Raw genomic sequence first — 114317 nt, forward strand, 5'->3', positions numbered from 1 at the left:
ATCAGCCCGCCGGGGCTGCTCTTGCCATACAGCACTGAGGCAGGCCCGTGCAGGACTTCAACGCGCTCCAGCATGTAGGGGTCAATGGCGGCCAGTGAATAACTGTCGCCCTGCAATTTGATGCCGTCCAGATACTCGTTAATATTTTGCTGCCCACCAAAGCCGCGGATCGCGACATTATCAAACAGATTGGCACTGCCGCTGGCGTTCACCGTCACACCTGGGGTGTAGCTGAGGGCTTCTTTGACCGACTGTGGCTGCATGCGCTGCAACTCTGCAGCGGTCACCACCGAAACCGACTGCGGGATTTTCTCCAGCGCCGTATCGGTTTTACTGCCGCTGGCACTGCGTTTTGCGGCCAGGGTTGCGGCAGGGCCCCAGGCATCTTCCTGGGGCGGCGCATCATCGGCATTGACGGTCAGTGTCGGGGTGGTGGCAAAGCAGTTTGCGGCCAGCAACAGAGGAAAGTAACGGCCGACGGTTCTGGAAACCGCATAAACATTCATTGTCGTTTCGCTCCTCCTTTATCCATTGGACGACCCATATCGGGCAGATAATGCAGGATGAAGCGAAAGAAAGGTTGATCAAAAAAGCGGCTACCCTGAGCCGCTTTGCTGACTTTACTGCACGCAGATTACTGGCCGGAGCCAGTATTCAGCTCAGCTTTGACCTGTTTTTCCTGCTCGAGAAAGGCGGGAACAGTTTGCAGACGAGCATACTCGACCGCCCCCACGTAACGCCCGGCATTGACATCACTTTGCCAGTGCGCGCCACAAATCACCCGGCTCTGCCCAAATTCCCACGCGCGTTCCGCCAGCTCCTTCGCCCGCTCGGGTTTGGCCTGCGACAGCACCAGCGCCAGCAGCGTGCCGTAGGTGGTGTGGCCGGAGGGGTAAGAGCCATTTTTACGCAGCGCCGGTTCATCGGCGGGCTGGCAGGTGTGATGGTTGAACACCACAAAAGGACGGGTGCGCATATAGTAATTTTTCGCCCCGTCCGGCGCGTAAGCACCGCCGAGGATCAGCAGATTTTGCAGCATGTTCCAGGTCGCAGGGGTTTCACTGGCACTGATGGTGACCCCCAGCACGGGAGAGAAGATTTTGGCGATATTCTCGACGTGCAGGTTGGCATCCTGAGTGGCTTGCTGCCAGCGCGGCGAGCCTTTCAGCGCGTAGCCTTTTTCATAAGCCGCCTTGTCATAGGAGTAAGCGGAGCTGCCCTCTTTTGGCGGTGGTGGCAGGTAGTACTGGCTGTCGACGGCCTGAGCTGCGGTGTGGAAAGGGATAACGCTGGTGTTGTCAGCCTGTGCGCAGAGTGCGGTGAGTAAAGCACCGCCTAACATCAGGCTGGAATATAACGCATTAAGTTTCATTGAAATTCCTTTTTATGAGTAAAAGCAGGCTTATCCTCACTGAAAGGCAATGCAAAAAAAGATATGCAGATCTCATTTTATTTTTTATTAGATCTATTTGGATGTTTTTGGCACTCAAAATCAAAAACAGTAACTTAATCAATTAACTAAAACAGTCCCTGTTCGACACAAACTCTGAATAACAGACATAAAAAAAGCCGGTTCCCCGGCTTTTTTTACAATCAACAATCGCTGTTACTTGCCGAACATATCTTTAATCCAGCCCGCTACGCCATCGCTGTCCTTCTGCTCATTTTGCTGCTGCGGCTGACCCTGCTGCGGTTGCTGCTGGCTGTTCTGCTGCTGCAACATCTGCTGCTGTTGCTGAATTTGCTGCTGCTGTTGCTGACACAGCGCCTCAGCATCGGTGGTCCAGACCGGCAGGGTGCGCCAGCTGCTGCTGGCACTGCCGCAGACAAAGTTGCCGGCAGAATCAACGCTCATCGGCGCGATATCTTCCGGCGGCGTCAGCTGCAGCGGCATCGGCGCCTGGTTAGCCAGATAGCGCAGGTAGAGCTGCATGGCACCGCTTGAGCCATAGACCTTGGTCGGCTGGTTGTTATCACGGCCAATCCAGGTGATCGCCACCTCTTTGCCATCAATACCGGCAAACCAGCTGTCCACCAGGTTGTTGGTGGTACCGGTTTTACCCGCCAGGCTGGCGCGAGGATATTTGGCACCCAGCGCGCGCGCCGTACCGTGATCGACCACCTGCTGCATGGTGTAAAGCGTCAGGTAGGCGGCCTGAGCAGGTACCGCACGTTCTGCCTGTGGGAAACTCTGATACAGCACGCTACCATCTTCGGCAATCACCGAGCGCACCGCAGAGAGCGGTGCACGGCTGCCGCCGCTGGCAATAGTCTGGAACGCCTGCGCCACTTCAACCGGGGTCAGGTTAAGCGCCCCCAGCAGCATCGCAGGTACCGGGTTCAGCTGGTCTTTCGGCACGCCCAGTTTGGTCCAGGTATCCACCACCTGCGGCAGCCCCAGCGTCATGCCAAGGTTAACCGTTGGCACGTTCATTGAGCGGGTTAGCGCATCCACCAGCATCACCTGGCCGCTGAATCGACGATCGTCGTTCTGCGGTTTCCATACCTGGCCATTCGGCTGCTTCAGCGCAATCGGGTTATCGGCAATCCAGGTATTCAGGCGATAGGTATCCGGCTGGCTGAGGGCGGTCAGATAAGTCGCTGGTTTTGCCAGGGAACCAATCGAACGGCGCGCCTGCAGGGCACGGTTGTAACCGGCAAACTGCGGATCGGCACCGCCAACCATGGCACGCACTTCACCGCTGAAGCGGTCAACAATCACCATGGCAGTTTCCAGATCGTTCAGGCCACGCTGTTTACGCAGCGCCGGCATCCCCTCTTCCACCGACTTCTCGGCCGCATCCTGTGACACCGGGTCAAGGGTGGTGAAGATTTTCACCCCGGAGAGATCTTTAATTTTATCCCCGAGCTTCGCCTGCAGCTCATTACGCACCATCTGCATAAAGGCCGGCTGCGGCGTTATCACCCCCCCTTTCGGCTGCACACCCAGCGGGCGGGCGCTCAGCATGTCGTACAGCTCCTGGTCGATCACCTTCTGCTGCTGCAGCAGGCGCAGCACCAGGTTGCGGCGCTCCAGCGCCAGCTTCGGATTACGCCATGGGTTATAGAGCGAAGCGCCTTTTACCATCCCCACCAAAAGCGCCTGCTGGTCGAGGCTCAGCTCGTCCACCGGGCGGCCAAAGTAGTAGAGGCTGGCCAGCGGGAAGCCGCGGATCTGATCGTTACCGGCCTGTCCGAGGTACACCTCATTCAGATACAGCTCCAGGATGCGGTCCTTGCTATAGCGCGCATCCATGATCAGCGCCATATAGGCTTCGTTGGCTTTACGCCACAGCGAGCGCTCGTTGGTCAGGAACAGGTTCTTCACCAGCTGCTGGGTCAGCGTACTGCCGCCCTGCACCGCACGCCCGGCGGTGATGTTGGCGAGGAAAGCACGGCCAATCGAGTAGAAGCTGATGCCGTCATGCTGATAGAAGTGGCGGTCTTCCGTTGCCACCAGCGTGTCCACCAGCAGGTCAGGGAAGCCGGCACGCGGCACAAACAGGCGCTGTTCGCCGTTCGGCGACTGCAGCATAGTGATCAGCCGCGGATCGAGGCGGAAGAAGCCAAAGCTGCGGCCGCTGTCGAGATTTTTGATGTCGCTCAGCTGGTCGCCGCTAAAGCTCAGGCGCGCGCGGATCTGCCCCTCTTTGCTGTCGGGGAAATCAAACGGGCGGCGGATCATCTCAATGCTATTACCCTGCACGGTAAATTCACCGGGCCGCGTCATACGCGTCACTTCGCGATACTGCGTGCCTTCCAGCAGGGCGATCATCTCTTTCTTGTTGTACGACATACCCGGCTCGAGGCTGACCATGCGGCCATAAACCGTCGCCGGCAGCTGCCAGACTTTGCCGTCAATGCGGCTGCGGATCTGGGAGTCAAGATAGACACCATAGATTGCCATCACCACGGCAAACAGCAGGAACAGCTTAATCAGTAAGCCAATCCAGCCTCTTTTCTTACGCGGTGAGCGTCCTTTTCCTTTACGTGGCACCGGGGTTACCTCCTCGTCATCCAGGTCATCATCCTGATCGTCATACTCATCATATTCTTCCTCTTCCCTGCGGCGACCTCGCCCCGCTTTGTTACGCGGCGGCTTGGGCTGCTTTCCTTTACGCCCGATAGGTTCGCGATCGTCAGACATGTGTTTCATTTCTCCAGGGGCACGCGTCGGCCAGGCCGACTACTCTCGTCGCACAGGGGCCGTTACGGAAGTGGAACCTTCCGAATATTCGGGCCACGATTCAGTACAGAAAAATCACGTCGCGGAAAACTTTTTCACGCGCCGCGTCGGTAATGTATTTGCCGGGTCATCCGGCCACAGATGTTTGGGGTAGCGCCCTTTCATCTCTTTTTGCACTTCCCGGTAAGCCCCGTTCCAGAACGCCGCCAGATCGCGGGTGATCTGCAGCGGGCGCTGCGCCGGGGATAGCAGCTCCAGAACCAGCGGAATGCGCCCTGCGGCAACGCTGGGATTGTGCGCTTCGCCGTACATCTCCTGCAGACGCACCGCCAGGGCGGGCGGTTTATCAGCAGAGTACTGGATCGGCAGGCGGCTTCCGGTCGGCACAGTGTAATGAGTTGGCAATGCAGTATCCAGTTGCTGTCGCTGTGACCATGTGAGCAATTGTAATAACGCAGCGGCACAGTCGAGCTGGCGCAGGCCACGCGCATCGCGCACGCCATTCATCGCGGGCAGCAGCCAGCGCTCCAGGCGCTCCAGCAGCGCGGGCTCATCGGCGGCGGGCCACTCCTCTTCCGGCAGCCACTGCGCGGCACAGACCAGCCGCAATCTTAGCTGCTCTGCCTGTGGCGTCCAGTTCAGCACCGATAAACCTTTGCTGCGCACCCAGCGCAGCATCGCCGCGTGCAGCTCCTGCTCGTCCGGTTTCGCCAGCGGCTGCGACTTCAGCACCAGCTGGCCGACCTGCTCACGGCGCCAGGCGCGCAGCGTGCCTTTCTCTTCATCCCACTCCACTTCAGTTTGCTGCGTCAGCAGAACAGGAAGCTGGCGCACCAGCTGGTCGATATCCAGCGGCAGCGCCTGCAAAATACGCGCGTCGGGTTGGCTATGGCTCTGCAGCAGCTGTGGCGCAATCAGCCACTCGTAGCGGGTTAAGGCCTCTTCACGATCGAGCGCGGCCCCGCTGCCGTTCGCCAGCTGATAGCGCCCCTCGGCACCGCGCCGCCGCGCGATGCGGTCCGGGAAGGCTACCGCCAGCAGCGCCGGGAGGCGATCTTCATCCAGCGTTCCACCACTGACCTTCAGCCGCTGCTGCAGCTGACGGGCGCGGCGCTGCCACTGCGGCAGGCGGCGCTGGAAGCTGTCGCGCAGGTCGGGGCTGCCGCGCTGTGGATCCTCCAGCATCGCCACCAGCTGGGCGGCGGTGGCGACCGCATCGGCATCGCTGCCGGCGGCAATCAGCATCGCGGCAAAGCGCGGTTCGCTGCCGAGCGCGGCCATTTTGCGCCCCTGCGCATTCAGACGCCCGTCACCGTCGGTCGCCCCCAGCTTTTGCAGCAGCTGACGCGCCGCCTCGATACCCGCGGCGGGCGGCACGTCCAGCCAGTTAAGCTGGTTGATATCGTGGCAGCCCCACTGCAGCAGATCGAGCCACAGCGCCGCGAGATCGCTGGTGAGTATTTCCGGGTCGCTGTGGGCGGCAGCGCGCTCCGCCTGCTCCTTGGCTATCAGATGCAGGCAGATGCCGGGTTCGAGGCGCCCGGCGCGCCCGGCACGCTGGGTCATCGAGGCCTGGCTGACGCGCCGGGTTTGCAGGCTGGTCAGCCCGCTGCGCAGGTCGAAAAACGCGCTGCGCTCCAGCGCGCAGTCCACCACCAGACGAATGCCCTCGATGGTTAAGCTGGTTTCGGCGATATTGGTAGCCAGCACCACTTTGCGCCGCCCGGCCGCGGCAGGCAGGATAGCCCGGCGCTGATCCGCCAGCGATAGCGCACCGTATAACGGGCAGAGGTCAACATCGCTGGCGACAAGGTCGCTAAGCGCACTCTGCACACGCTGGATCTCCGCCACGCCGGGCAGAAACAGCAGCAGCGAGCCGCTCTCCTCGCGTAATAGCTGGCTCACCTGGCGTGCCACCGCATCGTCAAAGCGCAGCGTGGGGGAGAGCGGCTGGTAGCGGCGATCTACCGGGAAGGATCGCCCCTCGGAGGCGATCAGCGGCGCATCCGGCAGCCACTCGCGCAGCCGCGAGTTGTCCAGCGTTGCCGACATGATCAGCACTTTCAGATCGTCACGCAGCCCGCCCTGCACGTCCAGCAGCAGCGCCAGCGCCAGATCGCCCTGCAAACTGCGCTCGTGAAACTCATCAAGGATCACCAGCGACACGCCCTCCAGCATCGGATCCTGCTGCAGCATGCGCGTCAGGATCCCTTCCGTCACCACCTCTAAGCGTGTGTCAGGCCCGCAGCGCGACTCGCCACGCATGCGGTAGCCAACGATCTCGCCCGGCTGCTGGCCCAGCAGCTCGGCCAGCCGCTGTGCAACGTTGCGCGCCGCCAGCCTGCGCGGTTCCAGCAGCAGGATGCGCCCGCTGAATCCCGCCTGTTGCAGGATCTGGAGCGGCAGCCAGGTGGATTTTCCGGCGCCGGTCGGGGCAGCCAGCAGCACCTGCGGGGCGGATTGCAGTGCCGCCAGCAGTTCGGGTAGGACGGCACTGACCGGTAATGAACTCACGTATTTACTCCAGAACGCCATGGTCATAATCTGCGGCGCATTGTAGCATTCCCGGGTTTGATTTACCGGAGGACGCGATGAGCGCACAAAAACGGCTGTTTTTCGGCCTCGAACTGCCGGATGAGTGTAAGCAGAGCCTGATCCAGTGGCGCGCCGCGACCTTCCCGGCGGAAGCGGGCCGCCCGGTAGCCGCCGACAGCCTGCACCTGACGCTGGCGTTCCTCGGCGAAATCAGTGCGCAGAAGCAGCGGGCGCTGATGCAGCTCGCCGGCCGCATTACGCAGCCCGCTTTTACGCTGACGCTGGATGATGCCGGGCACTGGCCGCGCTCCGGCGTGGTGTGGCTGGGGCCGCGCCAGGCGCCGCGCGGGCTGCTGCAGCTGGCAGAGCTGCTGCGATCGCAGGCGGCACGCAGCGGCTGTATGCAACCTGCTCTGCCTTTTCATCCGCATGTCACATTACTGCGCCACGCTCTGCACCCGGTGTCGTTGCCGCCGCGCAATTTTCACTGGTCAGTGCCGGTCGAGCGCTTTGTCCTGTTTCAGTCACATTTTACGCGCGGTCGCACCCGCTATGAAGAAGTGGCGGAATGGAAATTACGATAAGGAATTCCTATGGAATTTAGCCCGGACCTGCAACCCGCGCGGCTGGTTAAACGCTATAAACGCTTTCTGGCTGATGTGGTCACCCCGCAGGGTGAAGAGCTGACAATCCACTGTGCTAATACCGGGGCAATGACGGGCTGCGCCACGCCGGGCGACATGGTGTGGTATTCGACATCGGCCAGCCTGACGCGAAAATATCCGCACAGCTGGGAGCTAACCGAAACGCAGCAGGGCGACTGGATTTGCGTCAATACCTTACGCGCCAATGGGTTAGTGCGTGAGGCACTTAATGCAGGCCAGATTGCGGAATTATCCGGTTACGATACGCTGCTGCCTGAAGTTAAATATGGCGCAGAAAACAGCCGGATAGACTTCCTGTTACAGGCAAGCGATCGCCGTAACTGCTATATTGAAGTCAAATCCGTGACGCTATTACAGCAGGGTAAAGGGTATTTTCCGGATGCGGTGACCGTGCGTGGCCAGAAACACCTGCGCGAGCTTAGTCAGATTGCGCAATCGGGCCAGCGGGCGGTACTGTTCTTCGCCGTTCTGCACTCGGGGATTGAGGACGTTGCCCCGGCGCGACACATTGATGCTCGCTACGCAGAACTCCTGTCGCAGGCCCGGCAGAATGGTGTAGAGGTGCTATGTTATAAGGCGCAGTTATCACCGGAGGGGATGGTTCTCAGAAAAGCCCTGAAAGTGGAGTTGTAAAATTTAGCGCAATTTGCTTTTATACTGCCGATCGCGCAAATACGCTTTTCCTCACATGCTTGTCAAGGCGTGATCAGGAATAATTGCTTACCTTAACCGCTTCTGGTATTTATAGCGGCCTGTTTTTTTCCCCATGTGGGATCGATACCCGAAGATTTCGGGTTGCGGGATAGCGACCAACGCCCCTGCAGCTTAAAGATGAAGGGTGTAGTGCGTGTTATCCAGGAGAAGCAACATGCAAGAAGGGCAAAACCGTAAAACATCGTCCCTGAGTATTCTCGCCATCGCTGGGGTGGAGCCATACCAAGAGAAGCCGGGCGAAGAGTATATGAATGAAGCCCAGCTGGAGCACTTCAAGAAAATTCTTGGGGCGTGGCGTAATCAACTCCGGGATGAAGTCGATCGTACGGTCACACACATGCAGGACGAAGCCGCTAACTTCCCGGACCCGGTCGATCGTGCCGCTCAGGAAGAAGAGTTCAGTCTTGAATTGCGTAACCGCGATCGCGAGCGCAAGCTGATTAAAAAGATCGAAAAGACGCTGAAGAAAGTTGAAGACGATGATTTCGGCTACTGTGACTCCTGTGGCGTTGAAATCGGTATCCGTCGTCTGGAAGCGCGTCCTACCGCCGATCTTTGCATCGACTGTAAAACGCTGGCAGAAATCCGCGAAAAACAAATGGCCGGTTAACGGCATATGATTGTGCAGTGAAGCGGGGAATCTCTCCCGCAGTCGCTTCACTGCCCATCTTCAAGATGATGACCTCAGACTATATCGGGCGCTTCGCCCCCTCCCCCTCCGGTGAACTTCACTTTGGCTCTCTGATTGCTGCTTTAGGCAGTTATCTCCAGGCTCGCGCGCAGCATGGCGCGTGGTACGTACGCATTGAAGATATTGACCCGCCGCGTGAAGTCCCCGGTGCGGCAACGCGTATCCTGCAGCAGCTGGAGCAGTACGGACTGGAGTGGGATGGAGAAGTCCTGTGGCAGTCGCAGCGCCATGAAGCCTACCGCGCCGCGCTCGATCGACTGCAGCGTGACGGGCACAGCTACTACTGCACCTGCACGCGCAGCCGTATTCAGCAGGTTGGCGGGCTGTACGACGGCCACTGCCGGGCGCTGGGGCTCGGGCCGGAAAACGCCGCGCTGCGCCTTAAGGTTGATCGTCCGCTGAGCGAATTTCACGACCAGCTGCGTGGCAGCGTCAAGGCCGATGCCAGGCTGGCGCAGGAAGACTTTATTATTCATCGCCGCGATGGGCTGTTTGCCTATAACCTTGCGGTGGTGGTGGATGACCATTTCCAGGGCGTGACGGAAGTGGTGCGCGGCGCGGATCTGATTGAGCCGACCGTGCGTCAAATCACGCTCTACGATCAGTTTGGCTGGCCTGCGCCGCGCTATCTGCACCTGCCGCTGGTGTTAAACCACGACGGCAACAAGCTCTCCAAGCAGAATCATGCGCCGCCGCTGCCGGAAGGCGATCCGCGCCCGGCGCTGGCAGCAGCGCTGCGTTTTCTCGGTCAGCCGGTGGCAGAAAGCTGGCGCGATCTGAGCGTTGCCGCGCTGTTACAGCACGCAATCGGTGACTGGAAGTGCAAAAAAATCCCAATAAACGACGCGCAGCAGTAGCATACACCGACTTCGGCATTCTCAAACGCTTCACTCTGAGCTATGATTAGCCGCTGTTTTTACCGACCAAATTTCATTGTCACTATCGAGGTGTCCCATTTTTACCCGAGTTGCTAATTTTTGCCGGAAAGTCCTCAGTCGCGATGACGTGGCGCCAGCCGAGGTCGAGGAAGTGCGTCAGATGACCGTCATTCCGCGCGATAGTCATAACATCTCGCGCAAGGACATCAGTGAAAATGCCCTCAAGGTACTGTATCGCCTGAACAAAGCCGGATTCGAAGCCTACCTGGTAGGCGGCGGCGTGCGCGATTTGCTGCTGGGTAAAAAACCGAAAGACTTCGATGTGACCACCAACGCCACGCCGGATCAGATGCGTAAACTGTTCCGCAACTGCCGTCTGGTCGGTCGTCGCTTCCGCCTCGCGCACGTGATGTTTGGCCCGGAAATTATCGAGGTCGCCACCTTCCGTGGTCACCATGAAGCGGAGCAGCCGGTTGCTGATGACCGCAACAGCTCGCAGCGCGGCCAGAATGGTATGCTGCTGCGCGATAATATTTTCGGTTCGATTGAAGATGACGCCCAGCGCCGCGATCTGACGATTAACAGCCTCTATTACAGCGTGGCCGACTTCACCGTGCGTGATTACGTGGGTGGCCTGAGCGACCTGCAGCAGGGCATCATCCGGATGATCGGTGACCCGGAAACCCGCTACCGTGAAGACCCGGTGCGTATGCTGCGCGTGGTGCGCTTCGCCGCCAAGCTGGACATGAGCATCGCGCCCGAAACCGGTGAGCCCATCCCGCGTCTCGCTACGCTACTGAACGATATCCCACCGGCACGCCTGTTCGAAGAGACGCTGAAGCTGCTGCAGGCGGGTTACGGTCATCAAACTTATCTGAAACTGCGTGAATATCAGCTGTTCCAGCCGCTGTTCCCGATCATCACCCGCTACTTCACCGAACAGGGTGACAGTAATATGGAGAAGATGATCCTGCAGGTGCTGAAAAATACCGATAACCGCATCCACAACCAGATGCGTGTTAACCCGGCGTTCCTGTTTGCGGCGATGTTCTGGTATCCACAGCTGGAAGCCGCGCAGAAAATCGCCCAGGAGAGCGGGCTGGTCTATTACGATGCCTTCGCGCTGTCGATGAATGACGTGCTGGATGAGGCGTGCCGCTCGCTGGCTATTCCAAAACGCATTACCACGCTGGTGCGGGATATCTGGCAGCTGCAGCTGCGCCTGTCGCGCCGCCACGGTAAGCGTGCGTGGAAGCTGATGGAGCATCCGAAATTCCGCGCCGCTTACGACCTGCTGGCACTGCGTGCCGAAGTGGAAAACAACCACGAACTGCAGCGTCTGACCACCTGGTGGGGCGAGTTCCAGGTTTCTGCGCCACCGCAGCAGAAAACCATGCTCAACACCCTGGGCGATGATCCGGTGCCACGCCGCCGCACCCGCCGCCCGCGCAAGCGCGTTCCCGGCGGCCAGCGCCGCGACCATAACAACGACGCATGATCCGCGTTTATCTGGCGCTGGGCAGTAATCTGGCCGACCCGCTGCATCAGGTGCAATCTGCCCTGAATGCGCTGGCGGCCCTGCCTGATACCACGCTGGTAGCCACCTCTTCTCTTTACCGCACCCCCCCTTACGGCCCGCCGGACCAGCCTGATTTTCTCAATGCTGCCGTGGCGCTGGATACGGCACTTGCGGCCGAAACCCTGCTCGACCATACCCAGCGCATTGAGCTGGAGCAGGGGCGCGTGCGCAAAGCGCATCGCTGGGGGCCGCGCACGCTTGACCTCGACATCATGCTGTTTGGTGAGCAGACGCTGAGCACGCTACGCCTGACGGTCCCCCACTACGATATGCACAATCGCGCCTTTATGCTGCTGCCGCTGCTGGAGATCGCCCCCGATCTGACCTTGCCCAACGGCACCCGCATCGCGGATTTGCTGGCGACGCTCGACAGCAGCAGCATCCGGCACTGGTAATCGGCAAACCGCGGGCCGGGCATGCCCGCGACCTCACCCGCGACAATGCTGACATCCCTCTCCCCTTCCATTAAGATACGCCCAACAGAAAATGCCTAACGGGGATCTGATGAAACCGACTACCGTCTCGACCTTACGCCAGTGGAAGCAGCAGGGGCACAAATTCGCCACCATCACCGCCTATGATTACAGCTTTGCCCGCCTGTTTGCCGATGAGGGTATTCAGGTCATGCTGGTGGGTGACTCTCTTGGCATGGTGGTTCAGGGCCACGACTCCACGCTGCCGGTCACGGTTGCCGATATCGCTTACCACACGCAAACCGTGCGCCGTGGCGCCCCCGCTGCGCTGCTGCTCGCTGACCTACCGTTTATGAGCTACGCCACGCCACAGCAGACCTTTGACAGCGCCGCGACGCTGATGCGCGCCGGGGCCAACATGGTGAAGCTGGAGGGCGGCAAGTGGCTGGCGGAAACGGTGCAACAGTTAACCGAACGCGCGGTGCCGGTGTGTGGCCACCTCGGGCTGACGCCGCAGTCGGTGAATGTTTTTGGCGGGTACAAAGTGCAGGGTCGTGAAAGCGCCGATGCCGAGCGCCTGCTGGAAGATGCACTGGCGCTGGAAGCAGCAGGCATACAGCTGCTGGTGCTGGAGTGCGTGCCGGTTTCGCTGGCAAAACGCGTGACCGAGGCGCTGGCCATCCCGGTGATTGGCATTGGCGCGGGCAGCGTCACCGACGGTCAGATACTGGTGATGCACGACGCCTTTGGCATTACCGGCGGTCACATTCCTAAATTTGCCAAAAACTTCCTCGCTGAGGCCGGAGAGATCCGCGCCGCAGTGCGTCAGTATGTAGCAGAAGTTGAAGCCGGAAGTTATCCGGCCGCTGAACACAGTTTCCAGTAAACCAGGAGAAACACCGTGCTGATTATTGAAACCCTGCCGATGCTGCGCCGCGAAATTCGCCGCTGGCGCCAGGACGGCAAGCGCATTGCGCTGGTGCCAACCATGGGCAACCTGCATGACGGGCATATGACCCTGGTGGATGAAGCGCGCGCGCGTGCCGATATCGTGGTGGTGTCGATCTTCGTTAACCCGATGCAGTTTGAGCGCGCAGACGATCTGGCGCGCTATCCGCGCACGCTGCAGCAGGATTGTGAAAAGCTGAACCGCCGCGGCGTTGATCTGGTGTTCTCCCCGGCACCGGGCGATGTCTATCCCAAAGGGCTGAGCGAGCAGACGTTTGTCGACGTTCCCGGCCTTTCCACCCTGCTGGAAGGCGCCAGCCGCCCGGGGCACTTCCGCGGCGTTTCCACCATCGTCAGCAAGCTGTTTAACCTGGTGCAGCCCGACCTCGCCTGCTTTGGCGAAAAGGATTACCAGCAGCTGGCGCTGATCCGCAAAATGGTGGCGGATATGGGCTACGATATTGATATCGTCGGCGTGCCCACCGTGCGTGCCAAAGATGGCCTGGCGCTCAGCTCGCGTAACGGCTATCTGAGCAGCGATGAGCGTAAAATCGCCCCGGTGCTGAGCCAGGTGATGCACAGCATCGCTGCAAAACTGGAAAGCGGCGAGCGCCATGTGGAAGAGATGATTGCGGCGGCGGAAAGTGAGCTGGCAGCGCAGGGCTTACAGGCCGATGGGCTGGCGATTGTGGATGCCGATACGCTGCTGCCGCTCAATGTCGACAGTCAGCGTGCGGTGATCCTGATGGCGGCCTGGCTCGGCAAGGCTCGCCTGATTGATAACCAACAGGTTGATCTGACCCAGTAGACAGACGTGCGGCGCCGGGTAATACTGGCGTCCGTTTTTTGCATTGACTGTAGAGTGATGAGTTATGAATCGTACTATGTTGCAGGGCAAACTCCACCGGGTCACCGTGACCCAGGCTGACCTGAATTACGAAGGTTCCTGCGCCATCGATCAGGATTTCCTCGATGCTTCCGGCATTCTGCAATACGAAGCGATCGATATCTATAACATCAACAACGGCCAGCGTTTCTCAACCTACGCTATCGCCGCCGAACGCGGTTCGAAAATCATCTCGGTCAACGGTGCGGCAGCGCGCTGTGCCTGCGAAGGGGACCTGCTGATTATCTGTTCGTACGTGCAGATGTCGGACGCAGAGGCCCGCGAGTGGCAGCCGAAGGTGGCCTATTTCGAAGGTAAAAACCAGATGAAGCGCGTGGCGAAAGCCGTGCCGGTTCAGGTGGCGTAAAAAGCCAAACATGTAGGGGCCGATCGGAAAAATGATCGGCCCCTATCCATCAGGTACGTAATCCGCGACCGCGCTGGATCAGCACCCACACCAGAATATAAAACACCGCAATAAACGCCACCAGCACGCCCAGCGTAAACGCCAGCGGCACATCGTTAATCCCGAGGAAACCGTAGCGGAATCCGCTGATCATATAGACGATCGGGTTCAGCTTCGACACCATCTGCCATACCGGCGGCAGCAGCGTCAGTGAATAGAACACCCCGCCAAGGTAGGTCAGCGGCGTCAGCACGAAGGTCGGGATCAGGCTGATATCATCGAAAGTCCGGGCAAATACCGCATTCAACAGGCCCGCCAGCGAGAACAGCACCGCCGTCAGCAGCAGCGTCACCGCCACCATCAGCCACGAATGCACCTGGAACGGCACGAAGAACAGCGAAATCGCCGTCACCAGCACGCCCACGCAGATCCCGCGCGCCACGCCGCCGCCGACATAACCGGCGATAATCACGTGCGTCGGTACCGGTGCCACCAGCAGCTCTTCGATATTGCGCTGGAACTTGGCGCTGAAGAACGACGAGGCCACGTTGGCATAGGCATTGGTGATCACCGCCATCATAATCAGGCCCGGCACAATAAACTGCATATAGCTGAAGCCGTGCATCTCACCGATGCGCGAGCCGATCAGGTTGCCGAAAATAATAAAGTAGAGCGTCATGGTGATCACCGGCGGCACCAGCGTCTGGATCCAGATGCGGGCGAAACGGTTAATCTCTTTACCCCAGATGCTCTTCAGGGCGACCCAGTATAAATGTGTCATGCTTTTTCTCCTGTGCGCCCGTTAACCAGGTCGACAAACAGCTCCTCAAGACGGTTGGCCTTGTTGCGCATACTCAATACCTGCACGCCCTGATGGCTGAGCTGGCTAAACACGCTGTTCAGCCCCTGCTCACGCAGCACTTCCACTTCCAGCGTCGAGGTATCAATCAGCCGATACTGGAAACCTTCCAGCTTCGGCAGCGGGCTTTTAGCCGCGAGGTCGAGAATAAAGGTTTCCGATTTCAGCTTAGAAAGCAGGCCCTTCATTGAGGTGTTTTCCACCAGCTCACCGCGCTGGATAATGCCGATATTGCGGCACAGCATTTCGGCTTCTTCCAGATAGTGGGTGGTCAGGATAATGGTGGTGCCCTGCGCATTCAGCTCCTGCAGGAAGGTCCACATTGAGCGGCGCAGTTCGATATCCACCCCGGCGGTTGGCTCATCGAGGATCAGCAGCTTTGGCTCGTGCATCAGCGCGCGGGCGATCATCAGGCGGCGCTTCATCCCGCCGGAAAGCATGCGCGCACGTTCGTTGCGTTTATCCCATAAATCCAGCTGCTTCAGGTATTTTTCCGCACGCTTTAACGCGTCCGGTTTCTCCACGCCGTACAGTCCGGCCTGGCTGACCACAATCTGCATCACGGTTTCAAACTGGTTAAAGTTGAACTCCTGCGGCACCAGCCCGAGCTGACGCTTGGCGTTGACCACGTCCTGCTGCAGGTCATAGCCAAACACCCGGACTTTGCCGCCGGTTTTGTTAACCAGCGAGCTGATAATGCCGATGGTGGTAGATTTACCGGCGCCGTTAGGGCCGAGCAGCGCATAGAAATCACCGGCCTCGACAGCGAGATCGATGCCCTTGAGCGCCTGAACCCCGCCTGTGTAGGTTTTGGTCAGCTTTTCAAGTTCCAGTGCATATGTCATAGGTAAGCGAGAGCCTTATTCATTTATACCCTTCAGACTTCAAGCTGCAGGTGCGTTGGCTACATTCGTTCACCCGAATCACTGACTTCAGTAAGCTCATCGGGATTCACTCATTTGCCGCCTTCCCGCAACTCGAATTATTTTGGGTATGGGTTTCTTGTTTGTCATTTCCAATCACGGTGCGTTGCCCTATATTACGGTACGCATTTCGAGGTAGTGGCAGACATCATTATGAAAGACATTAACACCCTTATCAGCAACAATCGCCAGTGGTCCAAATTACTGAAAGAGGAAGATCCCGGTTTCTTTGAACGCCTGTCTCTGGCGCAGAAGCCGCGCTTCCTGTGGATTGGCTGTTCTGACAGCCGGGTACCTGCCGAGCGCCTGACCGGGCTGGAGCCGGGTGAACTGTTTGTTCACCGCAACGTCGCCAACCTGGTGGTGCACACCGATCTCAACTGCCTGTCGGTGGTGCAGTACGCGGTTGAAGTGCTGGAAGTGGAACACATTATTATCTGTGGTCACTACGGCTGCGGCGGCGTTCAGGCGGCGGTGGATAACCCGGAACTCGGCCTGATTGACAACTGGCTGCTGCATATCCGTGATTTGTGGTACAAGCATAGCGCGTTACTCGGTGAACTGCCGCCGGAAAAGCGCTTTGATAAACTGTGTGAAATCAACGTGATTGAGCAAGTTTACAACCTCGGCCACTCCACCATCATGCAGTCAGCGTGGAAACGCGGGCAGAAGGTCAACATTCACGGTTGGGTTTACGGTATTCAGGACGGTTACCTGCGCGATCTGGAAGTCTCCGCAACCAGTCGTGAAATCCTCGAACAGCGCTATCGCCACGGTATCGCCAACCTGCTGAACGACCCGGATCTCAATCCGTAATCCCCATTTATATCCTTGCTCTAAATTATTCACGCTGGATGAAGGCGGCAAGCCTGCGAATCCCCGGGAGCATAGGTCACTATGTGACTGGGGTGAACAGGAGAAGCCAACGCACAGGCAGCTTGAAGAATGACGAGCAAGCGGCGTATGTTATTACAGGCCGGAAAATCCGGCCTTAGTCGATTGTGCTGTGGATAAACCTGCGATTACTCGTCCAGCATCACCACTTTGCCCACGTACGGCAGGTGGCGATAGCGCTGGGCATAGTCAATGCCGTAGCCCACCACAAACTCGTCAGGAATGGCGAAACCGACATACTCTACCGGCACGTCCACTTCGCGGCGGGAAGGCTTATCCAGCAGGGTGCAGATCGCCACGGATTTCGGGCCGCGCAGGTTGAAAAGCTCACGCACTTTGCTCAGCGTATTACCTGAATCGATAATATCTTCGACGATCAGCACGTCTTTACCGCGAATATCCTCATCCAGGTCTTTAAGGATTTTCACATCACGGGTGCTCGAGGTGCCATTTCCGTAGCTCGACGCCGTCATAAAGTCGACTTCGTGGGGGACATCAATGGCGCGACACAGATCGGCCATAAACATAAATGAACCGCGCAGCAGGCCCACCAGCACCATTTCACTACCGCTGTCGCGGTAATGTTCAGTGATTTGCTGGCCGAGTGCGGCAACGCGGGATTTGATCTCCGCTTCGGAGATCATAACTTCAACGGTGTGTTTCATAGCTCTTCGTCGATTGCTCAGGGAAAGCGCCGCAGTTTATCACACTTCTCACGCCCGGCGCTCGCTGTTGCGCAACGTGGCTTTCATTCGCGCGCGACAGACATATAGACTGCTGTACGTTCAGATAGCCACATTTCATATCGCATAATGATTTAACCATAGAGCGTTTATTCATTTATCAGCACAACCTGCCACATGCTAGCTTAGCGTCCAGAATAAGTAATCATCATGCCAGCAGGCAGGAGAACACATGGCTTCATCACATTCCAAAAAGACCCACATTGGCACGCGCGAGCTGCAGCCCGAAACGCAGATGCTGAACTACGGTTATGACCCGGCGCTCTCTGAAGGCGCGGTTAAACCCCCGGTGTTTCTCACCTCGACCTTTGTGTTTAACAGCGCGGAGGAGGGGCGGGATTTCTTTGATTACGTTTCGGGCCGGCGTGAACCCCCTGCGGGCGAAGGCAACGGGCTGGTCTACTCGCGCTTCAACCACCCCAACAGTGAAATTGTCGAGGATCGGCTGGCGATCTACGAGCGTACCGACAGCGCGGCGCTGTTCTCGTCGGGGATGTCGGCGATCTCCACCACCCTACTGACCTTTGTGAAACCGGGTGATGTTATCCTGCACTCACAGCCGCTGTATGGCGGCACCGAAACGCTGCTAAGCAAAACCTTCCACAATCTTAGCGTGACCTCGGTGGGCTTTAGCGATGGCGTTAATGAAGCATCGGTACAGGCGGCGGCGGATGCCGCGATGGCGCAGGGGCGGGTGTCGGTGATCCTGATTGAATCCCCGGCGAACCCGACTAACAGCCTGGTGGATATCGCGCTGATTAAGCGCGTGGCCGACAAAATTGAACACCAGCAACAGCACCGCCCGGTGATTGCCTGCGATAACACCCTGCTCGGCCCGGTGTTTTCCCGCCCGACGGAGCACGGGGCGGATATTTCGCTCTATTCCCTGACCAAATATGTCGGCGGCCACTCGGATCTGATCGCCGGGGCAGCGATGGGCAATAAGGCCCTCATCCGCCAGGTGAAGGCGCTGCGCAGCGCAATCGGCACGCAGCTCGATCCGCACTCCAGCTGGATGATTGGCCGCTCGCTTGAGACGCTGGCACTGCGCATGGAGCGGGCGAACGATAATGCCGCCGCCGTGGCGGAGTTTCTGCGTAGTCATCCGGCGGTCGAGCAGATTCACTATCTGCCATTCCTGGCGGCGGACTCTGCGGCCGGAAAAACCTGGCGCGCCCAGTGCAGCGGTGCCGGTTCGACCTTCTCGTTCGATATTCGGGGCGGTCAGGAGGCGGCATTTAAGTTCCTCAATGCGGTGCAGCTGTTCAAGCTGGCGGTCAGCCTCGGCGGCACCGAATCTCTCGCCAGCCATCCGGCCAGCACCACCCACTCCGGCGTGCCGCTGGAGGTGCGCGACCGCATTGGCATAAAATCCTCTACCATCCGTTTATCGATCGGTATTGAGAACAAAGATGATTTGATCGAGGATTTGCGCCTGGCGCTGGGATAGAGGCGGGCGAGGCATGCCTCGCCCCTACAAAGGCAAGGAGATGTTTTCGTAGGGGACGACCTTTTTTCCGGTCGTCCCGTTTAGCTGGCACCCTCGGGCTTAAGCCACGGTAAACCCGAGCATCATCCCGGTATCTTCGTGCTCCAGCAGATGGCAGTGCGCCATATAGGCCTGGTCTGGCGTGGCCTGATGGTTAAACCGGACCAGCACTTCGCTGCGCCAGCCCTCAACGCGCACCGTGTCCTTCCAGCCGCTGCGGTGCGGCGCGGGCGGTTTACCGTTTTCTGACAAAATGCGGAACTGGGTACCGTGAATGTGGAACGGATGCAGCATCTGATCGCCTTCGCCCGAGAGGGTCCACTTCTCATACGCGCCCTGCTTCACTTCGAACGAGGGTTTATCCATGTTGAACGCCACGCCGTTAATCTGATTTCCCTGGTGGAAGTCATAAGCTTTCGGCGTTTTGGCATGGTCCATTCCCGCCATCTCGCCGTGATCCATCCCCGACATCGCCATCTGCGGCTTAGCGTCCGCTTTGTCGCTGTCGTGCGCATCCATACTCATGCCCGCCATCGACGCATGGCCGTATTTCTCCATCAGCGCCAGCATGCCGCGACGGTCCAGCTCAGGGTCCATCATCAGCTGTAGCCAGCGCGTATTGGCGCCCTGCGCAGCAGGCACGGCAGGCATCTCAACCAGCCTATCCGGCAGCGTGCCGCTGGCCTGCACCTGCAGCGGCGCAATCGACAGTACCGGCAGCGGCTGGTTAAACGGCGGTAGCGTCATCCCCATCTGGCGCACCGGCAGCGTTTGCAGGTCGAACGGCTTGCCATCGGTGGTATCGACCAGCACTTCGAAGCGCTCGCCCGGCATCATCGGCAGCTCGCTAACCTGCACGGGTTCACCCAGCAGCCCGCCATCGCTGGCAATCACATACATCGGGCGCTTATCGCTGGTGGTGATATTCAGCGAGCGGGCGTTACAGCCGTTGAGCAGGCGCAGGCGCAACCAGCCGCGCGGCACGCCCGCCTGCGGGTAAATCGCCCCGTTAGTCAGCATGGTGTCGCCAAACCAGCCGACGGCGGCACTCATGATATCCAGCTGATAGTCGATCTGGCTGCCGTCAGCGGTTAGCCGTTTGTCCTGCAGGATCACCGGAATATCATCAATGCCCCACTGCTTTGGCAGCAGCAGCTCGCCGCTCTCCGGGTCGTTAATCAGCACCAGCCCGGCCAGCCCTTGCGCCACCTGATAACCGGTACGGCCATGCTGGTGCGGGTGGAACCAGCAGGTCGCAGCAGGTTGGTCCGGGGTAAAGGTCACGCGGCGGCTCTGGTTAGGCGCAATGCGCGCCTGGGGTCCGCCATCGACCTGGCCGGGCAGCTCCAGACCGTGCCAGTGCACCGTCGTCGCTTCCGGCAGGCGGTTATACACGGTGATGTTGACCTCTTTGCCACGCTCCAGCTGGATTGCCGGGCCAAGCAGAGCGCCATTATAGCCCCAGGTAGGGACATTTTTTCCGCGCCAGCTGCTGCTGCCCGCCTGCGCGATCAGGCTAATTTCACTGCGAGCATCGGCAGTGAGTAATGAGGGGATCGGCAACAGCGGCCGCTGTTCCGCCGCCATCAGCGAGCGGCTCCACAGTGGCAGTGCGCTGGCAGCGCCCAGCGCGGCGCTTAATTTGAGAAAATCACGGCGTTGCATCGTCCATTCCTTGCGTCAAACGTGAATAATGCGGGCAGCATAAACCCTGCCCCAGCGGTAAGGTCAAGCCCGTTTACTTTGTGCGGATTGGGCGCTTCAGGAATTTTCTACGCTAATTTTGGCTGGCACCTGGCCTGAACTGTGCTAACGTCAGGTTATTGCACACGTATGAGAATAACTATGAAGAAAAGCATCAAGGCTCTGTTGCTGTTAGGGCTGTTTGGCTTCTCCTCCACCAGTTTCGCCCTGAGCGAATCGGAAGCAGAAGATTTGGCAGATTTAACCGCCGTATTTGTTTATTTGAAAAACGACTGTGGCTATCAGGATTTACCGGACGGGCAAATTCGCCGGGCACTGGTCTTTTTTGCACAGCAAAACCGTTGGGATTTAACCAATTACAACAGTTTCAACATGAAAGCGCTGGGTGAAGACAGCTATCGCGATCTGAGCGGTATTGCCGTTCCTAATGATACCAAGTGCAAATCTCTCGCACGGGACTCGCTGAGCCTGCTCGCCTACGTGAAATAAACCTCTGATATCCTTCCTGCTGCCGATCATTTGACCGTGCAACCACGGTCATAAATGGCTATGATATTGGCCCATTTTTCGTCAGGAGGAGTCCCCACCATGACCGATAAAGAAATGTGGTATGAAACGCTTCATGCCGGATTCGGACAGTATTTTTCTGTCGATAAAGTACTGTATCGCGAACAAACCGGGCATCAGGATCTGGTCATTTTTGAAAACTCCGCGTTAGGTCGCGTCATGGCGCTGGACGGTGTGGTACAAACCACCGAGCGCGATGAGTTTATCTATCATGAGATGATGACCCACGTTCCGCTGCTGGCTCACGGCGCGGCAAAACACGTGCTGATTATCGGCGGTGGCGATGGTGCCATGCTGCGTGAAGTCAGCCGTCATCAGAACATCGAAAAAATCACCATGGTCGAAATTGATGCGGGCGTGGTGACGTTCTGCAAACAGTACCTGCCGAACCACAGCCAGGGCGCTTATGACGATCCGCGCTTTACGCTGGTGATCGACGATGGCGTGAACTTCGTGAGCCAGACCGGTGAAAAGTTTGATGTCATTATCTCTGACTGTACCGATCCGATTGGACCGGGGGAAAGCCTGTTTACCTCAGACTTCTATCAGGGATGCCACCGCTGCCTTAATCCTGGCGGCATCTTCGTGGCGCAGAATGGCGTCTGTTTCCTGCAGCAGGACGAAGCCGTCAACAGCCACCGCAAGCTCGGCCACTACTTTGCGGATGTCAGCTTCTATCAGGCGGCGGTGCCGACCTATTACGGCGGCATCATGACCTTTGCCTGGGCCAGCGACAACCCGGCGCTACGCCAGCTGGATGCGGCCACTATCGCATCGCGCTTTGACGCAGCAGGACTGACCTGCCGTTACTATAATCCGGCAATCCATACGGGCAGTTTTGCCCTGCCGCAATATCTGTTGAATGCGCTGGCTGACTAGCCGGGCATTCTTAGGGGGTGAGTGAAATTGCAAAAGCTGAAACTACATGGCTTCAACAACCTGACGAAAAGCCTGAGTTTTTGTATCTACGATATCTGTTACGCGAACACTGAGGCTGAACGCGACGGATACATTGCGTACATTGATGAGCAGTATAATGCTAACCGCCTGACCGAAATTCTGAGCGAAACCTGCTCGATTATCGGGGCGAACGTGCTGAATATCGCACGCCAGGACTATGAACCACAGGGTGCCAGCGTGACGATTCTGGTGAGCGAAGAGCCTGTCGATCCGCGCGATATTGATACCTCTGAGCACCCCGGCCCGCTGCCAAACTCCGTGGTTGCGCACCTTGATAAGAGCCATATCTGCGTGCATACCTACCCGGAAAGCCATCCCGAAGGCGGGCTCTGTACTTTCCGTGCCGATATTGAAGTATCAACCTGCGGCGTGATTTCGCCCCTGAAAGCGCTGAACTACTTAATTCACCAGCTGGAGTCCGATATTGTCACCATCGACTATCGCGTGCGCGGCTTTACGCGCGACGTCAACGGGGTGAAACACTTTATCGACCACGAGATCAATTCGATCCAGAACTTTATGTCGGACGATATGAAGTCGATGTATGACATGATGGATGTGAATGTCTATCAGGAAAATATGTTCCATAGCAAAATGCTGCTGAAGGAGTTCGATCTTAAACATTATCTGTTTAATACCGACCCTGCCGACCTCAGCCCGCAGGAACATAAGCGTATCACCGATCTGCTGTGGAAAGAGATGCGTGAAATTTACTATGGCCGCAACATTCCAGCCATTGGATTAAAAGCGCCTTAACCGCTTAACTTATCGCTTTAAGTTATTCGTATAAATAAACGGCCTGCGGGCCGTTTTTTATTTCTGCCATTTTCATTTAATCACATTGTAATTTGCGTAACGCTACGCAATAAATCCGCTGCCAGCCTGTTGCTCTCCCCTTGCTGCATGAGGCACGATAGCTGCACTGGCATAAGGATAATCGAAAACCAGATCAATAATACCCATTTCGCCAGACAAAATATCGGAAGTAGAGCAGTTATTGTATTTAGAAGGGGTATTGAAACCATCTTATCCCACTATTAGGAACATCATCCTGAGATATACTGTTTTATCGCCAGTGATGAAAAACTGAATCAAGTTTATCACTCAATTTCGAGTAAACTGCTCAGGCAACATAAGGGATTTTCTTTGCAACGAGCTACAGGAGATAAGGAATATGTCATCAGAACACCAAACAGCTTCCCTGAAGAATTCTGACCGAGCGCGTGCAACTCAGGTTAAATTAATTGAACGGGCCCAGGCCGCTCTGGCAGAGGCACGTAAAAATGGCACCGTAGAAGTGATTACCACTAAAGACGGCACGCAGTTTCTCAGCGTGAAAATGAAGCCCGAGTCTTAACAGCGCAGGGCCATGACCAGCCCCTACGGGATGAGGTTGCCCCCATCCCAGGGGCCGATCTTTTGTTTTGATCGGCCCGCATTCGCTGCTCATCGCCCCTGCAAAAACGCGCGATAGGCGGCGATCACCGCGAGAAAATCCTCCACGCCGCAGAACGCCAGGCTCTCTTCGTCGTAATAGCTCATGCCGTCTTCCATCTCGTCGCCGTCAAAACCGAGCTGATTGGCGCGGATCATCACCTCTTCTTCATCCAGCAGCAGCGTGTACTCTTTCCCCACCCGCTGCCACTGGCGCACGCTGCCTTTCACTTCAGCCACTGCCGCTTCCACTTCATCCAGCAGCGCGAGGTTTTCATTCACCTCATCATTAAACCAGTGGCCGACGGCCTCGTGGCCCATCGTCATGCGGACTTTCACCACGCCGGTGATGTCCCTTAAAAATTCGTATTCCATGATACTTTCCTCCAGCACAGACGGCTTACTGTTGCGCGTCTGCCCCGACAAATCTGAGCTTGAGCGCGCATTATCGCAGCCCGCCTGCACAAAAGCAGCGCTTTTACGTCAGGCATAAAAAAACCGGGCACGAGGCCCGGTTTGTCAGCGCTAACTGGGGGTTAAACCGCAGTCTGGAAAATCACGCCGTCAGCTTTGTCGGTGTACTGGCTCAACTGGTCAAAGTTCAGGTAACGGTAGGTATCCACCGCAGTTTTGTCCACCTGGTCCATGAACTTCAGGTACTCTTCCGGCGTTGGCAGTTTGCCCAGCAGAGACGCTACCGCAGACAGCTCGGCAGACGCCAGGAAGACGTTGGCACCGGTACCCAGACGGTTCGGGAAGTTACGCGTGGAGGTCGACACCACCGTTGCGCCATCTGCCACACGCGCCTGGTTACCCATGCACAGGGAACAGCCGGGGATCTCGATGCGCGCGCCGCTCTTACCGAACACGCTGTAGTAGCCCTCTTCAGTCAGCTGCGCCGCGTCCATCTTGGTTGGCGGAGCCACCCACAGACGGGTTGGCAGCTGGCCTTTGTGCGCATCCAGCAGCTTACCAGCCGCACGGAAGTGACCGATGTTGGTCATGCAGGAGCCAATAAACACTTCGTCAATCTTGGTGCCCTGCACGTCGGACAGCAGGCGGGCATCGTCCGGGTCGTTTGGCGCACAGAGAATTGGCTCTTTGATGTCGGCCAGATCGATTTCGATGACTGCCGCGTATTCCGCGTCAGCATCGCCTTCCATCAGCTGTGGATCCGCCAGCCATTTCTCCATGCCCTGGATACGGCGCTCGATGGTACGACGGTCGCCGTAGCCTTCAGAGATCATCCACTTCAGCAGCACGATGTTCGAGTTGAGATACTCGATGATCGGGTCTTTGCCCAGCTTGATGCTACAGCCCGCTGCAGAGCGCTCTGCCGAAGCATCGGACAGTTCGAATGCCTGCTCAACTTTCAGGTCAGGCAGACCTTCAATTTCGAGGATGCGGCCAGAGAAGATGTTTTTCTTACCTTTCTTCTCAACGGTCAGCAGGCCAGCTTTGATCGCATACAGCGGGATCGCGTGTACCAGATCGCGCAGGGTGATGCCAGGCTGCATTTTGCCTTTGAAGCGCACCAGCACCGACTCTGGCATATCCAGCGGCATAACGCCGGTTGCCGCAGCAAACGCCACCAGGCCAGAACCCGCCGGGAAGGAGATGCCAATAGGGAAACGGGTGTGCGAGTCACCGCCCGTACCGACGGTATCCGGCAGCAGCATACGGTTCAGCCAGCTGTGGATAATGCCGTCGCCAGGGCGCAGCGATACACCACCACGGTTCATAATGAAGTCAGGCAGAGTGTGGTGCGTGGTCACGTCCACCGGCTTCGGATAGGCCGCGGTGTGGCAGAAGGACTGCATCACCAGGTCCGCAGAGAAGCCCAGGCAGGCAAGATCTTTCAGCTCATCACGGGTCATTGGACCGGTGGTATCCTGCGAGCCAACCGAGGTCATTTTCGGTTCGCAGTAGGCACCAGGGCGCACGCCGTCAACGCCACAGGCGCGGCCAACCATTTTCTGCGCCAGGGAGAAGCCACGGGTGCTGGCCGCCACGTCTTTCGCCTGCTCAAACACGTCGCTGTGCGGCAGACCGAGAGATTCACGCGCTTTGGTGGTCAGGCCACGGCCGATAATCAGTGGAATACGGCCACCCGCACGCACTTCATCCAGCAGCACGTTGGTTTTCAGTTCGAAATTAGCCAGCACTTCACCGGTTTCGTGATTGCGCACTTCGCCTTTGTAGGGATAGATGTCGATCACATCGCCCATATTCAGACGGTCAACGTCCACTTCGATCGGCAGTGCGCCGGCATCTTCCATGGTGTTGAAGAAGATCGGCGCGATTTTACCGCCGAGGCAGACGCCGCCGCCCTTCTTGTTTGGCACGTAAGGGATATCGTCACCCATAAACCACAGCACCGAGTTGGTGGCGGATTTACGTGAAGAACCGGTACCGACCACGTCACCTACGTAAGTCAGCGGGAAGCCTTTTTGCTGCAGGGCTTCAATCTGTTTGATCGGGCCAACGTTACCGGCATCATCGGGTTCGATGCCTTCACGGGCGTTTTTCAACATCGCTAACGCGTGCAGTGGAATATCCGGGCGCGACCAGGCATCCGGCGCCGGAGAGAGGTCGTCGGTATTGGTTTCGCCGGTCACTTTGAACACGGTTACGGTGATTTTTTCTGCCAGTTTCGGACGCTTCAGGAACCATTCGGCGTCAGCCCAGGACTGAATAATTTTCTTCGCGTGAGGGTTGCCCGCTTTGGATTTTTCTTCAACGTCATAGAAGTTGTCGAACATCAGCAGCGTGTGGGACAGGGCTTCAGCGGCAATTGGCGCCAGCTTTTCATCGTCAAGCGCTTCGATCAGCGCATGGATGTTATAACCGCCCTGCATGGTGCCCAGCAGCTCAACGGCTTTTTCAGGAGTAACCAGAGGAGAAGTCGCTTCGCCTTTCGCGACAGCAGCCAGGAAACCGGCTTTAACATACGCCGCTTCATCTACGCCCGGCGGCACTCGGTTAATTAACAGGTCTAACAGAAACTCTTCTTCACCCGCTGGAGGGGCTTTTAGCAGTTCAACCAGCGCGGCCATTTGGGAAGCATCTAACGGTTTAGGAACAATCCCCTGGGCAGCACGCTCGGCAACGTGCTTACGGTATTCTTCTAGCACGACGTTCTCCTCACTCTCATTGTATTTGGCATCCCGGGCTACCTAAGTCACCGCGAAGTGAAAACAATCCGTGTGTAGGGTAAGGTGCCCGGTTTCGCGAGTGGCAGCATAGCAGGATTCGGCCTGCATGTTAATCTGTTTACAAAAAAGCAACATCAGCTTGCTGCTGCTTCACGCGGCCATAAACAGCCCTTTGCAGCGCTTTTCACTACCTTTTCAGGCTAGTTTTGGCAATCTCACTGCGACAGCGATTAAAAAACCGCATATCTCCCGCACAGTCATCTCCCATCAGAGCCTGTGGAAATAATTTCAGCTTATTTATCAGATGATTTTGATAACTTATGGGGTGGGATTGGCGCGTTGGTCACTGGCGGGTTGCTTCGGATGTAATGTTGATGACTTGCGTCACTCACCAGCAGAGCAACAATCGTTAAAATCCGCAGACTCTAAGACAGAATTTTCTAAGCTGCCTGTACGGCAGTGAATTGTTTAGTCATGGCAGCATTGCGTCAAAGCCACTATCACTGAGCTAAGGAGTCGTGAATTGGCATGAACTCAAAGCAGCCTACGTGATAGTGGGTAAATTTTTTTATGCAGAATATGCTACACACGAGCCTTTGCTTGCGCGACAAACTGATCCAACGCTGCACGTGAGAGAAAACAAGTAGAGCTATTTTTCTCTGGCAGGGAAGCAGGCTGGCGCGTCATACGATGCTTGGCAAAGCGCTGTGGATTTCTTTGATTAAAGTGGCGTTGTGCATGGTGGTGGGCAGCAGATCGCCGCCCCGCCGTTTACTCAACTGGCTATATCGTCAAAAAAGGTTCTGTCGGTCGTAATATGCGTAGGCGGACATAAAAAGATAAATTCCATGTCGGTGAGCGCTATCAGCTGATGCGCAGTACCTGGATAGATGCAAAATACCGAACCTGAATTTATCGGGTCCGAACGGGTATTTTTCACCGTATGATTGTCACTATCTCCAGTCCATATCTTCCCCTGGCCCGACATAATAATATACCACTCTTCTCCCTCGCTGTGACTGTGGCACGTCACTCGCTTTCCTTTTGCTAATGAGGTGCCGTAGGCACACAGCCCATTCTTGATGACCATCTCCGTAATTGAAATCCCTGCCAGCTGATCCTTTTCCGCACGATCAATATTAAAATTTGATATTAAAATCACGTTTAGCTCCTTTTTTTTACAATTCAGAGTAACTTTTACCCTATAAAAACTGCACTATAAACAATCTAATTACCTACACTCATAACATGGACATGTAAAAGATAATGTGCAAAAAATATTAAAATGGATAAATTACTACAAGGGAAACAGAATGAAAGATATTTATAAACTGAGAGCCAGCGTCAATAATATGATTAGATTCTGGGAGATAAGTCAGGAACCATGGGGAGCGAAAGACGCCACATCAACGTTTATCTATGCAAACAGTGCTTATTGTAGATTACTTGGATTACCTGAAGGTTACGACGTAGCCGGCAGAAAGGATGGCGAGTTGCCGGCATCAACAGCGTGCTTCCAGGAACAATTTCAGGCACATGACCGTAAAGTTGAAGCAATGCAGGATCGCGTCACGTCAATAGAAATTCATCCATTTGAAAAACATGACTGGCTACAACCCTGGTATTTTGACAAATATCCCTTGTTTGATGATGTGGGATTATGCTGTGGAACTATTTTTCATGGCCGCCCCGTAGATGCACTGGTGTTAACCAGCCTTGAAAGCATTCAAATCCCAACATCACTCGTATTTACTCCCCCATCAGAGCTGTTTACAACCAGTGAATGGGATTTGATTTTTTATGTCATCCATGGTTTTACAGGTAAAGAGATATCAAACAAACTATGCCTGTCCAAAAGAACCATAGAAAACAGAATGCGGGTCATCCATAGCAAAGCCAATGTAAATAATAAGCGCGCATTCCTGGACTACTGCTTCCAGCATAATTTCAATAGTTACATCCCACAGAATTTCTTTCAAAAGCCTGAATCAAAAGTGGGAAAATGAACCAAAAAAACCTTCTAACACATGATTACAAGAAAAACATAAAATCTAATAAACCCGAATAAAAAGGTTGAGATCATGAATCGAAATAAAACCAAAACTAGCATTAACACTCCAGACTGGCACAGGGCGCAAATCCAGTGCGCACTCAGAATGAAAGGCTATTCTTTAGCACAGTTATCTCGCGAGTACGGTTTATCATCCGGTACGCTGGCAAATGCTTTATCAAAACCATGGCTGAAGGGTGAGTTAATTATTGCTATGAAAATCGGGATTCCGCCAGAAAAAATCTGGCCATCGCGGTATTATGATGACGAAAAACCAGTCAAAAGAATATTAAGAAAAGTATATTAGCAGTGTTTTCAGCATACGTTTTTTTATCAATGCACAAAGCTCATTATTGCTAAAATTATTCTGATCAGTCCTCCAGCATAATGCCTGGCAATCGCTTAAACTCCCGCGTGTTATTAGTCACCAGAATAGCACCGACGGCAATGGCCGTATCGTTAGGATCAATCGGCGTACCGGCGGTACTCAATGGCATCTTAATGTCTGTGGTGACATCAACCGCCCTTCGATCCCAGGGCAGTATGCATCCAGGCGGGAGCAACTCTGTTTTCTAAGCTGCCTGTACGGCAGTGAACTGCAGACTTTACGACAGAATTTTCTAAGCTGCCTGCTCGGCAGTGAACGGTTGGCAAACCACTCTAACTCGTTATAAACATTATTCAATTGCTGCACTCCTGGTAAAAAACCCTTTTTTAAAGCTGTTCGATTAGATCGTTTAAAATCAAAAAGTTATCGAGGTGACAAAAAAGAGGGTCGTGCGGTTTTCAATAACGTACAGATCATTAAGAGTGACAGTGGATGAGATAAGCCTCTAAACACCAGGTCGAGGCATGCCTCGACCCTACCCTCGACTTTAAATACTTAGTTTTTTTCAGCAGAAGGATCTTTTTGCTTTAAAACTTCAACCTCGCGAACTCGCGCGTCGTAAGCTTGCTAAAAAAATGGATAGGCATAAAGCTACACTCTTCGCCCTCAGACAGTCACGGTAAGCCATGATGAATAGCCAACAACCGAACACGCAGCTGGTGCGCTGCGACCGCCCGATTGCCCACGTGGCGCGCCTGACGCTTAACCGCCCCGCCGCCAGCAATGCCTACAACGCGGTGATGGTAGCCGAGCTGGAAGCGTGCCTGAGCTGGTGCGAGCAGCAGCCGGATATCCGCACGGTGATCCTCACCGGCAGCGGTACGGTATTCTGCGGCGGTGCCGATTTGCAGGAAGCATTCACCGATGGCGGCAAAGGGCTGATGAACTCTCACGGTGGCTATAACCCGTTGCAGCACCTGCCCCGGCGCAAAATCTGGATTGCCGCGCTTAACGGTCATGCCTTCGGCGGCGGGCTGGAGCTGGCGCTGGAGTGCGATTTTATTATCGCGGCGCAGCAGGTGAAAATCGCACTGCCGGAAGTGAAGCACGGGCTGCTGCCGCTCGGTGGCGCGATCGGCCAGCTGGCCACGCGGCTGCCTGCCAGCGTGGCGCGTGAGATGCTGCTGATCGGCGAACCGATGGACGCACAGCGGGCACTGGCGCTGGGGCTGTTTTATCAGCTGGCGGAGGCGGAAGAGCTGATGGAGAGCGCGCTGGCGCTGGCGGCCCGCCTAAACCGCAACGCGCCGCTGGCGGTTCAGGCCTGCAACGCGCTGTTGAGAGAGACTCTCGCTGAGGATCTGCGCCAGCGCAGCGCTGAAGAGTTACAGCAGCTGCAAAGCAGCCTCGACTATCAGGAAGGCCTGCACGCCTTTGCTGAGCGGCGCGCCCCGCAGTGGCGCGGAAAGTAGGATTACAGCTGCACCGCCTGAAACAGCGCGCTTAGCCCTAATCCACCGGCGATGCCGAGCATCGCCAGCCCGTAGCCACTCCCCTGCTGTTTGCCGACCAGCTGGTTGAACAGGCGCGTCACCATAATGGCACCGGAAGCGCCGTAAGGGTGGCCGAGGGCGATCGCCCCGCCCTGCAAATTAATGCGCTGCTCATCAATGCCCAGCGCGTCCACCGAACCCAGTACCTGCGCGGCGAAGGCCTCGTTAAACTCAATCACGGGTATAGCATCCAGCGTCAGCTGCGGCTGGCGCGCCAGTAGCTTTTGCGTGGCGGGCACCGGGCCGAGGCCCAGCAGGTTCGGGTCAACGCCCGCACTACAGGCATCGGCAAACAGCAGCCCCTCGCTAAAACCGCACTCGCGCGCTTTGCGGCGGCTCATCACCAGCAGCAGCGAAGCGCCGTCATTTAGCGGGCAGCAGTTGCCTGCGGTCACCGTGCCGTTGGCGGCGAAAACCGGGGAAAGTGCCGCCAGCCGCTCAAGGGAGGTGCCGGGGCGCGGGCACTCATCGCTGGCTATCTGCTGGCCGTTCACGCTGAGCGCCACGATTTCGGCGGCAAATGCGCCCTGCTGCTGTGCGGCGACGGCGCGCTGATGGCTGCGCAGGGCAAACTGGTCCTGACGCTGGCGGCCGATGCCGCAGTGCTGCGCGACATTTTCGGCGGCGATGCCCATCTCCGGGTCTCCCACCTCCTCCGGCGAGAAGCGCGCACGGCCATAAAAGCGCGGCATCTGCTTCAGAGAGCCGGGTTTCTCCACCCGCCACGGCGCGGTGCTGACGCTCTCAACGCCACCGGCCAGGTAGCATTCGCCGGCCTGCGCCTGCACCAGACGGCAGGCGTTGATCACCGCCTCCAGCCCCGAGCCGCACTGGCGGTCAACCGTTACCGCCGGAACCGCCAGCGGAAGCCCTGCCGCCAGCGCCGCCAGGCGGGCAATGTTGCCACCGCCGCCGGTAGCATTGCCGATAATCACCTCGTCGATGGCGCTGAAATTTTCCGGCAGCGTCGCCAGAAGATGGGTAAACAGCGGTGCCAGCAGCGCTTCCATTGGCAGGCTGGCCAGTGCGCCATAAGCTCTGCCTATCGGCGTGCGGCACGCGGCGACAATCACCGGTTGGCTGTCACTCTGCGGCTGATAGTTCAGTAAGCTCTGCGGCATGGCCTGCAATCCTCTTTTCCAGCTCGTTACGTTTTATCTTGCCGCTTGGCGTCAGCGGCCAGCGGGTAATGCGGTAATAGTGGCGCGGGCGCTTATATTTTGCCAGAAGCTCCCGGCACTTGCCTGCCAGCTGGCGGCAGGCGTCGTCATCGGCTTCAACAACCGCTACCAGCTTTTTGCCGAGGTAGTCATCATCAACGGCGATCACCACCGCCTCAATCATTCCCGGCAGCGATTTAATCACCGACTCGATTTCGGAGAGGTAGATATTATTACCGCCGCTGAGGATCATATTTCCCCGGCGGCCAATCACCGTTAAGCGCTGACGCGGGTCGAGATAACCAATATCGGCCACCGTCGCCATATGACCCTGCTTTACAAAGGCAGTGCCGTCATCGCCCCATAAATACCCTTCGATCAGCTGCTCGCTGCTGAGCCAGATGGTGCCGGGCTGGCCGGCGGGCAGTAATTTACCGTCGTCATCACGGATGGTGATTTCGGTGCCGGGAAAAGCAGACCCGACGTTGGCCAGCGAGTCGCAGATGTTGTCGTCATCCAGCGTCGAGACCGCAATAAATCCCAGCTCGGAAGCGCCGTAATACTCCTGCATGCGCGCCGCCGGAAACAGCGCGCGCGCCTGGCGATAGTGGTTCAGCTCCAGCTTGGCCCCGGCGCTCAGCAGGCTGCGCAGGTCGGGGAATTCTGCCCCGGCGCTGACGCGGGCGAACCCGGCGATCATCGTCGGCACCAGCACGATGCGCGCAATTTTTTCCGCAGCGATCAGGGCCAGCGCCGCCGCAGGCTGCCACTGTCCAAGGCTATAAAAGGTGCCCCCGGCATACAGCGTCTCATTCAGGCAGTAGAGGCCAATGCCGTGCGACAGCGGGCCGGGAAAAAGGGTTGACGGCGCTGCGGCCAGCTGGAAAATCGCCTCGCCGTTTTCAAAGCTGCAGCGCCACGAGCGGCGCGAGCGGATAAAGGCTTTTGGCAGGCTGGTGGTGCCGGAGGTGAAGTTGATCAGAAACGGCGTTGGCGCCTGCATCTGGGCACAAAACTCCCCCTCCTCCAGCGCTTGGTCGGCGGGCTGCCAGCTGTCCACCGCCAGCCAGCGGATCGCAAGCTGCTCCGCCACGGCGATCAGCTGATGGTCCTGCTGTTTCAGCAGCAGCAGGCCGGGCGCCAGGCGGCTCAGCATATCGCGCAGCTGCTCAAGCGGGGCCTGCGGGTCGATAATCGCGGCGGTGTAGGGATGCGCGGTGGCGGCAAGCCAGGCGACGGGAAAAGCAAGGTGGTTACCGGTGGCAATCGCCACAGTGCCGGATGCATTCGGCTGCTGGCGCAGATGCTGATACAGTGCGAGGCCGCGCTGCCACAGCTGCTGCCAGCTCAGCGTCTGGCCATCGATGCTGACGGCGGTTTTATTCGGGGTGTTGTTCGCGTGCCGCTTAACCCTGTCGTGGACCGGCATCTGCCTCAGGCCTCGCTGACGGGGAAATAGCGGGTTAACGCCTGGCGCGTTTCATCGGGAATGCGGCAGGGTTTATGGTCGGTGAGGTCGACACAGACCCAGACTAATTTGCCGAGCGCGGCGGGAATGTTTTTTCCCTGTAGCATCAGCTGGATGCTAAACGTCAGGCTGCTGTTGCCGAGCTTCTCAATCGTCACCTGCGGGGCCACCACATCATCCACCGACAGCGGATGCAGAAAAGTGGCTTCGCATTTTTTAACGTGATACACCACGCCCGCACTGTCGGGGCGAAACAGCGGCAGAATATCCGCACGGCGAAAAGCATTCACTACCGCGTCTTCGCAGTAGTCCAGATAGACGGAATTATGCACGTGGCCGTTGAAATCAATGTCGCGCATTGATACGCGAAATGTTTCGCTATTATACTGATCCTGCATAAAAATCATTAACCTGTAAACCGGACAACACTGAAGAAAATATACCATGAAAGAGACTTTATTCACCAGAGCGGTGGTCCGGGAGTTCGGCAACATCAGCGACGTTGTGCAGCTGGAGCAGTGCGCATTAGCTCCGTTAGCGGCGGGTCACGTGCGGGTCAGAATGCGCTACGCCACGATTAATCCCTCCGATATTATTACCATTTCCGGCGCATACCGTTCACGCATCGCCCTGCCGTTCGTGCCGGGTTTTGAAGGCACCGGCACAGTCAGTGAGAGCCATGACGACACGCTGGCCGTCGGTCAGCGCGTGCTGCCGGTCGGCAGTATGGGCGCGTGGCAGACCTGGAAAGAGAGCGAGCCGCAGTGGTGCTTCACCCTGCCCGACTACGTCACTGACCAGCAGGCGGCGACCAGCTACGTCAACCCGATGACCGCGCTGCTGATGCTGACAGAGGAGCTGCAGTTTACCCCGGGGATGCGCATCATCATTAACGCCGCCAACTCCGCGATTGGCAAAATGCTGATCCGCATCGCCAACCATATGGGGCTGGAGCCGATTGTTATCGTGCGGCGGGCGCAGAACCTCGGCCTGTTCGCGGGTTATGCTACCGGGCAGGTGATTAACAGCAGCGCGGCGGATTATGCGCAGAAGCTGGCGGCGATTGCGCGCAGCGGCGGCGCGGCGGCGATCCTCGACTGCATTGGCGGTGACGAATCGCTGACGCTGGCGCAGGCGCTGGCACCCGGCGGGCAGTTTATCCATTACGGCCTGCTCTCCGGCCAGCCCATTCCGCCTGCGTTCTGGCGCAGTCGCCCGGACATTCGCTTTTCCAATTTCCATCTGCGCCTGTGGGTGCATAACCATGAGAAAGCGCTGGTGCAGCGCCGGATCAACGAGGTGATGGCGCTTATCCGCGACGGGGTGATCGCCACCGAAATTGTGGCGGAGTTCGCGCTGGAAGAGATTGATCAAGCGGTAAAAGCGGTGCAGTCGGGGGAGTTGCAGGGCAAGATTTTATTGCGCATGTAGCGTCAGAAACGGGCCGACCGAACAAGAGGGTCGGCCCCTATGCAGGTGTCGGGCTTATTCCAGGGTCGGATAGGCCCGGCGCACGGCGCGCACAATCAGCACCGCCAGCACCACTTTAACGATATCCCCCGGCAGGAAGCCGAGAGAACCCAGCGCCGCCTGCTTAAGCGGCAGCCCCGCCACCAGCGCAATCCACGGAATACCCGCCGAGTAGATCAGCACCACGCCGCCCAGCGTCAGGAACAGCAGCTCTTTCACCAGCGTTAGCGATCGCAGATTACGCTGATACAGCCAGCCTGTCAGCAGTGCCGCCAGCGGCCACGAGAGGATAAATCCGCCGCTGGTGCCGAGGAAAACGCCAAGGCCACCGCGCCCACCGGCCAGCAGCGGCAGGCCAATTGCCACCAGCAGTACAAACAGCGCCAGCGCCAGCGCGCCGCGTTTGGCTCCGGCAATCGCTCCGGCCAGCATCGGGCCTAGCGTCTGGGCGGTGATCGGTACCGCAATCACCGGCAGGCTGAAGGCCGGGAACAGGCCCAGCGCGGCGGTGATCGCAGCAAACAGCGCGATATACACAATATCTCGGGTCGACATTACTCTCTCACTTTTTCAGCATCGCTGCGCTCACGGCGCAGCTGGGGGTCCCAGGCGCGGGCTTCCAGCGCGGCGGCAATATCATCGGCCATCTTCAGGGTACGCACAATCACCGGGATCGCCACCGCCAGCACGCTGCGATCCAGCCCGCGCGCCTTTTGCGCTTCGCGCACTTCGGCGGTGATCCCCGCCAGCACCGGAATAAAACGCAGCGCCAGCGACAGCGCCAGGCTGACTTTGGCCGGGTTGATGCGCAGGAAGCGCAGCCAGGACAGGCCTTTCTCCAGCGCGTCGATCATCTCTGAAGTGCGGGTGGTGAGCGTCACCAGCGCCGCCATCAGCATCAGCGCCGCCAGGCGGGCAATCACCAGCACCCCGGACTGCCAGCTGACCATCCACCACTGCACGGCAAACAGCAGCACCAGCACCCACAGCAGCGGCTTCAGCTGCAGCAGCATAATACGCAGGCTGATGCGTGCCAGCGGATAGAGCAGCATCACCACCAGCAGCGCGCCAAGCGTCGCATCCAGGCGCGGGAAGACAAACAGCAGCGTGCCGAGGATCGCCAGCGTGAGGATCTTGATGCCCGGCGGCAAACGGTGCAGCGGGGAATGACCCGGAATATAGTCGCTCAGCGTCATGACATCAACCTGACGTACTCTTTCAGCGCCACGGCGGGCACATCGTCAATCACCACTTTGCCGTGGTCGAACACCAGCACGCGCTCGAAATCCTGCAAAAACTCCAGATCGTGCGAGACCACAATAGCGGTCTGCTCGAGGTCGGCAATCGCCTGGGCAATCCGGCGCTTGTTGCGCAGATCCAGCAGCGTCGTCGGCTCATCAAACACGATGTACTCCGGCGCCATCACCAGCACGCCGGAGATCGCCAGCAGCTGTTTCTGACCGCCGCTCAGCAGGTGCGCCGGATGCTGGCGAAACGCCTGCATATCGTAGCGCGCCAGTGCGGCATCGCTGCGCTCGCGGATCACGGCTTTCGACAGGCCAAGATTTTTCATCCCGAAGGCGAGATCTTCCTCCACCACCGGAAAAACAATCTGATTATCCGGGTTCTGGAAAACAAAGCCGACTTTGCGCCGCACCGCTTTACCGTGCTGACGGGTGTTGAGGCCGTCGACCAGCACCTCGCCCTGCTTCGGCAGCAGCAGGCCATTCAGCAGGCGGACAAAGGTGCTTTTACCGCAGCCGTTGCTGCCGACGATGCCGATGCGTTTTTCCGTCAGCTGCAGATTGATATTGTCGAGTACCGTGCGCTCACCGTAAGCGTGCGATACCCCTTTCAGTTCCAGCATGAAGTCTCCTGGCTCAGGCGGGTTTGCGCGGGCGATACTGGCGGCCAATGGTCAGCTGCTCGACCACGGCGGCAGGCGACAGCGACATAACGAAATCGACGGCGCGGCAGATATCTTCGCTGCTCAGCATCTCGTCCGGCGTCAGTCCTGAACCCTGCGCCATATCGGTATCCACCACGTCCGGGCACAGAGTAGTGACTTTAATCCCCTGTGCGCCCAGCTCGCGGGCAATCGAGCGGCTGTAGCCGACCAGTGCATGTTTGCTGGCGGCATAGCTGGCGACGCTGCCGTAAGGCTGCACGCCGCTGACCGAAGCCAGATTAAAGATGCGCGCGTCCGGCGCACGCAGCAGCCACGGCGTACAGAGCTGGCACAGGTGATGAATGGCGGTGACATTGGTGGCCAGCATCGCGCTGAAGTCATCGACCGGGGTGCAGGTCGACCCGGCGCGGAAGATCCCGGCGGCGTTGATCAGGACATCAAGCTGCTGATGCTGGCTGAGTGCCTGCTGCACCTGCTGTGCAACGGCAGGATAGTCACAGACGTCGAGCGCCAGCGTCTGTAAGCGTGCGGGATCGCGCGTGGCGGCAAAGCTTGCCAGCGCCTGCGCATCACGCGCCAGTAGAATCAGATGATAGCCCTGCTCATAGAAATGGCGGGCAAGATGGTGACCGATACCGCGGGAGGCACCGGTAATCAGTGCGACTTTGTTTAACACAACACGCCTTTTAGCTGGGCAGAAATTGCCTGCAAAGATACGCGAATTTTCGTCGCCCTGCGCGGATTTTTAGCGGGGTACAGTAAGCAAAACGGCTCCCGCAGGAGCCGTTTCTAACGCGTCAGCGAATTATTTCTTTTTCGCTTTCGGGTTTGGCAGGTCGGTGATGCTGCCTTCGAAGATTTCCGCCGCCAGACCAACCGATTCGTGCAGGGTTGGGTGAGCGTGGATGGTCAGCGCCAGATCTTCAGCGTCACAACCCATCTCGATAGCCAGACCGATTTCACCCAGCAGCTCGCCGCCGTTGGTGCCGACAATCGCACCACCGATCACGCGGTGAGTCTCTTTGTCGAAGATCAGTTTGGTCATGCCGTCTGCACAGTCGGAAGCGATAGCGCGGCCTGAAGCTGCCCACGGGAAGGTGGCGGTTTCATAGCTGATGCCTTTCTCTTTCGCTTCTTTCTCGGTCAGACCGACCCAGGCAACTTCTGGCTCAGTGTAAGCAATCGATGGGATCACTTTCGGGTCGAAGTAGTGTTTCTTACCAGAAATCACTTCTGCCGCCACGTGGCCTTCATGCACGCCTTTGTGTGCCAGCATTGGCTGACCGACGATGTCGCCGATAGCAAAGATGTGCGGCACGTTGGTACGCATCTGCTTGTCGACGCGGATGAAACCACGGTCGTCCACTTCCACGCCCGCTTTGCCAGCATCCAGACCTTTACCGTTCGGTACGCGGCCAATCGCCACCAGCACCGCGTCGTAACGCTGTGGTTCTGCAGGGGCTTTTTTGCCTTCCATGGTCACGTAGATGCCGTCTTCTTTCGCTTCTACCGCGGTGACTTTGGTTTCCAGCATCAGGTTGAACTGCTTACCGATACGCTTAGTGAAGACTTTTACCACGTCTTTGTCGGCAGCCGGGATCACCTGATCAAACATTTCTACCACGTCAATCTGTGAGCCGAGCGCGTGATACACGGTGCCCATCTCCAGACCGATGATACCGCCGCCCATGACCAGCAAACGCTCTGGCACTTCTTTCAGCTCCAGCGCATCGGTAGAGTCCCAAACGCGTGGGTCTTCGTGCGGAATGAATGGCAGCTGAATGGGACGGGAACCCGCCGCGATAATTGCGTTGTCGAAAGTGATCGTGGTGGTTTCACCCTTCTCATTTTCTACAACCAGAGTATTTGCACCGGTAAATTTACCCAGGCCGTTGACCACGTTCACTTTACGGCCTTTTGCCATGCCGGCCAGGCCACCGGTCAGCTGACCGATCACTTTCTCTTTCCAGCTGCGGATTTTATCAACATCGGTCTGCGGCTTGCCGAAGACGATACCGTGAGCTTCCAGCGCTTTGGCTTCTTCAATCACCTTCGCCACGTGCAGCAGGGCTTTAGAAGGGATACAGCCGACATTCAGACAGACACCACCCAGGGTGCTGTAACGCTCAACGATCACGGTCTCCAGACCTAAATCCGCTGCACGGAAGGCTGCAGAGTAGCCTGCAGGACCTGCCCCAAGTACCACGACCTGAGTTTTAATTTCTGTACTCATCATGACCTCTTAATTGATTGTCCGGCGGGTCAGGGCTTTGAATTTGAACGTCCTTCTTCCACCGGGACGCGTTCACCGCAAGAGTTTACAGAATTGTTAATAAACTGCAAACCGCGGTGCCACGAATCACTACAACATCTTACGACAAGGCCGGCTTTCGCCGGCCTTGTTAAGGGTTACATCACCAGACGGCGAATGTCGGCCAGTGCATTGTTGATGATGGTGATGAAACGCGCACCGTCAGCACCGTCGATGACGCGGTGGTCGAAGGAGAGCGACATCGGCATCATCAGACGCGGCGTGAACTCTTTACCGTTCCAGACCGGCTCCATCGCCGACTTGGAAACGCCCAGGATAGCCACTTCCGGCGCGTTAACGATTGGCGCGAAGTGAGTTGTCCCGATACCGCCCAGGCTCGAGATGGTGAAGCAACCGCCCTGCATTTCGCCCGCGGTCAGCTTGCCATCACGCGCTTTTTTGGAGATAGCCATCAGTTCACGCGAAAGCTCGGTAATGCCTTTCTTGTTCACGTCTTTGAACACCGGAACCACCAGACCGTTTGGCGTATCAACCGCCACACCGATGTTGATGTATTTTTTCAGCGTCAGTTTCTGACCATCTTCAGACAGCGAGCTGTTGAAGCGAGGCATCTGCTCAAGCGCAGCCGCGACTGCTTTCATGATGAACACCACCGGGGTGAACTTCACGTCCAGCTTACGCTTCTCGGCTTCGGCGTTCTGCTGCTTGCGGAACGCTTCCAGTTCGGTGATGTCGGTTTTATCGAAGTGAGTCACGTGTGGGATCATCACCCAGTTGCGGCTCAGGTTAGCACCAGAAATTTTCTGGATGCGGCCCAGCTCGACTTCTTCGATTTCGCCGAACTTGCTGAAGTCCACTTTCGGCCATGGCAGCATGCCAGGCAGACCGCCGCCAGCGGCAGCAGGAGCTTCTGCGCGTTTCACCGCGTCTTTCACGTAGCTCTGCACGTCTTCTTTCAGAATACGGCCTTTACGTCCGGTGCCTTTGACTTTCGCCAGGTTTACACCGAATTCGCGTGCCAGACGGCGGATCACCGGGGTGGCATGCACGTAGGCATCGTTTTCTGCGAAATCAGACTTCGCTTCCGCTTTAGCAGGAGCCGCAGCCGGGGCCGCTTTCTCTTCCTGCTTAGGCGCAGCTGGGGCATCTTCTGTTTTGGCAGCCGGCGCGGCGGCGGCTGGAGCAGCGCCTTCCACTTCGAACACCATCACCAGAGAGCCGGTGCTGACTTTGTCGCCGGTGGCAATTTTGATCTCTTTCACGGTACCCGCGAACGGCGCCGGAACTTCCATTGAGGCTTTGTCGCCTTCAACGGTGAGGATCGACTGCTCAGCTTCAACCTTGTCGCCAACTTTAACCATGATCTCGGTGACTTCAACTTCGTCGCCGCCGATGTCCGGTACGTTAACGTCTTTTGCACCGCTGGCCGCAGCAGGAGCCGCAGCAGGCGCAGCCGCCGGGGCCGCTTCTTCTTTCTTCTCTTCGGCCGGAGCCGGTGCCGCAGCACCGCCTTCCGCTTCGAAGATCATGATCAGTTTGCCAGTCTCAACTTTGTCGCCGGTAGAGATCTTGATCTCTTTTACCACGCCAGCCTGCGGAGACGGGACTTCCATAGAGGCTTTATCGCCTTCTACGACAATCAGCGACTGCTCAACTTCAACCTTGTCGCCAACCTTGACCAGGATCTCAGTGACTTCAACTTCGTCCGCGCCGATATCCGGTACATTAATTTCGATAGCCATTACTCTCTTACCTCTTATGCCAGACGCGGGTTAACTTTATCTGCATCGATCTCGAACTTGGCGATGGCATCTGCAACCACTTTCTTGTCGATTTCGCCACGTTTAGCCAGTTCACCCAGGGCCGCTACGACCACGTAAGACGCGTCCACTTCGAAGTGGTGACGCAGGTTCTCACGGCTGTCTGAACGACCAAAGCCGTCCGTACCCAGCACGCGGTAATCGCTGGCAGGCACATAGCTGCGCACCTGCTCGGCGAACAGTTTCATGTAGTCAGTTGAAGCCACGGCGGGTGCATCGTTCATCACCTGAGCGATGTACGGTACGCGTGCTTCTTCTGTTGGGTGCAGCATGTTCCAGCGCTCACAGTCCTGACCGTCACGGGCCAGTTCGGTGAAGGAGGTCACGCTGTAGACGTCAGAACCCACACCGTAGTCTTTCGCCAGGATCTCTGCCGCTTCACGCACGTGACGCAGGATAGAGCCTGAACCCAGCAGCTGAACTTTACCTTTGCTACCCGCGATGGTGTCGAGTTTGTAGATACCTTTACGGATACCCTCTTCGGCACCGGCCGGCATGGCTGGCATATGGTAGTTTTCGTTCAGCGTGGTGATGTAGTAGTAAACGTTTTCCTGCGCGTCACCGTACATGCGTACCAGACCGTCATGCATGATGACCGCAACTTCATAGGCGTACGCTGGATCGTAAGAGATACAGTTCGGGATAGTCAGCGACTGAATGTGGCTGTGACCATCTTCGTGCTGCAGACCTTCGCCGTTCAGCGTGGTGCGACCGGAAGTGCCGCCCACCAGGAAGCCACGCGCCTGCTGGTCACCTGCTGCCCAGCACAGGTCGCCGATACGCTGGAAACCGAACATCGAGTAGTAGATGTAGAACGGGATCATTGGCAGGTTGTTGGTGCTGTAAGACGTTGCCGCCGCCAGCCACGATGCGCCTGCACCCAGTTCGTTAATGCCTTCCTGCAGGATCTGACCTTTCTCGTCTTCTTTATAGTAAGCAACCTGCTCACGGTCCTGCGGGGTGTACTGCTGGCCGTTCGGGCTGTAGATACCGATCTGACGGAACAGACCTTCCATACCGAAGGTACGCGCTTCATCGGCGATGATTGGCACCAGGCGATCTTTGATCGACGGGTTCTTCAGCATCACGTTCAGGGCACGCACGAAGGCGATAGTGGTGGAGATCTCTTTGTTCTGCTCATCCAGCAGCTGACGGAAATCTTCCAGCGCAGGCATTTCCAGCTTCTCGCTGAATTTTGCTTCGCGGGTTGGCAGGTAGCCACCCAGCTTCTGACGCTGGCCGTGCAGGTAAGTGTGCTCTTCCGAGCCTTCAGCGAAGGTCACGTAAGGCAGGTTTTCGATCTCTTCATCGCTGACTGGCACGTTGAAGCGGTCGCGGATGTAACGCACGCCTTCGTGGTTCATCTTCTTAACCTGGTGCGCGATGTTTTTGCCTTCCGCAGTCTCACCCATACCGTAACCTTTAACGGTATGAGCCAGGATCACCACAGGTTTGCCTTTGGTATCCTGCGCTTTTTTCAGCGCGGCATAGACTTTCTTCGGATCGTGGCCGCCACGGTTCAGTGACCAGATCTCGTCGTCGGTCATATCTTTCACCAGCTCTGCGGTTTCCGGATATTTACCGAAGAAGTGCTCACGCACGTAAGCGCCGTTTTTCGATTTGAAGGTCTGGTAGTCACCGTCAACGGTTTCGTTCATCAGCTGGACCAGCTTACCGCTGGTATCTTTACGCAGCAGCGCATCCCAACGATCGCCCCAGATCACTTTGATCACTTCCCAGCCGGCGCCACCGAAGATGCCGTCCAGTTCGTTAATGATCTTGCCGTTACCGGTGACCGGGCCATCCAGGCGCTGCAGGTTACAGTTGATGATGAAGACCAGGTTATCCAGTTTTTCACGGGTGGCGATGGTGATCGCACCTTTGGATTCCGGCTCATCCATCTCACCGTCACCGAGGAAGGCGTAAACGGTCTGCTGAGAGGTATCTTTCAGGCCGCGGTGCTCCAGATATTTCAGGAACTTCGCCTGGTAGATCGCACCCAGTGGACCCAGGCCCATGGAAACGGTCGGGAACTGCCAGAAGTCAGGCATCAGTTTCGGGTGCGGGTAAGAGGAGAGGCCTTTACCGTGCACTTCCTGACGGAAGTTGTTCATCTGCTCTTCGGTCAGGCGACCTTCAAGGAACGCACGTGCGTACACGCCTGGAGAGATGTGGCCCTGGAAGTAAACCAGATCGCCGCCGTCTTTTTCGGTACGCGCGCGGAAGAAGTGGTTAAAGCACACTTCATACACGGTTGCGGAAGACTGGAAGGAGGACATATGGCCACCCAGTTCCAGATCTTTCTTGGAAGCACGCAGCACGGTCATGATAGCGTTCCAGCGAATCGCGGAACGGATACGGCGCTCTAAAGAGGTGTTGCCCGGGTATTCCGGCTCATCTTCAACAGCAATAGAGTTGACGTAGTTATTGGCTCCAGCACCGGCTGCCACTTTAACGCCGCCTTTACGTGCTTCGCTCAGGACCTGGTCGATAAGGTACTGTGCGCGCTCAACACCTTCTTCACGGATGACCGATTCGATCGCTTCTAGCCAGTCGCGAGTTTCGATCGGATCCACGTCATTGTTTAAACGTTCTGACATGGGGGGTATTCCTTATCTGTGTCTAATTACGTTGAATTGTCTGGAGCCTGTCTCTCTGTCCTCTGATTCATTGCAAAACACAGAGAGACAGGCCCGTCGTTTATACCTTTATCGGTATCTGCCGCGTTATTTTTACGCGTTAGTCCTTACGTTGCTGTAAACGTCGCAAGGAGCGCTCTCTACGACTTTGCTCCCGACTCCTGTCCAGCAATATTTCCTCGATAAACGCCAGATGGCGGTGTGAAGCTTCGCGCGCCTGTTCCGGCTCGCGTGCCACAATCGCCTCAAAAATACTGGCGCGGTGTTCACTCACCTGCGCCAGTATTTCACGGCGCAAGTAAAGCATTTCGAAGTTCTGTCTGACGTTCTGTTGCAGCATCGGCCCCATGCTGCGCAATAGATGTAAAAGCACGACATTATGGGCGGCTTCTGTGACAGCAATCTGATATTGCATCACCGCATTGGCTTCAGCGTCCAGGTCGCCGCTCTGCTGGGCGGTCTGGATCTGCACGTGGCAGTCGCGGATGCGCACCAGGTCTTCGTCAGTGCCGCGCAGTGCGGCGTAATAGGCGGCAATCCCTTCCAGCGCGTGACGCGTTTCCAGCAGGTCGAACTGGGATTCAGGATGGCCGGCAAGTAATTCAACGAGCGGGTCGCTCAGGCTTTTCCACAGGCTGTTCTGGACGAAGGTGCCCCCGCCCTGACGGCGCAGCAGCAACCCTTTGGCTTCCAGACGCTGGATAGCTTCACGCAGGGAGGGACGGGAGACATCAAACTGCACGGCCAGCTCACGCTCGGGCAGCAGTTTCTCTCCGGGACGCAGTGTCCCTTCCATAATCAGGGACTCGAGCTGTTGCTCGATGGCATCAGAGAGCTTTGGTTGGCGGATCTTACTGTATGCCATTATCCCTTCTTCTACGATTTGCCAAAGTAAATTGGTAATACCAATTTCCAAAAGGAGCCCGTAAAGTAACAAAGTATTCACCTGATGTCCATATGGCAACCGACTGAAAGCAGACCGTCGTCTCGTTCCTCATCAGGCAACAGGCCCCCGTATTCCCCACCTGAAGCAGCGCGGCAAATGTTAAATTTGGTCACTTTTTCGAAAGGCGGCAGCGGCTTAGTGGATAAGATCTGAAGGCACTATAAGAGAATGTTATTCGTCATTCGCTCCGGTTTATGCCAAATAATGGAATGTGAAAAGTGAGAGCGAACGTTGATTTTTTGGGCATTCTTTCGCACGGAAAGCAAAAGCGAGTGCAATAGGGGGCACTTAACACTATTCTCTTCGCCAGGATAGGTTTTGCCCTATTTTCGCTTACACCACAGCGTAAAGATTTTAATACATTACAAATATTCTACCCCAAATAATTCGGGCTTTAGCGTGAAGTACGCAGGGTAAATAAGAACGAGGTTTCTATGGAACAACAGCAGGGCGAAACGCTGAAGCGCGGGTTAAAAAACCGTCACATTCAGCTGATTGCATTAGGCGGCGCCGTCGGCACCGGCCTGTTTCTGGGTAGTGCATCGGTTATTCAATCTGCGGGTCCGGGGGTTATTCTCGGCTACGCTATCGCGGGTTTTATCGCCTTCCTGATTATGCGCCAGTTAGGCGAAATGGTAGTGGAAGAACCTGTTGCAGGTAGCTTCAGCCACTTCGCTTATAAATACTGGGGTAATTTCGCCGGTTTCGCCTCTGGCTGGAACTACTGGGTGCTGTATGTGCTGGTGGCGATGGCGGAACTGACCGCCGTCGGCAAATACATCCAGTTCTGGTATCCGGATATCCCGACGTGGATGTCGGCTGCAGTGTTCTTTATCCTTATCAACGCCATCAACCTGACGAACGTCAAAGTGTTCGGTGAGATGGAGTTCTGGTTCGCGATTGTCAAAGTGGTGGCCGTTGTCGCCATGATCCTGTTCGGCGCATGGCTGCTGTTCAGCGACACCGCCGGTCCGCAGGCCACGGTACGCAACCTGTGGCAACAGGGTGGCTTCCTGCCGCACGGTTTCACCGGGCTGATTATGATGATGGCGATTATCATGTTCTCCTTCGGCGGTCTGGAACTGGTTGGCATTACGGCAGCAGAAGCTGATAACCCGGAAACCAGCATTCCAAAAGCCACCAATCAGGTGATCTACCGCATTTTGATCTTCTATATCGGCTCGCTGGCGGTGCTGCTTTCTCTGCTGCCCTGGACCCGCGTCACCGCTGACACCAGCCCGTTTGTACTGATCTTCCACGAGCTGGGCGATGCGCTGGTAGCCAATGCGCTCAATGTGGTGATCCTCACCGCTGCCCTGTCGGTGTACAACAGCTGCGTTTACTGTAACAGCCGCATGCTGTTCGGCCTGGCGCAGCAGGGCAATGCCCCGAAAGCGCTGCTGAAAGTCGACAGCCGTGGCGTGCCGGTGATCTCAATCCTGTTCTCTGCGCTAGCCACCGGCCTGTGCGTGCTGCTCAACTATCTGATGCCGGGCGAGGCCTTTGGCCTGCTGATGGCGCTGGTGGTTTCTGCACTGGTGATTAACTGGGCGATGATCAGCCTGGCGCACATGAAGTTTCGCCGTAAGAAAGACCAGCAGGGGGTGAAAACCCGCTTCCCGGCGCTGCTTTACCCGCTGGGCAACTGGATCTGCCTGCTGTTCCTTGCCGGTATTCTGGTGCTGATGGCCATGACTCCGGGTATGGCGATCTCGGTGTGGCTGATCCCGGTCTGGGTGGCTATCCTCGGCGTCGGCTACTGGGTGAAGAACCGCGCACAGCGCGCGTAAACATTACCCGCGCTTTTGATTCGGCCAGCACCCGCTGGCCGAATTGTTATCTGCCTCACACTTTCCCCCTCCCAGGCGTTTTGTCCATCTCTGCGACGTTTTACGCCTGCGCACGCCGTGCGTTAAGCGTGAATACTCTCGAGCACTAACGACAAGCGGGAGAATTATCCATGAAGGGCACAGCACTCTCTGTCAGAGAGAAGATTGGCTACGGAATGGGCGATGCCGGGTGCAATATGATCGGCGGCGCCATTATGCTTTTTCTTAACTATTTCTACACCGATGTCTTTGGCCTGGCTCCGGCGCTGGTGGGCATTTTACTGCTGTCGGTCAGGGTGCTGGATGCGGTTACCGACCCGATTATGGGCGCGATTGCCGACCGTACTCAGAGCCGCTGGGGGCGCTTTCGCCCGTGGCTGCTGTGGATCTCCCTGCCCTATGTCCTGTTTAGCGTGCTGATGTTCACCACCCCGGACTGGAGCTACCAGAGCAAAGTCATCTGGGCGTTTGTCACCTATTTCCTGATGTCGCTCACCTATACCGCCATCAATATTCCCTACTGCTCGCTCGGTGGGGTGATCACCAATGACCCGGGGGAACGCGTCTCCTGCCAGTCTTACCGCTTTGTCATGGTGGGGATTGCCACCCTGATCCTGTCACTGACGCTGCTGCCGCTGGCGGAGTGGTTCGGCGGCGCAGATAAAGCGCGCGGCTACCAGATGGCGATGGGCGTGATGGCCCTGGTGGCGCTGCTGATGTTCCTGTTCTGCTTCGCCACGGTGCGCGAACGTATCCGACCGGCGGTGCCGAGCAATGACGATCTGAAAGCCGACCTGCGCGACGTGTGGAAAAACGATCAGTGGGTGCGCATCCTGCTGCTGACGCTGTGCAACGTCTGCCCTGGCTTTATCCGCATGGCGGCCACCATGTATTACGTCACCTGGGTGATGCAGCAGTCGACCCACTTCGCCACGCTGTTTATCAGCCTTGGCGTAGTGGGCATGATGCTCGGCAGTACGCTGGCGAAAGTGCTGACCGACCGCTGGTGCAAACTGAAGGTGTTTTTCTGGACCAACATCGCGCTGGCGATCTTCTCCAGCGGCTTTTACTTCCTTAACCCGCAGGCCACCGTACTGGTGCTGGTGATGTACTTCCTGCTGAATATTCTGCATCAGATCCCATCACCGCTGCACTGGTCGCTGATGGCAGACGTGGATGACTACGGCGAGTGGAAAACCGGCAAGCGCATTACCGGGATTAGCTTCTCCGGCAACCTGTTCTTCCTCAAAGTCGGGCTGGCGGTTGCCGGAGCGATGGTCGGTTTCCTGCTGTCATGGTACGGCTACGACGCGGGTGCTAAGCAGCAAAGCCCGGCGGCGCTGAACGGTATTGTGCTGCTGTTCACCGTGATCCCCGGCGTGGGCTATCTGATCACTGCGGGCGTAGTGCGCCTGCTGAAGGTAGACCGCACGCTGATGCAGCAGATCCAGCGGGAGCTGGAACAGCGCCGGGTCAATTACCAGGAACTCAATGACTATCACCACAGCAAACCGCTGAAAACCAAACTTAAAGGAGCCGCCGATGAGCCACTGGCCTAATCCATTAATTGAACAACGCGCCGACCCGTTCATCCTGCGCCATCAGGACAGCTACTGGTTTATTGCCTCCGTACCCGAGTATGATCGGCTGGAGATCCGCCGTGCTGAGACGCTGGCCCAACTGGCAGATGCCCCGGCGACCGTCGTGTGGCGTAAACCCGATCGCGGCCCGCTGAGCGCACTGATCTGGGCGCCGGAGCTGCACCATATTGACGGGCAGTGGGTGATCTATTTTGCCGCCGCGCCGTCAAAGGTGATTAAAAACGGCCTGTTCCAGCACCGCATGTTTGCCCTTACCTGCGATGATGCCGATCCCCAGCGTGGAAGCTGGCAGGAGCGCGGCCAGGTCGTTACTCCCATCGACAGCTTCGCGCTGGATGCCACCCACTTCATACACCAGGGCAAACACTGGTATTTGTGGGCGCAGAAAGATCCGGCGATCCCCGGCAACTCCAACCTCTATCTCAGTGAGCTGGCGACCCCGTGGCAGCTCAGCGGCCCGACGGTGATGATCAGCCGCCCGCAGTATGAGTGGGAGTGCGCGGGGTTCAGCGTCAATGAGGGGCCCGCGGCTATTCGCCATGGCCAGCGGCTGTTTGTCAGCTACTCTGCCAGCGCTACCGATGAGAACTACTGCATGGGGCTGCTGTGGATTGACGCGGATGCCGATCCGCTGGAAGCGGCTAACTGGCAAAAATCCGCCGCACCGGTGTTCACCACCAGCTGGGAGAACCGTCAGTATGGCCCGGGGCATAACAGCTTTACGCAGGGGGAAAATGGCGAGGATGTGCTGGTTTATCACGCGCGCAATTACACGGAAATTGAGGGGGACCCGCTGTATGACCCCAACCGCCATACGCGCATCAAGACCTTCAGCTGGGGCGCCGATGGCATGCCGCAGTTTGGCACACCACCGGCCGACACGATGTTACACCAGCGTGCCGTAAATAGTCAGTAACGCAACCACTACCACCAGCACCAGCGACACCTTTTTCGCCAGTGCCACCGCCACGCGCGGGGTCTCTACCTTATCAAGGTGCGGATCGCGCGCCAGCGAATACTGCGCCAGGCGGGTCAGCACCTGATACTGCGGCGTATGACGGTCGCCCAGGGAGGCGAACCACGCGGGCAGCGCGCGCTCACCGTGACCCAGCAGCGCATAGGCCACGCCCACCAGCCGAACCGGGATCCAGTCAACCCAGTGCAGAATGGCATCCACGCCCGACTGCGCACGCGCCAGCGCATCCTGCCTGCGCGCCAGCCAACTCTGCCAGGCGCGCAGGAAAGCGTAACCCACCAGCAGCACCGGCCCCCACGGGCCACCCACCACAAACCAGAACAGCGGCGCAAGATAGAAGCGGTAGTTGATCCACAGCAGCGCATTTTGCAGCTCGCAGAGGAATTCGCGTTCGTTACATTCGACCGGCACGCCGTGGATCAGCGTCAGCTCCTCCACCATCGCATTATGCGCGTCGGCATCGTTATGGCTGGCCGCCTGCAAATAGGCGTGATAGTGCAGGCGCACCGACCCCGCCCCGATGCACAGCAGCCCGACTAAAATCCAGAACAGCAGCTTCGGTACGCCAAAAAATAGCCCGTTCAGCGCCAGCAGGCACAGGGCAACCACCGCCATTGCCAGCAGCATCATCAGCAGCGTGCGCATTAGCGAAAAACGCTGACGACCGCGGAACAGCGGCATCAGGTGGTGGTCAAGCTGCCAGTGCTCCCCCATTTTAAACAAGCGTTCCCATCCGAGAACCAGCAACAGGCTAAATAACGTCATGCCTTACTCCCATTAACAGTAGTCTGGGTGAGGTGCGCCAGCCCGGCGCGAAAACGTGGCCAGTCGAAGGACGGGCCAGGGTCGGTCTTACGCTGCGGGGCAATATCACTGTGCCCGGTAATATTTTGCGCAATCAGGGGATAGTGCTGCACCAGCAGTTCGGTAATGGCCTGCAGCGCAGCGTACTGGGCATCGGTGTAGGGCAGCGTATCGGTCCCCTCCAGCTCAATGCCGATAGAGAAATCGTTGCAGGCTTCCCGCCCCTGATAAAGAGAGATGCCCGCGTGCCAGGCGCGCAGATGAAACGGAACATACTGCACAATTTCTCCGTCACGACGGATCAGGCAGTGGGCTGACACCCGCAGATGGTGGATATCAGCAAAATAGGGATGGGCTTCAGGATCGAGCTGGCCGGTAAACAGCGCGTCAATCCACGGGCCACCAAACTCGCCCGGGGGCAGACTGATATTGTGGACCACCAGCAGCGAAGGCGTTTCATCATCCGGCCGCGGGTTAAAATGGGGGGACGGCACGCGCCGGACGCCAGCTATCCAACCCTCTTGCAACTGCATACCCTGCTCTCCTGTGTTCAATTCACCTCAGATTAACATGATTTTTTTTCGCTTTTTCAAACTTCTCTGCCCGCTGTTTAGCGCCGAAGAAAAATATTTTTCTGATTCTGCATCCAATTTATCGCCTCAACCGTAGATAGCAGTGTGAGGCAAAAACGCCTTCTCTTACCCTGAGGAATTCATCATGAAAACATTCATCCGCTCTGCTCTGTGTGCATCACTGCTGTTTAGCGCCGCGTCAATGGCTGAGATGGCGCAGAATACCGTGATGGTAGGCGGGGCCGCTATGTACCCTTCCCATAATATCGTTGAGAATGCCCTTAATTCTAAAGATCACACCACGCTGGTGGCTGCGGTTAAAGCGGCTGGACTGGCAGACACGCTACAGGGCCCGGGCCCGTTCACCGTCTTTGCCCCGACCAATGCGGCCTTTGCCAAACTGCCTGCCGGCACCGTTGATAATCTGCTAAAACCGGAAAATAAAGCCATGCTCACCAGCGTGCTGACCTACCATGTGGTTGCCGGGAAATATGATATGCAGGCGCTGATGAAAAAAATCAAACAGGGCCACGGCAGCACAGAGCTGAAGACCGTAAACGGCGCACCGCTGTGGCTGATGATGAACGGCCCGCACAATATTCAGCTGAAAGATGATAAAGGCAATGTCGCCAATATCAGTACCTATGATGTGCAGCAGAAAAATGGCGTGATTGACGTGATTGATACCGTCCTGATGCCATAAAGATTTACCCGGTAACACCAGGGAAAATATTAAAAATACCCGCAGAGGTTAAAAATAAGGGTATACACTTGGTGCAGCAGGATTTTTAACCCCTCTGCACCTTTTTCAGGATGGTTCATGACGGACGACGTGATTGATAGCCAGGTTGTGCTGATGCAGGCAATAGCCGCAGGGGACAAGCGCGCTTTCGAAGCGCTGTACCGCCATTATTCCCCTTACCTTTTCGCCATTGCACTGCGCATGCTGCACCGGCGTGGCTGGGCTGAAGAGGTGTTGCACGACAGCTTTCTCACCGTCTGGCAGCGTGCCGCCAGCTTCGATCCGGCGTTCAGCGCCCCCAAAACCTGGTTAACGAACATCGTGCGCAACCGCGCAATCGATTATTTACGCCTGCAGGATAACCGCGTTATCGAACTGGAAGAGGAAGCGTTGTCAGACGCTGACGACCCCACTCAGGATTCGCCGTTCCGCTCGGAATCGCGCAGGCTGGCTGACTGTATGGACCAGCTGCAGCCGGAACAGCGGCAAAGCATCCGTCTGGCTTATTATCAGGGGCTGTCGCACCGTGAAATAGCGCAGCACCTACAGCAACCGGACGGCACGGTAAAAAGCTGGATCCGCCGGGCATTAGCGCAATTGAAAGAGTGTGTGGGCCTATGAACAGCAGACGCGATTACGACTCAGCCCTGGCCGCAGAATATGCCCTTGGCACGCTGCGCGGCGCGGCGCGCCAGCGTTTCGCCCGCCGCCTGCTGCAGGAGCCTGAACTGGCGGCCGAAGTCGGCCGCTGGCAGCACGCACTGGCGGAGCTGGACCACAACGTTAAGCCGGTTACGCCTCCGCAAGCGGTTTGGCAACGGCTGGCACACAGCCTGCCAGCGGACAAAACGCCAGCCCGCAGCGTGCGCTGGCCGTGGCTGGGCTGGGCGCTGGCGGCCTCTTTTGCCGGTGCGCTAATCTACACGCAGCTTACGCCCCCGCCTGCTCCACAGGCCGTGGCTGTTCTCAACGGCAGCGCACAGCAGGGGTCGTGGGTGGTCAGCCTTAATGCGGCCAAAGACCGGCTGACGGTGCAGGCTATCAACGCTGCAGCCATTCAGCCAGACCGCAGCCTGCAACTCTGGCTGATCCCGCCGGGTGAAAAACCGCAGTCGCTGGGGCTGATTGCCTCCTCCGCCAGCCAGCAGGTGAGCATCAGGCCCGTTCAGCTTGCCAGCCTGCCAACGCTGGCGATCAGCCTGGAGCCTCGCGGTGGCTCCCCCACCGGGCAACCCACCGGACCAGTCCTGTTTAGCGGCAAGGTCATTCGGCTTTAACCACCCGTTCAGGGTAGGCGCAGTGTAAGGTGCTGACAGCTTCATCGTTCAACGCCAGCAGCCGTCGGCCATAGGCAATCATCACCTCCCCGCCTGCGGTTAATGTCAGCTGTTCGCCGGACGCCTGTAACAGCGGCAGCCCGCACTGCCGCTCCAGCCTCTTTAGCTGAGCATTGACCGCAGAGGCCGATTGCTGCAGCTGGCCTGCTGTTTGCACAAAACTGCCCAACTCCACTGCCCGCACGAAGGTTCGCACGGCTTCCAGGTCGAAGGTGATCGGTTTCAACGGCGCCATCATGACACGCCTTTCGTGCGCTGAGGTGGCTGGCAAGGCCGGATTAAACACGCTAGCATGTCAGCCTCTGTTACCCGACCTTTCGGAGTTTGATCATGACATCTCGCCGTTACGATCCCGACAGCCGCCGTGCTGAACTGATGGACCGTATTGAGGACGATATTCCCCCTGCCGTCGCGCAGGCGCTGCGTGAAGATCTGGGTGGCGAAGTGGACCCCTGCCGGGACATCACCGCCAGCCTGCTCTCTGACGATACGGCCTCGCACGCTGTTGTCATTACCCGTGAACCCGGTATTTTTTGCGGTAAACGTTGGGTGGAGGAAGTGTTTATCCAGCTGGGTGACAAAGTACAGCTTACCTGGCATGTGGATGACGGCGATAAGATCGCTGCCGACCAGACGCTGTTCGAAGCTATCGGTCCGGCGAAGCTTATTCTTACCGCAGAGCGCACCGCGCTGAATTTTGTGCAGACGTTGTCCGGCGTAGCGACTGAAGTCAGCCGCTATGTGGCTATTCTGGAAGGTACCCGCACCCAGCTGCTGGATACGCGTAAAACCCTGCCCGGGTTGCGTACCGCGCTGAAGTACGCCGTGCTGTGCGGCGGTGGCGCCAACCATCGTCTCGGCCTGTCGGATGCCTTTTTGATCAAAGAGAACCACATTATTGCCTGCGGTTCGATCACCAAAGCGGTGGAGAAAGCCTTCTGGATGCACCCTGATGTGCCGGTAGAGGTCGAAGTCGAAACCATGGAAGAGCTTGAGCAAGCGCTGCAGGCTGGCGCAGATATCGTGATGCTCGATAACTTTACCGTCGAGCAGATGCGCGATGCCGTCAAGCTGAGTGACAACCGCGCCCTGCTGGAAGTCTCCGGGAATGTCACCGACGAGACCCTGCGAACCTTTGCCGAAACCGGCGTGGACTATATCTCCGTTGGTGCATTGACCAAACATGTGCGTGCCCTCGATTTGTCGATGCGCTTTCGCTAAGCGCTAGTCATCCCTGCTCTTCACCTGTTTGTACCTCAGGCCAGCTACATGTGCTGGCCTTTTTTCTGCCCAGGTTTTGTTTTTGCGAGCCGCCTTCCGCCACATTAATCCGCTGATGTAACAGACAAAAATTGTTTACGGCCCCGCTCTGAAAAATCATGGCTACCGCTGGCAACAGAGGGAGGGTTAATGAGATTAACAGCGGAATGTGTTACACAGCACCAGCCCATACAGGGATTAGATAATTAGTAAAGTCATTGTATAAGCCAAATTTTAGACCTATTATCTAATCAACCTCGTGTGGCTATGCCAGGGAAATGGGGGAGCAATGGTTGAAGTTATGTGGACAAGGCGGGCGTTAAAGCAGCTCAGCAAAATTGACAGCCGCTATCGCAGAGCCATCGCAGAAAAGAGTCGACAGCTGGTCGCTTTTCCGGTGGTGCCGCTGGACGTGAAAAAAATAGAGGGAAATGACACTCTTTTCCGGCTGCGAGTAGGGAACTACAGAGTCATTTTTCAACTGATTAACGGCGAGCCTGTGGTTGTGGTTATTCAGGAAGTAAAGCGTCGGGCAACCCACACTTACTAACGCAACCAGATACGGAACATGGCTCTCAGACTGGAGGATACCCAGTGCCAAAACAGGTTATTTATGATGAAAACGGCACGGCGCAGTTTGTAGTACTGCCTGTGGCCGAGTATGAAAAGCTGCTGTCCAATGCCAGCAGTGAATGGGCCAGCCTGCCCTATGAGGCTGACGAACATGATAATGAAACCGTTCCGCAGGAAATTGTCGGGATCATGGTCGGGCAGGAGGTCAGCCTGCAGGCAGCCTGGCGCATTCATCGCGGCCTGTCGCAATATGACGTGGCGGAAAAGCTGGGTACCACCCAGTCCGCCGTTTCGCAGTGGGAGCGCGTTGACAGTAAACCGCATAAGAAAACCCGTGAGAAACTTGCCAGACTTTACCAATGCCGCCCCGAACAACTTATCCTCTGACGATTCAGGCCACTTCATACAGTGGCCTTTTTTCTGCCCAGGTTTTGTTTTTGCGAGCCGCCTTCCGCCACATTAATCCGCTGATGTAACAGACAAAAATTGTTTACGGCCCCGCTCTGAAAACTCGGGATCGCTGCTGGCGCCAGCCTGCGGTGGCGAATTATGTTGCTCACCTCTTAACCACAAGGAGGTTTGCCATGAACCAGCAGGGATTCACCCTGATCGAACTGATGATCGTTATCGCCATTATTGCCATTCTCAGCGCTATCGGGCTGCCCGCTTACCAGGGCTATCTGCAAAAAGCCGCGCTGACCGATATGCTGCAAACGGCGATGCCGTTCAAAACCGCCGTTGAGCTCTGCGCTATTGAGCACGGCGGTAGCGGCAACTGCAGCGCAGGCAGCAACGGTGTGCCGATGGAGCGCACTTCTCGCTATGTGTCGGCACTCAGCGTTAAAGCCGGCGAGATTGCCCTAAGCGGCAAGGAGAGCCTTAAAGGGCTGGACGTCAAACTGACACCGCAATGGAACAGCGATAACGGACAGATGGACTGGCAGCGCAGCTGTAAAAGCGAGTCTTCCGGATTGCAAGAGGCTTGCCAGGATGTGTTCCGCTTTGATGAGGAGCAGGCGCCATGAACCCAGAGACGCAGCGCGCGGTTGAGGCTATCTGCCAGCGCTATCAGGCGGTGATTGTCGGGTTCAATGCCCAGCGGCTGCACATTGCACTGGCCGCTACTCCGGGTCACGAAATGATGACAGAACTGCGCTTTGCCACACAAAGTGCCATCGAAGTGGAGTGCTGGCCTCAGGCCAGGCTTGAACAATTTATTCAGCGCGAGGGAAGTAGCGCCACCGCATCAGCACAGGAGAGCGCCGAAGAGTACAGCGGTGCGGCCGTTGTGAAGATTAACGAACTGCTGACCCAGGCTTTGCAGAAGCGCGCGTCGGATATTCACCTTGAACCACAGGAAAAGGGGCTGCGCGTCCGCTTACGCGTCGATGGCGTACTGCAGCAATTGCCGGGCAGCTGGGCGGAGAACAGCGCCCCGCTGATTGCACGCCTGAAAATCCTCGCCAGCCTCGATATCGCTGAGCGCCGGGTGCCGCAGGATGGGCAGTTTTCCCTGCAGCTTGGCCAGCAAACCCACTCATTCCGCCTGTCGACGCTGCCGGTGCGCGGCGGTGAGAAAGCCGTGGTGCGCCTGCTGCAGAGTGATTCCCAGTCGGTGGCACTGGAGAATCTCAAGATGCCAGCCCCCCAACTTAAGCGTTACCGCGAAGCCCTCTCACGCCCGCAGGGCATGATCCTGGTGACAGGCCCGACCGGCAGTGGCAAAACGTTCACGCTTTACAGCGGGCTGAGCTGGCTGAATATCGCCACGCGTAATCTGTGCAGCGTGGAGGACCCGGTGGAGATCCCGCTGGCGGGGATCAACCAAACCCAGATCCACCCCCGCTCGGGGCTCGATTTCCATCGGGTGCTGCGCGCGCTGCTACGCCAGGATCCCGACGTGATTATGATCGGCGAGATCCGCGATGGTGAAACGGCTGAAATTGCGGTGAAAGCGGCGCAGACTGGTCACCTGGTGCTGTCGACGCTGCACACTAACTCAACGACCGAAACGCTGGTCAGGCTGGGACAGATGGGCGTACCCGGTTATCTGCTGGCTTCAGCATTGAAACTGGTGATTGCCCAGCGTCTGGTGCGAAGGCTGTGCCCGCACTGCCGTCAGCCCGCCGAGGCTACAGCTCACCTGCCATCACATATCTGGCCGGGAACCATTCAGAACTGGCACGCCGTAGGGTGCGATCGCTGCTTTTCCGGTTTTTACGGCCGCCTGGCGCTGTTCGAAATGCTGCCGATATCTGCACGGCTGCAAAATGCGCTGGCCAGCTCGGCCATGCCTGAAGAGCTGGAGAAAATCGCGCGTCAGCAGGGGCTGAATTCACTGTTTGTCGAGGGACTTCACTGCGTGAATCGGGGCGATACCACCCTCGAGGAGCTGACACGCGTTGCCGGAGGCTGTGATGAGTGAGCGCTACCTGTTTCGCTGGCAGGCCATGGACGATAGCGGCAACCTGCATCACGGCTGCAGTTTTGCCCCCAGCGCCGGGCAGATTGCGGCCGACCTTGCCGCGCATCATCAGCTGCCCCTGAAGATATCCCCGCGCCAGCGCTGTGGGCAACGTCAGTGGAAAGGGGCGCAAAAAACCGCGCTGGTGCGCCAGCTGGCAACCTTACTCAAGGCGGGAATGCCGCTGGCATCCAGCCTGCAGCTGCTGGGTGAGGGGCATCCTGAACCCTGCTGGCAGGCCCTGCTGCTGGAACTCCAGCAGCGGATTACATCAGGTATCCCTTTTTCAGACGCGCTGGCGGCCTGGCCTGATGTATTTCCGCCGCTGTACGCCGCACTGATCCACATCGGTGAACTGACCGGAGAGCTGGATGAGTGCTGCCTGCAGCTGGCGTTGCAACAGGAACAGCAGCAGCTGCTGCAGCAGAAGGTGAAAAAGGCGCTGCGCTATCCGCTGTTTATCCTCGCGGTGGCGCTACTGGTTAGCATCGGTATGCTGGTCTTTGTTCTGCCGGAGTTTGTCGCGATTTATCAGACATTCAATGCCCCCCTGCCGGCGTTTACCGCCGCGGTGATCGCCTTTTCGCAGCTCATCCAGCAGCAGGCCTTGCCGGGCATTACGCTGGTTATCGCGGTTGTTCTGCTCTGGCGCAGGCTGCATAAAAAGTCCCCTGGCTGGCAGCGCCGCGAGCAGCGGCTGCTGATGCGGCTGCCGCTGATCGCCGCCCTGTATCGTGGCAGCCTGCTGAGCCAGATCTTTACCACCCTGGCGCTCACCCAGCGCGCCGGGCTGACGCTGCTGCAAAGTTTGCAGGCGGTAGAGAAGACGCTGTCGCCGCTGCTGTGGCGCGAAGCTATTGCTGCGCTGCAGCGGCATATCGAAAACGGCAATCCGCTGCACCAGGCATTAAAGACGCATCAGCTGTTTACGCCGCTGTGCTATCAGCTGGTGAAAGTGGGGGAAGAGTCAGGTTCACTGGATGCGCTGCTGGCAAGGCTGGCGGGCTGGCATGAACAGCGAACTCATCAGCTGGCGGATGCGCTGGCAGCCGCGCTGGAGCCGCTAATGATGGTGGTGATTGGCGCGATTGTCGGCACGCTGGTGGTTGCCATGTATCTGCCGGTTTTCCGCCTCGGTGATGCGCTGGGTTAGGCCGTCGCGCTGGATGCACGACGGCCCCAGGTCAACAGCAATCTTTAACGATTAAAGACGCGGTTTTCCTGCTCGTTAACGCGGATAAACGTGGTGCGCTTGGTCAGCTCTTTTAAACGCTCTGCGCCTACATAGGTACAGGCTGAGCGCAGCCCGCCAAGGATGTCACGCGCGGTCTGATCAACCGGCCCACGCAGCGGCAGCTTAACGGTTTTGCCCTCGGCAGCACGGTACTGCGCCACTCCGCCGACGTGGCGTTTCATGGCGGATTCGGAGCTCATGCCGTAGAACAGCATAAACTGTTCGCCGTTCTCCTCAACCAGCGTGCCTTCGCATTCGTCGTGGGCGGCGAGCATGCCGCCCAGCATGACGAAATCAGCGCCGCCGCCAAAGGCCTTCGCCACATCACCCGGCACGGAACAACCGCCATCGCTGACGATCTGCCCACCCAGGCCGTGTGCCGCATCGGCGCACTCAATCACGGCGGAAAGCTGCGGATAGCCGACGCCGGTTTTCACCCGCGTGGTGCAGACGGAACCCGGACCGATGCCCACCTTGACAATATCCGCCCCGGAGAGGATCAGCTCCTCCACCATCTCACCCGTCACCACATTCCCGGCGCAGATCGTTTTACCCGGGCAGGCCTCACGCGCACGCTGCAGGAACTGCACGAAGTGCTCGGAATAGCCGTTTGCCACGTCGATACAGATAAAATTTAGCGCCGGAGATAAGGCCAGGATCTGCTGCAGCTTGGTAAAGTCAGCATCTGAAGTCCCGGTTGAGACCATTACATGGCGCAATACCTCGGGGGTGCTACGGATGACAAACTCACGCCACTGCTCAACGCTGTAATGCTTGTGGACGGCAGTAAGAATATTGAAGGAAGCCAGCGCAGTCGCCATGCTGAACGTGCCTACCGTATCCATATTGGCGGCAATAACAGGAACGCCGGACCAGCTGATAGCGGAGTGTTTGAAGGTGAACTGACGTTCCAGCTCAACCTGAGAACGGCTTTGCAGGGTGGAACGCTTTGGACGGATTAAAACATCCTTAAAGCCTAACTTAATATCTTCTTCGATACGCATAACGATTATCCTGGTTGATGGCGGTGATCCGGGAGCGCTCCCTTCGGGGTTACGCGGCGCGGATAAAGCTGAATGCCTGTTCCAGTGACGCTATCATACGCGCTAAAAACGCGCCGACAAGACTGCGAAATTTGCTTTATTTACGCTACAATCCGTTAAATTTACCTGTAAAACTGCTTTGTGATCTGCGCCTCAAAATTGAGCTGGGCGGTGTAAAATCAGGTCAACAAAGCAGCGAGAACTTGAAAGCATGCCTTATATCGTTGCGCTAACCGGCGGCATCGGCAGTGGAAAAAGTACCATTGCTAACGCTTTTGCCGCACTGGACATTGATATTGTTGATGCCGACGTGATTGCGCGCCAGGTGGTAGCGCCTGGGCAGCCGGCACTGGCGGCCATTTCTCAACGCTTTGGTGATGAGATTCTGCACCCGGACGGTTCGCTGAACCGGGGCGTGCTGCGGCAGAAAATCTTTAGTTCGCCGCAGGATAAAAGCTGGATTAACAAACTGTTACATCCTCTTATCCATGCAGAGACGCGTAAGCAGTTAGCATTGACCCGCTCGGCCTGGTGCCTGTGGGTGGTTCCGCTGCTGGTAGAGAACCATTTGCAACACCTCGCTGACCGGGTGCTGGTGGTCGATGTAGACCGTGAAACCCAGCTGGCGCGCACCCTACGCCGCGACGGTATCAGCCGTGAACAGGCGGAAAATATTCTTGCTGCTCAGGCCTCGCGTGAAGCGCGTCTGGCAGTGGCGGATGACATTATTGATAACAGCGGATCGCCCGAAACGGCGATCGCGCGCGTTGCTGATCTCCATCAGCGCTATCTGGCGCTGGCAGCAGCAACCGATCGGGATTAACAGCATGAGCACAACGGTTCTTTTTGAACATCCACTGAACGAAAAAATGCGTACCTGGCTGCGTATCGAATTTTTACTCAAGCAACTTAGCGCCAGCCAGAACATTGTTGATCACCTGGGCGCGCTGACTTTTTTCCGCAATGCCGCCGAGCTGCTGGACGTGTTTGAGCGTGGTGAACTGCGCACCGAAATCCTTAAAGAGCTGGAGCGTCAGCAGCAAAAACTGCAGTCATGGTCTGAAGTTCCCGGCGTCGATACCGCCACGATTGATGCCCTGCGTGCCGACCTGAAAACCCGCGGTGCGGCGCTGATGGCCGCCCCGCGCATGGGCCAGCAGCTGCGCGAAGACCGTTTAATTGCTCTGGTGCGTCAGCGTTTAAGCATTCCGGGAGGCTGCTGTAGCTTTGATCTGCCGACGCTGCATATCTGGCTTCATATTGAACAACCGCTACGTGACCAGCAGGTGGCCATCTGGCTGAACTCCCTGGCGCCAATGCGCGATGCACTGACGATGATCCTCGACCTGATCCGTCAGTCCGGGATTTTTCGCAACCACACCAGCCTGAACGGTTTCTTCCAGGATAACGCCGAGGGTGCTGACCTGCTGCGCCTGCAGTTAAAGCTGGACGACTCTCTTTATCCGCAGGTTTCCGGTCATAAAAGCCGTTATGCCATCCGTTTTCTGCCGCTGGATAGCGAACGGGGTGAAGTTCCCGCCCGTCTCGATTTTGAGCTGGCCTGTTGTTGAGGTAATTGTATGAGTGATGTAACCATGGTGAACTGCCCGACCTGCGGCAAGCAGGTCATTTGGGATGAACTTAGCAGCTGGCGTCCGTTTTGCAGCAAGCGCTGCCAGCTGATCGATCTTGGCGAATGGGCCGCTGAAGAGAAGCGTATTCCCAGCAGCGACGGTCTGAATGACAACGAAAGCTGGAGTGAGCAACTGCTCGATCGCGACTAGCAGTTAAGGTTACGGCGTGGCCTGATGCGCTTCAGCTTTCAGGCGCACCACCAGCTCCGCGTTGGCCGGTGGAAACTCATCGGCCTGCAACTCAGCCTGATCCACCCAGCGTGACGGCTGCCCTTCCCGCCCATACGGCTCGCCATTCCACTGTTCAACCAGAAAGAAGTGCAGCGTCACGCGCAGGTCGGCGTAAGTATGGTCGGCAATCCCGTATGCGCTGGCGCTCAGCACCTCAATGCCGGTCTCTTCCTGCAGCTCACGTTTCAACGCCAGCTCTGGCGTTTCGCCACTCTCGATTTTACCGCCTGGAAATTCCCACATGTTTGCCATATGCGAACTGGCGGCGCGCTGAGCCAAAAAAATCTGCCGAGCGCCGTTACGGATAATGCCTACTGCTACCTGTAAATGTTTCATGCTTATTCACTCTGCCAGGGTTTAATTTGAACCGCGCCACTCTATCATCGATTGACAGTACTGTCCTGCTGCCGCACATACGCATCTTTACAGGATGCAGGTGTTAACAGCCCGGACAATAAGTAAAATAAGAGAGTTTAATTTTACCCCGCAGCGAGTATTTGCTTAGTGTATTCCACTATGAATCATCCTGGCATCAGTAAAATGAATGATGCTGAACATCATAGCAGAAGGAAAAACAATGACTAAGTACTCACCGGTGCAAGTGTTATTACACTGGATTTCCGCCATCGTTATTATATGGGCGATGACAAGTGGCTTTTATATTTTCTTAGGAAATACTTCAGAGCATGTAAAAGAGTTCGTAGGGTTTATCAATGTATCCGTGACAACACTGTTTGTTCCTTTCTTTGCTCTTCGTATATATTACGCGATCAAATCGGGAAAACCAGCCAATATTAAAAGAAAACCCGACAACCATGCTTTAGCCAATGCGGTGCATATCATTATCTATATCAATACTGCTTTGGTGCTTTTTACCGGCGTGATGATGATGGAAAGGGATATTAATATATTTAATTTGGTCCAACTTCCCCATCCGCTTCAGGGCGGAGCTCTGACCAGTGCATTCCATCAGCTGCATATTATCTCCTGCGTGACGCTGTCTATACTGATTGTCATGCATGTACTGGCTGTTTTTTTTCACCACCTTGCAGGCAATCCTATCCTGAAGAAAATGAGTTGGTAGCGTACTCTCTGGCACCCTCATAAATTTCACAGAAAAACATAATGAAAAAAAAGCCCTTTGCGCAAGGTGATAATGGGTTTTAAAATTTAATTAATCCATTAATAAAACACACAAAAACCATATAAAACATATACATAGATAACTTTACAAATTAACCCCTACAGCTTGTATTGCAGGCTGATGAGAGTTATCTATATCCTTCAAATCAGATGGCGATTCAGGTCAATTGCATTTCAACATCAAAGTGTCCGTTAATCAGAACATTTTGCATGAACATTTGCCCTGGTCAGATCTGCTAAAAAATCAGGTGACGTGGAAATTACCAAGGAATATCTACAATGCTAAGTGTTCAGCAATGCGAAAAGATTCTCGATATTGATCACATTCATTTCGATAACATTTTAACGGTGGATTGCCAGCTCAATACGCTTAATATTCCCAGCAGAAAGCTCAGCATCCCGTTAAGTGAAACGCAAAAGCGGTTGTTAATCTGCCTGTTAACCAATATTAATAACAAAAGAGAAATTATCAATATCGTCTGGTACGAGAATCATCAATACATTCGGGATAATAACTATCACCAGTTAGTTTTTCAACTACGGGCACTACTGCAACGCCATCAGCTGCCGGGAGATATTTTGATCACCGTCCCTTACTATGGATTAAAGCTTAACAAACCTTTATTGATGAAGATCGAAGCAGAATCCAGGCACAATGACTTTTGCGAAAGCAGTGCTGTAAAAGCCGTAGAAAAGAAAGATAAGCTTAATCGACCTTCCCTAAGGCAGTGGTTTTTAAATGCTATCCGCTAATTTAATCTTTAAGGTTTCACACTATTAATCATGATATTACCGGTTGGTCAGGATCTTCTTTTTTGGGGTCGTCGGGTGTTAACACCAGGCAGGATCATTATTTTCAGTCTGCTATTACCGCTAACCTCTTTCACCGCTGCGTTTCACTACGAAGGCAAGCCTTCACCCGTGGCGCAGCGTAATGAGCCGGCCCCACTGCCGCCGCCAGCAAAACCTTATGCGTCGCTGCAGGCACTTGAGTGGTTCGCCACCCAGGCCAGCTCGGCTGCCACGCTGGCGGGGGATGAAGACCAGCAAATCGTGCACGCCGTGCAAAGTTCACTGCCGTTCCGGTTAAGCGGGTTGCTTAGCAACAGCGATGCCCGGCTCTCGATGGCCGTCTTCCAGCACGGCAATCAGCAGCGGGTGGTAAGCATCGCAGAGCAGTTACCGGGCACCCAAGCCTCTGTGGTTCGCATTTTCCCCGACCGCGTGGTTATTCGCCATAACGGTCGCTATGAAGCCTTTTATATCAAATGAGTCGCTTTACTCTGGAACATTTATGCAGATGATTTTCTCCCAATGTCGTCCGGCGGGCCGTGGCATGCTGCTGTTACTGGCTGGCTTTCTGTTTTCCCTTAGCGCCCATGCGCAGGGCTACCAGGCTAATTTCAAAAATACCGATATTGACGAGTTTATTACCACGGTCAGTAAGGCGTTGAACAAGACCATCATCATTGAGCCGACGGTAAAAGGGAAAATCAGCGTACGCAGTTACGAAACGCTGAATGACCAGCAGTATTACCAGTTTTTCCTTAGCGTGCTCGACGTGCATGGCTTTGCCGCCATCAGCATGGACAATGGCGTGGTAAAGGTTATCCCGGCTAAAAATGCCAAAGGTGCTGCAGTCCCGCTGGTTTCCGCTGACGGTCAGGCCAGCGGGGATGAAATGATCAGCCGCGTGGTTCCGCTGCATTATATTACCGCCAAAGAGCTGGCCCCGCTGCTGCGCCAGCTCAACGACGCGGCAGCTGGCAGCGTCGTGCATTACGACCCTTCAAACGTGCTGCTGATGACCGGCAGAGCCGCCGTCATCCAGCAGCTGGCAGCCATAGTCGAGAGTATTGACCAGCCGGAAGACAACAGTGTTGATAGTGTCAAACTGCGCTGGGCTTCTGCCGCGCAGGTTGCCGAAATCCTTAATCAATTGAATAACAGCACTCAGCCCGGTAGCAGCAGCAAACTGCGCGCCAAAGCAGTGGCAGATACCCGGACCAACGCCGTGTTAATTACCGGCGAGGAGCAGGCGCGTCAGCAGATGATTGACGCGGCGCACGATCTGGATACGAAGAATGACAGCCACAGCAACTCGCGCGTGTTTTACCTGCAGCATGCCAAGGCTGACAATCTGCTGGACGTTTTGACCGGCGTCAGCGGTTCGCTGCAGGACAAAGCCGAAGGTAAGGCCGCCAGCGGCGTCACCATGATGAAAGATATTGTGGTGAAAGCCGATGCGCACACGAACTCCCTGATTATCAACGCACCACCTGACGTGATGGATGACCTTGAAGAGATTATCAAACGGCTGGACATCAGTCGCCCGCAGGTTCAGGTGGAAGCGATTATTGTAGAGGTGCAGGACGCTGATGGCCTGGCGCTGGGCGTACAGTGGTTTAACCGTCACGCTGGCGGCACGCAGTTCCCGGGTACTGATGCCCCTATTACCACGCTGCCGGATAAAGGGTTCGCCAGTGCGCTGAGCAAGACCAGCGGGCTGGCCGCCGGGTTTTATCGTGGTAACTGGGCCGGGCTGTTCAGCGCCCTGCAAACCAATGGACAGAATAATATTCTCGCCACCCCCAGCATCGTGACGCTGGATAATATGGAAGCCGAATTCACCGTCGGTCAGGATGTCCCCATTCTCACCGGTTCACAAACCACCAGCGGCGACGGGGTATTCAACTCGGTGGCGCGCAAAAGTGTCGGCATCAAGCTGAAGGTGAAGCCGCAGATTAACAAAGGCGATTCGGTGCTGATGGAGATCGAGCAGGAGGTTTCCAGCGTTGCCGATCAAAGCAGCGGTGACCCGCTTGGCATGACGTTTAATACGCGCATGGTCAAAAACGCGGTGCTGGTGGACAGCGGTAATACCGTCGTGGTCGGCGGCCTGCTCGATACTGCGCACAACCGTAGCGAAAGTCGCGTACCGTTACTGGGTGATATCCCACTGATTGGTCATCTGTTTCGCTACAGCTCCGACAAGCAGAGCAAGCGTAATCTCATGCTGTTTATTCGCCCCACCATCATTCGTCAGCAGCACGCCTTTGACCGCACCAGCTCAGATAAGCTGAACACCTTTCGTCAGCAGCTTGATGAGGGTAATGAAGACCTGCCGCTCAAGAAAGCGCTGAAGCAGCAGCTTAACGTGCGCCAGAGTAACCACGCGCTCCAGCAGCTGCAGCAGGATGTCGCGACCTTCTGGCGGGCGGATGCATCATGACTCAGCCGCTGTTGCCGTTTAACTGGGTACAGCAGTACCAGGTGCTGCTGCTGCCTGACGCGACCCTGTGCTTTCATCCCAAAAGCAGCATATCCGCGCTGTTCGAAGCACGGCGCTATCTGCCGCAAAGCTCGCTGATGCCGCTTGATGAGGCCGCCTTCAGTGAGAAAGTGGCGGAGGTTTACCAGCAGAACAGCCGCTCTGCCGAGCTGTTTGAATCACTGGGCAGTGAGTTTGACCTCGATCAGGCGGTCCAGCACCTGCCGGAGGATAACGATCTGCTGGACAGCGATGACGGCGCGCCGGTGATCCGCCTGATCAATGCCATTCTCACCGAGGCGATCAAGCAGGGGGCTTCCGATATTCATATTGAGCCGTTTGAAAAAGTATTGTCGGTACGCTTCCGCATTGATGGCATGCTGCGCCCGGTTTTATCGCCACCGGTGCAGCTCAGCCGCTATCTGCTGTCGCGCATCAAAGTGATGGCCCGGCTGGATATTGCCGAAAAGCGGGTGCCGCAGGATGGCCGTATTTCGCTGCGCCTCGGTGGGCGAAATATCGATGTCCGCGTCTCAACCCTGCCCGCCCAGCATGGCGAACGTATTGTACTGCGCGTGCTGGATAAAAATGGGCTGACGCTGAGTCTGGCGGCGATTGGCATGACGGCTGCAGCGCAGCGGGATATGGCCCGTCTGCTGCACAGCCCGCACGGTATTTTACTGGTTACCGGACCTACGGGTTCAGGTAAAAGCACCACGCTGTACGCCGGACTGAAGCTGATCCACGGCGATGATAAAAATATTATGACCATTGAGGATCCGGTCGAGTACGAACTGGAAGGGATCGGGCAGACTCAGGTTAATAGCAAAATCGATATGACCTTTGCGCGCGGGCTGCGGGCGATCCTGCGCCAGGACCCCGACGTGGTGATGATCGGTGAGATCCGCGATAGCGAAACCGCGCAGATTGCCGTGCAGGCCTCGCTGACCGGCCATCTGGTGCTGTCAACGCTACACACCAACAGCGCGCTTGGCGCCATTGAACGCCTGCGAGATATGGGCGTTGAACCCTTTCTCCTGGCCAGCTCGCTGCTGGGTGTGCTTTCTCAGCGCCTGGTACGCCGGCTCTGCCAGGCCTGTCGCCAGCCGGTGGCGGCGACGGCGGCCCAGCTCAGCTACTTCCCCTCCGCCTCCAGCGGGCTGACGCTCTGGCAGGCAGTGGGCTGCGAACGCTGCCATCACAGCGGCTATCGCGGCCGTATCGGCATTCACGAACTGTTAATCATTGATGACAGCCTGCGTCGGGCGATAAGCCACCCGCATAGCGAGCAGCCGCTGCATCAACTGGTCAGCGCTGACTATCAGAGCCTGCAGCAGGATGGACTGCAAAAAGCGCAGGAGGGGATCACCACGCTGGAAGAGATCCTGCGCGTGACAAGGAATGAAAGCTAAGATGCGTTTTCGTTATCAGGCCGTTAACCGCCAGGGACAGCGCGTGCGCGGGGTGCTTGAAGCCGACACTGCGCAGCTGGCACGCCAGCGGCTGCGCGAACAGCAGCTGCAGCCGTTGCAGTTGCGTGTACAGCGGGCAGGCCTGAGCCTCCAACGCAGCGCGCTCTCCGCCGGGGAACGCGTGCTGCTGATACGCCAGCTGGCCACGCTGGTCGCTGCCGCACTGCCGCTGGAACAGGCGCTGCTGGCCCTGGAAAATCAGACCACCCGCCCTGCGGGCCGCGCCATGCTGCATACCCTGCGCCAGAAGGTGCTGGAGGGGGCGACGCTGGCGTACGCGGTCGCGCTCTACCCCGCCATCTTTCCCCCACTCTATCAGGCGATGATCGCTGCCGGCGAAGCCTCGGGCAAGCTCGATAGCGTGCTGGAGCAGCTGGCAGACTACAGCGAAAAGAGTGCGCAGCTCAAAAGTAAGCTGACTCAGGCACTGATCTATCCCCTACTGCTGACGCTGGTGGCTATTGGCGTGATCTCTGTGCTGCTGGCCGCCGTGGTTCCTACCGTGGTGGAACAGTTTGTGCACATGAAGCAGGCGCTCCCGCTGTCGACCCGCCTGCTGATGGCGCTCAGCGATCTGGTGCGTCGCACTGGATTTCCACTGCTGGTGCTGCTTCTGCTGGCGGCTGGCGCTGCCCATCTGCTGCTGCGCCAGCCACGACACCGCCTGCGCTGGCATCAGGCGACACTGCGGCTGCCGATAGTGGGACGTATTGTTCTCAATCTCAACCTCGCCCGCTATGCGCGCACCCTCAGCATTCTCAGCAACAGCGCCGTGCCACTGCTGGAGGGGATGAGCATCGGTGCCACGGTGCTGACCAATCAGTTTATTCGCCAGCAGCTTGAACAGGCCGCCACGCAGGTACGCGAAGGCAGCAGCCTGACGCTGGCGCTTGAACAGACGCAGCTACTGTCACCAATGATGCGTCATATGGTCGCCAGTGGAGAGAGCAGCGGCGAGCTGGACAGCATGCTGGCGCGCTGCGCAGATATGCAGGATAGCGCGTTTCTCAGCCAGATGACGCTGGCGGTCAGCCTGTTCGAACCGCTGCTGGTGGTGGTGATGGCCGCCGTGGTGCTGTTTATCGTGCTGGCGATCCTGCAACCCATTTTACAACTCAACAACCTGGTAGGATAAATCATTATGGAACAAGGCGTTAATCAACAGAGGCAGCGGGGCTTCACCCTGCTCGAAATGATGGTGGTGATCGTGATACTCGGCATTCTTGCCAGCCTGGTGATCCCCAGTCTGATGGGCAATAAAGATCGTGCCGATCGTCAGAAAGCCATCAGCGATATCGTGACGCTGGAAAATGCGCTGGATATGTACCGGCTGGACAACAGCCGCTACCCCAGCAGCGAGCAGGGGCTGAAAGCGCTTGTGAGTAAACCAGCCCTGCCGCCCGTTCCGCAGAATTACCGCAGCGATGGCTATATTCGCCGCCTGCCGCAGGACCCGTGGGGCAATGATTACCAGCTGGTAAGCCCTGGGAAACAGAGCAGCGTGGATATTTTCTCTGCGGGGGCGGATGGGGTCGCCGGCACTGAGGACGATATTACCAACTGGCAGACCGCAAGCGACTGATGCCGCGCCAGAACGGATTTACGCTGCTGGAAATGATGATGGTGCTGCTGCTATTAAGCATTATTGCCCTGGGAACCATCGCCACCCTGCCTGCGGCCAGCACCAGACCACAGGCGGAGAAACTGCTGGTGATGATTCGCCAGGCGATCGGCCAGCCGCAGCTCGATGGTGGAGTGATACGGCTTCAGGTGAGCCAGCAGCAGGCCACGCTTTTCCGCCTGGCGGCTGGCCACTCTGAGGGCGAAACGCCGTTTCCGGGACACCACTGGCAGCCACTTGGCACGCGCCTGGTGCAGCTCGACCTGCCTGAGCCCGGGCAGCTGAGTTTAATCGTGGAGTGCAGAACGGTGCCGCTGCCAGCATCGCTGCTGTTTCTGGCGGATGGCAGCCAACCCGCTTTTACTTTGCGGATTAGCAGCCCTGGGCTGCGCGCCACCCGCATCACCGCGCGCAGCGGTGAGGCTGTGTTATCGGAGTCACCATGAAGCAACGGGGGATGACGCTGCTGGAGGTGATGGTCGCGCTGGCGCTGCTGGCGATTGCCGGTCTGGCACTGATGAAAACCAGCGGTGAGCAGGTACGTAATCTGTCGCGGCTGGAGGAGAAACAGTTCGCTTATCTGGTGGCGGATAATCAACTCGCACAGCTACAGCTGCAGCAGGTCTGGCCGCCGCAAAGCTGGCAGTATGGCAACACGTCGATGGCGCAGCGGCGCTGGTACTGGCGCTGGCGCGGCGTCAGCACCCGTCATGCGCAAATCAGGGCGCTGGAAATTGAGGTGCGTCTCGACCCTTCTCAGCAGGCCGCACTGGCTACGCTGCACGGCTGGCAGGGCAAATCATGATGCGCAGTCAGCAGGGGTTTACCCTGATTGAAATGATGCTGGCGCTGGCAATTTTTGCCGTTCTCAGCCTGACGGGCTATCAGATCCTGCAGGCGGTTATGCGCAGCGACGAACAGATCCGCCAGAACGTCACCAGGCGGGAAGAGATTGGCCGCCTGTTTGCACTGCTCGATCGCGATCTCTCACAGGCAATGATCCCGTCACAGGATGAAAAGCGCTCTCACGCGCACCCGGCATTTATCAGTAATACGCCGGCGGCGCTGCTGCAGTTTACCCGGCGTAACAGCACCCTTCCCGCCAGCATCGCACCACGATCCTCATTACAGAGGGTGCGCTGGCGGCTGGCTGATAGCGGCCTGCTGCGTGAAAATCTTGAGTCGAATGAGATCACAGCCCGCTTTCAGCGGATCGATCGGGTGCAGCTACGCTTCTGGTCGGCGGGGAGCTGGCAGGCTGTCTGGCCCGCAGCGTTTAGCCTGCCCGAGGCGATAGAGGTCACGCTGCACACCCCGGATTACGGCCAGCTTTCCACCATCATTCTGCTAAGCGGCGGGCAATAATGCAGCGGCAACAGCGCGGAATGGCGCTGCTGGTGGTTCTGCTAATGATCGCCATGATGGCGCTGCTGGCAACCACCAGCAATCAGTATGGCAACCTGGCTGTGGCCCAGGCGGGCAACCGGCAGGCTATGCTGCAGGCGAAATGGGACCTGCTGGGTGCAGAGCAGTGGTTTCTCACCACTCAGCCGCTGCAGCAGCCGTTTAATGCGGCGCGCCAGCAGCAGTTTGGTGAACAGCTGCTGCACTTCAGGCTGCGCGATCGTCAGGCCTGTTTCAATTTGAATGCGCTGCTGATGCAGAGGGTGGCGGAAGACCAGCAGCCTGCTTTACCCTCCCTCGCGCGCCAGCTTTTTCTGCGCATGCTGGGCCAGCTTGGCCTGAAGAAAGAGGAAGCCGACCGCCTGATGCAGCAGCTTATTGCCTCGGTTAAACCCGACCCGCAGGTCAACAAATGGCGGCTGTTTGATGAAGTCAGCCAGCTGAGAACGCTGCCTGCGGTCACCCCCTCCCTGTGGCAAAAACTGCAGCCGCTGCTGTGCGTGACGCCGGAAACCCGACTCAACATCAACGTGAATGGCCTGACTGCACGCCAGATGCCGTTATTCAGCGCGCTGTTTGCCGGGCAGCTCTCCTCCACGCAGCTGCAATCGCTGCTTGATGCCCGTCCCCCTGAGGGGTGGAAAGACATTCATGCTTTGGTTAGCGGGATAAGCAGCCGGACGCTCGAACCTGCTATCGCCACCCTGCAAAGCGTGGTGGTAACCGAGAGCCGCTACTTTGAACTGCTGATTTGGGGCGATCATCCGACAATTTTTAGCGCATTACGTAGCCGGATTGAACAGCAGGATGAAAGCTATCGGGTCACTGCCCGGCTTTATGGATTAAGTGAGTGAACGACATGATCACATTTGCACGCAGGCAAAGCGGATTACTTTGTCTTTATTTCAGCGGTGCCGGGCGAAACCTGCGGCACTGGCACTATCGCTCCGCCTCTGGCGAATGCAGCACGGGCGTAGAGGATGCCCCTTGCCCGGCGCTTGAGGGCGACCAGGTGTGGCTTGCGGTCCCCTCGGAACGCTGTCTGTTTTATACCGCCAGCGGCGGCGGCGGCAGGATCTCGCCGCAGGCCCTGCGCTGGCAGCTGGAGGGGTTTGCGCTGGGCGATATCGAAGCCTTGCATATCACCGTGCTGGCAAAAGAGGCCGGGCAGCAGCATCTGGTGGCGATTGACGCAGAGTGGTTACGTACCACGCTGGCGCACATCGCACAAAGTGGCCTCAGGGTAAGTTACGCGCTGCCGGACGTCATGTGCCTGCCACAGGGGCATGCCAGCCAGGCTGGCGAACAGTGGCTGGCACATCATGCGCCCTTTGCTGGCGTCAGCCTGCCCTCTGGCGATGTCGCACATTTGCAGACGCTTGACCCTACGCTGGCGGGTTTACCCCAGGTGGCGTGGCCAGCGCTGCCCGCTAAACCACCCTGCTTCTCTCTACTGCATGGCGCATTTTCTCCGGCCATCCGCTGGGGTAAAAGCCTGCACTGCCTGGCTGCCGCGCTGCTGCTTTCGCTTGCGGCCCTGCCTGCCGTACCGCTGTGGCAGGGCTGGCAGTTTAACCGCGCCGCCGGGCAGATAAACCAGCAGGCGCTGCAGCGTTACCAGCACTATTTTAACGGACAGTCGCCGACCGATGCGGGCGCAGCATTTCGCCACCAGCTGCAGCGGCTGGAAGCCGCCCCTTCCACCTCAGGGCTGTTGTCGCTGATGACGGCATCTCAGGCACTGCTCGCAAATCTGGATACAACTGCCCTGCAGCGGCTGGAATGGGATGCAGCACGCCAGCAGTTGCACTTACACTTCGCCACACCGCTGGCAGCGACAGCCCTGCAGGCTGCACCCGCGGGTATCCGTGTTGACCTGCAGGATCATAACCAGCTGATTATAGGAAGGGAACCATGAAGCAACGCGTACACCATTTCTGGCAGTCTCGACAGCCGCGCGAGCAGGCTCTGCTGCTGCTGTGCCTGGTCGTGGCCTGCGTTGCCCTGCTTTACAGCGCCCGGCAGGGTGCCGTTGCGTGGCAGCAGCAGGCGGCAGCACGCCTGCAACAGCAGCAGCGAGCATGGCAGCAGATGCAGCAGCTTGAGGCGCGTATGCAGGCGGTATTACCCGCGCGGCCCGACATTGCCACCCTTAATCAGCTCACCGGCCTGTCGCTGCAGCCGGGGGCAAATGGCGCACTGATTGCCAGTGCCGAATCCGTGGAGTTTAAGCCGCTGATCAATGTGTTGATATCGCTGGAGCAGCAGCAGCGCCTGCAGGCTACCCGCCTGCGGCTGGAACGGCAGGAAACACGGCTGCGCCTGACGCTGCTGGAGCTGAACGATGTTCGCTGATGCCGCTTACTGGCTGCTGCTGGCCGCGCTGGGTCTGACGGTAGGTAGCCTGCTGAATGTCGTCTGCTGGCGACTGCCGCTGATGATCACCGCGCAGGCGCCCGCAGGTTTCAACCTGTGGCTACCCGCTTCACACTGCCCACAGTGTCAAACGCCGCTGAAGTGGCGCGACAATATTCCGCTCATCAGCTGGTTGCGGCTACAGGGCCGCTGCCGTCATTGCCGGCAGCGGATTGCCGTGCGCTATCCGCTGATGGAGGGGGTCACCCTGCTACTGACGCTGGCGGTCAGCGCCATCTTCCCCTGTGGCCCGCTGCTGCTGGCGACGCTGCTGCTAAGCTGGCTGCTGCTGCCGCTAATGGTAATTGATGCCGAACATCAGCTACTGCCCGATCTGCTGACGCTGGGATTGCTGTGGCTTGGCCTGCTGGCTAACCTGCTGGCCTGGCTGCCCGCCGTTACGCTCCACGCCAGCGTTGCCGGAGCCATTACGGGCTATGGCGTGCTGGCGCTGCTGGCACATGGCTGGTACTGGCTGCGCGGGAAAGAGGCGTTGGGTTTGGGGGATGCCAAGCTGCTGGCGGCGCTGGGTGCGTGGCTGGGATGGCAACCGTTGCCCCAGCTGCTGCTGCTGGCTTCGATTGGCGGGATTGGCTGGGCGCTGATGGCGCGCCTGCTGTGGCAGCGCCCCCTCAGCGCCGCTTTGCCGTTTGGCCCTTTTCTGGCCGTTGCCGGCTGGTTACTGTGGCTGAGCGGCAACCGCTGACTCTTTTTTCTGAGTAAAGTGAATAAAGGGCGCGCTGGACTGGTTCAGCGCCGCACATTTGTCGGCCAGCGTGGGAGCATCCGCATCCAGCGCGCTCATGCGGCTGGCAACCTGCGCCGCCAGCTGCTGGCGAAAGTCTGGTGGCGTCGCCCATCCCCGCTCTGCGGCCAGCAAGAGTGCGCTGGCGGCCAGGCGATCGTCCGCCGCAATATCGCTACGGTTGCAGTTTTGGCGCAGCCAGCTGGCGGAAGCCACAACGGCAGAGAGCTGAGAGAGCTGGCTGGCAACCGGCACGGCTGCCGCAGGCTGGTGATGCTGGCAGGCGGTAAGCGCCAGCGTGCTGAGCAGCAGAGCGGGAAACACTAACTTCATCATTAAGGTCATCTTTTGGGAGATATAAAGAGGGGAAATTATACATCCCCTGTTTCACCTCTCCGTTTTGCTAAGGTCATTTAAGCCGTTTTCAGCCCTGAGCCATTCCCCGCCAGCGGCGTTAACGCTGTTTAAGTTTCAATAAGTAACCCCACCTGCATTTTTTCCCTAGGCTACGAGCACCTGACCTGTGGCAGGTATCCACTTTATATCTGGAATTATGGAATAGAAAATGATGAAACTGAACAAAGTCGCCCTGGCATTATCTTCACTGTTAGTCAGCGGTGGCGCTTTGGCCCACGGTTATCTTACCGAGCCGCCTTCCCGCGACCTGCTGTGTCAGAAAGGGGTTAACACCGACTGCGGCAATGCCGCCTACGAGCCGCAGAGCGTGGGTGAGTCTACTAAAGGGTTCCCGGGCGCTGGCACGCCGCCGGATGGCAAGCTGGCTAGCGGTGATAATGGAAATAGCGAAGGTTTGGCTGCAAAACTGAATGAACAGACTAGCGATCGCTGGGCAAAAAATAAGATTCAGGCCGGTGAGCATGACTTCTCCTGGCATTTCACTGCCATGCACGCCACGCAGAACTGGAAATACTTTATCACCAAGCCAGACTGGAATCCGAATAAAGTCCTGACGCGCGACTCGTTTGAATTAACGCCATTCTGCGTGCATGACGGTAAAGAGATTGTTCCACCAAGCGATATCACCCACAGCTGTACTATCCCGGAGCGCAGCGGTTACCACGTTATTTACGCCAACTGGGAAGTGTCTAACACGACAAACACCTTCTATAAGATGATCGACGTCGAGTTTGAAGATACCGTCCCTTCCGAGTGGAAAAAAACCATTGGCACCATCTCGCCAAAACTGGCGCTGAAAGCGGGCGACAGCGTGAAAACCCGCGTATTTGGTCCTGATGAGCGCCCTGAGCTGAGCACCACCCTCAACATTAACAGCGACGCCGAAGGCGATATCAACATCTGGTCAAAAGCACTGGCTGCACGTATCAATGCGCAACAGCCTGACCTGCGCGCCGGCCAGAAAAATAACCAGGGCGAAGTTAACCCGGTTGAGGGGATGAACACCATTTATACCCGCGATGGCAGCGGCCTGACGCGCGTGGAAATTGAGCTGGACACGCACGAAGAAGTTAAACCGGTGATGGAGATTGGCGGGGTAAAAAATCAGTACACCATTACCGATGGCCACGCACCTATTGAGCTGACCGCTACCGTGACCGGTGAGATGGTGATTAACGCCAAGCTGTTCGATAAACATAACACCCTGCTCGGCTTTGGTAGCGAAACGGTGAAAGACGGTAGCGTTAACGTGGCGCTGCAAAATAAGAACCTGAAGCCAGGCAACTACACCCTGACCGTAGTGGGTATCACCCGCGATCAGCAGATGTTGCAGCAGAGCTTCGATCTGACCCTGAGCGAAGCGGCTGGCGGCGGTGATTACCAGTTCACCTACCCGGAAAACATCAAGCAGTACGTAGGCGGCACCAAAGTTCTGCAGCCAAAAGATGGCAAAGTGTATGAGTGTAAAAAAGGCCAGACCAGCGGCTGGTGCACCATCTACGCTGCCAGCGCTAACCACTACGAGCCGGGCGTCGGCGGCTACTGGAAAGATGCGTGGAGCGAAGTGGGCACTGCGGCTAAGTCTCATAAGCACTAATACCTGAATCCATGTAGCGGAAAGCAGGTATTTAATACCCTGACGCCCCCGGCCTGAATGGCCGGGGGCGTTTTTTTTTATTCCTTCCTGCCGCCGCAATACGCGGGGGGCAGATGGGGCGGAGCCCTGCCTCAGTCGCGGCAAAAAAAAAGCCGCAGCGTTATCCGCTGCGGCAATTTTATTCGCTTCACTGGCTGACATCAGGTCGGCATCGCCGCCTCTCGATGTTACCGTGCTGCTGGGTTAAGCCAGACGGCCGTGACACTGCTTATATTTCTTACCGGAACCGCATGGGCACAGGTCATTACGCCCCACTTTACGCTCGCCAGTCTGCTCAGAGAGTGACTGCGCGGCTTCCGTGTCGGCATCAGCGTGGCTCAGCTGCTGCTGCTGCGCCAGATGTTCAGCTTCCTGACGGCGCTGCTCTTCCATCTGCTCGATCTCTTCCGGCATGCGCACCTGAACTTTGCTCAGGGTGCTGATCACTTCGTATTTCAGCGACTCCAGCATTGCGGCGAACATCGCGAAGGACTCACGCTTGTACTCCTGCTTGGGATCTTTCTGCGCGTAGCCACGCAGATGGATACCCTGACGCAGATAATCCATCGCCGCCAGGTGCTCTTTCCACAGCGAGTCCAGCGTTTGCAGCATCACGCCTTTTTCGAAGTTGCGCATCATCTCCACGCCAACCACTTCTTCTTTGCGCTGATACTGGGTTCTCGCCTCTTCCATGATGCGCTCACGCAGCGTCTCTTCATGCAGATCCGGCTCTTTATCCAGCCACTCGGCAATCGGCAGATTGAGGTCGAAGTCGTTGCTAAGGCGCTCCTGCAGGCCAGCAACATCCCACATCTCTTCCAGAGACTGCGGTGGGATATAGCCATCAATGGTGGCTTTGAACACGTCTTCACGAATGCTGGCGATAGTTTCTGACACGTCAGAGACGTCGAGCAGTTCGTTACGCTGGGTGTAGATGGCACGGCGCTGATCGCTGGCAACGTCATCGTACTCCAGCAGCTGCTTACGGATGTCAAAGTTGCGGCTTTCCACTTTACGCTGGGCGTTTGCAATCGCTTTAGTCACCCACGGGTGCTCAATCGCTTCGCCAGGTTTCATCCCCAGTTTACGCATCATGTTGGTCACGCGATCCGAGGCAAAAATACGCATCAGGGCATCTTCCATCGACAGGTAGAAACGGGATGAACCGTTGTCGCCCTGACGACCAGAACGACCGCGCAGCTGGTTATCGATACGGCGCGACTCATGACGTTCGGTACCGATGATATGCAGACCGCCTGAAGCCAGCACCGCGTCGTGGCGAACTTTCCACGCGCTCTTGATGGCTTCGATCTGCTCTTCGGTTGGATTTTCAAGCGCGGCAATCTCTGCCTGCCAGCTGCCGCCCAGTACGATGTCGGTACCACGACCCGCCATGTTGGTCGCAATGGTCACGGCTGAAGGCTGACCCGCCTGCGCCACGATATCCGCTTCGCGGGCGTGGAATTTAGCGTTAAGCACTTCGTGTTTAATGCCCGCTTTGTTTAGCTCATGGGACACCACTTCGGATTTTTCAATCGAAATAGTACCGACCAGCACCGGCTGACCGTTAGCGGTACGCTCGCGGATATCTTCAATGATCGCGCCGATCTTCTCCATTTCGGTCATGTAGACCAGATCCGGCAGATCCTTACGCACCATTGGGCGGTTAGTCGGCACGACAATGGTATCCAGCTTGTAGATTGAGCTGAATTCAAACGCTTCGGTATCGGCGGTACCGGTCATCCCGGCCAGTTTGTTATACAGACGGAAGTAGTTCTGGAAGGTGATCGAGGCCAGCGTCTGGTTCTCGTTCTGAATTTCCACACCCTCTTTGGCTTCCACCGCCTGATGCAGGCCATCAGACCAGCGACGCCCCTGCATGGTACGACCGGTGTGCTCATCAACGATAATCACTTCGCCATCTTTAACGATGTAGTCAACGTCGCGGGTAAACAGCACGTGCGCGCGCAGTGCGGCGGTGACGTGATGCATCATCATGATGTTGCCCGGCGAGTAGAGGGATTCGCCCTCTTGCATAATGCCTTCGCTGACCATCAACTCTTCAACGGCGACCAGACCACGTTCGGTCAGGTGAACCTGGCGCGCTTTCTCATCAACGGAGAAGTGGCCTTCGCCCTGGAAGGTGTCGGAATCCTCTTTCTCCTGACGGATCAGGCGCGGAATGATTTTGTTCACCTGAATATACAGCTCGGAACTGTCTTCCGCCGGGCCGGAGATGATCAGCGGCGTACGCGCTTCATCGATCAGAATGGAGTCAACCTCATCCACCAGCGCGTAGTTCAGCTTGCGCTGCACGCGGTCTTCCGGGCTAAACGCCATGTTGTCGCGCAGGTAGTCAAAACCGTATTCGTTGTTGGTGCCGTAGGTGATATCGGCGGCATAGGCGGCACGCTTGGCCGGAGCCGGCATGCCTGGCAGATTGATACCAATGCTCAGACCAAGGAATTCAAACAGCGCACGGTTGTTTTCGGCGTCACGCTGGGCCAGGTAGTCATTCACGGTAACCACGTGGACGCCTTTACCGCTCAGCGCATTAAGGTAGGCTGGCAGCGTTGCCGTCAGGGTTTTACCTTCACCGGTACGCATCTCGGCGATGCAGCGATCGTTCAGCACCATACCGCCCAGCAGCTGCACGTCAAAGTGGCGCATGCCGAATACGCGTTTACTCGCTTCACGAACGGTGGCGAACGCTTCCGGGATCAGGTTTTCCAGCTCTTCGCCTTTCTCCAGGCGTGCGCGGAACTCAACGGTTTTCGCTTTCAGCTCGTCGTCAGACAGCTTAACGAAATCGGGTTCCATCTTGTTGATCAGGTCTACCGCTTTGCGCATACGACGCAGCGTGCGGTCGTTACTGCTACCAAAAACTTTGGTTAATAATTTGATTAACATAGTAAATAATTCTCTCAGCCACCGCGTTCACGATGGACACTTAACGTTTAATTTTAAACAGATTGGTTGTTATGAATTAAGTGCAGATAGCGGTCCGGCGCGAATGCCGTGAACCTGTGCCAGCCACAGGCCGGTTTGATGGCGGGGAACGGCTTCAACCTGACGTTGGGCCGTCGTGCGAATGATGACCGGCGGTTTCGCTTCATGGGTCAGCAGCGCGTTAAGGGTGTCGAGCAGCGCCAGCTTATGGGCTTCAAGCGGCTGGGTCTCTTCCGCTACCGGAGAAACCGAAGGCGTAAGCGTAAATGACAGGTGGCGGATAACCGTGCGGATCGCGTGCTGATGCCAGTAATCTACGCTGAATGAAGGGCGACGCGCGCTCTCCAGCAGCGCCAGGCTCTCAAAACGCACCGCCGTGCCAATATTCAGGCTTCGCGACGAGGTTTCTGCTAAGGTAGGGCGATCGTGCGCTGACGCGTGCGGCAGGCCAAGACTCGCCGCGACCATCCCCAACAGGAGATGCGGCCAGAAATAGCGTCTGCCAAATTGTCGCCAACGATTAAGAATACCGATCACTGTGTTCCGCCGGAGCTTGCTATGCGCGATAGTCGCCCACAATCAATTGAGAGTTTTTTCGACCATGCTCAGGAGAAGAGCGCGCTGCAAAACGTGCAGCAGCGAGCTATTGCTCTGAACAAACTGAACCGCGCAGTGCAGGGCATTCTTCCTGCTCAACTGCATCCCTGGTGCCGCGTGGCAAACTTCCGTCAGGGCGTTCTGGTGATCGAAACGGCTAATGCTAACTGGCTGATGCGCTTACGCTACGAACAGTCCAGCTTGCTGTCAGCTTTACGTGCGCAAATATTACCATCATTGACGTCGATCGACATCAGGATAAATCCATCGCTGGCGGCAAAAGGCCAGGAATCTGTGCAAGAAAACAGCACTCGAGCGAAAGACGCGGAGAAACCGCCTATGAGGCAGCTAAGTGAGCATAGCGCGGAGATTTTACGGAGTGTCGCGAGCCAAAGCCCGGAAAAGCTGAAGAAAATATTAGAACGACTGGCCTCACTGGCCGGAGAGGGTACCAGCTCAACCAGTCGTTAATACCCCCTTCATATTTACAGCTGCTGCTGCAATTATTTGGGGGAGCGTTTGATTCTGGGTTACGCCAGAACCAGATTTGGTGCCTTGAATGTCACCGGGAGTGTTGCTTCGTCTTCAAACGTTGCCCATTCCCATGCTTCCTGCTTAGCCAGAACAGCCTGTAACAGCTTATTGTTCAGGGCATGGCCAGATTTGAATGCGGTAAACGCACCAATGATGTTGTGGCCACACATGTACAGGTCACCGATAGCATCGAGCATTTTATGACGCACAAATTCATCTTCAAAACGCAGACCATCTTCGTTCAATACGCGGTAGTCATCTACCACGATTGCGCAGTCAAAGCTGCCGCCGAGGCACAGGCCACGGGACTGCAGTGCTTCGATGTCACGCATGAAGCCGAAAGTACGAGCACGACTGATCTGACGCGCGAAGGCTTCCGCAGAGAATTCCATGCGGTAGCGCTGGGAGCTGGAGTCAATCGCCGGGTGGTTAAAATCAATGGTGAAATCCAGTGAGAAACCATTGTACGGCGTAAACTCAGCCCATTTGTCGCCATCTTCAACCCGGACAGGCTGTTTGATGCGCACAAACTTCTTAGCGCTATTCAGCTCTTCAATACCTGCGTCCATCAGCAGATAGATAAAGGGTGCGGCGCTGCCATCCATAATTGGAATTTCAGGCGCGTTCACTTCCACCACAATATTATCAATGCCAAGGCCTGCAAGGGCTGCATTCAGGTGTTCGACTGTCGAAATACGTACGTCATGCTCATTAACCAGGCAAGTACAGAGCATGGTATCACGCACGGATTTGGCATCAGCCGGGAAATCAACCGGTGGATTCAAGTCAGTGCGACGATAGATGACCCCGGTATTAGCCGGCGCAGGGCGTAACGTCAGCGTGACTTTCTTGCCGGTATGTAACCCGACGCCAGTCGTCTGAACAATACGTTTTAATGTCCGTTGTTTGATCATCGCATTATCTCGCAAAAATTAGCCATCCGACCGCCAGTTTACTTCACTGGCGGGCGAACAGTTTAACACAAAGAGCGAAGAATCCCAATTTCTCGGGTTATTCCTAGTCTGCCTGCTTGCGCAGGAAGGCTGGAATGTCCAGATAGTCAGGCTCTTTGTTAGTCTGTGTGCCCGGATCGTTGACCACTTTCGCCGCAGGTTTCTGCTCCTGTGGCAGCGGGGCCATACCGTGCTGCTGGTAACGGTGATCCATCACTGGCTGAGTGGTCTGCTTATTGGTCACCAGCGTAATTTCTGGACGTTTGTCCATGCCGATACCGGTAGCCACCACGGTCACACGCAGTTCGTCGTTCATTTCCGGGTCAAGGGAAGTACCGATAACCACGGTTGCGTTGTCAGATGCGAAGGCGCGGATGGTGTTACCCACGGTTTCGAACTCATCCAGACGCAGGTCGAAGCCAGCAGTGATGTTAACCAGCACGCCGCGTGCGCCAGACAGGTCGATATCTTCCAACAGTGGGCTGGAGATCGCCATTTCTGCCGCTTCTTCCGCACGGTCTTCACCACAGGCCACGCCAGACCCCATCATCGCGTAGCCCATTTCGGACATCACGGTGCGCACGTCGGCAAAGTCGACGTTCATCAGGCCCGGACGGGTGATCAGTTCTGCGATACCCTGTACCGCGCCTTTCAGCACGTCATTAGCCGCGCCGAACGCGTCCAGCAGAGAGATACCGCGACCCAGCACCTTCAGCAGCTTGTCGTTTGGAATGGTGATCAGTGAGTCGACGTGCTTAGACAGCTCGGCAATCCCCTGCTCGGCAAAAGCCATGCGCTTTTTGCCTTCAAAGTTGAATGGCTTAGTCACCACTGCAACGGTCAGAATACCGAGGTCTTTGGCCACTTCAGCCACGACTGGCGCAGCACCCGTACCGGTACCACCGCCCATACCCGCAGCGATAAATACCATGTCTGCACCTTCCAGTGCCTGACGCAGTGCTTCGCGATCTTCTTCGGCGGAGTTACGGCCGACTTCCGGGTTAGCCCCAGCGCCCAGACCTTTAGTAATTCCGTTACCGATCTGAATCGTCTGGCCTACCGCAGTTTTACGCAATGCCTGAGCATCGGTATTTACCGCGAAGAACTCAACGCCTTCGATACGCTCACGCACCATATGCTCTACGGCGTTACCGCCGCCGCCGCCGACGCCGATGACTTTAATCACCGCGTCATTGGTTAATTCCATTGGTTCAAACATAATTTCTCTCCGTTATGTGCCTGTTCGCCTGGAGATCACTAAATAAGTCTAGCATGATCCCCTATGGTAAAAATTAAAACTCTTTTCTCAGCCAGCTGTTGATTTTCTTGAACCAGTTACCCACTGAGGCTCTTTTTTCTACTTCTGCTTCACCGTTAAGGTGAGACTCTTTTCCGTAGTGCAGTAAGCCCACCGCCGTTGAGTAGTAAGGCTCCTGCGCGTAATCCGTTAATCCTGTAATGTTCAGCGGCTGTCCGATACGCACCTGCGTGTGGAAGACACGCTGGGCGCAAGCCGCCAATCCTTCAATCTGTGCCGCGCCGCCGGTCAACACAATTCCGGCCGCGAGGTGATGTTTCACGCCCTGCTGGCGAAGCTGCTCCTGCAGCTGCAGGATTTCGTCATTCACCAGGTTCAGCAGCTCGGTGTAACGCGGCTCAATCACTTCAGCCAGCGTCTGGCGCTGCAGGCTGCGCGGTGGACGCCCACCTACGCTTGGCACTTCGACGTTTTCGTCTTTGCCAACAATCGAACCCAGCGCACAACCGTGACGCACTTTGATCGCTTCCGCGTCGGTTGGCGGAGTGCCGAAGGCGTAAGCGATATCGCTGGTCACCACGTTGCCCGCGTACGGGATAACCTTGGTGTGGCGCAGTGCGCCGCCGGTGTAAACCGCGATATCCATGGTTCCGCCGCCGACATCGACTACGCAGACGCCCAGCTCGCGCTCATCTTCGGTCAGCACGGCAAAGCTCGATGCCAGACCGGCGAAAATCAGTTGGTCAACTTTCAGGCCGCAACGTTCAACCGCTTTGACGATGTTTTTCGCCATATCGTTGTGGCAGGTGATCAGGTGCACTTTCGCCTGCATGCGCACGCCCGATAATCCGACCGGGTTTTTGATCCCTTCCTGATAGTCGATCGCATATTCTTGCGGAATAACATGGAGGATGCGGTGTTCATCGCGAACACGGACGGATTTAGCGGTATGTACCACATTCTCCACATCTTCCTGCGTCACTTCCTCTTCGGAAATAGGAACCATCCCTATTTCGTTCTGGCAGCTGATATGTTTGCCCGATAATGCAAGGTAAACCGACGAAATCTGACAGTCCGCCATCAGTTCGGCCTGATCGATAGCGCGCTGAACGCATTTCACTACCGACTCCAGGTCGTTAACGCCGCCTTTATCCATCCCGCGAGACGGGCAGCTGCCCACCCCGATAATATTAACCATGCCATCAGGCAGAACTTCCCCTACCAGGGCGGCAACCTTCGCGGTGCCTATCTCGAGTCCAACTACCAGTTTTCTGTCCGTCGACTTGATCATTGTTGTTTAGCCTGTGCCTGATTCTGTTGCTGTTGCTGATTACTGTCAGCGGCCGCCATCGGCGCCGGTGCCCATCCTACTGCCGCGCCAGAGTCGTAACGCAGGTCTACGTAGCTGATACGTTTGTTCTCCGCCTGGCCCTGACGTTGCAGGGTAGGCAGTAACTCGATGAAACGCTGCAGACGTTTCATATCCTCGTTACGCCCTAACTCCAGACGGGTGTCATCTTCTAACACCAGCTGCCATGAACGCCTTGCGGTCATGGACGCCGCCTTCAATTTCAATTTGCTGGCCGCCAGCGCGTTACTCATCTGGTGGTAGCCGGCTAACACTTCAGATTCGCTGCCTTCCGGGCCATACAGCATCGGCATATTTTCTTTACCGAGATGACTGGCCGGGACGCTGAACGATTTGCCTTCTGCATCAACCATATGCACATCATTCCAGCGTGCAACCGGAACGTACTCAACCAGATGAATCTTTAATTCGTCCGGCCACTGCTTGCGCACGCTCACCTGCTGGATCCACGGCAAGCGCTCAATCTGCTGCTGAATAACATCCACATCCTGCGACATAAAAGTGCCAGGTTCGCCAAGCGATAAAATCGCCTGGCGGATGTCATCATTGGTGGTGTAGTGCGTCTGCCCGGTCACCACCAGCTTTGACAGCGGCAGCTGCGAGGCATCGTTCATCCATTTCAGCACCACAAACCCACCGGCCAGCATCACACCCAGTACCATCGCCAGAAAGATCATCCCGGCAAGGCGTGAACCGTTACTGCGCCCGGTGCGCGCTTTTTCCTGCGCTTCGCGGTTACGGACATTCAGAGCAGCCTGGGACATATCAGTCCGCCAGCTCCAGAATGCGCGCCACCAGCTGCGAGAAGGTCATCCCGGCCTGTTTTGCCGCCATTGGCACCAGGCTATGGCTGGTCATACCCGGTGACGTGTTGACTTCCAGCAGATAGAAACGGCCATCACCGCCCATCATCACGTCTACGCGGCCCCAGCCGCTGCAACCCAGCGCGCGCCAGGCAGCGAGGGTCAGTTCGCTCAGTTCCGCTTCCTGTTCGGCACTCAATCCTGACGGGCAGAAGTATTGAGTATCGTCAGAAATGTATTTAGCTTCATAGTCATAGAACTCGCTGGCGGTTTTTATTCTGATTGACGGCAGAATTTGATCGCCAATCACGCCAACGGTGTACTCAGGACCGCTTAAAAAGGCTTCCACCAGCACTTCATCGTCGTGGCGGAAGGCTTCATCCAGCGCAGCAGGGAACTGGTACGCCTCGTTCACCCGCGAGATCCCCACGCTTGAACCTTCACGGCTCGGCTTGACGAACAGCGGCAGGCCAAGGGCATCAATGCTGGCCAGCTCATCCGCCGTCAGGCCTTCATCCATCTGGGCGCGCGTCAGCGCGACAAATGGCGCCACCGGCAGCCCACAGCCCTGCCACAGATACTTACTGCGCAGTTTGTCCATCGTGATGGCCGATGCCATGACGCCGCTGCCGGTGTAAGGGATCTGCAGAAATTCCAGCACGCCCTGTAAGGTGCCATCTTCACCGCCGCGACCGTGCAGGGCGATAAAGGCTTTGGCAAACCCTTCCTCTTTCAGTCGCATCACCGGGAAATCACGGATGTCGACCGGATGTGCATCAATGCCTGCATCCTGCAGGCCTTGCAGAACGGCAGCGCCCGATAACAGCGATACGTCACGTTCTGCGGAGGTTCCACCCAGCAATACCGCTACTTTCTCAGCCATGATGTTCCTCTTTATTCGTCTGCGGTTGTAACTTAAGCTCAGCCAGCGTGCGGGCGATACGGCCAACGTTGCCGGCGCCCTGCACTAAAATAAGGTCGTTACCGGTCAGCTTCGGTAACAGCATTTCCAGCACGGCATCATGGTCAGACACCAGAATCGGGTCGACTTTGCCACGACCACGAATGGTGCGGCACAGAGAGCGGCTGTCGGCGCCGGGGATCGGTGCCTCACCGGCGGCGTAAACATCCAGCATCAGCAGCACATCGACCTGTGACAGCACGTTGGCAAAATCGTCATACAGATCGCGGGTGCGCGTGTAGCGGTGTGGCTGGAAGATCATCACCAGATTTTTATCCGGCCAGCCCGCACGCGCGGCTTTAATCGTCACGTCAACTTCGGTCGGATGATGGCCGTAATCGTCCACCAGCATCGCGCTGCCTGCCTGGCCGTTCACTTCTGCCAGCGGATATTCACCGAGGAAGTCGAAGCGGCGCCCGGTGCCCTGGAAACTCAGTAGCGCGCTGAGGATTTCATCATCCTCAATGCCCTCTTCCGTCGCCACGGCAACCGCAGCGGCGGCGTTAAGCGCGTTATGGCGACCCGGGGCGTTCAATGTTACGTGCATCAGCGGTTTGTCGTGGCGTACCAGGGTAAAGAAGCCCTGTGCGCCGCGCTGTTGGTAATTTTCCACCCGCACATCGGCGTCATCGCTAAAGCCATAGGTGGTGATCTGGCGCCCGACGCGCGGGATCAAATCGCGGATCACCGCGTCATCCACGCACATCACCGCACGGCCATAAAACGGCAGGTTGTGCAGGAAGTTGATAAACGTCTGCTTCAGATTTTCGAAGTCGCCCTGGTAGGTATCCATGTGGTCGGCTTCGATATTGGTGACAATCGCCACCATCGGCTGCAGATGCAGGAATGAGGCATCGCTCTCGTCCGCTTCCGCAATCAGGTAACGGCTGCTGCCAAGGCGCGCGTGGGTTCCCGCCGCTTTCACCAGCCCACCGTTAACGAAAGTCGGGTCGAGGCCGCCTTCCGCATAAATGCTGGAGACCATCGCCGTGGTGGTGGTTTTGCCGTGCGTACCAGCAACGGCAATACCGTGGCGGAAGCGCATCAGTTCAGCCAGCATCTCTGCACGGCGGATCACCGGGATACGCGCTTCGCGTGCGGCAACCACTTCCGGGTTGTCCTGCGAGACAGCGGTAGAGACCACCACCACGCTGGCATCGCTGACGTTCTCCGGGCGATGGTTAAAATAGATCGTTGCGCCCAACGCGCTCAGATGCTGAGTCACCGCATTCGGCGCCAGGTCTGAACCGCTGATTTCATAGCCTTCATTCGCTAACACTTCGGCAATACCGCCCATGCCGGCACCACCGATGCCAACAAAGTGGATGTGCCGGACGCGACGCATCTCGGGCACGATAGAACGCAGTTTTGCCAGTTGCTGTGTATTCATCTGTTACCTGTGTTGCTGCGGGTCAGACCTGCCTGCCCCTACAAAAATCATTTGGCCGCTTTACTGACTTCAGCTGCGACACGTTCGGTTGCATCCGGGATCGCCACCGCGCGGGCTTTTTCTGCCATGTTCAGCAGCGTTGCGCGATCCCATCCTGCCAGCGTTGCCGCCACCACCTCACTGGTGAACTGCGGCTGCTCGTAAATTTTGGCGGCACCGGCCTGCTCCAGCGGCAGGGCATTCCAGTACTGCTGACGATCTTTATGCTGAAACGGCACAAATATCGCCGGTAATCCTGCCGCAGCCACTTCGCTGACGGTCAGCGCGCCGGAACGGCACACCACCACATCAGCCCAGGCGTAGGCGGCGGCCATATCGTCGATGAACTCGGACACCTTATGCTGCGTCTGGTTCACCTGAATGTAAGCCTGATTCACTTCATCCAGCGCGCCTTTGCCCACCTGGTGCCACAGCGTAATGCTGTCACCCAGCCTGGCCGCTACCTGCGGCATGGTCTGGTTCAGTACGCGGGCGCCCTGACTGCCACCGATCACCAGCACGCGCGTCGGGCCTTCTCGCCCGGCTAAGCGTACCGCCGGCAGAGGCAGTGCCAACACGTCGGTTCGCACCGGGTTCCCCACCACTTCCGCCTTAGGGAAGGCACCTGGAAAGGCCTGCATCACTTTGCTGGCAATCTTCGCCAGCCATTTGTTAGTCAGACCCGCAATGCCGTTCTGCTCATGCAGCACCACCGGAATACCGCAGCTCCACGCGGCCAGACCGCCGGGGCCGGAAACGTAACCGCCCATTCCAAGTACCACATCCGGCTGCCAGGCTTTCATAATCGCCCGCGCCTGACGCCAGGCGTTGAAGATGCGCAGTGGCGCCGCCAGTAATGCTTTGATGCCTTTGCCACGCAGCCCGCTGATGCGAATAAAATCAATTTCAATGCCGTGCTTCGGCACCAGGTCCGCTTCCATACGGTCAGCGGTTCCAAGCCAGCGTACCTGCCAGCCCTGCGCCATCAGATGGTGTGCCACCGCCAGCCCGGGGAAAACATGCCCACCGGTTCCGCCAGCCATCACCATCAGTCGCTTTCCAGTCATCAACTACCCTCTGGTGAACGCCTGGGCTTTCGCCAGACGCGTCTCATAATCTATGCGTAACAGGAACACGATGGCGGTCGACATAATAATCAGACTCGAACCACCGTAACTGATCAGCGGCAGCGTCAGACCTTTGGTCGGTAACATGCCCGCTGCGGCCCCGACGTTAACCAGTGCCTGGAAGCTAAACCAGACGCCAATTGAACAGGCGAGGAAGCCGGAAAAGCGCTGATCGATCTCTAAAGCTTTTCGCCCGATGGACATCGCGCGAAAAGCGACGAAGAATACCATTAACAGGGCTAAAACCACACCGATATAACCCAGTTCTTCTCCGATAATCGAGAAGATAAAGTCGGTGTGCGCTTCCGGTAAATATTCCAGTTTTTGCACGGAGTTACCTAAGCCCTGGCCCCAGAATTCCCCACGACCAAACGCCATCAGGGACTGGGTCAGCTGGTAGCCACTGCCAAACGGATCTTCCCACGGGTTCCAGAAGGAGGTGACGCGGCGCATACGATAGGGTTCGGCCACAATCAGCAGGCAGACGGCGAAAATCCCGGAGCCGATAATCGCAAGGAACTGCCACAGTTTTGCCCCGGCAAGGAACAGCATCGCCAGCGTGGTGACAAACAGCACTACCACCGTACCGAGGTCCGGCTGCGCCAGCAGCAGTACCGCCAGCACCACCATCACGCCCATCGGCTTACAGAAGCCCCAAAAGTTGTTACGAACCTCTTCGACCTTACGCACCAGATAGCTGGCGAGATAGCAGAACAGCGACAGTTTTGACAGCTCGGCAGGCTGGATACGCAACGGGCCGAGGGCGATCCAGCGCGATGCCCCGTTAACCGAGCTACCCACCACCAGCACCACCAGCAGCATGGCAACGGTGCCCAGCAGCATGATATTGCTGTAGCGCTGCCAGAAATCCATCGGCACGCGCAGGGTCACCAGCGCCATCCCCATCGCCAGCAGGATGTAAAACGCATCGCGCTTGGCAAAGTAGAACGGGTCATCGTTAAGACGCTGGCCAACCGGCATCGACGCCGATGTCACCATAACAAAACCTATAATCGCCAGGCCAAACGTCAGCCATAGCAGGGTGCGGTCATACAGCACCATCGAGTTGGTATCGCTTTCACGCGATCCCATGACCCAGTTTCTCAGCAGGTCAGAAATACCGCTGGCAAGGCTCAGACCAGGAACGCGCATCAGTCAGCCTCCCGCGCCAGTTGGGCAAACACGTCGCCGCGCTGCTCAAAGTTTTTAAACTGATCGAGGCTGGCGCAGGCCGGAGACAGCAGCACCAGATCGCCAGGCTGCAGTACGGTTTTAATCTGCTGCACCGCTTCAGCCAGGGTTTCCGTCTGCACGGCAATTTCCGGGCGCAGCTCAGCCAGCTCCGCACCGTCACGGCCAAAGCACCAGATGCGGATACGCTCCCCCTGCAGGTAGGGTGCCAGCGCGCTGAAGTCGGCGGATTTACCGTCACCGCCGAGCAGCAGATGCAGCGTTCCCTTAACCTGTAACCCCTTCAGCGCCGCTTCGGTGCTGCCGACGTTGGTGGCTTTGGAATCATTTATCCAGCGCACGCCGTTGCGCTCATGCACCAGCTGGAAACGGTGCGGCAGACCGGCGAAGGTGGTTAACGCTTTCAGGCTGCTGGCACGCGGCAGGCCGACGGCGTCCGCCAGCGCCAGCGCGGCCAGCGCGTTAGTGTAATTGTGCTTACCGACCAGATGCATCTCATCGGTGTTCAGCACTTTCTCGCCTTTCACCCGCAGCCAGATACTGCCCTGCTGGTGATTGAGATGATAATCGCCGACGTCGGCGCCAAAACTGACGCAGCGCGTGTCGGCACCACGCACCGGCATGGTCATCGCATCATCGGCATTGACCACGCAGACGGCGGCATTCTCATAAATGCGCAGCTTGGCCGCACGGTACTGCTGCATCCCCAGCGGATAGCGATCCATATGATCTTCTGTCACGTTAAGGATGGTGGCAGCGGCGGCGCGCAGGCTGGTGGTGGTTTCCAGCTGGAAGCTGGAGAGTTCCAGCACGTAAAGCTGCGCCGGTTGCGCCAGCAGCATCAGTGCTGGCAGGCCGATATTGCCGCCCACGCCAACCTGCCAGCCTGCGGCTTTCGCCATCTCGCCCACCAGCGTGGTGACGGTGCTTTTGCCGTTAGAGCCGGTGATCGCCACGATGGGCGCCTGCGCTTCGCGGCAGAACAGCTCGATATCGCCGACGATCTCTACTCCGGCATCCGCCGCCGCCATCAGCGACGGATGAGCCAGCGCCATTCCCGGGCTGGCCACGATCAGGTCGGCAGCCAGCAGCCAGTCTTCGTTTAACGAACCTAACCAGCGCTCAACCTCTTTCGGCAGCTTTTCCAGCCCCGGCGGCACGACACGGGTATCCATCACGCGCGGCGTCACGCCACGTGCGACAAAGAAATCAACACAGGAGAGGCCGGTCAGCCCCAACCCGATGATGACGACTTTTTTACCCTGATAGTCAGCCATGATTACCGCACCTTCAGCGTGGCCAGGCCAATCAGCACCAGCATCAGTGAAATAATCCAGAAGCGCACAATCACGCGCGGTTCCGGCCAGCCTTTCAATTCATAGTGGTGGTGAATGGGTGCCATGCGGAAAATACGCTGCCCGCGCAGTTTGAAGGAACCGACCTGCAGGATCACCGACAGCGTCTCCACCACGAATACGCCGCCCATAATCACCAGCAGGAACTCCTGACGCAACAGCACGGCGATAGTGCCGAGCGCGCCGCCTAGCGCCAGGGAACCAACATCCCCCATAAAGACCTGCGCCGGGTAAGTGTTGAACCACAGGAAACCAAGACCCGCACCGACAATGGCGGTACAGACGATCACCAGCTCACCCGCGTGACGCAGATAAGGGATATGCAGATACTCGGCAAACTTCACGTTACCGGTCGCCCACGCCACCAGCGCGAAACCAGCGGCGACAAACACGGTTGGCATAATCGCCAGGCCATCCAGCCCGTCGGTCAGGTTGACCGCATTACTGGTGCCGACAATCACGAAGTAAGCCAGCAGCAGATACAGCAGGCCAAGCTGCGGCATCACGTCTTTAAAGAACGGCACTACCAGCTCGGTCGCCGGGGTGTCTTTGCCAATCATATACATGACAAAAGCGGCACCGAGGGCGATCACCGACTGCCAGAAATATTTCCAGCGGGCGATCAGGCCTTTAGTGTCCTTGCGCACCACTTTGCGGTAGTCATCGACGAAGCCGACAATGCCATAACCGACCAGCACGAACAGTACGCACCAGACGTAAGGGTTTGATGGATAAGCCCACAGCAGCACCGAAATGGTGATGGAGGTGAGGATCATAATCCCGCCCATGGTCGGCGTACCGCGCTTGCTGAAGTGCGACTCAGGACCGTCGTTACGTACCACCTGGCCAAAGGACATTTCCTGCAGGCGGGCGATCATGCGCGGGCCCATCCACAGTGAAATAAACAGCGCGGTCAGCAGGCTGACAATGGCGCGAAACGTCAGGTAGGAGAAGACGTTAAAGCCAGAATATAAAGAGACCAGATGCTCGGCCAGCCAGACTAACATGTGCCTTTCTCCTGTAAGGTTTGCACTACCTGCTCCATCGCGGCACTACGTGAACCTTTAACCAATACGGTAATGTGTGAATGCTGTGACAGCAGCGCCAGCGCACGCGCGCTCAGGGCTGCCTTCTCCGTGAAGTGCTCACCCACGCCGCTGGCATCAGAGATACCCTGGCTGAGCGTGCCCACGCTTAAAACTTTATCGATGCCGGCCAGGCGAGCCGCTTCGCCGACCTGACGATGACACTCGGCGGCTTCTGCCCCCAGTTCGCCCATGTCGCCGACGATCATTACGCGGTAGCCCGGCATTTCAGCCAGCACCTGCGCGGCGGCGGTCATTGAACCGACGTTGGCGTTGTAGCTGTCATCCAGCAGCAGCTTGTTTTCACCCAGTGCGATCGGGAACAGGCGCCCCGGCACGGCTTTAAGCTGGCTCAGCCCCTGCTGCACCGCCGTGAGCGGCGCTCCGACAGAGAGGGCCAGCGCCGTCGCGGCCAGCGCGTTAGCAATGTTGTGACGGCCCGGCAGCGGCAGGGTAATCGCGATGTCGCCCTGCGGGCTGTGCAGCGTGAAATGGGTACCCTTAGCGCTGAATTTCACCTCAGAGGCGCTGAAATCACAGTCAGCCTGCGGCTCCGGTGAGAAGCGCCAGACGGTTTTACCGTGCAGCGTCTGCTGCCAGTGCGGCCAGTCGTTGCTGTCGCTGTTGATAATGGCGGTGCCGTGCAGCGGCAGACCGTTGAAAATCTCACCTTTGGCTTTCGCCACGCCCGCCAGCGACCCGAACCCTTCCAGGTGCGCTGCGGCCAGGTTATTGACCAGCGCCGTCTCCGGGCGCGTCAGTTCGGTGGTATAAGCGATCTCACCCTGGTGGTTAGCCCCCAGTTCGATCACCGCATACTGGTGAGCTTCGGTCAGGCGCAGCAGCGTCAGCGGCACGCCGATGTCGTTATTCAGGTTGCCCGCGGTGTACAGCGTCTCGCCACATTCACGCAGAATGGCGGCGGTCATCTCTTTAACCGAGGTTTTGCCGGAGGAACCGGTGAGCGCGACGACGCGGGCAGTGGACTGCTGACGCACCCAACCTGCGATCTGGCCGAGGGCAATGCGGGTGTCTGCGACCACAACCTGCGCTACCGCGACAGGTAAGTGCTTACTCACAAGCAGCGCTAAACAGCCAGCGCTGATAGCGTCACCGACGAAGTCATGGGCATCGAAGCGTTCGCCTTTCAGGGCGATAAACAGGCAGCCTGCGCTCACCTTACGCGTGTCGGTGGTCACTTCGGTGATGCTGCGGTCAGCGCCGTACAGCGTGCCGCCGGTGATCTCAGCCAGCTGCTGCAGAGTGAAGGCGATCATGCTATCACCCCCAGCAGACGCGCCACGGTCACGCGGTCAGAGTAATCAAGGCGCTGGCTGCCGATAATCTGGTAATCTTCGTGGCCTTTGCCGGCCACCACTACAATGTCGCCTTCCTGCGCCTGCATCACCGCGTTAGTGACCGCTTGCGCACGCCCCATTACCACGCGGGCGCGGCCGGGGTCCAGCAGGCCAGTCAGCACATCGGCCACAATCGCCGCCGGATCTTCACTGCGCGGGTTATCATCGGTGATCACCACCACATCGGCGAACTGCTCGGCAATCGCCCCCATTAACGGGCGCTTGCCTTTATCGCGATCGCCGCCGCAGCCAAACAGGCACCACAGCTGCCCTTTACAGTGCAGTCGCGCGGCGCTCAGCGCTTTTTCCAGCGCGTCTGGCGTGTGCGCATAATCCACCACTACCGTCGGTTTGCCCGGCGCGCTAAACACTTCCATGCGCCCGGTAACCGGCAACAGCTGGCTTGCCGTAGCGACCAGCGCCGCCAGTGGATAATCCAGAGACAGCAGCGTCGCCAGCGCCACCAGCAGGTTGCTGACGTTGAATGCGCCCATCAGGCGGCTGTCAATTTCACCGTTGCCCCAGCTTGACTCAAAGCGCACGGAAGCCCCGCCGTCGTGATAGCGAACGTCAGTGGCTCTCAGCCAGCGGCCGTGACAGCCAGGCTGTAAATTGTTTTCCATGGTGACGGCAACGGCGTCAGGCAGCTGCTGCAGCCAGCGGCGGCCGACTTCATCATCGGCGTTGATAATCGCCTGGCCGACCTGATGCTCAGAGAACAGCAGCCATTTTGCGGCTTCATAGCGCGCCATATCGCCGTGGTAGTCGAGGTGGTCGCGGCTGAGATTGGTAAAGGCGGCAGCCGCAAACGGCAGGGCCGCTACGCGATGCTGCACCAGGCCGTGCGAGGAGATCTCCATCGCCGCCAGCGTGGCGCCTTTGTTGACCAGCGATGCCAGCAGATGCTGAACGTCAACCGCTGAGCCGGTGGTATTTTCCGCCGGGGCCAGCTGGCCATACACGCCGTTGCCGACGGTCCCCATCACCGCGCCGGTTTCACCCAGCAGCTGCGCCCACTGCGCCAGCAGCTGCGTAGTGGTGGTTTTGCCGTTAGTGCCGGTCACGCCAATGAGCTTGAGCTTTTCGCCTGGCTGCTGATAGAAGCGCCCGGCCAGGGCTGATAAACGCTGGGAGAGCTGGGCAAGGTAGATAACCGGCACGCCGTGCATCTCTACAATTTGCCCATCTTCCGCTTCACCTTCGGCATCCGCGATGACCGCCGCCACGCCCTGAGCAATGGCCTGGGGAATAAAACGACGGCCGTCAGCCGCATGGCCTTTCACTGCCACAAACAGATCGCCGGAGGCCACTTCACGGCTGTCCAGCGTCATTTCACGCAGCGGGCGATCGGGCGCAGCAGGCACCCATGGAGCCAGTAAGTCGCGCAGATTACGATCGGTCACTCGATCCCTCATTCTTGTTAGTTACCATCTCGCTTTTGTCACTGGTGGGTATGGCATCCGGTTCAACGTTCATGGTGCGCAGCACGCTGCCCATGATGGCGCCAAATACCGGCGCGGATACCGCACCACCGTAATATTTGCCGGCCTGCGGGTCATTAATCACCACCACCAGCGCAAAACGAGGGTTGCTTGCAGGTGCAACACCTGCGGTATAAGCAATGTATTTATTGACGTATTTCCCGTCCGGCCCAACTTTCTTCGCCGTACCGGTTTTAATCGCGATGCGGTAACCCTTGATCGCCGCTTTAACGCCACCGCCGCCCGGCAGGGCAACGCTTTCCATCATGTGCAGCACGGTGCGCACCAGCGGTTCAGGGAAGACGCGCTGACCCGCCACCGGCGGGTCAACTTTGGTAATCGACAGCGGGCGATAAATGCCATAGCTGCCCATCGTTGCGTAGACTCGCGCTAGCTGTAACGGCGTTACCATTAGCCCGTAGCCGAAAGAGAAGGTGGCCCTCTCTATGTCAGACCACCGTTGTTTTTGAGGGTATATGCCACTGCTTTCTCCGACCAACCCCAAATTGGTCGCTTTGCCGAAACCAAAACGTGAGTAAGTATCTACTAACGCGTTGGAAGGCATCGCCAGCGCCAGTCGAGAAACACCGACGTTGGACGATTTCTGGAGCACCCCGGTCAGGGTCAGTTCGCTATAGCGCGCCACGTCTTTAATTTCGTGGCCGTTAATACGGTAAGGCACGGTGTTCAGCACGCTACCTTCACGTACCACGCCGCGCTGCAGTGCGGTCATTACCACCATTGGCTTCACGGTGGAGCCAGGCTCGAAGATGTCGGTAATCGCGCGGTTACGCATCACATCTTTGGTCGTGCCGGTGAGGTTGTTCGGGTTGTAGGCCGGGCTGTTAGCCATTGCCAGCACTTCGCCGGTGTTGACATCCACCAGCACCGCGGTGCCCGACTCCGCTTTGTTAAACGCCACGGCGTTGTTCAGCTCGCGGTAAACCTGTGCCTGCAGGCGTTCGTCGATGCTCAGCGCGAGGTTATGCGCCGCCTGGCTGTCCACCGAGGAGATATCTTCAATCACGCGGCCGTTACGGTCTTTACGCACGGTACGTTCGCCCGGCTGGCCGGTTAACCACTTATCAAAACTTTTTTCAACGCCTTCAATACCCTGGCCGTCGATATTAGTGAAGCCAATCAGGTGAGAAGTGACCTGCCCGGCAGGATAGTAGCGGCGTGACTCTTCGCGCAGAAAGATGCCCGGCAGCTTGAGTTTTTTCACATAGTCGCCAATGGCCGGGTTGACCTGACGCGCCAGATAAACGAAGCGGCCGTTAGGATTGGCATTCACGCGTGCGGCTAACTGGTCGAGCGGAATCGACAACGCGTCAGACAACGCCTTCCAGCGGCTGTCGAGCGTAATGCCACCCTTGTCGTGCAGCTCTTTCGGATCGGCCCAGATGGCGTTGACCGGTACGCTGACGGCCAGCGGGCGGCCAGCGCGATCGCTGATCATGCCGCGTGAGGTCGGTACAGCCTGCACGCGCAGGGAGCGCATGTCCCCTTCACGCACCAGGCGGTCAGGATTGATCACCTGCAGATAGGCCACGCGCAGCAGCAACCCTGCCAGCGCAAGGAAAATACAGCCACACAACAACGCAAAACGCCAGCTGACAAAGCTGGCCTGATCTTCCGTGCGTTTCGACTTCTGCGTCTTATTTGCGGCTCTCATTGAGTCCGGGCGTCCTTATTGCTGTACCACAATATTTTCCTGCGAAGGATCAACATGCTGCATCTGAAGTTTCTCCGTAGCTGTACGTTCCACCCGGCTGTGATCGCCAAGCGCATTCTCTTCGAGGATCAGGTTGCGCCATTCGATATCCAGCGCATCCCGCTCCAGTACCAGCTGTTCACGCTGTGCGGTTAGCAAGCGGGTTTTATGCGCGGTGGTCACCACCGTCACGGCAGTTACCAGCACCGCAATCAGCAAAATCAGAGCGATCTTGCCGTGGCGTAACAGGTCACCACCGATGACGCCGGGTAAATTGTGGCGCTCGTTACCGATCATGATGCCGTTCGCTCCGCGATGCGTAATACGGAACTGCGCGCGCGCGGATTATCGGCCACTTCGCTGTCGCCCGGCATCATTTTGCCCAGCGCTTTCAGCTGGCGACCGCCCAGGCTGCTGAGCTGGGCTTCGGTCATCGGCAGGCCATGTGGCACCTGCGGTCCGCGGCTCTGCTCGCGCATAAAGCGTTTCACAATGCGGTCTTCCAGCGAGTGGAAGCTAATAATCGACAGTCGACCACCCGGGGCCAGCGCGCTCAGTGCGCCCTTCAGCGCCTGTTCAATCTCTTCGAGTTCGCTGTTTACCCAGATACGGATTGCCTGGAAGCTGCGCGTGGCCGGGTGTTTGAATTTGTCTTTCACCGGCGTGGCGACATAAATCACCTCGGCCAGCTCTTTGGTGCGCGTCATCGGCTGTTCACGATTGCGCTCAACGATGGCGCGGGCAATGCGCTTAGCGAAACGCTCTTCACCGAAGGTTTTCAGCACGAAGGCGATATCCGCCTCTTCCGCTTTCAGCAGCCATTCGGCAGCTGACTGGCCGCGCGTCGGGTCCATACGCATATCCAGCGGCCCGTCACGCATAAAGGAGAATCCACGTTCGGCATCATCCAGCTGCGGTGAGGAGACGCCCAGATCCAGCAGGATCCCATCAATCTTCCCCTGCAGGCCGCGCTCTTCGGCATACTCTGCCAGTGCAGAAAACGGACCGTGGATGATGCTGAAACGAGGATCGTTAATCTCAGCAGCGGCTGCGATAGCTTGCGGATCGCGGTCGATAGCATATAAACGACCCTGCTCGCCCAGCTGGGAGAGGATCAGGCGTGAATGTCCGCCGCGGCCAAAAGTGCCATCAATGTAGATGCCGTCAGGTTTGATATTGAGGCCGCTTACCGCCTCGTCTAACAGCACCGTTCTGTGTTTGTAAGTATCCTGCATAGCTATAACGACAAATCCTGCAGCCGCTCAGACAGGGGTTCCTGTGAGGACTGCTCTGCGTCAATATCATCCTTGACTTGTTGATACCAGGTCTGTTCATCCCACAGTTCAAACTTGTTGAACTGCCCAACCAGCATCACTTCTTTAGTCAGGCTCGCATGTTGACGAAGCGTATTCGCCAGCAGTAAACGGCCTGCATTATCCATCTGACATTCACTGGCGTGCCCCAGCAGGAGGCGTTGTACACGGCGCTCTGCGGGGTTCATGCTGGATAAACGCGACAGCTTTTGTTCAATGATTTCCCATTCGGGTAAGGTGTAAAGCAACAGGCATGGCTGGTGGAGGTCAATGGTACAGACCATTTGCCCCTGTGATTCCCCGATCAGCGTTTCGCGATAGCGCGTCGGCACGGCAAGCCGGCCTTTGCTGTCGAGATTGACTAACGTTGCTCCCCGGAACATGTCAGCCTCACCCCCCAGATACCCAAAATCACCACTTTACTCCACAAATTCCCACCAAAAGAGTGTACGGAGCAGAGGAAAACATTGTCAAGCCGCAGTAATAGCGGATTGGCATTATTTCTTCGTGAGATAAAACGTAGGGAAGTTAGAAACAAACCGCCTGAGGAGAGAATTCAAAAATAAACTAATGAATAGTGGCAGGAAATTCTCACACACCTTTAAGCTGCTCAAAAAAATACCACATTTTGACCGTAAAAAATAAACTGCCCGCTTTGCGACACCGGCGGCATTTTAAGGCATTTCCTAACACTTTCCCAGCGTGATGCAGATTCTCTGCGGCAGGCGCGTGGCGACAGGTGCAACAACTTATTTATAAACGTTAAGTTTTATAATCAAAAGCTGACGCCGACGGCTGGGCTTTACTTTTATTTACCTGTCTGGCTGAGCGCGGACGCTTAAATGTGAGGAGGGGGCCAAAGATGGCTCAGATTGGTTCTGGACAAACGGGGGCGGAAATAATGGGCGCGACGTTGCGCGCCCACTGTCTTAGTTTGCTTTGCGGTTCAGACGCCCACGGCGATAAAGATTACGGCGAATACGCGTCAGCCCCGGCTTTGGCTTGCGCGGCTCATCAAGACTGGCCAGCACCAGTTCCAGCACGCGCTCTGCCACATCGCGATGACGCTGGCCCACTGCCAGTACCGGGCACTCAAGGAAATCCAGCAGTTCGTGGTCGCCAAAGGTGGCAATCGCCAGGTCCTGTGGTAAACGCCCTTCACGTTTCAGCGTCACGTCCATCACGCCCTGCAGCAGGCCGAAAGAGGTGGTGAACAGTGCTTCCGGCATCTCATGGGTGTCGAGATAATTTTCGAACAGGGCCGCCGCTGCGCTGCGCTCAAAGCTGTTGGCATAGATAAAGTCGATCGGTCGTTCATCGCCCTTCCACGCATCGCGGAAGCCCAGCTCGCGCAGGAAACTGACGGACAGCTCCGGCAGCGCGCCAAGGAACAGCACCGATTTCGCCGGCAGCTTACGCAGTTCAGCACCGAGCGCTTCTGCATCGTCCTGATCGGCACCGACCACGCTGGTGAAGTGCTCACGATCCAGCGCCCGGTCCAGCGCAATGATCGGCAGCGGATCATTGACCCAGCGCTGATAAAACGGATGTTCCGGCGGCAGTGAGGTCGAGACGATAATTGCATCGACCTGGCGCTGTAGCAGATGCTCAACGCAGCGCATTTCGTTATCGGGCTGATCTTCTGAACAGGCGATCAGCAGCTGATAGCCGCGCTGGCGCGCCTGGCGTTCCAGATAGTTAGCAATTCGGGTGTAGCTGGTATTTTCCAAATCGGGGATCACCAGCCCTATTGAGCGCGTACGACCGGCGCGAAGCCCTGCCGCCACCGCGTTAGGGTGGTAATTATGTTCACGCACCACCGCCATCACTTTCTCGACGGTTTTATCGCTGACACGATACTGCTTAGCCTTGCCATTAATCACATAGCTGGCCGTCGTGCGCGAAACACCCGCGAGGCGCGCAATTTCATCCAGTTTCACAATAACCCCACACTTCTTTATGGATTAGCATTTGTCACATCTAACCGCAGAAAAGTGTGGCGAGCAACCGCTTTTCATCCGCAGCAGGCGCTTTGTGACAAATAAAAAAAACCCGGCATTACGCCGGGTTAGCAAACAATTCTGATCGTCACCTGGTGAAATTACCGCATGATACGATCGCCGCGCGACACGCCAACAATGCCGGAGCGCGCAACTTCAACGATTTCCGCCACTTCGCGCACGGTGCTGAGGAAGGCATCCAGCTTATCGCTGGTACCCGCAAGCTGAACCGTGTAAAGCGATGGCGTGACGTCAACGATCTGCCCACGGAAGATCTCCGCCGAGCGTTTCACCTCTTCGCGACCGTAGCCGCTGGCCTGAATCTTCACCAGCATGATCTCACGCTCAACGAAAGCGCCCTGGCCCAGCTCACTGACGCGCAGCACGTCCACCAGCTTGTGCAGCTGCTTTTCGATCTGCTCAATCACCTTCTCGTCACCGACGGTCTGAATGGTCATGCGTGACAGCGTCGGGTCGTCCGTTGGCGCCACGGTCAGGCTTTCAATGTTGTAGCCACGCTGGGAGAACAGACCCACCACGCGGGACAATGCGCCGGATTCGTTTTCCAGCAGAACCGATAATACACGACGCATAATTAAGTCCTCTCCGTTTTGCTCAGCCACATTTCGTCCATACCGCCACCGCGAATATGCATCGGGTAGACGTGCTCGGTGCCATCAACGTTGACGTCAACAAACACCAGGCGCTCTTTGCCTAACTGTTCCAGTGCTTCTGTCAGCTTCGATTCCAGCTCGTCAGGGCGATTGATCGAGATACCAACATGGCCATAGGCTTCCGCCAGGCGCACGAAGTCAGGCAGTGATTCCATATAAGATTGTGAATGGCGACCGGAGTAGATCATATCCTGCCACTGCTTCACCATGCCGAGGAAACGGTTGTTGAGGTTCAGCACCAGCACCGGAATGCCGTACTGCAGCGCGGTAGACAGCTCCTGAATATTCATCTGAATACTGCCGTCACCGGTCACACAGACTACGGTTTCTTGCGGCAGCGCCAGCTTCACGCCCAGCGCAGCCGGCAGGCCGAAGCCCATGGTGCCGAGACCGCCGGAGTTGATCCAACGGCGCGGCTTGTCGAACTGATAGTAAAGCGCGGCAAACATTTGGTGCTGACCCACGTCAGAGGTGACATAGGCTTCACCTTTGGTCAGACGGCAGATGGTTTCGATTACCGCCTGCGGCTTAATCTTATCGCTGGTGCGGTCGAACTCCAGGCACTGACGGGAACGCCACTGCTCAATGCTCTGCCACCAGTCGCGCACGCTGTCATAATTCTGCTGCACGTCGCTCTGGCCCAGCAGCTCCAGCATCTGTTGCAGCACCTGCTTCGCATCACCCACGATCGGCACATCGGCGGCCACGGTTTTCGAGATCGATGTTGGGTCGATATCGATGTGCAGCACGGTGGCATTCGGGCAGTATTTTGCCAGATTGTTGGTGGTACGGTCATCGAAGCGCACGCCAACGGCGAAGATCACATCGGAGTGATGCATCGTCATGTTGGCTTCGTAGGTGCCGTGCATGCCGAGCATCCCCACGCACTGACGGTGCGTGCCCGGGAAGGCGCCCAGCCCCATCAGCGAGGTGGTCACCGGAACATTCAGTTTTTCGGCAAGCGTCAGCAGCTCTTCGTGGCAGGCTGCATTAATCACACCACCACCGGCATAAATCACCGGCTTTTTCGCCGCCAGCAGCGTCTGCAATGCGCGCTTAATCTGACCTTTGTGACCCTGCGTCGTCGGATTGTAAGAGCGCATGCTCACTTCATCCGGCCAGACGTAAGGCAGTTTGTTCGCCGGGTTCATCATATCTTTTGGCAGGTCAACCACCACCGGGCCAGGACGACCGCTGGCAGCCAGCCAGAAAGCTTTCTTCATGATGGTCGGGATATCTTCAACCCGCTTCACCATAAAGCTGTGTTTCACCACAGGACGGGAGATCCCGACCATGTCGCACTCCTGGAAGGCGTCATAACCGATAAGCGAGGACATCACCTGACCGGAGAGCACCACCATCGGGATCGAGTCCATATAGGCCGTGGCAATACCAGTAATGGCATTGGTGGCACCGGGACCGGAGGTGACCAGCACCACGCCGACATCACCGGTGGCACGGGCGTAACCATCCGCCATATGCACAGCGCCCTGTTCGTGACGGACCAGGATGTGATCTACGCCGCCGACGGTTTGCAGAGCGTCATAGATATCGAGGACCGCTCCACCGGGATAGCCGAATACATGTTTTACGCCCTGATCGATTAACGATCGGACCACCATCTCGGCTCCTGACAACATCTCCATTTTTGCCTCCAGGCTTTAAGGTGCTGATTTATCTGCGGACAGATAAGGTCAAAACCTGTTTTTTATGCTCAGAAATTGGAAATCATTTCCAACATCCAGGTACAGGGCGCAGCCCCACTCGTTGAATAAACGTTATTGAGTTATGAATTCTTGTGGGCGTTTATCGCAAATACCATAACCGTAGAAAAGTTGGCAGGCAAACGGCAAACCACACCACGAGTGCGCAAAGCGTTAATTAAGGCTCTGCCGCCCTACCCTTGCCAGCGACAATTACACTGAAAATAAGGCATTCCAAAAGCGGAATATACTGCTGCCCGGTTATTTGCATTGTGATCGTTTTGTTATTAAAACTCTGTGGCATCGAATGCCCGGTCGGCTGAATAATGACCATGCGCAGCGGATTGTTATTGATGGTTGACAGCCCTGGGTTTGATCGGGTATCAATAAAGCCACTTTACAATTTATGGGGTCTGATTCAATGATTCGTTCCACCCGCCTACTCGGTCTACTACTAAACGCATCCTCATTGCGCGGTAGACTTGTGGGCGGAATCAATCACTGATTCAGGCTTGCAAAACTAAGAAACCCGCGCCAATGCGCGGGTTTTTTTATGCTCGCGGCAACCGGCGACGTAAACACGACAAGGAACAACCCAATGAGCCAACAAGTCATTATTTTCGATACCACTCTGCGCGATGGCGAGCAGGCATTACAGGCCAGCCTGAGTGTGAAAGAAAAGCTGCAAATTGCCCTGGCACTGGAACGTATGGGCGTCGACGTCATGGAGGTCGGCTTCCCGGTCTCCTCCCCGGGTGATTTTGAATCGGTGCAGACCATCGCCCGCCAGATTAAGAACAGCCGGGTTTGCGGTCTGGCACGCTGTGTGGAAAAAGATATCGACGCAGCCTACGAAGCGCTGCGCGTGGCGGAGGCCTACCGCATCCACACTTTCCTGGCGACCTCGCCGATGCACATCGCCACCAAACTGCGCAGTACCCTGCCAGAAGTGATTGAGCGTGCGGTGAAGATGGTGAAGCGCGCCCGTAACTACACCGACGATGTGGAGTTCTCCTGCGAAGACGGCGGCCGAACGCCAATCGATGACCTGTGCCGCGTGGTAGAAGCCGCGATTAATGCCGGTGCCACCACCATCAACATCCCGGATACCGTCGGTTACACCCTGCCTTACGAATACGCCAACATCTTTAGCGCCCTGCGCGAACGCGTACCCAATATCGATAAAGCGATCCTGTCCGTCCATACCCATGATGACCTGGGCATGGCGGTCGGCAACGCGCTGGCCGCGGTAAATGCCGGTGCGCGCCAGGTTGAAGGCGCCATGAACGGCCTGGGTGAGCGTGCCGGTAACTGCGCGCTGGAAGAGGTGATCATGGCGATTAAAACCCGCAGCCAGCTGATGAATGTGCACACGCGCATTAATCATCAGGAGATTTACCGTACCTGCCAGACCGTCAGCAAAATCTGCAATATGCCTATCCCGGCACATAAAGCGATTATCGGTTCCAACGCATTCGCCCACTCCTCCGGTATCCACCAGGATGGCGTGCTGAAGAACCGCGAAAACTATGAAATCCTGACCCCGGAATCTATCGGTCTGAAACAGGTACAGCTGAACCTGACTTCGCGCTCCGGCCGCGCTGCCGTGAAGCACCGCATGGAAGAGATGGGCTACACCGAAGCCGAGTACAACATGGATACGCTGTACGAGGCCTTCAAAGCGCTGGCCGATAAGAAAGGCCAGGTCTTCGATTACGACCTGGAAGCGCTGGCGTTTATCAACAAGCAGTCTGAAGAGCCGGAATACTTCAAGCTGGACACCTTCAACGTGCAGTCCGGTTCTACCGTAATTGCCACCGCCACCGTGCAGCTGGGCTGCGGTGATGAGCAGAAAACCGAAGCCGCTACCGGTAACGGTCCGGTTGATGCGGTCTATCAGGCGATCAACCGCATCACCGATTTCGATGCTGAGCTGATCAACTATCAGCTGACCGCCAAAGGCCACGGTAAAGATGCGCTGGGCCAGGTAGATATCGTGGTGCAGTACAACGAGCGTAAATTCCACGGCGTCGGTCTGGCGACCGATATCGTTGAGTCTTCAGCAAAAGCCATGGTTAACGCACTGAATAACATCTGGCGCGCTCGCCAGGTCGAGCAGGAATTGCAGCGTAAGTCGCAGATGAAAGATCAGAAGGAAGCCGTATAAATGTCCAGCAGCTACCATATTGCAGTATTACCCGGTGATGGCATCGGCCCGGAAGTGATGGCTCAGGCCAGCAAAGTGCTGGACGCAGTACGCGAGCGCTTCAACATGCGCATCTCCACCAGCGAATATGACGTCGGCGGCATCGCTATTGACCGCCACGGGGAGCCCTTACCGCAGGCAACGATTAAAGGCTGTGAGCAGGCGGATGCGATTCTGTTCGGCTCGGTCGGTGGCCCAAAATGGGAACACCTTCCGCCTGCAGAACAGCCGGAGCGCGGCGCACTGCTGCCGCTGCGTAAGCACTTCCAGCTGTTCAGCAACCTGCGCCCGGCCAGCCTGTATCAGGGGCTGGAAGATTTCTGCCCGCTGCGCCGCGACATTGCCGACCAGGGTTTCGACATTCTGGTGGTGCGTGAACTGACCGGCGGCATCTATTTTGGCCAGCCAAAGGGGCGTGAAGGCAGCGGAATGCATGAGCGCGCTTTCGACACCGAGGTTTATCACCGTTTCGAAATTGAACGCATTGCGCGTATCGCTTTTGAGTCAGCGCGCAAACGCCGCAACAAGGTAACCTCGATCGATAAAGCTAACGTGCTGCAGTCCTCTATTTTGTGGCGTCAGATTGTTAACGAAGTGGCGCAGGACTACCCGGACGTTGAGCTGAGCCATATGTATATCGACAACGCCACCATGCAGCTGATCAAGGCGCCGTCGCAGTTTGACGTGATGCTGTGCTCAAATCTGTTTGGCGACATCCTGTCGGACGAATGCGCAATGATCACCGGCTCGATGGGCATGCTGCCCTCCGCCAGCCTGAATGAGAAAGGCTTTGGTCTGTTCGAACCGGCGGGCGGTTCCGCGCCGGATATCGCCGGGAAAAATATCGCTAACCCGGTGGCGCAGATCCTGTCACTGGCCCTGCTGCTGCGCTACAGCCTGAATGCGGCAAACGCCGCCGACGCTATTGAGCACGCCATTAACCGCGCGCTGGAAGAGGGTTATCGCACCGGCGACCTGGCCGGTAACGGTAAAGCGATCGGCACCGATGAAATGGGCAGCGTGATTGCCCGGTTTATTCGCGAAGCATAATGATGAAAACACTGTACGAGAAGCTGTTTGATGCGCACGTCGTGCACGAAGCACCCAATGAAACACCGCTGATCTATATTGACCGTCACCTCGTCCATGAGGTGACCTCAGCGCAGGCATTTGACGGCCTGCGCGCGCACGGCCGCCCGGTGCGCCAGCCGTCAAAAACCTTTGCCACCATGGATCATAACGTCTCCACCCAGTCGCGGGACATCAACGCCAGCGGCGAGATGGCGCGTATCCAGATGTCGATGCTGATGAAAAACTGTGAGGCGTTCGGCGTGCAGCTGTTTGACCTGAACCATCAGTTTCAGGGCATCGTACACGTGATGGGGCCGGAGCAGGGCCTGTCGCTGCCGGGCATGACTATCGTTTGTGGTGATTCCCATACCTCCACCCACGGCGCGTTAGGCGCGCTGGCGTTTGGTATCGGCACCTCCGAGGTCGAACACGTGCTGGCCACGCAGACGCTGAAACAGTCGCGGGCGAAAACCATGAAGGTGGAAGTGCGCGGCAAAACGGCAGCGGGCATTACCGCGAAAGATATCGCGCTGGCGATTATCGGTAAAACCGGCAGCGGCGGCGGCAACGGTCACGTGGTCGAATTCTGCGGCGAAGCGGTGGAAGCCCTGAGCATGGAAGGCCGCATGACCCTGTGCAACATGGCGATTGAGCTGGGCGCGAAGGCCGGGCTGATTGCGCCTGATGACACCACCTTTAACTACGTTAAGGGCCGTCGCTTTGCCCCGAAAGAGGCTGAGTGGCAGCAGGCGGTAGATTACTGGCGCACGCTAAAATCCGATGATGGCGTGCAGTTCGACAAAGTGGTGACGCTGGATGCCGCCGATATTGCGCCGCAGGTGACCTGGGGCACCAATCCCGGCCAGGTGATCGCCGTCAGCGATCTCATCCCGGACCCGGCGTCGTTCAGCGACCCGGTGGAACGCGCCTCTGCGGAAAAAGCGCTGGCCTATATGGATCTCAAACCCGGTATTCGCCTGACCGATGTGCGCATCGACAAAGTGTTTATCGGCTCCTGTACCAACTCGCGCATTGAAGATCTGCGCGCGGCGGCGGCGGTGGTAAAAGGCCATAAGATCGCTGCTGGCGTGCAGGGGTATGTGGTGCCCGGTTCCGGCCCGGTGAAAGCTCAGGCGGAAGCGGAAGGTCTGGATAAGATCTTTATTGATGCGGGTTTTGAATGGCGCCTGCCAGGCTGCTCGATGTGCCTGGCCATGAACAACGACCGCCTCAGCCCGGGTGAACGCTGCGCTTCCACCAGCAACCGTAACTTTGAAGGTCGCCAGGGGCGCGGCGGACGCACTCATCTGGTCAGCCCGGCGATGGCAGCCGCAGCAGCCGTAGCCGGCCATTTTGCCGACATTCGTGAGCTGGCGTAAGGAATTATTATGGCGAAAAAATTTACCCAACACAGCGGTATCGTGGTGCCGCTGGATGCAGCCAACGTCGACACCGATGCGATTATCCCCAAGCAGTTTTTGCAGATGGTGACGCGCACCGGTTTTGGCCGCAACCTGTTTTATGACTGGCGCTACAGCGACGCTGAGGGGCAAATCCCTAACCCGGACTTTATCCTTAACCAGCCGGCGTTCAGCGGTGCCAGCATTATGCTGACCCGTGAAAACTTCGGCTGCGGCTCCTCGCGTGAACATGCACCGTGGGCGCTGACCGATTATGGCATCCAGGCGATTATTGGCTCCGGCTTTGCCGATATCTTTGCTAATAACTCGTTCAATAATCAGCTGCTGCTGGTGACGCTGAGTGAAGCAGAAGTGGATGAGATGTTTCGGATGGTCGCCGCTGAGCCGGGCATGCGTTTTACCGTTGATCTGGTCAATCAGCAGGTGCTGGTCGGGGATAAAGCCTGGCCGTTTGAGATCGACAGCTTCCGCCGCCACTGCCTGATCAACGGTCTGGACTCCATTGGCCTGACGTTGCAGCACGATGCCGATATCAGCGCCTGGGAACAGAAACAACCCGCGTTTTTGCGTTGATGCGGCGGCGGGCTGACCGAAAAAGAGGGTCAGCCGCTACAAATACGGTAGGGTTCGACCTTTTTTTCCGGTCGACCCCTATCAATCACACCGCTCTTTTCTCCCGCACCCGCCACGACAGCGCAAACGACACTATCGCCAGCAGGAACGCCAGCCAGTAAACCGCGTCATGCCCGAAGGTCTCCGCCAGCGCCCCCTGCAGCACCCCCGCCAGAATGACCCCGGTCGAAATACTGTTGGTAAACAGCGTGGTGGCCGCGCCGGGGCGCCCAGGCATTAAATCCTGGAACCAGATCATGCCAATCCCGGCAATAATGCCGATAAACACCGCATTAAACAGCTGCAGTATCATCAGCGCCGTGCGGCTGTGAAACAGCACCAGCCCGAGATAAAACAGCACGCCGCAGCCGATCGCCAATAGCATCATGGTGCGTTTACCAAAGCGTTTCACAGAGTGCCCGGCCAGCAGCATGACCGGGATCTCCAGCCCGGCCGCGGTGCCCATCAGCAGCCCGGCCAGTTTCTCCGGCAGCCCCAGCACGCCGCTGATATACAGCGGCATATCAATGATATACATGGTATTGCAGGTCCACATGATCACCGAGGCGATAAACAGCATGCGCACGTCCGCACTTTTCCAGGCGCTCATCTCGGTGATAGGAACTGCCCCGCTACTCTCCGCACGCGGCACCGACGGCAGGGTAAACCACACCAGCGCCACGCAGGCAACGAACAGCGCTGCGGCAACGATAAACATGGTGGTAAAGCCATAGTTCAGGGCAATAGCAAACGACAGCGGCGGGCCAATTACCCACGCCAGCGACAGCTGGGCACGCATCACCGAACTAAACATCACCGCCTCACGCGCTGAGCTGTCGGCATATTCCCGCGCCAGGGCAAATATCTGCGGCATCGCCACGCTGGCAATCGCCGACAGCAGCACCCCGGCGGTGATCAGCGTCAGATAGTGGCGGTTGAAGGCAAACAGCAGCGCATTCGCCACCGCCATCACGCAGCAGAACAGGATCAGCATGCGCCGGTCGCCGCGATTATCGGAGCGCTTCGCCAGCAGCAGGCTGACCACGATCCCCGCCACCGCATTCACCGTATAAAACAGCCCGACCCAGAACGGCCGCACGGCTACTTCACGGCTGAGGAACAGGCTCAGCGTCGGGGCCTGTAATGCCCCGGCGACGCCGACCATAAAAGAGACAGCCATAAAAGCCAGGTACACCGGATGAATACGGCGATTGCGAAGGAGCGATTTCATTACGGGTGCCTCGACCTGCAAAAATGGAGAGAGTGCTAAACCAATAGCTTAGAAGAGAAAGCATGAAAAAAGCCAGCGGCATAGACGCCAGCTGGCCGGTGAAAAGCACCATACTCAGAACTACCCGGTCCGGGTAAAGATTCAGAGTGCCATTCCGAAGAATGCCTCCCACTCTTTCATCTGTCAGCATTATCACCGTAATATAGGGCAGCAAAAACAGACGGCTTTTAACACAGGGTTCCCCTTTTATGTCTTCACCGCGTTTGCAGCAGCAGTTTATCCGGCTCTGGCAGTGCTGCGAGGGCCAGTCACAGGAAACCACGCTGAGCGATCTGGCGGTCCAGCTCAGCTGTTCTCGTCGCCATATGCGCAACCTGCTGAACGCTATGCAGGAACAGGGCTGGCTTGAGTGGCAGGCGGAAGCCGGGCGCGGCAAGCGCTCACGCCTGACCTTCCGCTACACCGGGCTGGCCCTGCAGCAGCAGCGGGCGGAGGACCTGCTGGAACAGGACCGCATCGATCAGCTGGTACAGCTGGTCGGCGACAAAAACCGCGTGCGTCAGATGCTGCTATCGCATCTGGGCCGCAGCTTCCGCCAGGGGAAACATATCCTGCGCGTGCTCTACTACCGCCCGCTGCTCAATCTGCTGCCCGGCACGCCGCTGCGCCGCTCAGAAACCCACCTCGCCCGCCAGATCTTTAACGGCCTGGCGCGGATAAATGAGGAAAACGGGGAAATCGAGCCGGACATTGCCCACCACTGGCAGCAGATCGCCCCGCTGCACTGGCGCTTCTTTCTGCGCCCGGCGATTCATTTCCACCACGGCCGCGAGCTGGAGATGGACGATGTCATCGCCACGCTGGAGCGCCTGAAACAGCAGCCGCTGTTCAGCCACTTCGCGCAGATTGAAAGCCATACGCCGTGGACGCTGGATATCCATCTCAGCCACCCTGATGCCTGGCTACCCTGGCTGCTGGGCAGCGTCAGCGCGATGATCCTGCCAAAGGAGTGGCCGCACATGCGCAACTTTGCCCGCCAGCCGGTGGGCACCGGGGCCTACGCGGTCGAGCGCAACCAGCACAGCCAGCTGCGCATCTCGGCGTTTGATGACTACTTTGGCTACCGGGCGCTGATTGACGAGGTCAACATCTGGGTGCTGCCGGAGATCAGCGACGAGCTGGTCTACTCCGGCGTGAAGCTGCAAAGCGAAAGCACCGATGAGAAATCAGAGGAGAGCCGTCTTGAGGAGGGCTGCTACTTCCTGATGTTTGACCAGCGCTCCGCACACGGCCGTAATGAGCAGCTGCGCCGCTGGATCAGCACCATCTTCAACCCGATCGCGCTGCTTAACCACAGCGGCATCGCCTATCAGCGCTACTGGTTCCCGGCCTACGGCCTGCTGCCGCGCTGGCACCATCGCCGCGATATGGCGGTTGCCGGGAAGCCGCCGGGGCTAACTTCGCTCACCATCACCTGGTATAGCGACCACATTGAGCACCAGGGCATCGCCAACGCGCTCGGGCCGATCCTGGCCGCGCACGGCGTCGAGCTAATCACTCAGGAGATCGACTATGAGAGCTGGTATCGCGGCGAAGCCGAAAGCGATATCTGGCTCGGCAGCGCCAACTTTACCCTGCCGCTGGAGTTCTCGCTGTTTGCCCTGCTGTATGAGATCCCGCTGATGCACCACTGCGTGCCGATCGACTGGGAAAGCGATGCGGTGCAGTGGCGCGAGCAGAAGCTGCCGCTCGCCGACTGGAGCAAGCAGCTGATTGAGAGCAACTTCCTGCATCCGCTGTTCCACCACTGGCTGCTGCTGCACGGGCAGCGCAGTATGCGCGGCGTGCGCATGAACACCCTCGGCTGGTTTGACTTCAAGTCTGCCTGGTTCGCGCCGCCGGAATCATGACGCTTTCGCCCTGTTGACGAAGCCTCTACAATAAGCCGCGATTAGCGGCCCACCCTACTGAAGGAACGCCACGTGTTGAAAAGAATACTGCCTCTGCTGGTGCTGTTTTCCCTGCCTGCCTTCGCGGCGAAAGAGACCCTGACGGTTTACACCTATGACTCTTTCTCCGCCGACTGGGGCCCCGGCCCGGCGATAAAAAAAGCGTTCGAAGCGCAGTGCAACTGCGAGCTGAAATACGTGGCGCTGGAGGATGGCGTGTCGCTGCTCAACCGGCTGCGCATGGAAGGCAAGAACAGCAAGGCCGACGTGGTGCTGGGGCTGGATAACAACCTGCTGGATGCCGCCGAAAAGACCGGGCTGTTTGCCCCGGCCACTGTCGACACCCACGGCAGCACGGTGCCGGGCGGCTGGCACAACAGCACCTTCGTGCCGTTCGATTACGGCTGGTTCGCCTTCGTTTATGATAAAACCAAACTGCAAAATCCGCCAAAAAGCCTGAAAGAGCTGGTGGAGAGCGACCGACCGCTGAAGATCATTTACCAGGATCCGCGCACCAGCACGCCGGGACTCGGCCTGCTGCTGTGGATGCAGAAAGTGTTTGGCGCTGACAGCCCGCAGGCGTGGCAGAAGCTGGCGAAGAAAACCGTCACCGTCACCAAAGGCTGGAGCGAAGCCTATGGCCTGTTTCTGAAAGGGGAGAGCGATATGGTGCTGAGTTACACCACCTCCCCGGCTTATCACCTGATTGCCGAGAAGAAAGACCAGTACGCCGCCGCTAACTTTAGCGAAGGCCACTATCTACAGGTAGAGGTGGCCGGGCAGCTGAAGGCCAGCAAGCAGCCTGAACTGGCACAGCAGTTTATGCAGTTCATTCTGACGCCTGCCTTCCAGGACACTATCGCCACCGGCAACTGGATGTACCCGGCGATCAAAACCACCCTGCCTGCCGGTTTCGACACCCTGACAGTGCCCGCCACCTCTTTGCAGTACAGCGCCGGGGACGTAGCGAGCCAGCGCAGCAGCTGGATTAGTGCATGGCAACGCGCCGTCAGCCAGTAATCCCCGGCTGGCTGCTGCCCGGCGGGATTGCCGCGCTGCTGCTGATCGGCGTGGCGCTGCTGGCGTTTTTTGCCCTGTGGCAGAATGCACCCGCAACCGACTGGCGCGCACTCTGGCATGACAGCTATCTGTGGCACGTGCTGCGCTTCTCCTTCGGCCAGGCGCTGCTGTCGGCGCTGCTGTCGGTGTTACCGGCGATTCTGCTGGCGCGGGCGCTGTATCGCCGCCGCTTTACCGGGCGCGCCACCCTGCTGCGGCTGTGCGCCATGACGCTGGTGCTGCCGGTGCTGGTCGCCGTGTTTGGCATTCTCAGCGTCTATGGCCGCAGCGGCTGGCTGGCGCAGCTCTGCGCCCTGCTCGGCATCCACTATTCGTTCACGCCTTACGGCCTGCAGGGCATCCTGCTGGCGCACGTCTTCTTTAATCTGCCGCTGGCCACGCGCCTGCTGTTGCAGGCCTTGCAGCAGATCCCCGGCGAACAGCGCCAGCTTGCTGCCCAGCTGGGCCTGGGCGGATGGGCGCATTTTTGCATTGTCGAATGGCCGTGGCTGCGGCGGCAGATCCTGCCGGCAGGCGCGCTGATCTTTATGCTCTGTTTCGCCAGCTTCGCGACGGTGCTGTCGCTTGGCGGCGGACCGCAGGCCACCACCATCGAGCTGGCAATTTTTCAGGCGCTGAGCTTTGACTACGACCCGGGCCGCGCCGCTCTGCTGGCGCTATTGCAGATGGTCTGCTGCCTGGGGCTGGTCGTGCTGAGCCAGCGTCTGAGCAAGGCCATTCCGGCGGGCAGCGACAGCCTGGGCGGCTGGCGTAATCCGCAGGACAGCTGGCGCGCACGCCTGCTTGACGGCGTGCTGATCGCGCTGGCGCTGCTGCTGATCCTGCCACCGCTGCTGGCGGTGGTCGCTGACGGGCTCAATCAGGGCTTTAGCGGCGTATTGCAGCAGACCGCGCTGTGGCAGGCGACGTTTACCTCGCTGCGCATCGCCCTCGGGGCCGGGCTGTTGAGCGTGCTGCTGACGGTGATGCTGCTGTGGAGCAGCCGCGAACTGCGCCTGCGTCAGCATTCGCTGTGGGGCCAGGCGCTGGAGCTAAGCGGCATGCTGATCCTCGCCATGCCCGGTATTGTTCTGGCGACCGGCTTTTTCCTGCTGCTCAACCAGAGCGTGGGGCTACCGGACTCCGCGGACGGCATCGTTATTTTCACCAATGCGCTGATGGCGGTGCCTTATGCCATGAAGGTGCTGGAAAACCCGCTGCGCGACATCGCCGAGCGCTACAACCGCCTCTGCTTATCGCTGGATATTCGCGGCTGGAACCGCCTGCGGCTGATTGAGCTACGCGCCCTGAAACGCCCGCTGGCGCAGGCGCTGGCCTTTGCCTGCGTACTGTCGATTGGGGATTTCGGCGCGGTGGCGCTGTTTGGCAACGAGCACTTCCGCACGCTGCCGTTCTACCTCTATCAGCAGATAGGTTCGTACCGCAGCAGCGACGGCGCAGTAACGGCCCTGCTGCTGCTGCTGCTCTGCTTCCTGCTGTTCACCGTGATTGAAAAACTGCCGGGGCGCCATGTTAAGCCTGACTAATCTCACCTATCTGTACAACCACCTGCCGATGCGCTTCACCTTCAGCGCGCAGGCGGGCGAGCGGCTGGCGATCCTCGGCCCGAGCGGCGCGGGCAAAAGCACCCTGCTGAGCCTGCTGGCCGGCTTTCTGCCGATCAGCGGCGGCGATCTGCGGCTAAACGGCTGCGATCATCGTGCGACGCCTCCGGCGCAGCGCCCGGTGTCGATGCTGTTTCAGGAGAACAACCTGTTTCCGCACCTGACGGTGGCGCAGAATATTGGCCTTGGCCTGCACCCCGGGCTGAAGCTCAGCCACCAGCACAAGCATGAGTTACAGAACATCGCCCAGCGCGTCGGGCTGACGGATGAGCTACAGCGCCTGCCGCATCAGCTCTCCGGCGGCCAGCGCCAGCGTGCGGCCCTCGCCCGCTGCCTGGTGAGACAACAGCCGATCCTGCTGCTCGACGAGCCGTTCTCCGCCCTCGATCCGGCCCTGCGTAAAGAGATGCTGGCGCTGGTGGATGAGGTCTGTGCCGAGCGCAATATCACGCTGCTGATGGTGTCGCACAGCATTGAAGATGCCGCGACCATCGCACCGCGCAGCCTGCTGATCGTTGACGGAAGGGTTTACTGGGATGGCAGCACCGCGCTGTTGCAGCGCGGTGCCGTGCCGGAGGCGGCGGTACTCGGGGTGACTTTAGAAAAACACGTCCCATAACAGATGGCGGAAAATCGGCATCATCGGGTGGAACTGAATCGCGGTAAAGCTGGCTATCGCCAACACCGCCACCAGCGGCGCTAACCAGCGCAGGCGCGCAACCGGCAGAAACGGCGTGGCCCAGTCGTTCTGCTTTTTCGCCCGCAGCCAGCGCCAGCACAGCCAGCAGCCGAGCCATACCAGCAGCGCCACGCCGAGCAGCAGCCACTTAAACATCCCGCTGCTGGCATCCTTCGGCACGTCAATCGCCACGCCCGCCAGGATCCCCGGCAGCAGATAGAGCGGCGGCCACAGAATGCAGCCAATCAGATTCGGCGGAATAAATTTGCGCACCGGCAGCTCCAGCATCCCTGCCACCAGCGGGATCAGCGGTCGCGTAGGCCCAACAAAGCGCCCGACGATAATGGTGAACATGCTGTGCGCGTGCAGCGCATGTTCGGTTTTATCCATCAGCTTCTGGTGTTTTTTGATAAACGACCAGCGGTGCAGCGGCCCTTTAAACTGCCAGCCGATAAAATAGGAGATCCAGTCACCGAGCAGGCAACCTATCGTCCCCACCGCCCACGCAGGATAGAGCCCAATCTGCCCGCTGCCGATCAGCGCGCCAAAGGAAGCCATTAACACCGTTCCCGGCAGCAGCAGCCCGACCAGCGCCAACGATTCAAAGAAAGTCACCAGGCCGATCGCCAGTAGCGACCAGGCCAGTGATTGGGTAATTAAATGTTGCAGCCAGGCTTCCATATCATTCCAAAACGGTAAGAAGAACCCTGGATTCTCCAGAGGCAGCTGGAAAGCGTCAAGGCCTGATTTGTATGGGAACGTATGGCGGCGAGTGAACAACACAATCACTGTATAAATAAACATGCTATCATTGATGAATTATGATGCAGGAGAATTTGGGTGAACGACGCACGTGCAGGATTCCTGTTAAGCCGCCACTGGCGCGATACGCCCGCCGGCAGTGAGGTGGTGCTGTGGCTGGCAACCGACAGCGGGCCACAGCAGGTGGTGTTACCGCCGCAGGAGTCCGTGGCGTTTATCCCCGCAGAGCAGCAGGCGGATGCCGCGGCCTTACTGGCTGGTGAGCGGCACTGGCGCTTTGCCGCGCTTGAGCTGAAGGATTTCCGCCAGCGCCCGGTGGTCGGCCTCTACTGCAAGCAAAACCGTCAGCTGCAGAAGCTGGAAAAGCTGCTGCGCGAAAACGGCATCGCCGTGTATGAGGCCGACGTGCGCCCGCCCGAGCGCTATCTGATGGAGCGCTTTATCACCGCCCCGGTGTGGTTCAGCGGTCAGCCTTCCGGCGATCGCCTGGTCAATACCCGGCTGAAACCCCACCCCGACTATCGCCCACCGCTAAAGTGGGTGTCGCTGGATATCGAGACCACCCGCCACGGCGAGCTTTATTGCATCGGGCTGGAGGGCTGCGGCCAGCGTGATGTCTATATGCTCGGCCCGGAAAACGGCGATGCCAGCCAGCTGAACTTCAACCTTGAGTACGTTGATACCCGCCCGCAGCTGCTGGAAAAACTCAATGCCTGGTTTGCCCGCCATGACCCCGACGTGCTGATTGGCTGGAACGTGGTGCAGTTCGACCTGCGCGTGCTGCAAAAGCACGCCGACCGCTACGGCATTCCTCTTCAGCTTGGGCGCGGACACAACGGCGCGCTTGAGTGGCGCGAGCACGGGTTTAAGCCCGGCGTCTTCTTCGCCCAGGCCAGCGGGCGGCTGATAATAGACGGTATTGAAGCGCTGAAGTCCGCCTTCTGGAACTTTGACTCTTTCAGTCTGGAAGCGGTATCGCGCGAGCTGCTCGGCGAAGGGAAAGCGATCAATAATCCGTGGCAGCGCATGGAGGAGATCAACCAGCGCTTCGCCGAGGACAAGCCCGCGCTGGCGCTTTATAACCTGAAAGACTGCGAGCTGGTAACGCGCATCTTCCAGCACACCGAGCTGATGCCATTCCTGCTGGAGCGCGCCTCCGTCAATGGCCTGGCGGTCGATC

111 protein-coding genes and 1 pseudogene (2 of these 112 cut by a window edge) are annotated in these 114317 nt (G+C 57.5%); 60 read left to right on the forward strand and 52 right to left on the reverse strand.

The genetic code is table 11. The features are described 5' to 3' along the window. From fhuA to hrpB, 4 genes are all read right to left on the reverse strand, one after another. Nucleotides 1-506: the 5' end (the start) of a ferrichrome porin FhuA gene (gene fhuA, locus ID864_RS04690; protein WP_191149496.1), read on the reverse strand. Its footprint begins 1660 nt before the window's first position; 506 of the gene's 2166 nt are visible here — the first part of the coding sequence; the start codon lies at nt 504-506; its stop codon lies off the left edge, out of view. Nucleotides 507-634: 128 nt separating this feature from the next. Further along, nucleotides 635-1342, reverse strand: a complete 708-nt coding sequence (locus ID864_RS04695; RefSeq protein ID WP_191149638.1) for an acid phosphatase — start codon at nt 1340-1342, stop codon at nt 635-637. 264 nt (nt 1343-1606) lie between these two features. Beyond that, on the reverse strand, nt 1607-4147 hold the full coding sequence (gene mrcB, locus ID864_RS04700; RefSeq protein WP_048914969.1) for a bifunctional glycosyl transferase/transpeptidase: 2541 nt from the start codon (nt 4145-4147) through the stop codon (nt 1607-1609). A 114-nt stretch (nt 4148-4261) separates the two neighbouring features. Continuing rightward, on the reverse strand, nt 4262-6721 hold the full coding sequence (gene hrpB / locus ID864_RS04705) for an ATP-dependent helicase HrpB (RefSeq protein WP_191149497.1): 2460 nt from the start codon (nt 6719-6721) through the stop codon (nt 4262-4264). A gap of 56 nt (nt 6722-6777) precedes the next feature. On the opposite strand from hrpB, the gene thpR reads away from it, so the two are divergent. From thpR to panD, 9 genes are all read left to right on the forward strand, one after another. Further along, nucleotides 6778-7305, forward strand: coding sequence for an RNA 2',3'-cyclic phosphodiesterase (gene thpR, locus ID864_RS04710; protein ID WP_133624435.1), 528 nt, complete (start codon nt 6778-6780; stop codon nt 7303-7305). Nucleotides 7306-7314: 9 nt separating this feature from the next. After that, nucleotides 7315-8019 carry a DNA/RNA nuclease SfsA gene (gene sfsA, locus ID864_RS04715; RefSeq protein WP_099754625.1) on the forward strand — a complete coding sequence of 235 codons (705 nt, stop codon included), beginning with the start codon at nt 7315-7317 and terminating at the stop codon, nt 8017-8019. Nucleotides 8020-8254: 235 nt separating this feature from the next. Then, entirely contained in the window at nt 8255-8710 is a 456-nt protein-coding gene (gene dksA, locus ID864_RS04720; protein ID WP_048914966.1) for an RNA polymerase-binding protein DksA, read from the forward strand. Nucleotides 8711-8778: 68 nt separating this feature from the next. Next, the gene (gene gluQRS / locus ID864_RS04725) at nt 8779-9648 is read left to right on the forward strand and encodes a tRNA glutamyl-Q(34) synthetase GluQRS (protein ID WP_191149639.1); all 870 of its coding nucleotides are present in this window, start codon (nt 8779-8781) and stop codon (nt 9646-9648) included. A gap of 97 nt (nt 9649-9745) precedes the next feature. Next, nucleotides 9746-11167, forward strand: coding sequence for a polynucleotide adenylyltransferase PcnB (gene pcnB / locus ID864_RS04730; RefSeq protein ID WP_208864919.1), 1422 nt, complete (start codon nt 9746-9748; stop codon nt 11165-11167). Next, nucleotides 11164-11643: a 2-amino-4-hydroxy-6-hydroxymethyldihydropteridine diphosphokinase gene (folK, locus tag ID864_RS04735; protein ID WP_048914964.1), complete on the forward strand. Its 480-nt coding sequence runs from the start codon at nt 11164-11166 to the stop codon at nt 11641-11643. The genes pcnB and folK overlap by 4 nt, the downstream gene beginning before the upstream one ends. Nucleotides 11644-11752: 109 nt before the next feature. Further along, entirely contained in the window at nt 11753-12547 is a 795-nt protein-coding gene (panB, locus tag ID864_RS04740) for a 3-methyl-2-oxobutanoate hydroxymethyltransferase (protein ID WP_048914973.1), read from the forward strand. A gap of 15 nt (nt 12548-12562) precedes the next feature. Further along, nucleotides 12563-13417 carry a pantoate--beta-alanine ligase gene (gene panC, locus ID864_RS04745; RefSeq protein WP_048914963.1) on the forward strand — a complete coding sequence of 285 codons (855 nt, stop codon included), beginning with the start codon at nt 12563-12565 and terminating at the stop codon, nt 13415-13417. 64 nt (nt 13418-13481) lie between these two features. Then, nucleotides 13482-13862, forward strand: a complete 381-nt coding sequence (gene panD / locus ID864_RS04750) for an aspartate 1-decarboxylase (RefSeq protein WP_099754623.1) — start codon at nt 13482-13484, stop codon at nt 13860-13862. 49 nt (nt 13863-13911) lie between these two features. On the opposite strand, the gene ID864_RS04755 is transcribed toward panD, so the two are convergent. Together ID864_RS04755 and ID864_RS04760 are read right to left on the reverse strand one after the other, a co-directional pair. Further along, nucleotides 13912-14682, reverse strand: coding sequence for an ABC transporter permease (locus ID864_RS04755; RefSeq protein ID WP_048914961.1), 771 nt, complete (start codon nt 14680-14682; stop codon nt 13912-13914). Beyond that, on the reverse strand, nt 14679-15605 hold the full coding sequence (locus tag ID864_RS04760; RefSeq protein ID WP_099754532.1) for an ABC transporter ATP-binding protein: 927 nt from the start codon (nt 15603-15605) through the stop codon (nt 14679-14681). Before ID864_RS04760 ends, ID864_RS04755 begins: the two co-directional genes overlap by 4 nt. Before the next feature lie 231 nt (nt 15606-15836). On the opposite strand from ID864_RS04760, the gene can reads away from it, so the two are divergent. Then, nucleotides 15837-16499: a carbonate dehydratase gene (gene can / locus ID864_RS04765; RefSeq protein ID WP_048914959.1), complete on the forward strand. Its 663-nt coding sequence runs from the start codon at nt 15837-15839 to the stop codon at nt 16497-16499. Nucleotides 16500-16705: 206 nt separating this feature from the next. Here can and hpt read toward each other — a convergent pair whose 3' ends face one another. After that, nucleotides 16706-17242 (reverse strand): hypoxanthine phosphoribosyltransferase, encoded by a 537-nt coding sequence (gene hpt, locus ID864_RS04770; RefSeq protein WP_048914958.1) that lies wholly within the window; start codon nt 17240-17242, stop codon nt 16706-16708. A gap of 250 nt (nt 17243-17492) precedes the next feature. Here hpt and ID864_RS04775 point away from each other — a divergent pair, with 250 nt between their 5' ends. After that, on the forward strand, nt 17493-18770 hold the full coding sequence (locus ID864_RS04775; protein ID WP_191149498.1) for a cystathionine gamma-synthase family protein: 1278 nt from the start codon (nt 17493-17495) through the stop codon (nt 18768-18770). 99 nt (nt 18771-18869) lie between these two features. Here ID864_RS04775 and cueO read toward each other — a convergent pair whose 3' ends face one another. Next, entirely contained in the window at nt 18870-20474 is a 1605-nt protein-coding gene (gene cueO / locus ID864_RS04780; RefSeq protein WP_048914956.1) for a multicopper oxidase CueO, read from the reverse strand. Between the two features lie 180 nt (nt 20475-20654). Here cueO and ID864_RS04785 point away from each other — a divergent pair, with 180 nt between their 5' ends. The 4 genes from ID864_RS04785 (at nt 20655) to ID864_RS04800 (ending at nt 23397) form a co-directional block, all read left to right on the forward strand. Beyond that, entirely contained in the window at nt 20655-21002 is a 348-nt protein-coding gene (locus ID864_RS04785) for a YacC family pilotin-like protein (RefSeq protein ID WP_048914955.1), read from the forward strand. Between the two features lie 99 nt (nt 21003-21101). After that, nucleotides 21102-21959, forward strand: coding sequence for a polyamine aminopropyltransferase (gene speE / locus ID864_RS04790; protein ID WP_048914954.1), 858 nt, complete (start codon nt 21102-21104; stop codon nt 21957-21959). Nucleotides 21960-21986: 27 nt separating this feature from the next. Beyond that, nucleotides 21987-22796, forward strand: a complete 810-nt coding sequence (gene speD, locus ID864_RS04795) for an adenosylmethionine decarboxylase (RefSeq protein ID WP_048914972.1) — start codon at nt 21987-21989, stop codon at nt 22794-22796. 418 nt (nt 22797-23214) lie between these two features. Beyond that, a complete protein-coding gene (locus ID864_RS04800; protein ID WP_048914952.1) occupies nt 23215-23397 on the forward strand; it encodes a hypothetical protein in 183 nt (60 codons plus the stop codon). A gap of 89 nt (nt 23398-23486) precedes the next feature. On the opposite strand, the gene yacL is transcribed toward ID864_RS04800, so the two are convergent. The 3 genes from yacL to ID864_RS04815 form a co-directional block, all read right to left on the reverse strand. Beyond that, complete coding sequence (gene yacL / locus ID864_RS04805) at nt 23487-23849, reverse strand: protein YacL (RefSeq protein ID WP_048914942.1); 363 nt, start codon at nt 23847-23849, stop codon at nt 23487-23489. 161 nt (nt 23850-24010) lie between these two features. Continuing rightward, on the reverse strand, nt 24011-26608 hold the full coding sequence (gene acnB, locus ID864_RS04810; protein ID WP_191149499.1) for a bifunctional aconitate hydratase 2/2-methylisocitrate dehydratase: 2598 nt from the start codon (nt 26606-26608) through the stop codon (nt 24011-24013). 796 nt (nt 26609-27404) lie between these two features. After that, nucleotides 27405-27791 (reverse strand): cupin domain-containing protein, encoded by a 387-nt coding sequence (locus tag ID864_RS04815; protein ID WP_191149500.1) that lies wholly within the window; start codon nt 27789-27791, stop codon nt 27405-27407. A 151-nt stretch (nt 27792-27942) separates the two neighbouring features. Here ID864_RS04815 and ID864_RS04820 point away from each other — a divergent pair, with 151 nt between their 5' ends. Both ID864_RS04820 and ID864_RS04825 read left to right on the forward strand, forming a co-directional pair. After that, complete coding sequence (locus ID864_RS04820) at nt 27943-28635, forward strand: helix-turn-helix transcriptional regulator (RefSeq protein ID WP_191149501.1); 693 nt, start codon at nt 27943-27945, stop codon at nt 28633-28635. Nucleotides 28636-28710: 75 nt separating this feature from the next. Continuing rightward, nucleotides 28711-28986 carry a helix-turn-helix domain-containing protein gene (locus tag ID864_RS04825; protein ID WP_191149502.1) on the forward strand — a complete coding sequence of 92 codons (276 nt, stop codon included), beginning with the start codon at nt 28711-28713 and terminating at the stop codon, nt 28984-28986. Nucleotides 28987-29050: 64 nt separating this feature from the next. On the opposite strand, the pseudogene ID864_RS04830 reads toward ID864_RS04825, so the two are convergent. Further along, nucleotides 29051-29241: pseudogene (locus ID864_RS04830) on the reverse strand (type II toxin-antitoxin system VapC family toxin); the annotation flags it as partial. Between the two features lie 455 nt (nt 29242-29696). Between ID864_RS04830 and ID864_RS04835 the strand changes: the two are divergent. Next, on the forward strand, nt 29697-30479 hold the full coding sequence (locus ID864_RS04835) for an enoyl-CoA hydratase/isomerase family protein (RefSeq protein ID WP_048914939.1): 783 nt from the start codon (nt 29697-29699) through the stop codon (nt 30477-30479). 2 nt (nt 30480-30481) lie between these two features. Here the strand turns inward: ID864_RS04835 and ID864_RS04840 are convergent, their stop codons facing one another. From ID864_RS04840 to ID864_RS04850, 3 genes are read right to left on the reverse strand one after another with little or no spacing between them, the layout of a single operon-like run. Then, nucleotides 30482-31681 (reverse strand): thiolase family protein, encoded by a 1200-nt coding sequence (locus tag ID864_RS04840; protein WP_191149503.1) that lies wholly within the window; start codon nt 31679-31681, stop codon nt 30482-30484. Continuing rightward, a complete protein-coding gene (locus ID864_RS04845) occupies nt 31644-33149 on the reverse strand; it encodes a class I adenylate-forming enzyme family protein (RefSeq protein ID WP_191149504.1) in 1506 nt (501 codons plus the stop codon). The genes ID864_RS04840 and ID864_RS04845 overlap by 38 nt, the downstream gene beginning before the upstream one ends. Before the next feature lie 5 nt (nt 33150-33154). Continuing rightward, nucleotides 33155-33586 (reverse strand): acyl-CoA thioesterase, encoded by a 432-nt coding sequence (locus tag ID864_RS04850; RefSeq protein ID WP_396018874.1) that lies wholly within the window; start codon nt 33584-33586, stop codon nt 33155-33157. Between the two features lie 46 nt (nt 33587-33632). On the opposite strand from ID864_RS04850, the gene ID864_RS04855 reads away from it, so the two are divergent. After that, nucleotides 33633-34619 carry a zinc-dependent alcohol dehydrogenase family protein gene (locus ID864_RS04855; RefSeq protein ID WP_191149506.1) on the forward strand — a complete coding sequence of 329 codons (987 nt, stop codon included), beginning with the start codon at nt 33633-33635 and terminating at the stop codon, nt 34617-34619. Between the two features lie 54 nt (nt 34620-34673). On the opposite strand, the gene ID864_RS04860 is transcribed toward ID864_RS04855, so the two are convergent. From ID864_RS04860 to pdhR, 8 genes are all read right to left on the reverse strand, one after another. Next, nucleotides 34674-35213, reverse strand: coding sequence for a biotin transporter BioY (locus tag ID864_RS04860; RefSeq protein ID WP_191149507.1), 540 nt, complete (start codon nt 35211-35213; stop codon nt 34674-34676). Beyond that, nucleotides 35213-35854 carry an energy-coupling factor transporter transmembrane component T family protein gene (locus ID864_RS04865; protein WP_191149508.1) on the reverse strand — a complete coding sequence of 214 codons (642 nt, stop codon included), beginning with the start codon at nt 35852-35854 and terminating at the stop codon, nt 35213-35215. Before ID864_RS04865 ends, ID864_RS04860 begins: the two co-directional genes overlap by 1 nt. Continuing rightward, nucleotides 35851-36525: an energy-coupling factor ABC transporter ATP-binding protein gene (locus ID864_RS04870; protein ID WP_099754489.1), complete on the reverse strand. Its 675-nt coding sequence runs from the start codon at nt 36523-36525 to the stop codon at nt 35851-35853. Before ID864_RS04870 ends, ID864_RS04865 begins: the two co-directional genes overlap by 4 nt. Nucleotides 36526-36538: 13 nt before the next feature. Further along, the gene (locus tag ID864_RS04875; RefSeq protein ID WP_048914929.1) at nt 36539-37243 is read right to left on the reverse strand and encodes an SDR family NAD(P)-dependent oxidoreductase; all 705 of its coding nucleotides are present in this window, start codon (nt 37241-37243) and stop codon (nt 36539-36541) included. A gap of 129 nt (nt 37244-37372) precedes the next feature. Then, complete coding sequence (gene lpdA / locus ID864_RS04880; RefSeq protein WP_048914928.1) at nt 37373-38800, reverse strand: dihydrolipoyl dehydrogenase; 1428 nt, start codon at nt 38798-38800, stop codon at nt 37373-37375. Nucleotides 38801-38976: 176 nt separating this feature from the next. Next, nucleotides 38977-40581 (reverse strand): pyruvate dehydrogenase complex dihydrolipoyllysine-residue acetyltransferase, encoded by a 1605-nt coding sequence (gene aceF / locus ID864_RS04885; RefSeq protein ID WP_191149509.1) that lies wholly within the window; start codon nt 40579-40581, stop codon nt 38977-38979. Between the two features lie 14 nt (nt 40582-40595). Beyond that, complete coding sequence (gene aceE / locus ID864_RS04890) at nt 40596-43259, reverse strand: pyruvate dehydrogenase (acetyl-transferring), homodimeric type (protein ID WP_048914926.1); 2664 nt, start codon at nt 43257-43259, stop codon at nt 40596-40598. A gap of 139 nt (nt 43260-43398) precedes the next feature. After that, nucleotides 43399-44163 (reverse strand): pyruvate dehydrogenase complex transcriptional repressor PdhR, encoded by a 765-nt coding sequence (gene pdhR, locus ID864_RS04895; protein ID WP_048914925.1) that lies wholly within the window; start codon nt 44161-44163, stop codon nt 43399-43401. A 515-nt stretch (nt 44164-44678) separates the two neighbouring features. On the opposite strand from pdhR, the gene aroP reads away from it, so the two are divergent. The 3 genes from aroP (at nt 44679) to ID864_RS04910 (ending at nt 48590) form a co-directional block, all read left to right on the forward strand. Further along, the gene (aroP, locus tag ID864_RS04900) at nt 44679-46034 is read left to right on the forward strand and encodes an aromatic amino acid transporter AroP (protein WP_048914924.1); all 1356 of its coding nucleotides are present in this window, start codon (nt 44679-44681) and stop codon (nt 46032-46034) included. A 170-nt stretch (nt 46035-46204) separates the two neighbouring features. Further along, entirely contained in the window at nt 46205-47632 is a 1428-nt protein-coding gene (locus tag ID864_RS04905; RefSeq protein ID WP_048914923.1) for a glycoside-pentoside-hexuronide (GPH):cation symporter, read from the forward strand. Beyond that, entirely contained in the window at nt 47616-48590 is a 975-nt protein-coding gene (locus ID864_RS04910; protein ID WP_048914922.1) for a glycoside hydrolase family 43 protein, read from the forward strand. Before ID864_RS04905 ends, ID864_RS04910 begins: the two co-directional genes overlap by 17 nt. On the opposite strand, the gene ampE is transcribed toward ID864_RS04910, so the two are convergent. Together ampE and ampD are read right to left on the reverse strand one after the other, a co-directional pair. Then, entirely contained in the window at nt 48561-49415 is an 855-nt protein-coding gene (gene ampE, locus ID864_RS04915; RefSeq protein ID WP_048914921.1) for a beta-lactamase regulator AmpE, read from the reverse strand. The two genes, ID864_RS04910 and ampE, sit on opposite strands and share 30 nt — an antisense overlap. Next, nucleotides 49412-49987 (reverse strand): 1,6-anhydro-N-acetylmuramyl-L-alanine amidase AmpD, encoded by a 576-nt coding sequence (ampD, locus tag ID864_RS04920; RefSeq protein ID WP_048914920.1) that lies wholly within the window; start codon nt 49985-49987, stop codon nt 49412-49414. The genes ampE and ampD overlap by 4 nt, the downstream gene beginning before the upstream one ends. Nucleotides 49988-50171: 184 nt before the next feature. Between ampD and ID864_RS04925 the strand changes: the two genes are divergently transcribed. The 3 genes from ID864_RS04925 (at nt 50172) to ID864_RS04935 (ending at nt 52045) form a co-directional block, all read left to right on the forward strand. Next, a complete protein-coding gene (locus ID864_RS04925) occupies nt 50172-50729 on the forward strand; it encodes a fasciclin domain-containing protein (protein WP_048914919.1) in 558 nt (185 codons plus the stop codon). A gap of 117 nt (nt 50730-50846) precedes the next feature. Then, nucleotides 50847-51389 (forward strand): sigma-70 family RNA polymerase sigma factor, encoded by a 543-nt coding sequence (locus ID864_RS04930; RefSeq protein WP_191149510.1) that lies wholly within the window; start codon nt 50847-50849, stop codon nt 51387-51389. Then, entirely contained in the window at nt 51386-52045 is a 660-nt protein-coding gene (locus ID864_RS04935) for an anti-sigma factor (protein WP_191149511.1), read from the forward strand. The genes ID864_RS04930 and ID864_RS04935 overlap by 4 nt, the downstream gene beginning before the upstream one ends. Here ID864_RS04935 and ID864_RS04940 read toward each other — a convergent pair. Continuing rightward, a complete protein-coding gene (locus ID864_RS04940; RefSeq protein ID WP_053110399.1) occupies nt 52032-52343 on the reverse strand; it encodes a LysR family transcriptional regulator in 312 nt (103 codons plus the stop codon). The genes ID864_RS04935 and ID864_RS04940 overlap by 14 nt on opposite strands. A 92-nt stretch (nt 52344-52435) precedes the next feature. Here ID864_RS04940 and nadC point away from each other — a divergent pair, with 92 nt between their 5' ends. The 6 genes from nadC (at nt 52436) to hofC (ending at nt 57555) form a co-directional block, all read left to right on the forward strand. Beyond that, a complete protein-coding gene (gene nadC / locus ID864_RS04945) occupies nt 52436-53326 on the forward strand; it encodes a carboxylating nicotinate-nucleotide diphosphorylase (RefSeq protein WP_048914916.1) in 891 nt (296 codons plus the stop codon). 328 nt (nt 53327-53654) lie between these two features. Beyond that, nucleotides 53655-53915, forward strand: coding sequence for a type II toxin-antitoxin system RelE family toxin (locus ID864_RS04950; protein ID WP_048914915.1), 261 nt, complete (start codon nt 53655-53657; stop codon nt 53913-53915). 44 nt (nt 53916-53959) lie between these two features. Next, nucleotides 53960-54325, forward strand: a complete 366-nt coding sequence (locus ID864_RS04955) for a helix-turn-helix domain-containing protein (protein ID WP_048914914.1) — start codon at nt 53960-53962, stop codon at nt 54323-54325. Between the two features lie 197 nt (nt 54326-54522). Then, the gene (ppdD, locus tag ID864_RS04960; RefSeq protein ID WP_191149512.1) at nt 54523-54963 is read left to right on the forward strand and encodes a prepilin peptidase-dependent pilin; all 441 of its coding nucleotides are present in this window, start codon (nt 54523-54525) and stop codon (nt 54961-54963) included. Beyond that, a complete protein-coding gene (gene gspE, locus ID864_RS04965) occupies nt 54960-56363 on the forward strand; it encodes a type II secretion system protein GspE (protein WP_099754494.1) in 1404 nt (467 codons plus the stop codon). Before ppdD ends, gspE (ID864_RS04965) begins: the two co-directional genes overlap by 4 nt. Continuing rightward, nucleotides 56356-57555 carry a protein transport protein HofC gene (gene hofC / locus ID864_RS04970; protein ID WP_048914911.1) on the forward strand — a complete coding sequence of 400 codons (1200 nt, stop codon included), beginning with the start codon at nt 56356-56358 and terminating at the stop codon, nt 57553-57555. The genes gspE (ID864_RS04965) and hofC overlap by 8 nt, the downstream gene beginning before the upstream one ends. Nucleotides 57556-57599: 44 nt before the next feature. On the opposite strand, the gene ID864_RS04975 is transcribed toward hofC, so the two are convergent. Further along, nucleotides 57600-58640 (reverse strand): GMP reductase, encoded by a 1041-nt coding sequence (locus ID864_RS04975; protein ID WP_048914910.1) that lies wholly within the window; start codon nt 58638-58640, stop codon nt 57600-57602. A 250-nt stretch (nt 58641-58890) separates the two neighbouring features. Here ID864_RS04975 and coaE point away from each other — a divergent pair, with 250 nt between their 5' ends. Genes coaE through yacG form a run of 3 tightly spaced genes read left to right on the forward strand, consistent with a single transcriptional unit; the run spans nt 58891 to nt 60463 of the window. Beyond that, the gene (gene coaE / locus ID864_RS04980; protein ID WP_048914909.1) at nt 58891-59502 is read left to right on the forward strand and encodes a dephospho-CoA kinase; all 612 of its coding nucleotides are present in this window, start codon (nt 58891-58893) and stop codon (nt 59500-59502) included. 4 nt (nt 59503-59506) lie between these two features. After that, nucleotides 59507-60250: a cell division protein ZapD gene (gene zapD, locus ID864_RS04985; protein WP_048914933.1), complete on the forward strand. Its 744-nt coding sequence runs from the start codon at nt 59507-59509 to the stop codon at nt 60248-60250. Between the two features lie 9 nt (nt 60251-60259). Next, nucleotides 60260-60463, forward strand: coding sequence for a DNA gyrase inhibitor YacG (yacG, locus tag ID864_RS04990; RefSeq protein ID WP_048914908.1), 204 nt, complete (start codon nt 60260-60262; stop codon nt 60461-60463). A gap of 9 nt (nt 60464-60472) precedes the next feature. Here the strand turns inward: yacG and mutT are convergent, their stop codons facing one another. Continuing rightward, nucleotides 60473-60880: an 8-oxo-dGTP diphosphatase MutT gene (gene mutT, locus ID864_RS04995; protein ID WP_099754497.1), complete on the reverse strand. Its 408-nt coding sequence runs from the start codon at nt 60878-60880 to the stop codon at nt 60473-60475. 208 nt (nt 60881-61088) lie between these two features. On the opposite strand from mutT, the gene ID864_RS05000 reads away from it, so the two are divergent. The 14 genes from ID864_RS05000 (at nt 61089) to ID864_RS05065 (ending at nt 72576) form a co-directional block, all read left to right on the forward strand. Next, nucleotides 61089-61628 carry a cytochrome b gene (locus ID864_RS05000; RefSeq protein ID WP_224750414.1) on the forward strand — a complete coding sequence of 180 codons (540 nt, stop codon included), beginning with the start codon at nt 61089-61091 and terminating at the stop codon, nt 61626-61628. A 338-nt stretch (nt 61629-61966) separates the two neighbouring features. Next, nucleotides 61967-62440 carry a winged helix-turn-helix domain-containing protein gene (locus ID864_RS05005; protein ID WP_099753859.1) on the forward strand — a complete coding sequence of 158 codons (474 nt, stop codon included), beginning with the start codon at nt 61967-61969 and terminating at the stop codon, nt 62438-62440. A 168-nt stretch (nt 62441-62608) separates the two neighbouring features. After that, a complete protein-coding gene (locus tag ID864_RS05010) occupies nt 62609-62959 on the forward strand; it encodes a type II secretion system protein N (protein WP_180276735.1) in 351 nt (116 codons plus the stop codon). Between the two features lie 28 nt (nt 62960-62987). After that, nucleotides 62988-64919 carry a type II secretion system secretin GspD gene (gspD, locus tag ID864_RS05015; protein WP_191149641.1) on the forward strand — a complete coding sequence of 644 codons (1932 nt, stop codon included), beginning with the start codon at nt 62988-62990 and terminating at the stop codon, nt 64917-64919. Next, nucleotides 64916-66370: a type II secretion system ATPase GspE gene (gene gspE / locus ID864_RS05020; RefSeq protein ID WP_191149513.1), complete on the forward strand. Its 1455-nt coding sequence runs from the start codon at nt 64916-64918 to the stop codon at nt 66368-66370. The genes gspD and gspE (ID864_RS05020) overlap by 4 nt, the downstream gene beginning before the upstream one ends. A 1-nt stretch (nt 66371) precedes the next feature. Further along, nucleotides 66372-67565 (forward strand): type II secretion system inner membrane protein GspF, encoded by a 1194-nt coding sequence (gene gspF / locus ID864_RS05025; RefSeq protein ID WP_048914901.1) that lies wholly within the window; start codon nt 66372-66374, stop codon nt 67563-67565. A gap of 6 nt (nt 67566-67571) precedes the next feature. Next, the gene (gene gspG, locus ID864_RS05030; RefSeq protein WP_048914900.1) at nt 67572-68012 is read left to right on the forward strand and encodes a type II secretion system major pseudopilin GspG; all 441 of its coding nucleotides are present in this window, start codon (nt 67572-67574) and stop codon (nt 68010-68012) included. Continuing rightward, entirely contained in the window at nt 68012-68497 is a 486-nt protein-coding gene (locus ID864_RS05035) for a prepilin-type N-terminal cleavage/methylation domain-containing protein (protein ID WP_191149514.1), read from the forward strand. Before gspG ends, ID864_RS05035 begins: the two co-directional genes overlap by 1 nt. Continuing rightward, nucleotides 68494-68856: a type II secretion system minor pseudopilin GspI gene (gene gspI, locus ID864_RS05040; RefSeq protein WP_048914898.1), complete on the forward strand. Its 363-nt coding sequence runs from the start codon at nt 68494-68496 to the stop codon at nt 68854-68856. The genes ID864_RS05035 and gspI overlap by 4 nt, the downstream gene beginning before the upstream one ends. Next, nucleotides 68853-69416, forward strand: coding sequence for a type II secretion system minor pseudopilin GspJ (gene gspJ, locus ID864_RS05045; protein ID WP_224750415.1), 564 nt, complete (start codon nt 68853-68855; stop codon nt 69414-69416). The genes gspI and gspJ overlap by 4 nt, the downstream gene beginning before the upstream one ends. Then, entirely contained in the window at nt 69416-70309 is an 894-nt protein-coding gene (gene gspK / locus ID864_RS05050) for a type II secretion system minor pseudopilin GspK (protein ID WP_099753865.1), read from the forward strand. Before gspJ ends, gspK begins: the two co-directional genes overlap by 1 nt. 5 nt (nt 70310-70314) lie before the next feature. Then, nucleotides 70315-71373 (forward strand): type II secretion system protein GspL, encoded by a 1059-nt coding sequence (gene gspL, locus ID864_RS05055; protein ID WP_191149515.1) that lies wholly within the window; start codon nt 70315-70317, stop codon nt 71371-71373. Beyond that, complete coding sequence (gene gspM / locus ID864_RS05060; RefSeq protein ID WP_048914895.1) at nt 71370-71810, forward strand: type II secretion system protein GspM; 441 nt, start codon at nt 71370-71372, stop codon at nt 71808-71810. The genes gspL and gspM overlap by 4 nt, the downstream gene beginning before the upstream one ends. Continuing rightward, entirely contained in the window at nt 71800-72576 is a 777-nt protein-coding gene (locus ID864_RS05065; RefSeq protein WP_191149516.1) for a prepilin peptidase, read from the forward strand. The genes gspM and ID864_RS05065 overlap by 11 nt, the downstream gene beginning before the upstream one ends. Here the strand turns inward: ID864_RS05065 and gspS are convergent. After that, nucleotides 72550-72951, reverse strand: a complete 402-nt coding sequence (gene gspS, locus ID864_RS05070) for a type II secretion system pilot lipoprotein GspS (protein WP_224750416.1) — start codon at nt 72949-72951, stop codon at nt 72550-72552. The genes ID864_RS05065 and gspS overlap by 27 nt on opposite strands. Before the next feature lie 229 nt (nt 72952-73180). On the opposite strand from gspS, the gene gbpA reads away from it, so the two are divergent. Then, nucleotides 73181-74629: an N-acetylglucosamine-binding protein GbpA gene (gene gbpA / locus ID864_RS05075; RefSeq protein ID WP_099753869.1), complete on the forward strand. Its 1449-nt coding sequence runs from the start codon at nt 73181-73183 to the stop codon at nt 74627-74629. 243 nt (nt 74630-74872) lie between these two features. Here gbpA and secA read toward each other — a convergent pair whose 3' ends face one another. Together secA and secM are read right to left on the reverse strand one after the other, a co-directional pair. Next, nucleotides 74873-77578: a preprotein translocase subunit SecA gene (secA, locus tag ID864_RS05080; protein WP_191149517.1), complete on the reverse strand. Its 2706-nt coding sequence runs from the start codon at nt 77576-77578 to the stop codon at nt 74873-74875. Nucleotides 77579-77647: 69 nt separating this feature from the next. Continuing rightward, nucleotides 77648-78154, reverse strand: a complete 507-nt coding sequence (gene secM / locus ID864_RS05085; protein ID WP_048914889.1) for a secA translation cis-regulator SecM — start codon at nt 78152-78154, stop codon at nt 77648-77650. A 21-nt stretch (nt 78155-78175) separates the two neighbouring features. On the opposite strand from secM, the gene ID864_RS05090 reads away from it, so the two are divergent. Next, nucleotides 78176-78685, forward strand: a complete 510-nt coding sequence (locus tag ID864_RS05090) for a DUF721 domain-containing protein (protein ID WP_048914888.1) — start codon at nt 78176-78178, stop codon at nt 78683-78685. 59 nt (nt 78686-78744) lie between these two features. On the opposite strand, the gene lpxC is transcribed toward ID864_RS05090, so the two are convergent. From lpxC to ilvI, 19 genes are all read right to left on the reverse strand, one after another. Then, the gene (lpxC, locus tag ID864_RS05095; RefSeq protein WP_048914887.1) at nt 78745-79662 is read right to left on the reverse strand and encodes a UDP-3-O-acyl-N-acetylglucosamine deacetylase; all 918 of its coding nucleotides are present in this window, start codon (nt 79660-79662) and stop codon (nt 78745-78747) included. Nucleotides 79663-79765: 103 nt separating this feature from the next. Further along, complete coding sequence (gene ftsZ, locus ID864_RS05100; RefSeq protein ID WP_048914886.1) at nt 79766-80920, reverse strand: cell division protein FtsZ; 1155 nt, start codon at nt 80918-80920, stop codon at nt 79766-79768. 73 nt (nt 80921-80993) lie between these two features. Beyond that, the gene (ftsA, locus tag ID864_RS05105) at nt 80994-82250 is read right to left on the reverse strand and encodes a cell division protein FtsA (protein WP_048914885.1); all 1257 of its coding nucleotides are present in this window, start codon (nt 82248-82250) and stop codon (nt 80994-80996) included. Further along, nucleotides 82247-83092, reverse strand: a complete 846-nt coding sequence (ftsQ, locus tag ID864_RS05110; RefSeq protein WP_048914884.1) for a cell division protein FtsQ — start codon at nt 83090-83092, stop codon at nt 82247-82249. Before ftsQ ends, ftsA begins: the two co-directional genes overlap by 4 nt. Before the next feature lies 1 nt (nt 83093). After that, on the reverse strand, nt 83094-84014 hold the full coding sequence (locus ID864_RS05115; protein ID WP_048914883.1) for a D-alanine--D-alanine ligase: 921 nt from the start codon (nt 84012-84014) through the stop codon (nt 83094-83096). Next, on the reverse strand, nt 84007-85482 hold the full coding sequence (gene murC / locus ID864_RS05120) for a UDP-N-acetylmuramate--L-alanine ligase (protein ID WP_048914882.1): 1476 nt from the start codon (nt 85480-85482) through the stop codon (nt 84007-84009). The genes ID864_RS05115 and murC overlap by 8 nt, the downstream gene beginning before the upstream one ends. Nucleotides 85483-85529: 47 nt before the next feature. Next, the gene (murG, locus tag ID864_RS05125; protein WP_187497145.1) at nt 85530-86588 is read right to left on the reverse strand and encodes an undecaprenyldiphospho-muramoylpentapeptide beta-N-acetylglucosaminyltransferase; all 1059 of its coding nucleotides are present in this window, start codon (nt 86586-86588) and stop codon (nt 85530-85532) included. 3 nt (nt 86589-86591) lie between these two features. Then, nucleotides 86592-87800, reverse strand: a complete 1209-nt coding sequence (gene ftsW / locus ID864_RS05130; RefSeq protein ID WP_048914880.1) for a cell division protein FtsW — start codon at nt 87798-87800, stop codon at nt 86592-86594. Beyond that, a complete protein-coding gene (murD, locus tag ID864_RS05135) occupies nt 87800-89116 on the reverse strand; it encodes a UDP-N-acetylmuramoyl-L-alanine--D-glutamate ligase (RefSeq protein ID WP_099753873.1) in 1317 nt (438 codons plus the stop codon). Before murD ends, ftsW begins: the two co-directional genes overlap by 1 nt. A 2-nt stretch (nt 89117-89118) precedes the next feature. Beyond that, nucleotides 89119-90201 (reverse strand): phospho-N-acetylmuramoyl-pentapeptide-transferase, encoded by a 1083-nt coding sequence (gene mraY / locus ID864_RS05140; protein WP_048914878.1) that lies wholly within the window; start codon nt 90199-90201, stop codon nt 89119-89121. Continuing rightward, a complete protein-coding gene (murF, locus tag ID864_RS05145; protein ID WP_048914877.1) occupies nt 90195-91556 on the reverse strand; it encodes a UDP-N-acetylmuramoyl-tripeptide--D-alanyl-D-alanine ligase in 1362 nt (453 codons plus the stop codon). Before murF ends, mraY begins: the two co-directional genes overlap by 7 nt. Further along, nucleotides 91553-93040 carry a UDP-N-acetylmuramoyl-L-alanyl-D-glutamate--2,6-diaminopimelate ligase gene (murE, locus tag ID864_RS05150; RefSeq protein WP_191149518.1) on the reverse strand — a complete coding sequence of 496 codons (1488 nt, stop codon included), beginning with the start codon at nt 93038-93040 and terminating at the stop codon, nt 91553-91555. The genes murF and murE overlap by 4 nt, the downstream gene beginning before the upstream one ends. Further along, nucleotides 93027-94793 (reverse strand): peptidoglycan glycosyltransferase FtsI, encoded by a 1767-nt coding sequence (locus ID864_RS05155; RefSeq protein WP_191149519.1) that lies wholly within the window; start codon nt 94791-94793, stop codon nt 93027-93029. Before ID864_RS05155 ends, murE begins: the two co-directional genes overlap by 14 nt. A 15-nt stretch (nt 94794-94808) precedes the next feature. After that, complete coding sequence (gene ftsL, locus ID864_RS05160; protein ID WP_048914874.1) at nt 94809-95129, reverse strand: cell division protein FtsL; 321 nt, start codon at nt 95127-95129, stop codon at nt 94809-94811. Next, nucleotides 95126-96067 carry a 16S rRNA (cytosine(1402)-N(4))-methyltransferase RsmH gene (rsmH, locus tag ID864_RS05165; RefSeq protein ID WP_048914873.1) on the reverse strand — a complete coding sequence of 314 codons (942 nt, stop codon included), beginning with the start codon at nt 96065-96067 and terminating at the stop codon, nt 95126-95128. Before rsmH ends, ftsL begins: the two co-directional genes overlap by 4 nt. A gap of 2 nt (nt 96068-96069) precedes the next feature. Continuing rightward, nucleotides 96070-96528 (reverse strand): division/cell wall cluster transcriptional repressor MraZ, encoded by a 459-nt coding sequence (mraZ, locus tag ID864_RS05170; RefSeq protein ID WP_048914872.1) that lies wholly within the window; start codon nt 96526-96528, stop codon nt 96070-96072. Nucleotides 96529-97074: 546 nt separating this feature from the next. After that, nucleotides 97075-98085: a catabolite repressor/activator gene (cra, locus tag ID864_RS05175; RefSeq protein ID WP_048914830.1), complete on the reverse strand. Its 1011-nt coding sequence runs from the start codon at nt 98083-98085 to the stop codon at nt 97075-97077. A 161-nt stretch (nt 98086-98246) separates the two neighbouring features. Beyond that, a complete protein-coding gene (gene ilvN, locus ID864_RS05180; protein ID WP_048914829.1) occupies nt 98247-98738 on the reverse strand; it encodes an acetolactate synthase small subunit in 492 nt (163 codons plus the stop codon). Nucleotides 98739-98740: 2 nt separating this feature from the next. Continuing rightward, on the reverse strand, nt 98741-100465 hold the full coding sequence (ilvI, locus tag ID864_RS05185; protein ID WP_048914828.1) for an acetolactate synthase 3 large subunit: 1725 nt from the start codon (nt 100463-100465) through the stop codon (nt 98741-98743). A gap of 478 nt (nt 100466-100943) precedes the next feature. On the opposite strand from ilvI, the gene leuL reads away from it, so the two are divergent. The 5 genes from leuL (at nt 100944) to leuD (ending at nt 105793) form a co-directional block, all read left to right on the forward strand. Beyond that, nucleotides 100944-101027, forward strand: coding sequence for a leu operon leader peptide (gene leuL / locus ID864_RS23935; protein WP_099753877.1), 84 nt, complete (start codon nt 100944-100946; stop codon nt 101025-101027). A 93-nt stretch (nt 101028-101120) separates the two neighbouring features. Then, a complete protein-coding gene (leuA, locus tag ID864_RS05195) occupies nt 101121-102689 on the forward strand; it encodes a 2-isopropylmalate synthase (protein ID WP_048914827.1) in 1569 nt (522 codons plus the stop codon). Beyond that, nucleotides 102690-103778: a 3-isopropylmalate dehydrogenase gene (gene leuB / locus ID864_RS05200; protein WP_048914826.1), complete on the forward strand. Its 1089-nt coding sequence runs from the start codon at nt 102690-102692 to the stop codon at nt 103776-103778. Beyond that, the gene (leuC, locus tag ID864_RS05205; protein ID WP_048914825.1) at nt 103778-105178 is read left to right on the forward strand and encodes a 3-isopropylmalate dehydratase large subunit; all 1401 of its coding nucleotides are present in this window, start codon (nt 103778-103780) and stop codon (nt 105176-105178) included. The genes leuB and leuC overlap by 1 nt, the downstream gene beginning before the upstream one ends. Before the next feature lie 9 nt (nt 105179-105187). Continuing rightward, nucleotides 105188-105793, forward strand: coding sequence for a 3-isopropylmalate dehydratase small subunit (gene leuD / locus ID864_RS05210; protein ID WP_048914824.1), 606 nt, complete (start codon nt 105188-105190; stop codon nt 105791-105793). Between the two features lie 85 nt (nt 105794-105878). On the opposite strand, the gene ID864_RS05215 is transcribed toward leuD, so the two are convergent. Beyond that, the gene (locus ID864_RS05215) at nt 105879-107063 is read right to left on the reverse strand and encodes an MFS transporter (RefSeq protein ID WP_099753879.1); all 1185 of its coding nucleotides are present in this window, start codon (nt 107061-107063) and stop codon (nt 105879-105881) included. A gap of 248 nt (nt 107064-107311) precedes the next feature. On the opposite strand from ID864_RS05215, the gene sgrR reads away from it, so the two are divergent. The 4 genes from sgrR to thiQ all read left to right on the forward strand — a co-directional run bounded on the left by sgrR (nt 107312) and on the right by thiQ (nt 112315). Continuing rightward, nucleotides 107312-108973, forward strand: coding sequence for an HTH-type transcriptional regulator SgrR (gene sgrR, locus ID864_RS05220; RefSeq protein ID WP_062818084.1), 1662 nt, complete (start codon nt 107312-107314; stop codon nt 108971-108973). Between the two features lie 72 nt (nt 108974-109045). After that, nucleotides 109046-110032: a thiamine ABC transporter substrate binding subunit gene (gene thiB / locus ID864_RS05225; protein ID WP_099753880.1), complete on the forward strand. Its 987-nt coding sequence runs from the start codon at nt 109046-109048 to the stop codon at nt 110030-110032. Further along, the gene (gene thiP, locus ID864_RS05230) at nt 110008-111618 is read left to right on the forward strand and encodes a thiamine/thiamine pyrophosphate ABC transporter permease ThiP (protein ID WP_191149520.1); all 1611 of its coding nucleotides are present in this window, start codon (nt 110008-110010) and stop codon (nt 111616-111618) included. The genes thiB and thiP overlap by 25 nt, the downstream gene beginning before the upstream one ends. Further along, nucleotides 111602-112315: a thiamine ABC transporter ATP-binding protein ThiQ gene (thiQ, locus tag ID864_RS05235; protein ID WP_048914819.1), complete on the forward strand. Its 714-nt coding sequence runs from the start codon at nt 111602-111604 to the stop codon at nt 112313-112315. Before thiP ends, thiQ begins: the two co-directional genes overlap by 17 nt. Here thiQ and ID864_RS05240 read toward each other — a convergent pair. Continuing rightward, nucleotides 112295-113056, reverse strand: a complete 762-nt coding sequence (locus ID864_RS05240) for a DedA family protein (RefSeq protein WP_048914818.1) — start codon at nt 113054-113056, stop codon at nt 112295-112297. The genes thiQ and ID864_RS05240 overlap by 21 nt on opposite strands. Nucleotides 113057-113215: 159 nt before the next feature. Here ID864_RS05240 and polB point away from each other — a divergent pair, with 159 nt between their 5' ends. Then, on the forward strand, nt 113216-114317 hold the start of the coding sequence (gene polB, locus ID864_RS05245; protein WP_099753882.1) for a DNA polymerase II. The gene runs 1262 nt beyond the window's last position; only the first 1102 of its 2364 coding nucleotides appear in the window; its start codon is at nt 113216-113218; its stop codon lies off the right edge, out of view.

Origin of the sequence: Erwinia aphidicola, assembly GCF_014773485.1 — a bacterium.
Lineage (GTDB): Bacteria > Pseudomonadota > Gammaproteobacteria > Enterobacterales > Enterobacteriaceae > Erwinia > Erwinia aphidicola.

What these genes read in the sequence shown, in the direction of transcription:
- ID864_RS04695 (WP_191149638.1), bottom strand. Translation starts at nt 1,342, where the DNA reads ATGTTAGGCGGTGCTTTACTCACCGCACTCTGCGCACAGGCTGACAAC.
- mrcB (WP_048914969.1), bottom strand. Translation starts at nt 4,147, where the DNA reads ATGTCTGACGATCGCGAACCTATCGGGCGTAAAGGAAAGCAGCCCAAG.
- hrpB (WP_191149497.1), bottom strand. Translation starts at nt 6,721, where the DNA reads ATGGCGTTCTGGAGTAAATACGTGAGTTCATTACCGGTCAGTGCCGTC.
- thpR (WP_133624435.1), top strand. Translation starts at nt 6,778, where the DNA reads ATGAGCGCACAAAAACGGCTGTTTTTCGGCCTCGAACTGCCGGATGAG.
- sfsA (WP_099754625.1), top strand. Translation starts at nt 7,315, where the DNA reads ATGGAATTTAGCCCGGACCTGCAACCCGCGCGGCTGGTTAAACGCTAT.
- dksA (WP_048914966.1), top strand. Translation starts at nt 8,255, where the DNA reads ATGCAAGAAGGGCAAAACCGTAAAACATCGTCCCTGAGTATTCTCGCC.
- gluQRS (WP_191149639.1), top strand. Translation starts at nt 8,779, where the DNA reads ATGACCTCAGACTATATCGGGCGCTTCGCCCCCTCCCCCTCCGGTGAA.
- folK (WP_048914964.1), top strand. Translation starts at nt 11,164, where the DNA reads ATGATCCGCGTTTATCTGGCGCTGGGCAGTAATCTGGCCGACCCGCTG.
- panB (WP_048914973.1), top strand. Translation starts at nt 11,753, where the DNA reads ATGAAACCGACTACCGTCTCGACCTTACGCCAGTGGAAGCAGCAGGGG.
- panD (WP_099754623.1), top strand. Translation starts at nt 13,482, where the DNA reads ATGAATCGTACTATGTTGCAGGGCAAACTCCACCGGGTCACCGTGACC.
- ID864_RS04755 (WP_048914961.1), bottom strand. Translation starts at nt 14,682, where the DNA reads ATGACACATTTATACTGGGTCGCCCTGAAGAGCATCTGGGGTAAAGAG.
- ID864_RS04760 (WP_099754532.1), bottom strand. Translation starts at nt 15,605, where the DNA reads ATGACATATGCACTGGAACTTGAAAAGCTGACCAAAACCTACACAGGC.
- can (WP_048914959.1), top strand. Translation starts at nt 15,837, where the DNA reads ATGAAAGACATTAACACCCTTATCAGCAACAATCGCCAGTGGTCCAAA.
- hpt (WP_048914958.1), bottom strand. Translation starts at nt 17,242, where the DNA reads ATGAAACACACCGTTGAAGTTATGATCTCCGAAGCGGAGATCAAATCC.
- ID864_RS04775 (WP_191149498.1), top strand. Translation starts at nt 17,493, where the DNA reads ATGGCTTCATCACATTCCAAAAAGACCCACATTGGCACGCGCGAGCTG.
- cueO (WP_048914956.1), bottom strand. Translation starts at nt 20,474, where the DNA reads ATGCAACGCCGTGATTTTCTCAAATTAAGCGCCGCGCTGGGCGCTGCC.
- ID864_RS04785 (WP_048914955.1), top strand. Translation starts at nt 20,655, where the DNA reads ATGAAGAAAAGCATCAAGGCTCTGTTGCTGTTAGGGCTGTTTGGCTTC.
- speE (WP_048914954.1), top strand. Translation starts at nt 21,102, where the DNA reads ATGACCGATAAAGAAATGTGGTATGAAACGCTTCATGCCGGATTCGGA.
- ID864_RS04800 (WP_048914952.1), top strand. Translation starts at nt 23,215, where the DNA reads ATGTCATCAGAACACCAAACAGCTTCCCTGAAGAATTCTGACCGAGCG.
- yacL (WP_048914942.1), bottom strand. Translation starts at nt 23,849, where the DNA reads ATGGAATACGAATTTTTAAGGGACATCACCGGCGTGGTGAAAGTCCGC.
- ID864_RS04820 (WP_191149501.1), top strand. Translation starts at nt 27,943, where the DNA reads ATGAAAGATATTTATAAACTGAGAGCCAGCGTCAATAATATGATTAGA.
- ID864_RS04825 (WP_191149502.1), top strand. Translation starts at nt 28,711, where the DNA reads ATGAATCGAAATAAAACCAAAACTAGCATTAACACTCCAGACTGGCAC.
- ID864_RS04835 (WP_048914939.1), top strand. Translation starts at nt 29,697, where the DNA reads ATGAATAGCCAACAACCGAACACGCAGCTGGTGCGCTGCGACCGCCCG.
- ID864_RS04840 (WP_191149503.1), bottom strand. Translation starts at nt 31,681, where the DNA reads ATGCCGCAGAGCTTACTGAACTATCAGCCGCAGAGTGACAGCCAACCG.
- ID864_RS04845 (WP_191149504.1), bottom strand. Translation starts at nt 33,149, where the DNA reads ATGCCGGTCCACGACAGGGTTAAGCGGCACGCGAACAACACCCCGAAT.
- ID864_RS04850 (WP_396018874.1), bottom strand. Translation starts at nt 33,586, where the DNA reads ATGCAGGATCAGTATAATAGCGAAACATTTCGCGTATCAATGCGCGAC.
- ID864_RS04855 (WP_191149506.1), top strand. Translation starts at nt 33,633, where the DNA reads ATGAAAGAGACTTTATTCACCAGAGCGGTGGTCCGGGAGTTCGGCAAC.
- ID864_RS04860 (WP_191149507.1), bottom strand. Translation starts at nt 35,213, where the DNA reads ATGTCGACCCGAGATATTGTGTATATCGCGCTGTTTGCTGCGATCACC.
- ID864_RS04865 (WP_191149508.1), bottom strand. Translation starts at nt 35,854, where the DNA reads ATGACGCTGAGCGACTATATTCCGGGTCATTCCCCGCTGCACCGTTTG.
- ID864_RS04870 (WP_099754489.1), bottom strand. Translation starts at nt 36,525, where the DNA reads ATGCTGGAACTGAAAGGGGTATCGCACGCTTACGGTGAGCGCACGGTA.
- lpdA (WP_048914928.1), bottom strand. Translation starts at nt 38,800, where the DNA reads ATGAGTACAGAAATTAAAACTCAGGTCGTGGTACTTGGGGCAGGTCCT.
- aceF (WP_191149509.1), bottom strand. Translation starts at nt 40,581, where the DNA reads ATGGCTATCGAAATTAATGTACCGGATATCGGCGCGGACGAAGTTGAA.
- aceE (WP_048914926.1), bottom strand. Translation starts at nt 43,259, where the DNA reads ATGTCAGAACGTTTAAACAATGACGTGGATCCGATCGAAACTCGCGAC.
- pdhR (WP_048914925.1), bottom strand. Translation starts at nt 44,163, where the DNA reads ATGGCATACAGTAAGATCCGCCAACCAAAGCTCTCTGATGCCATCGAG.
- aroP (WP_048914924.1), top strand. Translation starts at nt 44,679, where the DNA reads ATGGAACAACAGCAGGGCGAAACGCTGAAGCGCGGGTTAAAAAACCGT.
- ID864_RS04905 (WP_048914923.1), top strand. Translation starts at nt 46,205, where the DNA reads ATGAAGGGCACAGCACTCTCTGTCAGAGAGAAGATTGGCTACGGAATG.
- ID864_RS04910 (WP_048914922.1), top strand. Translation starts at nt 47,616, where the DNA reads ATGAGCCACTGGCCTAATCCATTAATTGAACAACGCGCCGACCCGTTC.
- ampE (WP_048914921.1), bottom strand. Translation starts at nt 49,415, where the DNA reads ATGACGTTATTTAGCCTGTTGCTGGTTCTCGGATGGGAACGCTTGTTT.
- ampD (WP_048914920.1), bottom strand. Translation starts at nt 49,987, where the DNA reads ATGCAGTTGCAAGAGGGTTGGATAGCTGGCGTCCGGCGCGTGCCGTCC.
- ID864_RS04925 (WP_048914919.1), top strand. Translation starts at nt 50,172, where the DNA reads ATGAAAACATTCATCCGCTCTGCTCTGTGTGCATCACTGCTGTTTAGC.
- ID864_RS04930 (WP_191149510.1), top strand. Translation starts at nt 50,847, where the DNA reads ATGACGGACGACGTGATTGATAGCCAGGTTGTGCTGATGCAGGCAATA.
- ID864_RS04935 (WP_191149511.1), top strand. Translation starts at nt 51,386, where the DNA reads ATGAACAGCAGACGCGATTACGACTCAGCCCTGGCCGCAGAATATGCC.
- ID864_RS04940 (WP_053110399.1), bottom strand. Translation starts at nt 52,343, where the DNA reads ATGATGGCGCCGTTGAAACCGATCACCTTCGACCTGGAAGCCGTGCGA.
- nadC (WP_048914916.1), top strand. Translation starts at nt 52,436, where the DNA reads ATGACATCTCGCCGTTACGATCCCGACAGCCGCCGTGCTGAACTGATG.
- ID864_RS04950 (WP_048914915.1), top strand. Translation starts at nt 53,655, where the DNA reads ATGGTTGAAGTTATGTGGACAAGGCGGGCGTTAAAGCAGCTCAGCAAA.
- ppdD (WP_191149512.1), top strand. Translation starts at nt 54,523, where the DNA reads ATGAACCAGCAGGGATTCACCCTGATCGAACTGATGATCGTTATCGCC.
- gspE (WP_099754494.1), top strand. Translation starts at nt 54,960, where the DNA reads ATGAACCCAGAGACGCAGCGCGCGGTTGAGGCTATCTGCCAGCGCTAT.
- hofC (WP_048914911.1), top strand. Translation starts at nt 56,356, where the DNA reads ATGAGTGAGCGCTACCTGTTTCGCTGGCAGGCCATGGACGATAGCGGC.
- ID864_RS04975 (WP_048914910.1), bottom strand. Translation starts at nt 58,640, where the DNA reads ATGCGTATCGAAGAAGATATTAAGTTAGGCTTTAAGGATGTTTTAATC.
- coaE (WP_048914909.1), top strand. Translation starts at nt 58,891, where the DNA reads ATGCCTTATATCGTTGCGCTAACCGGCGGCATCGGCAGTGGAAAAAGT.
- zapD (WP_048914933.1), top strand. Translation starts at nt 59,507, where the DNA reads ATGAGCACAACGGTTCTTTTTGAACATCCACTGAACGAAAAAATGCGT.
- yacG (WP_048914908.1), top strand. Translation starts at nt 60,260, where the DNA reads ATGAGTGATGTAACCATGGTGAACTGCCCGACCTGCGGCAAGCAGGTC.
- mutT (WP_099754497.1), bottom strand. Translation starts at nt 60,880, where the DNA reads ATGAAACATTTACAGGTAGCAGTAGGCATTATCCGTAACGGCGCTCGG.
- ID864_RS05000 (WP_224750414.1), top strand. Translation starts at nt 61,089, where the DNA reads ATGATGCTGAACATCATAGCAGAAGGAAAAACAATGACTAAGTACTCA.
- ID864_RS05005 (WP_099753859.1), top strand. Translation starts at nt 61,967, where the DNA reads ATGCTAAGTGTTCAGCAATGCGAAAAGATTCTCGATATTGATCACATT.
- gspD (WP_191149641.1), top strand. Translation starts at nt 62,988, where the DNA reads ATGATTTTCTCCCAATGTCGTCCGGCGGGCCGTGGCATGCTGCTGTTA.
- gspE (WP_191149513.1), top strand. Translation starts at nt 64,916, where the DNA reads ATGACTCAGCCGCTGTTGCCGTTTAACTGGGTACAGCAGTACCAGGTG.
- gspF (WP_048914901.1), top strand. Translation starts at nt 66,372, where the DNA reads ATGCGTTTTCGTTATCAGGCCGTTAACCGCCAGGGACAGCGCGTGCGC.
- gspG (WP_048914900.1), top strand. Translation starts at nt 67,572, where the DNA reads ATGGAACAAGGCGTTAATCAACAGAGGCAGCGGGGCTTCACCCTGCTC.
- ID864_RS05035 (WP_191149514.1), top strand. Translation starts at nt 68,012, where the DNA reads ATGCCGCGCCAGAACGGATTTACGCTGCTGGAAATGATGATGGTGCTG.
- gspI (WP_048914898.1), top strand. Translation starts at nt 68,494, where the DNA reads ATGAAGCAACGGGGGATGACGCTGCTGGAGGTGATGGTCGCGCTGGCG.
- gspJ (WP_224750415.1), top strand. Translation starts at nt 68,853, where the DNA reads ATGATGCGCAGTCAGCAGGGGTTTACCCTGATTGAAATGATGCTGGCG.
- gspK (WP_099753865.1), top strand. Translation starts at nt 69,416, where the DNA reads ATGCAGCGGCAACAGCGCGGAATGGCGCTGCTGGTGGTTCTGCTAATG.
- gspL (WP_191149515.1), top strand. Translation starts at nt 70,315, where the DNA reads ATGATCACATTTGCACGCAGGCAAAGCGGATTACTTTGTCTTTATTTC.
- gspM (WP_048914895.1), top strand. Translation starts at nt 71,370, where the DNA reads ATGAAGCAACGCGTACACCATTTCTGGCAGTCTCGACAGCCGCGCGAG.
- ID864_RS05065 (WP_191149516.1), top strand. Translation starts at nt 71,800, where the DNA reads ATGTTCGCTGATGCCGCTTACTGGCTGCTGCTGGCCGCGCTGGGTCTG.
- gspS (WP_224750416.1), bottom strand. Translation starts at nt 72,951, where the DNA reads ATGATGAAGTTAGTGTTTCCCGCTCTGCTGCTCAGCACGCTGGCGCTT.
- gbpA (WP_099753869.1), top strand. Translation starts at nt 73,181, where the DNA reads ATGATGAAACTGAACAAAGTCGCCCTGGCATTATCTTCACTGTTAGTC.
- secA (WP_191149517.1), bottom strand. Translation starts at nt 77,578, where the DNA reads ATGTTAATCAAATTATTAACCAAAGTTTTTGGTAGCAGTAACGACCGC.
- ID864_RS05090 (WP_048914888.1), top strand. Translation starts at nt 78,176, where the DNA reads ATGCGCGATAGTCGCCCACAATCAATTGAGAGTTTTTTCGACCATGCT.
- lpxC (WP_048914887.1), bottom strand. Translation starts at nt 79,662, where the DNA reads ATGATCAAACAACGGACATTAAAACGTATTGTTCAGACGACTGGCGTC.
- ftsZ (WP_048914886.1), bottom strand. Translation starts at nt 80,920, where the DNA reads ATGTTTGAACCAATGGAATTAACCAATGACGCGGTGATTAAAGTCATC.
- ftsA (WP_048914885.1), bottom strand. Translation starts at nt 82,250, where the DNA reads ATGATCAAGTCGACGGACAGAAAACTGGTAGTTGGACTCGAGATAGGC.
- ftsQ (WP_048914884.1), bottom strand. Translation starts at nt 83,092, where the DNA reads ATGTCCCAGGCTGCTCTGAATGTCCGTAACCGCGAAGCGCAGGAAAAA.
- ID864_RS05115 (WP_048914883.1), bottom strand. Translation starts at nt 84,014, where the DNA reads ATGGCTGAGAAAGTAGCGGTATTGCTGGGTGGAACCTCCGCAGAACGT.
- murC (WP_048914882.1), bottom strand. Translation starts at nt 85,482, where the DNA reads ATGAATACACAGCAACTGGCAAAACTGCGTTCTATCGTGCCCGAGATG.
- murG (WP_187497145.1), bottom strand. Translation starts at nt 86,588, where the DNA reads ATGACTGGAAAGCGACTGATGGTGATGGCTGGCGGAACCGGTGGGCAT.
- ftsW (WP_048914880.1), bottom strand. Translation starts at nt 87,800, where the DNA reads ATGCGCGTTCCTGGTCTGAGCCTTGCCAGCGGTATTTCTGACCTGCTG.
- murD (WP_099753873.1), bottom strand. Translation starts at nt 89,116, where the DNA reads ATGGCTGACTATCAGGGTAAAAAAGTCGTCATCATCGGGTTGGGGCTG.
- mraY (WP_048914878.1), bottom strand. Translation starts at nt 90,201, where the DNA reads ATGTTAGTCTGGCTGGCCGAGCATCTGGTCTCTTTATATTCTGGCTTT.
- murF (WP_048914877.1), bottom strand. Translation starts at nt 91,556, where the DNA reads ATGATCGCCTTCACTCTGCAGCAGCTGGCTGAGATCACCGGCGGCACG.
- ID864_RS05155 (WP_191149519.1), bottom strand. Translation starts at nt 94,793, where the DNA reads ATGAGAGCCGCAAATAAGACGCAGAAGTCGAAACGCACGGAAGATCAG.
- ftsL (WP_048914874.1), bottom strand. Translation starts at nt 95,129, where the DNA reads ATGATCGGTAACGAGCGCCACAATTTACCCGGCGTCATCGGTGGTGAC.
- rsmH (WP_048914873.1), bottom strand. Translation starts at nt 96,067, where the DNA reads ATGCAGGATACTTACAAACACAGAACGGTGCTGTTAGACGAGGCGGTA.
- mraZ (WP_048914872.1), bottom strand. Translation starts at nt 96,528, where the DNA reads ATGTTCCGGGGAGCAACGTTAGTCAATCTCGACAGCAAAGGCCGGCTT.
- ilvN (WP_048914829.1), bottom strand. Translation starts at nt 98,738, where the DNA reads ATGCGTCGTGTATTATCGGTTCTGCTGGAAAACGAATCCGGCGCATTG.
- ilvI (WP_048914828.1), bottom strand. Translation starts at nt 100,465, where the DNA reads ATGGAGATGTTGTCAGGAGCCGAGATGGTGGTCCGATCGTTAATCGAT.
- leuL (WP_099753877.1), top strand. Translation starts at nt 100,944, where the DNA reads ATGATTCGTTCCACCCGCCTACTCGGTCTACTACTAAACGCATCCTCA.
- leuA (WP_048914827.1), top strand. Translation starts at nt 101,121, where the DNA reads ATGAGCCAACAAGTCATTATTTTCGATACCACTCTGCGCGATGGCGAG.
- leuB (WP_048914826.1), top strand. Translation starts at nt 102,690, where the DNA reads ATGTCCAGCAGCTACCATATTGCAGTATTACCCGGTGATGGCATCGGC.
- leuC (WP_048914825.1), top strand. Translation starts at nt 103,778, where the DNA reads ATGATGAAAACACTGTACGAGAAGCTGTTTGATGCGCACGTCGTGCAC.
- leuD (WP_048914824.1), top strand. Translation starts at nt 105,188, where the DNA reads ATGGCGAAAAAATTTACCCAACACAGCGGTATCGTGGTGCCGCTGGAT.
- ID864_RS05215 (WP_099753879.1), bottom strand. Translation starts at nt 107,063, where the DNA reads ATGAAATCGCTCCTTCGCAATCGCCGTATTCATCCGGTGTACCTGGCT.
- sgrR (WP_062818084.1), top strand. Translation starts at nt 107,312, where the DNA reads ATGTCTTCACCGCGTTTGCAGCAGCAGTTTATCCGGCTCTGGCAGTGC.
- thiP (WP_191149520.1), top strand. Translation starts at nt 110,008, where the DNA reads ATGGCAACGCGCCGTCAGCCAGTAATCCCCGGCTGGCTGCTGCCCGGC.
- thiQ (WP_048914819.1), top strand. Translation starts at nt 111,602, where the DNA reads ATGTTAAGCCTGACTAATCTCACCTATCTGTACAACCACCTGCCGATG.
- ID864_RS05240 (WP_048914818.1), bottom strand. Translation starts at nt 113,056, where the DNA reads ATGGAAGCCTGGCTGCAACATTTAATTACCCAATCACTGGCCTGGTCG.